Genomic DNA, 111,887 nt, shown 5'->3' with positions numbered 1-111,887 from the left:
CCGGCCGGCCAGTTCAGCCACGTGCTGCTGCGCGGCTGCCAGGGCCCGGTCTACTCGGACGCGGCCTGCCTGCCGAAGAACGCCGACGGCACGTACGAGGCCAAGCCCAAGGACGCCACCCTGATCACCCCGGTGGCCGAGCAGATCGCCCGCAACGGCACGGCCGACGTGATCCTCGGCGGCGGCCTGGCCCGCTTCGAGCCGGACGACCAGAAGGCGCTGAAGGCCCAGGGCTACCAGGTGCTCGGCAGCTTCGGCGACGCCGCGCTGCCGGCCCAGACCGCCGCCAGCCAGAAGGTCGCCACCAAGGCCGACCTGGACGCGGTGCGCAGCGGCAAGGTGATCGGCCTGTTCAACCGGGGCAACCTGACGGTGGAGGCGGCCAAGGCCGCGCTGCCGGCCGGCGCTCCGGAGAAGGCCGAGCCGGCCCTGGCCGAGCTCACCACCAAGGCGATCGACCTGCTCGGCAAGCGCAACCGCAAGGGCTTCTTCCTGCAGGTCGAGGGCGCCCAGATCGACAAGCGCTCGCACGCCAACGACGCCACCCAGACCCTGGGCGAGATCAAGGCGTTCGACGACGCGGTGGCCAAGGCGGTGGACTTCGCCAAGCGCGACGGCCACACCCTGGTGATCGTGACGGCCGACCACGAGTGCGCCGGCTTCAACATCATCGAGAAGGGCAGCTTCACCAACGCGGAGGCCGCCGCCCCGCCGGTGAACACCGACCCGGGCAACCCGGCGAACAACAGCTCCCCGTCGCGTCCGGGCGGCAACGTCAAGGACGCCACCCGCTCCACCGGCATCGTGAACGGCGCGGGCGCCAAGGACGCGAAGAACTTCGCCCCGGCCACCTTCCGCACCCCGGACGACCCGGCCGGCGTGGTGGACGGCAGCCCGGAGGCCAGCCTCTGGCTGACCTACCTGTCCGGCAACCACACCGGCGCCGACGTGCCGATCTTCGCCTACGGCCCGGGCGGCCAGCGGTTCGCCGCCAGCCAGGACAACACCGAGCTGTACGGCAAGATGTACCGCTCGCTCTTCAACCGGTCGCCGCGCTGACCCCGCGGGGCAGCTGACGACCCGTCCGGATCACCGGGGGCCGGGAGGGCACACGCCCCCTCCCGGCCCCCGGCCGTACTCCCGCTCCTCCTCCGGCCCCCGGCCGTACTCCCCGTACCCCCCGCACCTCCTCCGGCCCCAGGAGACCCCCGCCGTGAACGTGAACCGCCGCGCCCTCGTCCTCCCGCTGCTCGCCCTGGCCCTGCTCACCGGGTGCACCTCCGCCGGGACCACCCCGGCGGCGGACGCACCGCTCCCGACGCCCAGTCAGCTCACGCTCCCGGCCCCGCAGTCGGCCCCCGCCCCCGGCGCCTCGCTGGCCGGCCCGGTCCGGCCCGGCGAGGTCCGGCTGGAGCCCGGCCCGTTCACCGACCGGGTGAAGCTGGAGCGCCTCACCCTGGACAAGGGCTCGGCCGTCGGCGGCCACCTCACCATCACCTCGGACATCAGCGACGTGCTGGCGCTGGAGCTGCGGGCCGCCTTCTACGACCAGCAGGGGCAGTTGGCCGGCACCGGCACCTTCCACTACCAGGAGGAGGAGTCCGAGGGCGCCCACCTGGGGCCGCGCGCCGCCGAGGGCGGCATCGACTTCAGCATCCCGGCCGAGAAGCTCACCTCCAGCCCCGTCACGGCGGTGCTCTCGCTCCCGGTCCTGGTCAACGAATGAGCGTGCCCGCCCCTCGGAGCGAGGGACGGGCACGCGGGGCGGAGCGGGGTCAGACGGCCGGGAACGGGTCCAGATCGGCCTTGAGGGTCTGGCCGGCCGCCGGGGCGGTCCTGTTCACCAGGTAGTCGGTGACCAGCACGTTGAGCGCGGCGCTGCGGCCGATCGCGCAGTGCTCGATCGAGTCGACGGTGACCAGCACCGCGTCGCCGAGCTGACGCTGCATCCGCTGGGCGAACTTGTACTGGGTGGCCGGGTCGTAGAGGTTGCCGATCACCATGACCTTGTTGGCGGTCTTCTTGTTCCACGGACCGGTGTAGCGCTCGTTGGTGAGCGCGGGGGCCGGCCAGCTGGCGCACGGCGGCGCGTCGAAGGCCTGGTAGCGGCCGAAGGTCGGCGAGCCGAGCTCCCAGACCTTGGCGGCCAGCGGGAACAGCTGCGGGACCGGCGGGTACGGCTTGTCCTGGCAGTTGACGCCGTAGTAGGAGTCGTCCGAGGTGTACGGGGTCTCGGCCGGGGCCTCCCGGAGCGCCTGCGGGGCGACGGTGGCGAGCAGGTCGGCCGCGCCGGTGACGCCCTGGCCCTTGGTCAGCGAGCGGGCGCCCTGGGTGTTGATCGCCACGTCCAGCGCCTGGATCGAGGTGGCCAGACCGGCCAGCCGGCTCTGCGCGTACAGCGCGTTGGCGACCTGGCTGGTGAAGCTGGAGAGGGTGACCTCGGCACCGCTCGGCAGGGTCACCGGGCTGGTCCGCAGGTGGTTGCGGATGGCGTCGAAGCGGGCCCGGTTGTCGCCGCCGGCGAAGGCGCAGCGGGCGGTGCCCGCGGTGGCGCAGCGCTCCAGGAAGCCCTTGAGCGAGAGCTCGAAGCCCTCGGCGCGCTGGCGGTCGTACTCCAGGCCGTCGGTCATCCGCAGGTTGGGGTCGACGTTGCCGTCGACGATCACCGCGCGGACCTTGGACGGGTACATGTTGGCGTAGGTGGCGCCGATCAGGGTGCCGTAGGAGAAGCCCGCGAAGGTGAGCTGGGCGTCGCCGACGGCCTGCCGCATCCGGTCCAGGTCGCGGACCACGTTGATGGTCGACATGTGCTTGATCAGCGGGCCGGCGTTCTTGCCGCAGGCCGCCGCGTAGTCGCGGTTGGCGGCCATGGTGTCGCGGACCTCGGTCGCGGTGACCGGGACGCCGGTGGCGCGCTCCCAGAGCGCGTCGGACTCCTCGTTGGTGGTGAAGCAGCGCAGCGGGTTGCTGCGGGCCACGCCGCGCGGGTCGAAGCCGACCAGGTCGAAGCGGTCCTGGACCTTCTTGTCGAAGCGCGTGGTGGTGGCCCAGAGGTAGCCGCTGCCGCCCGGGCCGCCGGGGTTGAGGAAGAGCGAGCCTATTCGGTGCGCCGGGTCGGAGGCCCGGCGGCGCAGCATCGCGATGCCGATCGTCTCGCCCTTGGGCTTGGCGTAGTCCAGCGGCACCGGGTAGGTCGCACAGTCGTAGATGCCCGGATCGGGCTTGGTCGGATCCGGATTGCACGGTGTCCACGACACCGGGTCCACCTTGGCCGCGGCTGCGGCTCCCTGGGCCGACGGAGCGGCGACAGCCACTCCGGGCACCAACAGCAGGGCACTGGCCGCAGCCAGGCCCGCACTCCAGTAACGAGACACGGAACCCCCCTCGACATGTCCGGAACAGTGCGCCAGCATGCCAGTTCGGAGATCGCCGAGGAAGGGTCCGGACCGGAACGTCGCTTTCAGGCCAGCAGTTTGGCCTTCGCCTGCTGGAACTCGTCCTCGGTCAGCGTCCCGTCGCTGCGCAGCCGCGCCAGCTTCGCCAACTCGTCCGCCTGGGTGGGCTGCTGACCGTCCGTCGGCTGCTGACCTGCGGCCTCCTGGACGTAGGCGCGGAAGGCCGCCTCGCTCTTGCGCGCCTGCTCGCGGTCGCGCTCGCCCATCGAGCTGCCCCGGGCGATCAGGTAGACCAGCACGCCGAGGTAGGGCAGCAGGATCACGAAGACCAGCCAGCCGGCCTTGCCCCAGCCGCCCATCGCGTGGTCGCGGAAGATGTCCCCGATCACCTTGAAGAGCAGGAAGAACCAGAGGACGAAGAGGAAGACCTCCAGCATCGTCCAGAACAGGTTGAGCAGCGGGTAACCGTCCATCAGAACTCCTTCGGACCGCCGCCCGTACCGTACGGGAGGCGGTCCGATCATAGGAGGACAATCAGGACATACCGGTCAGGCGCACCCGCCCCGCGTCAGAGTGCGGCCACCGGGGTGAGGGCCTGCTCCGAGACCTGCTCCGAGGCCCGCGCCGAGCCGGTCGGCGCCGGGGCCCGCAGCATGTCGGCGGCGATGGCGTCGGCGTCCCGGTGGAAGAGGGTGTCCAGGCCCGGCCTGCCACTGCCGACCTGGGTGAACCACCGGGTGTGCTCGGTCGGGACGCCCAGCGCGTACAGGTCCCGGTGGACGGTGCCGTCGGCGGCGACCAGGCGGAACGGCGCGGGGGTGACGTGGAGACCGCCGCTGTAGACGATCTCGCCGGTCAGCTCGTCGGCGTGCAGGTACTCGCCGACGGTGCCGTCGGCCAGCAGCGAGCGGGTGAGCGGGGAGGTGTCCCGGTAGAGGTCGGGGGTGGGGATCCGGGCGTCGATCAGGGTGGTGGCGGCCCGGGTGGATCCGTTCACCTGCGGGGAGTACACCAGGAAGCTGCCGCTCGCCTCGTCCGTGGTGAACTCGACCCCGGGGCCCGCGACTTCGACCACCCCGGCCTCGATCAGGGCGATCAGCTGCCCGACCCGGGCGATCGGCGGTCCGGCCGAGAGCAGCGAGTCCAGCGGCAGGAAGTCGCCCCGGAACTCGCGGACGTGGCTGTCGGGGCGCAGGCCGCCGAAGTCCACCGCCTCACGCACCACGTCCCGGAGGTCGCGCAGCACGTCGAGCGCGGCCTTCAGCGGTCCGTCGACGTTGCCCTGCTCGGCGGCGCGCAGGTCGGCCCGCATCACCTCCAGCATCCGGGACTCGAACTCCCGTGAATCGGCGAAGAGTTCACCTCGGAACGGGCGGGCCAGCGCCACCAGGTCGATCGGCTCGGCGGGCGTGGTGGCGCCACTGCGGCGGTGCGCCTCCTGATGCACGTGCTCCACCTCCCGGATCAGCAGCGGCAGCACGTCCTCGCCGAAGACCAGCTGGCCGCTGCCGCTCTCGGCCAGCCGGCGGGCCCGGGCCTCGGCCACCGCCCGCCGGGTGAGGAAGAGCGGGGTGTGGGTGTGGTCGGGGTCCTGCCGGTCCCGGCCCCGGGCCGGGACCGGCAGACCGCTGCGCGAGCCCGCGACGATCTTCGGCTCCAGGCCGCTGGGCAGGTACCGCAGCCCGTCCACGTCCAGCTCGAACAGCCCGCCCCGGCCGACGGTCAGGCTGAGCACCACGTCGTGGAAGGAGAGCCCGAGCCCCCGGACCGCCACCGTGGAGCCGGGCGGGACGGTGTTCCGGTCCAGCGCCATGTCGGCGGCCGAGTCCCCGCACAGGTAGGTGGTGCCCGGGTGGCGGCCGGTGAAGGCCAGCATCCGGTACTCGAAGCCGTCCGGCTGGTTGGTCGGGTGCCCGGTGGCCAGCAGCACCCTGTCGGCCTCGATCAGGTGCGGCACCGCGAACGGCGCCAGGTCCACCCGGAGCAGGTGGCCGCCGCCCGCGCGCGGCACGATGTGCTCCACCCGGCCGTCCAGCTCGACCACCTCGACCCGCGCCGGCAGGCTCTCCAGGACGCTGCGGTACACCGCCCGCAGGTACTGGCCGTAGCGCTGCCGGGAGGCGTGGTCGTCCGGGCCGAGCAGCGGCTCGCCGTGGGTCCGGGCCCGCTCGGCGATCCACTCGCCGAACGAGGGCCCGGCCCCGGGCCGGGCCGGGCCGCCGTCCGGCCCGCCGGAGTACATGGTGACCTGGCCGACCGCGGTGTTCATGGTGAACCACTCGTCCTGGTCGGTGCGCCACACCCGGCCGGCCCCGATCTCCACCGCGTCGATCACGTGCAGGCGCACCCGGCGGCCGGGCAGTTCGCCCGCGTTGAGCCGGGCGGCGAGGCGCTCCAGCACGGAGAGTCCGCGCGGACCGGCACCGACGACGGCGATGGAGAGGGTCTCGGCGGCGGTGGTGGCGTCAGTGGTCACGATTCCGTCCTTCGGTTGGCGGTCCGATCCGATGGGAAGACGCTACGGCCGCATTCCGGGAATTGTTCTCCGGGGCCACCGATGGGGCATCACGGAAAACCCGGAGGACGCCCTTTCGGGAATTCTCCGGGAAAAGCGGGACCGGGGGACGGCGTCATGGCCGTCCCCCGGTCCCGGGAGGAGTGCGTCGGTCGGGTGAGGGTGCGTCAGGCGGCCACGGTGGCCGGCCGCACGTGCTCCAGCTCCTCGATCTGCTGCCGGAGCTGCCGGCGCTGGCGCCGGTCCTGCTGGGTGAGCACCAGGGCGGAGGTGACCGCCGCGATGAGCACCACGTTCTTCAGGATGTACTGGCCCTCCAGGGTGCCGACGACCGGCATCACCCAGGTGACCTCGGGGAACAGGATCAGCGGTGCGGCCGTCCCGGCGATGTGGCCGAGGAAGACCAGGAAGGTGAGGCGGGGCACCCGGCCGCTCAGTAACAGGAGCCCGAACGCGACCTCGAAGGCGGCGATCAGCACGGAGGCGAGGTGTCCGTGCAGCACGCCGAAGGTCAGTGCCTCGGTGGTGCGGACCGCCAGCGGCTCGGCCGGGCTGAGCCCGACCCAGAACTTCGGCAGGCCGAACCAGATGTACACCAGGGCCACGCTGACCCGGAGCATCAGCGAGAGGCGGGCCTCCACGCTGATGGGCAGGATCCCGGCGCGGACGCGTCGTCGGAGGGTGACGGTGGCAGAACGCTCTCTGGTGGTGGTCATTTCTCGTGTTCTCGCTTTCTCGGGCACTCCGAGGGACAGGGAGTCCGCACCGAAATGGAAAGCGCTGGTACTGCATCCATTTCCTGTGGGGTTGTTCTTCTGTCATTAAAGGTACGGTCCACGCACCACCCGTGGCCGTCCGTCCCTCCGATGGGGGGTGCCCGGTGAACCCGATGGGCACCCCCGCCCGAGTCGGCGAGTCAGCGCTGACGCACCGTCACCACTGCGACCAGTTGAGGTTCCAGCCGCTCATGCCGTTGTCCGGGGCGACCTGCTTGCCCACCGAGCCCTTCACCGTCACCACGTCGCCGATGATCGAGGCGTCGTAGAAGCTGCCCGCCGGGGTGCTCGGCGAACCGTCACCGGCCGTGTCGTACAGGCCGATGCAGCCGTGGCTGGTGTTCTGGTTGCCGAAGACCGACTGGGCCACGTTCTTGCCGTGCACGTAGGTGCCGGACGGGGTGAGCCGCAGCGCGTGCGGCATCTCCACCTTGTAGGCCGCGCCCTCGTGGTTGGGCACCGTGCTGGAGTCCATCACGGTGGTGCCCTCCTTGCCCATCACCACCATGGTCCCGTTGAAGGTGTTCTGGGAGGCGGGCGAGCTGGCGCCGGCGCTGATCAGCAGCGTCTGCGGGGCCTTGCCCTCCTCCTGCACCACCATCCGCTTGGAGCTGGCGTCCGCCTCGCTGATCCGGGAGCGGCCGATGTTGAAGGTCTGGGTGCTGTTCACCTCGCCGTACACGCCCGGCGCGGTCTCCACGCTCTTCAGGTCGTACTTCACCGTGACCTTGCTGTTCGACTTCCAGTAGTGCTCCGGGCGGAAGTCCACCCGCTGGTTGCCGAACCAGTGGCCCTTGACCACCCGGTTGTCCTCGGTCTGGAAGGTGACCGCCTTCTCGACGGCCTCCTTGTCCTTCACCGGGGTGGTGAAGGTGAGCGAGACGATCATGCCGACGCCGTAGGTCGCGTTGTCGGCGACGTTGTCCTTCGGGCCGGCGCCCTTCTTCGGGGTCAGCGTGGTGAAGGTGCTCTTCTTGCTGGTCGCGATGCCCGCGGTGTCCACCGCCTGGGCGTCCACCTGGTACTCGGTGGAGACCGCCAGATTGCCGGTCGGGGCCCAGCCCAGACCGTCCGGGGTCACCGCGCCGGGCACCTCGGCGCCGTCCTTGCCGGTCACCTTCACCGTGGTCAGCTTGCCGCTGGCGACCGCGACCTTCAGCACGCCGGACGGCTTGACCTCCTTGGTCCCGTCCGCCGGCTCCACGCTCACCACGGCCGCCGAGGTCTTCGGCGCCTCCGCCGACGGCTTCCCCGTCGCGTCGCCGCCGCCCCCGCCCGTACCGCCGCCGCTGCCGCCGGTGCTCCCGCTGCATGCCGCCGTCAGCAGCAGAACTCCGCCGACCACGCCCGCCACCAGGGCCCTGTCTGCCCGCCTCATCCGTGCACTCCCAACATCGCCTTCGGTCTCTGTATACGTCCACACGGGTGGTGAAGGTTGCGTCAGACGGCCCGCTCCCGGTCACGAATGGGCAACAGCTGCGCGGACCTCCGCGTGACGGCCCGGTGAACGCCCCCGGACCCACCGGTCCGGCCCGGCACCGGAGGCCATCATCCGCCCCGGCTCCTCACCACCTGTCGGCGGGGCACCCCGGGAGTCGGGCGTCACCCCTCCGGCGGCCAGGGGGCGGGATCGGCGGCGGCCAGTTCGACGGCGGCGCGGGAGGCGGTCAGGCCCGGGAGGGTGCGGACGTCGGCCCCGGTCAGCCGGCGCCAGCGGCGCAGGTGGCGCTCCAGCACCTCCGGCGGCAGCAGCAGCGCACGGGCGGCGGCCGACGGGTCGAACCCGTGGTCGGCGAACGCCCGGACCGCCTCGGCCAGGTGCGGGTAGGTCCGGGCGGCGGCCACCGCCGGGGCGAGCAGCGGATCCAGCCGGTCCACGGCGGCGGCCGTCACCGCCAGCGGCCAGAGCTCCGCGTACCGCCACACGCCCGGCCGACCGGCCGCCAGGCGGTCCGCCGCACGGGCGTCCCGGACCGAGCGGCGGGCCGCGTCCGGGCCGATCCGCTCCAGGCCGACGGCCACGCAGCCCGGGCCGAGCAGCTCCGTCACGGCCTCCTCGTCCGCCCCCTGACCGAGCACCAGCAGGCGGTCCGTCAACTCGTCCACCGCGAACCGGCCCACCACCGCCCGCCCCAGGCGCTCGCGCAGCCGCTCCGTCCCCGCCTCCCCCGGAGCCGCCCCCGCCCGGCCGGCCAGCCAGGCCCGGCAGTCCGCCAGCGGATCGAAGCCGGCCCGCTCGGCCGCCGCCCGCAGCTCGCCCTCCGGCCCGTCCCCGGCCGCCAGCCGTACCCACCGCTCCCGGGCGGCCAGCACCTCCCGGTGCCCCTGCGCCAACGCCGCCACCAGCGCGGCGGACCACTCCCCCGGGTGCGCCCTCCGGTACCCCTCCAACGCCGCCGCCAGGCCGTGCCCCTCCGCCGCCCCGGCCGCCCCGTAGCGCCGGGCCTCCGCCTCCTCCACACTCACCACCTACGCCCCTCCCGCCCCAGGAGCGACCAACATAGCCGCCGCACGAGCCCCCCAACCAGGGCCCGCCGACACCCGTACGGGGCGCACGAAGGAGCACCGGGAAGCACGGGGGAGCGCGGCCCGGAAGCCACCCGACGGCCCGGTCAACGGCGACCGACCGGCACCGCCCGCGCGCCAGGACGGGCCGAACAGCCCCCACCCGGACCGGGACGGCCGCCGGGGCGGGACGCGGACAGGCGCCGGACCGGGCGCCGTCCCCGATCTCACACCCGCCGCACACCCCGCCCCGCCGCAGGCGCCCCACCCGCTCGGCACCCGAACCGACCACCCACACCCCGCCCCGCCCCTGGCACCCCGCCCGGCCGGTAGCGAACGGATCACCCCACACCCGCCCCGGCCCGCCGCAGGCGCCCCACCTGCCCACCACCACCGAACAGATCACCCCCATCCACCCCGCCCCGCCGCAGGCACCTCACCCGCTCGGCCTCCGAACCGACCACCCACACCCACCCCGCCCCAGGCACCCCACCTGCCCGGCACCACCCGACAGATCACCCCCATCCACCCCGCCCCGCCGCAGGCGCCGCCGCCCGGCCGGTACCGTCGGACGGGTCGTCAAGCGGAGGGTGGGCCATGGTGGGCGGGTTCCTGGTGGTGGGCGAGAGCGTGGCCGACATCGTGCGGGTGCCCGGGCGGCCGGACGTGGTGCACGCCGGGGGGAGCCCGGCGAACGTCGCGTACGGGTTGGCCCGGTTGGGGCGGCAGGCTGCGCTGCTGACGCAGCTCGGGACGGAGCCGGTCGGGGAGCTGATCGGCGGGCACCTGCGGACCGCCGGCGTGGAGCTGCTGACGGACGGTCAGACCGGTGTGCCGACCCCGACCGCCGTGGTGACCCTCGGCCCGGACGGTCAGCCGAGCTACGAGCTGGACGTCCGCTGGACCCTCGCCGACACCGAGGTGCCCCCGCCCGACCACCTCCACCTGGGATCGGTCTCCGCCGTCCTGGAGCCCGGCTCCACCGCCGTCCTGGCGATCACCGACCGCCTGCGGGCCGCCGGAGCCACCGTCAGCTACGACCCGAACGTCCGCCCCGCCCTGCTCGGCGAGCCCGCCGGGGCCCGGGCCCGGGTGGAGCGCTGCGTGGCGGCGGCCGACCTGGTGAAGGCCAGCGACGAGGACCTCGCCTGGCTCTACCCGGGGCAGGCCGCCCACGAGGTGGCCGAGCGGTGGCTCGCCCTGGGCCCGGCCGTGGTCCTGGTGACCAGGGGCGCGGCCGGCTCGGCGGCGTACACCCGCTACGTGGCGGCCGAACAGAGCGCCGCCCCGGCCGAGGTGGTGGACACGGTCGGGGCGGGGGACGCCTTCACGGCGGCGGTGCTGGACCGGCTGGCGGCCCGGGGTCTGCTCGGGGCGGCGGCCCGCCCGGCGCTGGCGGTGCTGGACCAGCGGGAGCTGACCCACCTGCTGCGGTACGCGGGCCGGGCCGCCGCCCTCACCGTCTCCCGGGCCGGCGCCAACCCGCCCACCGCCGCCGAGCTCGGCGGCTGAGTCCGGCCACCGGCAGACCCGCCGTCCGGCCGCCGTCTGACCGCCGTCCGACGGCGGTCAGACCACCGGCGGCATCGGATGCGCGGCCCCGGCGATCTCCAGCACGCAGACCGGCGGATCGCTCGGCCCGATCCGGACGGTGAACGGCACCGGCGGGTCCTCGGGCAGCGCGTCGGCGAGGACCCACGGCCCCCGGCCGGTCAGCCGCCCGCTGCCGACCTCCTTGCCGTCCACCAGCAACTCGGCCTCGGTGTGCAGGCCCTGCCGGAGGAAGACGGTGACGGAGTGCCCGCCGTGGTCGCGGTGGAACCGGTGCTGTCGCATCGCGCGCCCCTCTCTCCTGCCGCCTCCATCCTCCCCCGCCCCCGGACGGCCGTCCATCGGCCGCCCCGTCCGGGGTGCCGGACCCTGACCGCCCTCCCATACTGGGACAAAACTGGCACTCCGTCAGTTCGTCCCAGGAGGCAGCCATGTCCCAGGCATCAGGTCCGCTCTACGATCCGTCAGGCCCCGTACCCGCGCCGGGCGGCGCCCGCCGGTCGAACTCCGGAGCGGTCACCGGCCTGGTGCTGTTCGCCGGGGTGATGATGGTGGTCAGCGGGGTGATCGGGATCTTCCAGGGCGTGGTGGCGCTCGCCAAGGACGACGTCTACCTGACCACGCCGAACTACACCTTCGCGTTCAGCCTGACGTCCTGGGGCTGGATCCACCTGCTGGTCGGCATCGTGCTGGCGGCGGTCGGCTTCGGGATGCTCACCGGAGCGGCCTGGGCGAGGGTGGTCGGCATCGCCCTGGTCTCGCTGCACCTGGTGCTGAACTTCCTCTTCCTGCCCTACTACCCGCTCTGGTCGCTGATCGCCATCGCGATCGACGCCTTCGTGGTCTGGGCCCTCTGCACCTACCGCAGCTGACGCACGGCAGGCCCCCAGAGGGCCCGGACCACCCGGCCGGTCACATGTTGATCATGTGGCCGGCCAAGCCGTGCACGGCCTCCTTGACCGCCTCGCCGAGGGTGGGGTGGGCGTGCACGTTGCGGGCCACCTCGTGCACGGTGAGGTCCCACTGCTGGGCCAGCGTCAGCTCGGGCAGCAGCTCGGTGACCTCGGGGCCGATCATGTGGGCGCCGAGCAGTTCGCCGTGGGTCTCGTCGCTGATCACCTTGACGAAGCCGACCGGGTGACCGAGGCCGTGCGCCTTGCCGTTGGCGGTGAACGGGAACTTGGAGACCTTCACCGCGTACCCCAGCTCGCGGGCCTGCGCCTCGGTGTAGCCGAAGCTGGCGATCTGCGGCTGGCAGTAGGTGGCGCGCGGGATCATCGCGAAGTCCACCTCCATGGTCTCCGCGTCCGCGATGGTCTCGGCCGCGATGACCGCCATCGCCTCGGCCGCGTGGGCGAGCATCAGCTTGGCCGTCACGTCGCCGATCGCGAAGATGTGGTCGACGCTGGTCCGGCCCCGGCCGTCGATCGCGATCGCGCCCCGGTCGGTGAGCTTGACCCCGGCGTTCTCCAAGCCGTAGCCCTGGGTGCGCGGCGCGAAGCCGATCGCCTGGAGCACCTTGTCGGCCTCCAGCACCTGCTGCACGCCGTCCTTGGTGACGGTGACCTTCACCTTGGCCGCCGGGTCGCTGTCGTCGATCGACTCCACCCGGGTCGAGGTGAGCACCTGGATGCCCAGCTTCTTGTACTGCTTCGCCAGCTCGGCCGAGACCTCGGCGTCCTCCAGCGGCACCATCCGGTCCAGGAACTCGACGATGGTGACCTGCACGCCGTAGTTGTGCAGCACGTAGGCGAACTCGACGCCGATCGCGCCGGCGCCCGCGATGATGATGCTGCCCGGCAGCTGGTCGGTGAGGATCTGCTCCTCGTACGTCACCACCCGGTCGCTCAGGCTGGTGCCGGGCAGCAGGCGGGTGGAGGCACCGGTGGCGATGACGCAGTGGTCGAAGCTGACCAGCTCGAAGCCGCCGCCGTTCAGCGCGACCTGGATGGTGTGGTCGTCGACGAAGGTGCCGCGGCCGTCGTACTCGGTGATCCCGTTCTTCTTCATCAGGTAGTGGACGCCCTTGACCCGGCCGTCGGCGACCGAGCGGCTGCGCTTGAACGCCTCGGTGTAGTCGAAGCTGACCGAGCCCTCGACCTTGATGCCGAAGGTCTTGGCCTCCTTGGTGAAGATGTGCGCCAGCTCCGCGTTGCGCAGCAGCGCCTTGGACGGGATGCAGCCGACGTTCAGACAGACGCCGCCCCAGTACTTCGGCTCGATCACGGCCGTGCGCAGGCCCAGTTGGGCGGAGCGGACGGCGGCGGTGTAGCCACCGGGACCGGCACCGAGGACGACGACGTCGTAGTGTGCTGCGCTGCTCATGCGGGTGTGCTCCTGCGGTCGCTGTGATGAGGGCGGTGATCAGGTTGTCATGCCAGCCGCTCCCCGGCCATCCGCTCCAGCCGGGCGATCCGCTCGGCCATCGGCGGGTGGGTGGCGAACAGCCGGGTGCCGGCCTCGCCGGTGCGGAACGGGCTGGCGATCATCATGTGGCTGGCGGTCTTCAGGCCCGGCTCGGGCGGCAGCGGGAGGCGCTGGGTGCCGCCCTCCAGCTTCCGCAGCGCACTGGCCAGGGCGAGCGGGTCGCCGGTGATCCGGGCGCCGTCGGCGTCGGCCTGGTACTCCCGGGAGCGGCTGACGGCCAGCTGGATCAGCGAGGCGGCCAGCGGGCCGAGGATCATCATCGCCAGCATCCCGAACAGGCCCGGGCCGTCGTCGTCCTCGCTGCGGCCGAACGGGATCAGCCAGGCGAAGTTCACCAGGAACACCACCACCGAGGCGAGCGCCCCGGCCACCGAGGAGATCAGGATGTCCCGGTTGTGCACGTGGCTCAGCTCGTGGCCGAGCACCCCGCGCAGCTCGCGCTCGTCCAGCAGCCGCAGGATGCCCTCGGTGCAGCAGACGGCGGCGTGCCGGGGGTCGCGGCCGGTGGCGAAGGCGTTCGGCGCCTCGGTCGGCGAGATGTAGAGCCGGGGCATCGGCTGGCGGGCCGAGGTGGAGAGCTCGCGGACGATCCGGTAGAGCTGCGGCGCCTCGATCTCGCTGACCGGGCGGGCCCGCATGGCGCGCAGCGCCAGCTTGTCGCTGTTCCAGTACGCGTAGGCGTTGGTGCCGAGCGCGACCAGCAGTGCGAGGACGAACCCCGCCCGGCCGAAGAAGCTGCCGATCACCAGGATCAGCGCCGACAGCCCGCCGAGCAGCGCGGCCGTCCTCAACGCGTTGTGCCGGTGCACGCAGGCCCTCCAGGTGGTGCGGTGGGAAGCCCTTCTGACCTCATCCCTACTACGAGATCAACGCGCCCGCACGGGCCCTTCGTTCCCCGAGCAGTTCCGGTGCGTCAGAACAGCGAGCCGGAGACCACCTGGAGCACCAGCTGCGGAGCCACCGAGAGCACGCCCGCCGCTGCCGCCGTCAGGGCGATGCCGGCCCGCAGCGGGCCGGGGACCTGACGGACCGTCCCCTCCCCCGCCACGAACAGCTTCGCGGTCCAGGTCAGGTAGTAGGACAGCGCGATGACCACGTTGACCGCCATCACCACGGCCAGCCAGCCGAGGCCCGCGTCCACCGCCGCCCGGAACACCACCACCTTGCCGAACAGGCCGACCACGCCCGGCGGCAGCCCGGCCAGGCAGAGCAGGAAGAAGGCCAGTGCCAGCGCCGTCCACCGGTTGCGGGCGAACAGGCCCCGGTAGGAGTCCAGCGCGCCGCCGCCGCAGACCGCGACCACCGCGAAGGCGCCGAGGTTCACCACCCCGTAGACCAGCGCGTACGCGGCGGTCGCCCCGACCGGCTCGGCCGAGCCCGCGTAGCCGGCGGCGGCCAGCGGCACCAGCAGGTACCCGGCCTGGCTGACGGAGGACCAGGCCAGCAGCCGGACCGCGCCGTCCCGGTCGGCGCCGCGCTGGCGCAGCGCGGCGACGTTGCCGGCGGTCATGGTGACGGCGGCCAGCACCGCGAGCACCAGGCCCCAGGTGTGCCCGTACGGGCGGAAGGCCAGCGTGGTGACCAGGGCCAGCCCGGCCAGGCCGGCCGCCTTGCCGACCACCGAGAGGTAGCCGGCCACCGGCACCGGGGAGCCGACGTAGGTGTCGGGCACCCAGAAGTGGAACGGCACGGCGGCGGTCTTGAAGGCGAAGCCGACCAGGGTGAGCACCGCGCCCGCCTCGGCCAGGTGGCGCAGCTGGGCCGGAGCCTGCGTCAGACCCTCGGCCACGGCGGTGAAGTGCAGGCTGCCGGAGGCGGCGTAGACGAAGCCGACGCCGAGCAGCATCACGGCGGTGGCCGTGACGGAGGAGAGGAAGAACTTCATCGCGGCCTCGGCGCCCCGCCCGTCCCGGCGCAGCGCGACCAGCGCGAAGGACGGCAGCGTGACGACCTCCAGCGCGACCACCAGGGTGGCCAGGTCACGGGAGGCGGGCAGCAGGGCGGCACCGGCCGTGCTGCTCAGCAGCAGGAACCAGTACTCGCCGCCGGGCAGTTGCTCGGAGCCGACGGTGTGCACGGAGAGCAGCACCACCAGCAGCGCGCCGGCCAGCGCCAGCAGCTGGAAGACCAGCGCGAAGTCGTCGGCCACGTAGGAGCAGCCGGCGTCGGCGACGCAGAAGGTGGAGCGCGGGTCCCCGAGGGCGAGCGGCAGCAGGGCGGCCAGCGCGAGCACCAGGGCCCCGCCCGCCAGCCAGGACAGCAGCCGCTTCTGACTCCCCTTCAGGAACAGATCGGCCACCAGCACCACCAGCGCCCCCAGCGCGGCGATCAGCGGCGGGGCGATCGCCACCCAGTCGACGGACTGGACCAGCGAGCCCGGATCGGCGGCGGCGAGAGGAGTCATGACGGTCCGTCCCGGGGAGGTGGGCAGGAGGGTGAGCACGGGTCAGCCACCCCCGAGCAGGTGCTTGACGGCCGGGTCGGAGAGCCCGAGCAGCAGCGCGGGCCAGAGCCCGGCCAGCAGCGTGAGGGCGGCCAGCGGGGTCCAGCTGACGGCCTCGTGGCCCTGCACGTCGGCGAGCTCGGCCGGACCGTCCTGCGCCGGGTCGCCCATGCAGACCCGCTTGACCACGATCAGCAGGTAGGCGGCGGTGAGCAGGGTGCCGAGCCCGGCCAGCACCAGGTAGGTGAGGAAGGCCGGTCGGGACAGGCCGGCGGCCGGCTCGAAGGCGCCGTACATGGCGAGCAGTTCGCCCCAGAAGCCGGCCAGGCCGGGCAGGCCGAGGCTGGCCACGGCGGCGAAGGCGAGCAGCCCGCCGAGCCGGGGCGCCCGGCCGTAGAGCGCGGCGCCGGTGGCCCCGGCCAGGGTGTCCAGGTCGGCGGTGCCGTAGCGGTCCTTGACGGCGCCGACCAGGAAGAACAGCAGGCCGGTGATCAGGCCGTGGGCGATGTTGGCGAACAGCGCGCCGTTCACCCCCGCCGGGGTCATCGAGGCGATGCCGAGCAGCACGAAGCCCATGTGGCCGACCGAGGAGTACGCGATCAGCCGCTTGAGGTCGCCCTTGGCACCGGGCCGGGCCAGTGCCAGGCAGGCCAGCGAGCCGTAGACGATGCCGACCGCCGCCAGCGCGCCGAGGTACGGGGCCAGCGTGGCGGTGCCGTCCGGCACCACCGGGAGCAGCACCCGGACCAGGCCGTAGGTGCCCATCTTGAGCATCACGCCGGCCAGCAGCACCGAGCCGGCCGTGGGCGCGGCGGTGTGCGCGTCCGGCAGCCAGCTGTGCAGCGGGAAGGCCGGGGCCTTGACCGCGAGGCCGATCAGGATGGCCAGGGCGGCGATCACCTGGGTGCCGTGGCCGAGGCCGGAGCCGTGCCGCCGCGCCAGCTCGGTCATGTCGAAGGTGCCGGTCTGATGGCCGATCAGCAGGAAGCCGAGCAGCATCACGGCGGAGCCGAGCAGGGTGTAGAGGATGAAGCGGTTGGCCGCCGGGACGCGCTGCCCGCTGCCCCAGCGGGCGATCAGGAAGTACATCGGGATCAGCACGATCTCGAAGGCCAGGAAGAACAGCACCAGGTCCAGCACCAGGAAGGTGGCCAGCATGCCGGCCTCCAGGAGCAGCACCAGGCCGGTGAAGGCCCGGGCACCGGGGCCGTCCGGCAGCCGCTTGGTGGAGTACACCGCGCAGAGGAAGGTGAGCAGCGCGGTGAGCACCACCAGCGGCAGCGAGATGCCGTCCACCCCGAGGTGCAGGCGGACGCCGATCGCCGGGATCCAGGCCACGTCGGTGACGCCCTGGATCGCGGCGGGCCGGTCGTGGTCGAAGGCGGCGGCCACCGCGATGCCGCCGAGCAGCACCGCGCCGGTGACGCCGACCCCGAGGCGGAGCGCGGCCCGCTCGCCGAGCGGGGCCAGGGTGGCGGCGGCGCCGAGCAGGGGCAGCAGCAGGAGGCCGATGAGAAGCGCGTTCACCGACGGCCTCCGATCCGATGAGAGAGGGTCACGTGCCCACCGCCACCAGGACGGTGAGCAGCACCACGGCGGCGAGCAGCGCGCTCAGGTAGGTCTGGGCGTTGCCGGTCTGGGCCTTGCGGACGGCCCAGCCGAGCAGCCGGGCGCCCTGGCCGGTGCCCTGGACGTAGGTCTCGACGACCTCGCGGTCCAGGAAGCGGACCAGCCGGGCGGCGGCGGCCGTCGGTCGGACGAACAGCGCGGAGTACAGCGCGTCCACGTGGAAGCCGTGCAGCGCGGGCCCGTGCAGCGGGCCGAGCAGCAGCCGGCCCGGGTCGGTGGCCGGGGCGGGCTTGGGCACCACCGGGGTGAGCGACTCGGCGGCCGGGGCCCCGGGCTGCTCGGGCACCCGGGCGGCGGCGTCGATCGCCCGGGAGGTGACGGTCCGCCAGGCCGCCCAGCCGATCAGCAGACCGGCCACCGCCAGGCCGGTGCCGATCACCGCCGTCGCGGTGGACGGGCGGAGCTCGCCGCCGTCCAGCAGCGCGGGCAGCCAGTCGGCGCGCAGGCCGAAGACGCCGAAGGCCATGGTCGGCACGGCCAGCACCCAGAGCGGCCAGCGCATGGCGGGCGGCTCGGCCTGCTCCTCGTCCGCCTCGTCGATCTCCGGGGAGTACGGGGCGAGCTTCGGCAGGCCGGGCGGCACCAGCGAGCTGTGGAAGGCCAGCAGCCAGAGCCGGGCCGCGTAGGCGGCGGTGAGCAGCGCGGTCAGCCCGGCGGCCACCAGCACGATCCAGCCGGCCGCGGACGGGACGGCGCTCACCGGCCCGAGGCCGTTGGTCAGCGCCTCGCCGGTGGCGGCGTGCTCGGCGGCGGTGAGCACCGACTCCTTGGTGAAGAAGCCGGTGAACGGCGGCAGCCCGACCAGGGCGACCAGCGCGATGCCCATCGTCCAGTAGGCGTCCGGCACCTGCCTGCGCAGGTCCGGGACGCGGGCCAGGGCGGCCAGCGAGTTGGTGTGCGCGGCGTGGATCACCACGCCGGCCGCCAGGAACAGCAGTGCCTTGAAGGCGCCGTGCCCGACCAGGTGGAAGACCGCCGCCTGGCGGTCGCCGACCGCCAGCGCGCCCGCCATGTAGCCGAGCTGACCGACCGTCGAGTACGCCAGCACCCGCTTCAGGTCGTCCTGGGCCAGCGCGCAGAGCGCGGACCCGACCATGGTGACGGCGGCCATCACCGCCAGCACCACCAGCGCGGCGGTGGAGGCCAGGAAGACCGGCAGCAGCCGGGCCACCAGGTAGATGCCGGCCGCCACCATGGTGGCGGCGTGGATCAGCGCGGAGACCGGCGTCGGGCCGGCCATCGCGTCCGGCAGCCAGGTGTGCAGCGGGAACTGCGCGCTCTTGCCGGCCACTCCACCGAGCAGCAGCAGCGCGGTGAGGGTGGGGTGCGAGAGCTGGCCCTCGGTGGCGGCCTTGAGCACCCCGTCGATCCGGAAGGTGCCCGCGTCCGCGCCGAGCAGGAAGATGCCGATCAGGAACGGCACGTCGCCCAGCTTGGTGACCAGGAAGGCCTTGAGGCTGGCCGAGCGGGCGTCGGCGGTCTCCCAGTGGTGGCCGATCAGGAAGTACGAGCAGATGCCCATCACCTCCCAGCCGACCAGCAGCACCACCAGGTCCCCGGAGTAGACGACCAGGAACATCGCGGCGGTGAACAGCGAGACCAGCGCGGCGTAGGACGGGTAGCGCGGGTCGTCCTTGAGGTAGGCGGTCGAGTACACCTGCACGCAGGTGGCGACCAGCCCGACCAGCACCGAGATCAGCGACGAGTAGCCGTCCAGGTGGATCGCCAGCGAGAGGTCCGGGCCGCCGGTCGGCGCCAGCCGGGTGGCGGCGTCCAGGGTGCCGTCGGTGCCGAGCCGGAGCGCGGCGACCAGGGCCAGCACCGCCGAGGCGAGCACCGGCAGCACGGCCAGCGGCCTGGCCAGGCCGGGAGCGCGCCGGCCGGTCGCCAGGGTGGCGGCGGCGCCCAGCGCGGGGAGCACCGGGACCAGGATCGGGAGGGCGAGGTTCATGCGGCGGCCTCCGCCGGCTCTGCTGCGTCGGCGTCTGCTGACGGGTCGTCACCGAGGCCGTCGACCCGGTCGATGTCGGCGGTGCCACGGGTACGGAAGACCAGCAGCACGATGGCCAGGCCGAGACCGATCTCGGCGGCGGCCAGCGTGATGGTGAACAGGGTGAGTGCCTGCCCGGCGTGCAGGGTGTCCCGCAGCCAGACGTCGAAGGCGACCAGGTTGAGGTTGACGGCGTTCAGCATCAGCTCGACGGACATCAGCACCAGGACGGTGTTGCGCCGGGCGAGCACGCCGTAGACGCCGACGCTGAACAGCAGCGCGGCGAGCACGACGGGGTAGGCGAGGTGCATCGCGCTCAGCGCTCCTTCGGGGCGGTGGGCTTCGGGGCGGTCGTCGCCCGGCCCGCCCGGAGCTTGCCGGGGCGGGGCTTCGGCCTGTCGCCGTCCTTGCTGCGGGAGAGCACGATCGCCCCGACCAGTGCGGCCAGCAGCAGCACCGAGAGCGCCTCGAAGGGCAGCACCCAGTGCCGGAACAGGTACGTGCCGGTGGCCTTCGCACTGCCGCCGCCCGCGCCGAGGTCGATCCAGGAGGTGCGGAACGCGTCCACCAGCAGGGTCACCAGCACGGCGGCCGAGGCCAGGCCGACGGCGAGCGCGGCCCAGCGGTTGCCCGAGTCGGCGTCCGGGGAGCGGCCGATCGGGGCCTTGGTGAGCATCAGCCCGAAGAGCACCAGGACGACCACCGAGCCGAGGTAGATCAGCACCTGCACCCAGGCGATGAACTCGGCGGTGAGCAGCAGGAACTCGACGGCCAGGCCGCCGAGCGCCACCACCAGCCAGAGTGCGGCGTGCACCAGCTGACGGGTGGTCACGGTGAGCACCGCCGCGCCCAGCACGGCGACGCCGACCAGCAGGAAGACGATCTCCATGCCGGTCGGGGAGAGGAAGGAACGGGTGGCCGGCTCCAGCGAACCGGCGGCGGCGAGGAGGCTCACTGCTCGTCAGCCTCCTTGGCCAGGGCGGCGGCGGCCTTGTCGGCGGCCTTGCGGGCCATCGCGATCTCCTTGGGCTCCTCGGCCGCCGGGTCCAGCGCGGGCGGTGCGGGCACCGTCCACATCCACTCCCGGAGCCGCTCCTTCTCGTGGGTGAGCTCCAGGACGTCGGTCTCCGCGTACTCGAACTCCGGGGACCAGAACAGCGCGTCGAACGGGCAGACCTCGATGCAGATCCCGCAGTACATGCAGAGCGAGAAGTCGATCGCGAAGCGGTCCAGCACGTTGCGGGTGCGGGCGCGGGCGTTCGGGTCGGCGGCGGGCAGCGTCTCCTTGTGGGAGTCGATGTAGATGCACCAGTCCGGGCACTCGCGGGCGCACAGCATGCAGACCGTGCAGTTCTCCTCCAGCAGCGCGATCACGCCGCGGGTGCGGGGCGCGAGCTCGGGCTGGACGTCCGGGTACTGCGCGGTGACGGTCTTCTTCGTCATCGTGCGGAGCGTGACGGCGAGGCCCTTGGCCAGGCCGGAGCCGGGGAGCTTCATTACTGGATCGCCACCTTCACGATGCCGGTCAGCGCGAGCTGGGCCAGGGCCAGCGGGATCAGCGTGGTCCAGGCGAACTTCATCAGCTGGTCCTCGCGCAGGCGCGGCCAGGTGACGCGCAGCCAGATCACCACCAGGGCGAGCGCGAAGGTCTTCAGGATCGTCCAGAGCCAGCCGAGCTGGTCGGCGAACGGACCGTGCCAGCCGCCCAGGAAGAGCACCGCCGTGAGGGCGGAGACCACCAGGATGCCCGCGTACTCGGAGAGCAGGAAGAACGCGAAGCGGATGCCGGTGTACTCGGTGTACGCGCCGAAGATGATCTCGGAGTCGGCCACCGGCATGTCGAACGGCGGGCGTTGGAGCTCGGCGAGGCCCGCCACGAAGAACACGAAGGCGCCGGTGATCTGCCACGGCACCCACCACCACTGGAAGCCCTCCAGGATGCCCGGGAGGGAAAGGGTGCCGGCCGCCATCGCGACGGAGGCGGCCGCCAGCAGCATCGGCAGCTCGTACGCCATCAGCTGGGCGGCGGTGCGGAGCCCGCCGAGGAGGGAGAACTTGTTCGCCGAGGCCCAGCCCGCCATCAGGGAGCCGAGCACGCCGATGCCCATCACCGCGAGCACGAAGAAGATCCCCGCATCGACGGACTGGCCGACGAAGCCGTCCGGGCCGACCGGGATCACCAGCAGCACGACCAGGTACGGGAGCAGCGCGACGACGGGCGCGAGGTGGAAGACCCGACGGTCGGCCTCGGCCGGGACGATGTCCTCCTTCTGCACGAACTTCACGCCGTCGGCCACCAGCTGGGCCCACCCGTGGAAGCCGCCCGCGTACATCGGGCCGAGGCGGCCCTGCATGTGCGCCATCACCTTGTGCTCGGTCTGGCCGATCAGCAGCGGGGCGACCAGGAAGACCACCAGCACCGCGACGCAGCGCAGCAGCGTTTCGAGGAGGCTCACGCGTCCTCTCCTTCCTGCGGCCCCGCCTCGGCGGCGGGCTTCTTCGCCTCCGGCGCGGGGGCGGACTCGGACTTCTTCACCGCGGCCTCCGGTGTGGGGCTCGCCTCCGGCGCGGCGGCGGTCTCGGGCTGCGTTCCGGCAGCACGCTCCGGCCCGGACGCAGACTCGGCCTGCACCGCCGACGCGGGCTCAGACTCGACGTCCGCCTCCGGCACAGGCGCGGGCGCCGCTGACGCGGGCTCAGCCTGCGCGGCCTCCCCCGGCTCAGCGGTGGGCTCCACCTGCGGCGCAGGGCTCGCCTGCGGCACGGCAGCGGGATCCGGCACCGACGCGGGCCCAGGCTGGGCAGCTGACACGGGCTCAGCCTCGACGTCCGCCTCCGGCGCAGGGCTCGCCTGCGACGCGGCAGCGGGATCCGTCTCCGGCACCGACGCGGGCACGGGGGCGGGCGCGGGCGCCGCTGACGCGGGATCAGCCTGCACGGCCTTCCCTGGCGCAGCAGCGGGCTCCGCCTCCGGCGCAGGGCTCGCCTGCGACGCGGCAGCGGCATCCGTCTCCGGTACCGACGCGGGCCCAGGCTGGGCAGCCGACGCGGGCTCAGGCTCGACGTCCGTCTCCGGCACAGGGCTCGCCTGCGACGCGGCAGCGGGATCCGTCTCCGGCACCGACACGGGCACGGGCGCGGGCGCCGCAGGCTCAGCCTGTACGGCCTCCCCTAGCGCAGCGGCGGGCTCCGCCTCCGGTGCGGCATCAGGCCCAGCCACCGGCACCGACGCGGGCCCAGGCTTGACGTCCACCTCCGGCACCGCCGCAGGCGCAGGCCGCACGGCCTCCCCCGGTGCGGCGGTGGGGTCCGGCTCGGGCTCGGGCTCGGGCTTCGGGGTGGCCGGGACGGCCGGGGCGCCGGGGCCGCCGCTGACCGGCGGTGCCGGGGGTGCGGGGCGGGCCGGGGCGGCGGGCTGGTCGGTGGACGGGGCCGGGTTGTGCCACGGGGCGTCAGCGGAGCGCGGGGCCGGGCGTGACGGTGCGTCGGCCGGGGTGGCGCTCTGGCTGACCGAGCCGTCGCTGATCGAGCGGTTGCGGCGCGGGCTCGGAGCCGCCTCGGCGGCCGGTCCGGCCTCGGGGGCCTGGCTGACCGAGCCGTCGCTGATCGAGCGGGTCCGGCGCGGACGGGGCGCGGCCTCGGCCGCCGGGGTGGCCTCCGCCGCCTGGCTGACCGAGCCGTCGCCGATGGAACGGGTCCGGCGCGGGCGGGCCTCCGCGCCCTCCGCCCCGGCGGCAGCCGCCGCGCGCGGCGTACGGGCCGCCCGGGCGGGGCGTTCGGCGATCGGCGGCAGGGTGCCCTTGAGCGGACCCCACTCGTTCGGGTCGGGCACGCCGGCCGGCTGCATCTTCCGGCGTGCGGGCCCGTCGCCCTCGCTCTCGCCGGGCTCCTTCGCGCCCGGCCAGGCCTTGGCGACCCGGGCCGCGAGCACGAACTCCTTGCGCAGCGGGTGGCCTTCGAAGCCGTCCGGCAGCAGCAGGGTGATCAGGTGCGGATGGCCGGTGAAGTCGATGCCGAACATCTCGGCGGTCTCCCGCTCGTGCCAGCCGGCCCCGGCGTACACGCCGACGGCGGTGGGCAGCGCGGCGGCGCCGCGCGGCACCCGGGTGCGCAGCAGCAGGTGGCGGACCGGGCCGGTACCCGAGCCCGCGTCGGCGAGGTGGGCGGCGACGGAGAAGCCGTCGGCCAGTTCGTCCACCGCGCTGAGCCAGTCGAAGAAGGCCAGGCCGAGCCCGTCCCGGGCGGTGGTGAGCGCCTCGATCCAGTGCTCGGCGGGCACGTCCACCGTCAGCAGCTGGTACGCCTCGGAAGCGGTGGCCCACTCGCCGAACGCCTCCACCGCCGCCTCGGCGGTGATCTGGGGGTCCGTCACTTCTGCTCCGCCTCCGGACCGGCCACCAGCGGGCGGCGCAGCGCGGCGTCCGGCGCCGCGTACCGCTGCGGCAGCGACTCGGCCGCGATCGTCTCCTGCAGCTTGAGGATGCCCTGGAGCAGCGCCTCCGGGCGGGGCGGGCAGCCGGGCACGTAGACGTCCACCGGGATGATCTGGTCCACGCCCTTGGTGACGGAGTACGAATCCCAGTACGGGCCGCCGGAGTTGGCGCAGGCACCGAAGGAGATCACGTACTTCGGCTCGGGCATCTGCTCGTACAGCCGCTTGACGGCCGGGGCCATCTTGTCGGTGACGGTGCCGGAGACGATCATCAGGTCGGCCTGCCGCGGGCCGGGGGCGAACGGGATCACGCCCATCCGGATGAAGTCGTGCTTGGCCATCGAGGCGGCAATGAACTCGATCGCGCAGCAGGCCAGTCCGAAGTTGAAGCACCAGAGGCTGTACCGGCGGCCCCAGTTGAGCACCACCTTCACCGGGTCCGGCGCCAGCCGAGCCAGCGGGCCGACCCTGCGGACCTCCACCGCACCGGGGTTGGCCGGGTCCGGGATGCCGAGGGGCACCGGGCCGCCGTGGTCGTGGCTCAGGTCCATTCCAGAACGCCCTTCTTCCAGGCGTACAGCAGACCGACCGCCAGGAAGCCGATGAAGACGAACATCTCGATCAGGGTCGCCCCGCCGTAGCCCGGGTCGGCGAAGACCGTCGCCCACGGGAAGAGGTAGATGGCGTCCACCGCGAAGATGACGTAGAGGAACGCGTAGACGTAGTAGCGGATCTGGGTGTGCGCCCAGCCCTCGCCCACCGGGTCGACGCCGCACTCGTAGGCGAGCAGCTTCTCCGGCGAGTGGACCACCGGCCGCAGCAGGCGGTTCACCGTGAACGAGACCGCGACGAACAGCACGCCGACCACGGCGAGCAGGCCGACGGCCGCGTAGGCGTCGAAATAGCCGGCTCCCGCAGCAGGGTCGGCAGCGGCCAACTGCCCCTCCATGGGTCCGCCTCTCTGTCTTCTACTCACGCGCCCCAGCAGTGTCAGAGCGTGAGTCTATGTGCACGGCCCCCGACCGCCTCACCGTGCCCGACCAGCAAGACGGCGGGTGGACAGCCGGTGGACGGCGGGTGGGGTGGGGATATCCCCACCCTGTGGACGCCCACTGCCCTCATGGCCCCCGCCCGGCCCGGCCCGCGATGCTGGGCACCGAAGATCTACTGAGAGGCTTGGGCACATGACGAAGGAGAACCAGAACCTCCGACCCCCGCTGTACGGCAGGCTGATGTGGCGGCAGGTCCAGCACCTGCTGCTCAACCTGCCGGTGGGCGTCCTCGGGTTCGCCGCGACCTCGGTCCTGCTGGTCGCCGGCCTCGGGCTCTCCATCACCGTCATCGGCCTGCCGCTGCTCGCCTTCGGCCTCGGCACCAGCCGCTCGCTCGGCGCGCTCGGCCGCCGGCGCTCCGCCCTGGTCACCGGCGAGCCCCCGGTCGTGGCGCCGCCTGCCCGGATCACCCGCCCCGGGGTGGCCGGCCGGGTCACCGCCCAGATCACCGACTCGCTCTCCTGGCGTTCGGCGCTCTACTGCCTGGTGCTGGTGCCGTGGGGGATCCTCTCCTTCGCCCTCACCCTGGTCCTGCTGGTCGTCGGCTGGCCGATCCTCCCGTGGGCGATGCGCTTCCTGTTCGCCGTCGACCGGATGCTGACGGACAGTCTGCTGATGCCCAGTGCGCTCTCCGAGCGGGTCCGCGAGTTGGAGGACGACCGGGGCGTGGTGGTCGACACCGCCGCCGCCGACCTCCGCCGGATCGAGCGCGACCTGCACGACGGCGCGCAGGCCCGGCTGGTCGCCCTCGCGATGGACCTCGGCCTGGCCAAGGAGAAGCTCACCGAGGACCCCGAGGCGGCGGCCGTGATGGTCGACGCCGCCCACGGCGAGGTGAAGCTCGCCCTCCAGGAGCTCCGCGACCTGGCCCGGGGCATCCACCCCGCCGTCCTGACCGACCGCGGACTCGACGCCGCGCTCTCCGCCGTCGCCGCCCGCTGCACCGTCCCCGGCGGGGTCACCGTCCACGTCGACCTGCCCGACCGACCGGCCTCCGCCGTCGAGGGCATCGCCTACTTCACCGTCAGCGAGCTGCTCACCAACGTCTCCAAGCACGCCCGCGCCACCACCGCCTCCGTCGAGGCCTGGCGCACCGACGACCGCCTCATCCTCCAGGTCAAGGACGACGGCCAGGGCAACGCCGCCCCCCACCCGGGCTCCGGCCTGGCCGGCCTCACCGACCGCGTCTCCGCCGTCGACGGCCTCCTCCTCATCGACAGCCCGCCCGCCGGCCCCACCACCGTCACCGTCGAACTCCCCTGGCACACCCGCACCCAGCGCGGCTGACCCACCGTCAGGCGGCGGTCCGGACCTTCGCCAGCCCGTGCACGGCGATCTGCCCGGCCACGACGGCGGCCAGGGCGTCGGGGTCGGCCGCACGGCGTTCCAGGGCGGCGAGCCAGGCATCGGTGCCGGGCCAGTCGAGGGGGAGCCGTCCGCTGGACCAGGTCCGGGACAGTTGACGGGCCAGGTCGAGGCTGCTCCCGATGAGCTCCCGATCGGCCACTGCGGCGGAGACCAGGACGGCGTCCTCGACCACCTGCACGGCAGGTGGCCAGCCCTTCGTCCGGTGGGCGGTGGCGCGGTTCTGGAGGGCCCGGACGATCTCGGCGACGGTCGGCGACTCGCGCAGCGGGAGGACGCTCTGGGCCGCCAACCGCTCGGCCGCCGCCGGGAAGTCGGCCGCATGGCGGGCGAACCGGACGGCCTCCGGCATCCCCGACGCACCGCTCAGCCGCTGGTCCAGCCCGAGCGTGACCACCGGGAAGGGCCGGGTCAGGGCATGGAGGTGGGCGGTGGGGTGGTAGGCGTCCCCCGCGCCGCTCCGGTCCAGGGTGATGCCCTGGAGCACCGGGCCGATACGCCGGACCAGCCGTAGCGACCGCCAGGCCGTGAAACCGGTGAAGACCCGGGCCCAATCGGCCGTCACCTGCCTGGCGCTGCTCACCTCGCCCCCTCCGTGTCCGAGGAGCGGGACGCTACCAGCACCGGGCCCGGCAGGCGTCCGTACCCTTGCGCGGTGCGGGTGGGCCTGCCGGGCCCGGGGGTCGAGGGGGCGTCAGCCGGTCGGGAGGGTGCCGAGGGTGACGTCGGTGGTGGTGGCCTTGCCGTCGCGCTGGTAGGTGACGGGGACCTTGGCGCCGGGCTGGAGCGAAGCCAGGGCGGTGGTGAGGCTGTTCATGGTGGTGATGGGGGTGTCGCCGAGCTTGGTGATGACGTCACCGGCCTGGAGGCCGGCCGCTGCGGCGGGGCCGCCGTCCGTGACGGCGGAGACGACCACGCCGATCGGCTGGAAGTCGGCGTTGAAGGCGGTCCGGGCGGTGATGCCGAGGGCGGCCCGGCCGGAGTTGGTGACCTTGCCGTCCTTGATCAGCTGGTCGGCGATGCTGGTGATGGTGGCGGCCGGGATGGCGAAGCCGATGCCGGGGGCCGCACCGCCGTTGCTGTCGGGGTCGGTGGCGGCCAGGGTGTTGATGCCGATCACCTGACTGGCGAGGTTCACCAGGGCGCCGCCGCTGTTGCCGGGGTTGATGGCAGCCGAGGTCTGCACCATGTTGCCGATGGTGGCGCCCGGGGAGTCACCGCCCTTGGGCTCGGAGACGGTCCGGCCGGTGGCGGAGACGATGCCCTGGGTGACGGAGGAGGAGAGGCCGAGCGGGCTGCCCATGGCCAGGGTGATCTGGCCCAGCTCGACCTTGCCGGAGTCGCCGAAGACGGCCGGCTTCAGGCCGCTCGGCGGGCTGCCGAGCTTGATGACGGCGAGGTCGGACTCGGGGTAGCTGGCGACCAGGGTGGCGTCCAGGGTCTTGCTGCTGTTGGCCAGCGTGACGGTGAAGGTCTTGGCCGTGCCGACCACGTGGGCGTTGGTGACGATGTGGCCCTTGTCGTCGTAGACGATGCCGGAGCCCAGGCCGGTGCCGGTGGTGATCTGCACCACCGAGGGCAGCACCTCGGAGATCACCCGCTGGTAGTCGTTCTGCAGCTGGTTCGCCCCGGGCGCGGCGGCGGCGGAGGGCGTGGCGGACGCGGAGGCCGAGGCGGAGGAGGAGGCGGCGGGCGAGGAGGAGCTGCCGCCGCTGCTGCACCCGGTGACCAGCGCCGCAGTCGCCAGCAACGCCGCTCCGGGGAGCAGCAGCCGGGGGCCGGTCGGGCGCGGGCCGGCCGGGACGGGGCGAGTGGGTTCCTTCTTCGGGTGCACCTGGGCTTCCTCCGGTTCGTACGCCGACAGCTGCCGTCGAACCCCGGGCAGCTTTGGCAGGATTGCACCTTAATGTCCCTATTTGTGGAACCGACGCGCTGTCAGGCTCCGCTCCGGGGGCACCGCGGCGGCGGCATAGGCTCTCGACCATGACCTGGTTGATCACCGGCGGGGCCGGTTACATCGGCGGACATGTCGTGCGGGAGCTGGTCGCGGACGGGCGGCGGGTGGTCGTGCTGGACGACCTGAGCAGCGGCTCGCCGTCCCGGCTGCCGGCCGGGGTGCCGCTGGTCGTCGGCTCGACCCTGGACCGGGCCGCGCTGGACGCGGTGATCGCCGAGCACGCGGTCACCGGCGTGGTGCACATCGCGGCCAAGAAGGCGGTCGGCGAGTCCGTCGAACAGCCGCTGCGCTACTACCGGGAGAACCTCACCGGCCTCCAGAACGTCCTGGAGGCCGCCGTGGCCGGCGGTCTGCGGCACGTGCTGTTCTCCTCCTCCGCCGCCGTCTACGGCATGCCGGACGTCGACCTGATCACCGAGGAGACGCCGTGCGCGCCGATGAACCCGTACGGCGAGTCCAAGCTCGCCGGTGAGTGGATGGTGAAGGCGACCGGCCACGCCCACGGGCTGTCCACCGTCTCGCTGCGCTACTTCAACGTGGCCGGGACAGCCGCGCCGGAGCTGGCCGACGACGGCGTCTCCAACCTGGTGCCGATGGTGCTCCAGCGACTGACGACCGGTCAAGCCCCGCTGGTCTTCGGCGACGACTACGCCACCCCGGACGGCAGTTGCGTCCGCGACTACATCCACGTCGCGGACATCGCCTCGGCCCACCTGGCCGCCGTCCGGCGACTGGAGGCAGCCGAGCAGCCGATCGCGCTGACCCTGAACATCGGCCGGGGCGAGGGCGTCTCGGTCCTGGAGATGATCGCCGCCATCGCCCGGATCACCGGCCTCACCACCCCGCCGCAGATCGCCCCGCGCCGGGCCGGCGACCCGGCCGGCGTGGTCGCCTCGGCCGAGCTGATCCACCGTGAGCTCGACTGGAAGGCGGCGCACGACCTGGACGCGATGATCGGCTCGGCCTGGGCCGCCTGGCCGCACCGCCCCTGACGCACGCCCGGGGCCGGGCCGTCCCTGACGGAAGCTCAGGGACGGCCCGGCCCCGGGCCCTTGCCGACCGTGCCTCAGCAGTCCACCGACCGCGGCACGGGGACGGGCCCCGGCTCCCCGAGCCGGACCCGGTAGCACCTGGTCAGGTTGCCGGCCATCGGCGCGGGGGCCTGGGCGAGCCCGACCTCCACCCGCAAGCCGACCTCCACCGCCCTCCCCTCCCCAGGCGTCACACTCAGCAGCTCGTACTCATTCGACTTGTCGGACAGTGCCTTCAGCCCGGCTTCCGGCACCCCGTGCGCGTAGTCCAACCGGCCCGCCAACCCGGCGAACCGCGCTGCCAACGCATCCGCCTCGGCCACGGCGTCCGCCCGCTGCTCGCGGTTCTGCAGCGCAGTGCCTACGAAGAGAACCGCGACAGCCAGCACCGGAAGCGCCGTCAGTACGATGCACCCGGCCGCACACCCCTGGTGCTCGCGCGGCCGTTGCTCATCCGCCGGCCACCACGTCCCCTCGAAGTACGTCATGCCCGGTATCCTCGCGGACCGTTCAGTGCACCGACCAGGCCGTCAGAGCACCCGAAGTGGTCAACTTCCTTCGGATCAAGGTGATTTCACGGATCGGTGGCGCGGGTGGATGCCGTGACGACCGAGGTGGTGGGCCGCCCGGGCCACCGAAACCCCCCGGATGCCCGGAGCGTCGATTCCGGACGCCCGCCGACGACTTCCGGACGAACTCGATCCCCCGTCCGGTCGCGGCCCGGGAGATCCGCCGTTCCTGTGCGGATCACCGCAGTCCGACCAGGCCCACCCCGACGGTGGGGTCAGCGCGTCAGCAGTCCGACCCCGTGACGGCCGGAGCCGGGCCTGGGAGACCCAGCACCAGGCGGTAGCAGCGCTTTGCGGTCAGCCGCATCGGCACGGGCGACGAGGTGTACCCCCGCTCCACGCGCAGCCGCACCTCGGCCGTCCATCCCGGGCCCGGCCGGACCTCGCTCAGCCGGACCTTGCCTGCGGCAGCAGCGCTCGCCAGACCGTCCTGCGGTACGCCCTGGGTGTAGTCCAGACCGGCGACCGAGGCAACGAAGGTCTCGGCCGCCCGGTCCGCCTCCGCCACCGCCCGGGACTTCGCGTCCCGCTCTCGCGCCGCGGAGGCCGCCACCAGGCCGCCGACCCCCAGCACCGGCAGCACCGCCACCACTATGCAGCCCACCGCCATGCCCTTGCGCCGACGGCGGCGCCGCCGACGACGCCGGAGCAGATAGGCCGCCGCCGCACGCTCCTGGGCCCGCACCGGTTCCCCGGCCTCGGCGGACTCCTCGGCCTCGGCCGGCTCCGGGGGCGTCGGGTCCACCGGAGGCCTGGGCCGCCCAGCGCCGTCCATGGCCGAGGACCCGCCGGCAGACGGCACCCTCGCCGAGTCCTTCGGGCCACCCGCCCTCTCCGGACGGGCCGACGGGACCGAGGCTTCCGGCCGGGGCCGACGCCCCGCAGCCGCCGACTCCTCGACAGGATCCGGCTCCCCCGAGACTCGCGGGCCACCCGCAGGCCTCGGACCAGTCGACAGGACCGGCACCCCCCGCACCACCGGACGAGCCGAACTCCCCGCCTCAGCCGACCCGTCGGCAGGCTCCGACCTCCCCGAGTCCTCCAAGCCGCCCGCCCTCTCCGGACCGGCCGACGGAACCGAGACCTCCGGCCGAGGCCGACGCCCCGCAGCCGCCGACTCCCCGGCAGACTCCGGCTCCCCCGAGACTCGCGGGCCACCCGCAGGCCTCGGACCAGTCGACGGGACCGGCACCACCGGACGAGCCGAACTCCCCGCCTCTGCCGACTCGTCGGCAGGCTCCGGCCTCCCCAAGTCCTCCAGGCCGCCCGCGCGCTCCGGACCGGCCGACGGGACCGAGACCTCCGGCCGAGGCCGACGCCCCGCAGCCGCCGACTCCTCGACAGGATCCGGACCGGCGGACAGGGTCAGACCCTCCGAGGCCGCCACGCCCGCCGCAGGCTCCGCGCCGTCCGCAGGCTCCGGCCGAGGCTGACGCCCCGCACCGCCCGCAGCCGCCGGCTCGGCCGGGCGCTCCGGCTTCCCCGCAAGCTCCGCCGCCGTCTCCATCCCCGTCATCCCCCCGTTGCGCCCCGTCAGTTCGGTACGGCCGTGCCGTAGAAGGCATCCAGAGCGTAGACGCACCGGTCCTTCGACCCGACGAAGACCCTCCCCCCGACCGCCACCGGGGAGCCGGTGAGCTCGCCCTTGGTGCCGAGCTCCCAGCGGAGCTGACCGGTGGTCAGGTCGAGGGTGTGCAGCGAGTGGTCACGGCTGCCGAGGTGGACCAGGCCGTCAGCGACCGCCGGGGTGCCGACCAGGTCGCCCCGGGCGCGGTAGCGCCAGCGCTCGTGGCCGGAGGCGGTGTCGAAGGCGTGCAGGGTGTCCCCGGCGCCGACCAGGGCGGTGCCGCCGGCCACCACCACGGGCTCGGCGCCCTGGCGGCTGCCGGTCCGGCCGCGCCAGCGGTCCCGGCCGGTGGCGGCGTCCAGCGAGTAGACGGTGCCGAGGTAGTCGGCGACGTAGACCGCGCCGTTGTCGACGGCGGGCGGGGTGAAGAGCACCACGGCCGCCTCGAACCGCCAGCGCTCGGCGCCGGTCGCCGCGTCCAGGGCGAACACCCGGGTGCCGGAGGTCAGGTAGAGCACGCCGGCGTGCTCGACCGGGCGGGACGGCACTCCCTCGCCGACCGGGAAGGCCCACCGGATGCCGCCGCCGCGCGGATCGACGCAGCGCAGCCGTCCGCCGCCGTGGTAGTACGCCGCGCCGGCCACCAGGGCCGGGCCGGACTGCGGGTTCTCGTAGTCCTGCTGGGCGTCGTCGGCCCGCCAGAGCTCGGCGCCGCTGGCGGCCGAACGGAGCTGGACGCCACCGCCCCTGACGCCGCAGCAGAGCACGCCGTCGGCGGCGTCCAGCGAGTAGATCCAGCCGTCCAGCGAGTTGCGCCAGCGCTCGGTGCCGTCCCGGACGTCGACGGTGTACAGGTGCGGGCCGTCGGCGGCGTGCACCCGGCCGGAGTCGACCGCGAGCGCCCAGGCCACGTCCCGGGTCTTGTAACGGCGCTGGCCGGAGCCGATGTCGAGGGCGTGCACCTCGAAGCTGGAGACGAAGAGGGTGCCGTCGGCGACCACGGGGGTGCCCCAGACGTCGTTGGACATCCGGAACCGCCAGGGGCGCCACCGCACGGCGGGCGGCTCGGCCCCGGTCGGGGCGGCCCCGCCGGCCGGGGTCGTCCGCCGCACCCAGTCGGTGCCCGGTCCGGTCATCCCCCCGGGCGCCGCCTCGGCCCGGGGACCGGGCCCTATCGGTACGGCGGCCCCGGGCAGCCGGACGGCGCCCTGGGCGGGCGCTCCGTGCCCCGGTGCACCGTGCGCCGGTCCGCCCTGGCCGGGCCGGGCGGCGACCTTCTCGGTGGCCCGCTCGGCGGCCGGTCCGGGCGCCCCCGCCGGATGACCCGCCGGCTGACCCATCGGCGGTCCCACCGGAGGCTGCTGGTGCATCACCGGGGGCTGCGGCGGAGCGGGCGGGGCCGGGGGCCGGCGGTTGCGCTTCTGCTCGATCAGGTCGATCGCGCTGACGGGCAGCCAGTCGTCGGCCTCCCCGGCCGCGTCGTCCCGGGAGAACAGGTGCGGGGCCAGCTCGGCCTGGATCTGGGCCGGGGTCGGCCGCTCGGCCGCCTCCTGCCGCATGCAGGCCCGCACCAGGTCGTGCAGCTCGGCCGGAAGGCCGGTCAGGTCGGCCTGGTCGCGCAGCAGTTGGAAGACCGTCTCGACCGGGTTGGCGCCCCGGTAGGGGGCGTGGCCGGTGGCGCAGAAGACCAGCAGCGAGCCGAGCGAGTAGACGTCGCTGGCGCCCGTCACGCTGCGGCTGTCCTTGGCCTGCTCGGGCGACATGTAGGCGGGGGTGCCGACGGCGACGTTGGTCATGGTCAGCCGCGAGCTGGAGACGCCGGCCGCGATGCCGAAGTCGATCACCCGGGGTCCGTCCTCGACCACCAGCACGTTGGACGGCTTGAGGTCGCGGTGCACCAACCCGGCCGCGTGGATGGACTGCAGCGCCTCGGCGATGCCCGCGATCAACCAGCGGACGGCGTCCACCGGGAGCGGGCCGCAGTGGGCCACCAGGTCCTCCAGGGAGGGCGCCGGGACGTACGCGGTGGCCAGCCAGGGCACCCGGGCGTCGGCGTCCGCGTCCACCACGGCGGCGGTGTAGAACCCGCCGACCGTCTTGGCCGCCGCGATCTCCCGGGCGAACCGGACCCGGAACAGGTCGTCCTCGGCCAGCTCGGCCCGCACCGTCTTGATCGCCACCCGGCGGCCGGAGGCGGAGCGCGCCAGGTAGACCAGACCCATCCCGCCCGCGCCGAGCCGCCCGAGCACCTCGAAGGGCCCGATCCGCCTCGGATCGTGCGCCGAAAGCTGGTCCACTCCGCAGCCACCTCCCCGTCGTGCCGCCGCCCGTCGGGAGCGCGACGCCCCCGATTCTCCAATGCCCGCCCCGCCTGATCCAATCTCCCCCGCCGCTTCCCCGGCCGGGGCGGGTTCCGGCCCTTCCCGCAAGGGATCTGACGCACCGACGGCCGGGACGGACCCGTGGCACCGGGACCGTCACTCTGTGCCACCCGACGGGTCCTCAGCCGACGACCCGTCACGCTGTGGTCCCGTCAGATCACGGGGGGGAACGGTCTCGGAGCCGGGGAACTGAATATCCATCAACCCGAGCGGACTAATAGTCGCATCACCGAATCGCGCCAAGATCCCGCCACGGTAAGCTGACGGCATGACAGGACAAGTTCGCACCGTCGACGGTCGCGTCGCCGGGCGACGCGGACAGGAGACGCGGCAGAAGCTGCTCGACTGCCTCCGCGAGATGCTCAGCACGTCGCCTTACCGGGACGTCAAGGTCATCGACGTCGCCCGGATGGCAGGCACCTCCCCCGCGACCTTCTACCAGTACTTCCCGGACGTCGAGGGCGCAGTCCTCGAAATCGCCGAGGAAATGGCCGAGGACAGCGTCGAGCTCAAGCAGCTCGTCGATGGAAAGTCCTGGGCGGGAAAGACCGGCTTCACCACGTCGGAAGACCTGGTGGAAGGATTTCTCGCCTTCTGGCGCAAGAACGATGCCATTCTCCGGGTCGTCACTCTCGGTGCAGCCGAAGGGGACAAGCGGTTCTTCAAGATCCGCATGAAGGTCCTCAACTCGGTCGCCGGGCCCCTGGCCGAGGCCATTTCGGCCAACCAGGGGAAGACCGACAGGTCGGTGGACGCCTCCGGACTCTCCGGGGCCCTGGTCTCGCTGCTCGCCTCGGCGGCCGAGCACACCAAGGCGTTCACCTCCTGGGGCGTGAAGGCCAAGGACCTCAAGCCGACGCTGGCGCTCCAGATCTACCTGGGCGTCACCGGGAAGAAGCCGCCCAAGTAACCCACCCGTCCACGCGTGCTCCGTCCCGGTTTCCTGTCCGGGACGTGCCGGACGCCGGCCGTGTCCTCGGGGGAGGTTGGCCGACCGCACATTCCGCGCAGCACGCTCCCGTCGACGCGAAGGACCCCGGGCCCTGTGGGCCCGGGGTCCTTCGCCGTCCCGGGGGTGCGTCCCGGGTTGTCGGGGGCGGCCGCACGGCGGCCGACGGGGCGTCAGCGGCGGCCGACGAGGGGTCGGCGGCGGCGGACGGGGGGAGTCAGGGGCAGCGGACCACCTGGCCGGCGTACGCCAGCCCGCCACCGAAGCCGAACAGCAGCACCGGGTCCCCGCTGCGCAGCTCGCCGCGCTCGACCAGCTTGGAGAGCGCCAGCGGGATGGAGGCGGCCGAGGTGTTCCCGGACTCGACCACGTCCCGGGCCACCACCGCGTCCTCGGCCAGGCCGAGCTTGGCCGCGATGGCGTCGATGATCCGCAGGTTGGCCTGGTGCGCGACGAAGCCGCGCAGCTCGGACGGCTCCACGCCGGCCTTGGCGCACGCCTGCCGGGCCAGCGGGGCGAGCTGGGTGGTGGCCCAGCGGAAGACCGTCTGGCCCTGCTGACTGATCGTCGGGTCCCAGCCGGTGATGACCACCGCGTCGCCCTTGTCCGGTTCCGATCCCCAGAGCACCGGGCCGATGCCCGCACGCTCGTCCGGCACGGCCTCCAGCACGGCGGCGCCGGCCCCGTCCGCGAAGATCACGCAGGTGGTGCGGTCGGACCAGTCGATGGTGTCGGACATCCGCTCGGCGCCGATCACCAGCGCCCGGGTGGCGGCGCCGGCCCGGATCGCGTGGTCGGCGGTGGCCAGGGCGTAGGAGAAGCCGGAGCAGACGGTGTTGATGTCGTAGGCGGCCGGGCTCTTCACGCCCAGCCGGGCGGCCACCGCGGCGGCGGTGTGCGGGCTGCGGTCGGTGGCGGTGCAGGTGGCGACCACCACCAGGTCGATCTGCTCCGGCAGCAGGCCGCTGTGGGCCAGCGCCTTCTGGGCCGCCTCGGTGGCGAGGTCGACGACGCTCTCGTCCTCCGCGATGTGCCGGGTGCGGATGCCGACCCGGGAGCGGATCCACTCGTCGTCGGTGTCGACCAGCGTCGCCAGGTCGTCGTTGGAGAGGACCTTGGGCGGCTGGTAGTGGCCGAGCGCCACGATGCGGGAGGCGGTCATACTGCCCACTCAACAGCGTTACCGACGAGTCGCGAGGTCACGCACCGGCACAACGAACGGGCACGGAAGCTGTAGGGCCTGGACAACTCCCCCGGAATCAGGCGGCGAGTGAGGCCGCGTCACCCATCACGATGGCCGGCTTGGCCGCCGGGTCGAGGGCCTTGATCAGCTCGACCATCTGCGCCTCGGGCAGCGAGACGCAGCCGTGGGTCGGGCCGCCGTGGTCCACGTGCAGCCAGATGCCGCCGCCCTTGGCGATGCCCATCGGGTACTTGGTGGAGAGCGGGGAGGTGCCGGGCACCCGGTTGTAGTTGATCGCCACCACGTAGTCGAAGGAGCCGGCCAGCTGCTCGCCGTTGAAGCCGGTGCCGCCGATCACGAACGCCTTGTCCTGGTCGTACGGCAGCTTCGACCCCGGGTCGGCCTTGCGCCCGCCCGCGTCGGTCAGCGCGAAGACGCCGATCGGGCTGCGCAGGTCGCCCTGCTTCTTCGTGCTGGTCCACCCCTGCTTGGCGTTGTGGCCCTGCCAGGTGGCGCCCGGCTTCCAGCGGTTGTCGTCGGTCCTGGTCCAGAGCACCACGGTGGTCTCCGAGGCGTCACCGGCCTGGCCGGTGGCCACCACCAGCTGCTTGGTGTCGGCGGAGATCTGGGCGGCGAACTTCGGGCCGATGCCGGGGATCGCGGCCACCGTGCCGTCGCCCCGGTCGGAGCGGTCGGCGGCCGGCTGCTCGGTCCGCTGGTCGGCCTTGGCCTGCACCGGGTCGGCGGACGGCGTGGCGCCCGACGGTCCGTCAGGGAGCGGGAGGTCCGGCACGCCGGCGGCGGTCACCCGGGGCTCGGCGTTGCCGGGGCCGACGGTGAACCAGCCGGAGACGGCGGCCAGCAGGAAGGCGGTGGAGCCCAGCGCGGCCTTGCCGCCGACGCTCTTCTTCTTCGGCTTGCGCCGGTGCCCGCGCTGCCGGGGGATCTCCGCGGTGACGGGGGCGGAGGCCGCCCCGCTTCGGGGTTGGGCGCGATGGGAACCGGACATGCAGCGATCCTTCCAAAGCCGCGGGCCGGGACGGAACCCTCGGCGTGTGGTGAGCCTGTGAGCATACGCGCTCGGGTACGCACCGTCCCCGGCGGGAGGTTGCCCCGCCGGGGACGGTGTGACGCGGTTCTCAGAGGCGCATCGCCTGCGGGGTCTCCCGGCGGTCCAGGTCCGGGCCGTCGTACTCGCGGATGACCTCGTAGCGGGTGTTGCGCTCCACCGGGCGGAAGCCGGCGTCCCGGATCAGGTCGAGCAGGTCGTCGCGGCCCAGCTTGTTCGGGGTGCCGAAGTTGTCCGCGTCGTGGGTGATCTTGTACTCGACCACCGAGCCGTCCATGTCGTCGGCGCCGTGGCTGAGCGCCAGCTGCGCGGTGGTGACGCCGTGCATCACCCAGAAGACCTTGACGTGCGGCACGTTGTCGAAGAGCAGCCGGGAGACCGCGAAGGTCTTCAGCGCCTCGGCGCCGGTGGCCATCTCGGTGCGGGCCATCAGCTTGTTCCGGACCACGCCGTCCTTGGAGTCGTGGAAGTCGTGCTGGTAGCGCAGCGGGATGAAGACCTGGAAGCCGCCGGTCTCGTCCTGGAGCTCACGCAGCCGCAGCACGTGGTCGACCCGGTGCCGGGGCTCCTCGATGTGGCCGTAGAGCATGGTGCACGGGGTCTTCAGGCCCTTCTCGTGCGCCAGCCGGTGGATCCGCGACCAGTCCTCCCAGTGGGTCTCGTGGTCGACGATGTGCTGGCGGACCTCCCAGTCGAAGATCTCCGCGCCGCCGCCGGTGAGCGACTCCAGACCGGCGTCGATCAGCTCGTCCAGGATCTCACTGGCCGTCAGGCCGCTGATCCGCTCGAACCAGTGGATCTCGGTGGCGGTGAACGCCTTCAGCGAGACGTTCGGCAGCGCGGCCTTCAGCTCCCGCAGCGAGCGCGGGTAGTAGCGCCAGGGCAGCGTCGGGTGGAGGCCGTTGACGATGTGCAGCTCGGTCAGCGAGTCGACCTCCATCGCCTTCGCGAGCCGCACCGCCTCCTCGATCCGCATGGTGTACGCGTCCTTCTCGCCCGGCTTGCGCTGGAACGAGCAGTACGCGCAGGAGGCGGAGCAGACGTTGGTCATGTTGAGGTGACGGTTGACGTTGAAGTGGACCACGTCACCGTTCTTCTCGGTCCGGACGTGGTGTGCCAGACCGCCGAGCCAGGCCAGGTCGTCGCTCTCGTAGAGCGCGATGCCGTCCTCGCGGGTCAGCCGCTCACCCGCGTAGACCTTCGCCTCCAGCTCGCGCTTGAGCCCTGCGTCCATGCGGTGCCCCGCCTCCTCGTGCCTCGGTTATCGACCGTGAACGAGCCTACGCCCCCTGGGCCAACAGCTCGGCCAGCAGCCCCGGGTCGACGTTCCCGCCGCTGACCACGGCGGCGAAGACCCGGCCGTCCAGCTCGGCCGCGCGGTGGAAGTAGGCGGCCGGGGCGACCGCCCCGGACGGCTCGGCGACCAGCCGGCCGCGCCGGGCCAGCAGGGCGACGGTGTGCCGGATCTCCTCCTCGGAGACGGTCACGACGTCGTCCACGTACGCCTGGATGTGGTCGAACGGCAGCACCCCGACGCTGGGCGTGCGCAGCCCGTCGGCGATCGTCCGGTAGGTCAGGTCGGTGGACCAGCTCAGCCGCTCGCCGGCCCGGAAGCTCGCCTGCGCGTCGGCGGCCAGCTCGGGCTCCACGCCGATCACCCTGACGCCCGGGCAGGCCAGCTTGAGCGCGGCGGCGGTGCCGCTGATCAGGCCGCCGCCGCTGACCGGCACCAGCACGGTGTCCAGCTCGTCCGGGGCGTCCTCGGCGATCTCCAGGCCGACGGTGCCCTGGCCCGCGATGATGTACGGGTCGTCGTAGGGCGGGACCCAGACGTAGCCGTGACGCTCCGCCAGCTCGGCCGGCAGGGTGTCCCGCTCCCCGGGGGCGACCAGGATCACCTCGGCGCCGAACGCGCGGGTGTTCTCGACCTTGACGGCCGGTGAGACGTCCGGCATCACGATGACGGCCTTGATGCCGAGCAGCTGGGCGGCGTAGGCCACCGCCTGGGCGTGGTTCCCGCTGGACTGGGCGACCACGCCGCGGGCCCGGTCGGCCTCGCTCAGCGCGGCGAGCCGGTTGTACGCCCCGCGGAGCTTGAAGGCGCCGGTCGGCTGGAGGCTCTCGGGCTTGAGCCAGAGCCGGCGGGTACCGTCCTCCGCCCAGGGGGCGGGCAGCAGCGGCGTCCTGACCGCCACGCCCTCGATGCGCCGCTGCGCGGTGCGCAGCTCCTCCAGACCGACCAGTGCCATCGTCTACTCCCCTGTCTCCAACGGCAGTTCGCTCACCCGGTTCTCCCACTTGGTGGAGAGCACCACGGTGGTCCTGGTGCGGGCCACCCCCTTGGTGCCGGAGAGCCGCTTCACGACCGACTCCAGGCCCTCCACGTCGGAGACCCGGACCTTCAGCATGTACGAGTCGTCCCCCGCGATGAACCAGCAGTCCTCGACCTCGCCGAGGTCCTTCAGCCGGTGCGCCACGTCCTCGTGGTCGGCGGCGTCGGTCAGTTGCAGACCGATCAGCGCGGTGACGCCGAAGCCCAGCGAGGCCGGGTTGACGGTGGCCCGGTAGCCGGTGATCACCCCGGCCTGCTCCAGCCGGTTGATCCGGTCCGTGACGCTCGGGCCGGACAGGCCGACCAGGCGGCCGAGTTCGGCGTACGAGGCCCGGCCGTTCTCCCGGAGGGCCTGGATGAGCTGTCTGTCCACCGTGTCCATGTATCCGCCCGCGTCCTTCCGAACCTCTCCAGACCCACAGATCATTATCCGGTTTCGAAGGCGACATGCTCAGATCGACCCGGATATCTCAGAGAACATACCTTCCCGGTGGCCGCCCGCTTACCCGACCTTGCCGCCGTCGCCCAACTCTCCCTCCCAACGCCGGTAGAGCGTGTGCGGCACACCGACCGCGTCCAGCACCCGCCCGGCCACGAAATCGACCAGTTCCCGGGCCGTGGAGCCGCCGGCGTAGAAGCCCGGCGAGGCGGGCAGCACCACCGCTCCCTGGGCGTCCAGCTCCACCAGGTGGCGGAGCGTCACCCCGCTGAGCGGCGTCTCGCGCAGGCAGACCACCAGCGGGCGGCGCTCCTTGAGCGTGACGCTGGCGGCCCGCTGGAGCAGGTCCTTGCTCAGCCCGAGCGCGATCCCGGCCACCGCCCCGGTGGTGGCCGGGACCACCAGCATCCCCTTCGCGGGGTACGAACCGCTGGACGGCCCGGCCGCGAAGTCACCGGCCGGCCAGTACCGGACCCCGTCGAGCTCCTCCGTCCCCAGCCACTCGGCCAGGTCCCGCTGCCAGTGGGCGTCCCGGAAGGCGATCCCGGTCTCGTCCAGGATGGTCAGCCGGGCGGCCCGGCTCACCACCAGGTCGACGCTCTCCCCGGCCGCCAGCAGCGCCCGGATCACCGAGGTGGCGTACGGCGTCCCGGACGCCCCGGAGACTCCGACCACCCAGGGCCGGCGGACATGCGGCTGATCTGTGCTCATGTCCGGCACCCTAGGCGCTGCCTCCTCGGTGGGGTCGGATCAGCCACCGGGCGACGGTGCGCCGGTCCGCCCGTCGGGGGCGAGGTCGACCGTGTGCCAGCGGACCGTCCGCCCGTCGGCGGTGCCGACCGCGATCCGGTCCGGGCCGTCCCAGCGGGCACCGAGCAGGTCGTCGGCGAAGCGGCCGACCTGCCAGCGGCGCTTGGCCAGGCCGCTGCCCTGCTCGACGTAGACCCGGGTCGGGGGTGCGCTCACCCGGGTGGCCCGCTCCACCACCAGGGTGCGGTCGGCCCGGCCCGGGGCCGGATGACGCGCCGTCACCTCGGCCCCCTCGGAGGCGAAGTGCACCACCGGCAGCGCCGTCAGCAGCGTGGCGGCGACCAGCGCGGTCACCACCCGGGCCCGCGTCCCGCGCAGCACGGCCACCGACAGCACGGCCGCCAGCGCCGCCAGCAGACCGACCGCCACCACCGGCCGCGCGAGCACCCCCAGCACCACCGGCCCGCCGTCCCGGCTCCCCGCCCAGCCGGCCGCCGCCAGCCCGAGCGCGATCGCGGCCACCGCCGCAGATCCCTTCCAGCGCACTACCGCACCTCCGTACGGGGCCTGCCGTCGGGTGCCAGCTCGACCAGCTGGACCCGCCCGTCGCCCCGGGTCAGCCGAATCCGGTCCGGGCCGTCCCAGCCGACCGACACCAGCTCGTCGGCGGGATCGTCACCGTTGAACTCGCCGACCTTCCAGCGGTGGGCGGTGATCCCGCTCCCCTGCCGGACGGACACCGCCCAGAGCGGATCGATCAGGTCGCTGCCCTCCTCCACCACCAGGTCTCTGTGCACGCCGCCCGGCGCCGGGTGACGCGCCGTCTCCTCCCAGCCGGCGGAGGCGAACAGGAACACCGGGACGGCCAGCAGCGCCACCGGCCCGGTCCCCAGCACGGCCAGCACCCGGGCGGCAGTGGTACGAGCGGCGGCCACCGCGGCACCCGTGAGCGCGAGTGCGCAGACCACCAGCCAGGTGACCGGCCGGTCCAGCTCCTGGATCACCGCGAGCCCGCCGGTCATGGTCGCGGCCGACCCCACCACCTGCGCCGCCACGACCAGCCCGACCAGGGTCAGCAACACCCGCACCGCCTGCTGGCGCACCGTCAGTTCGGCCGCGCCGTCGTGCCGCACCGTCATCCCCGCCCCGTCCGCTCGCTCACTGCGGGCGAGGGTACGTCATGCCCCGGGCGCCGCAGCCGCCGTGCCCTGCTACGCCGATCCCCGGGGCGAACCGTCCGGCGCCAGCTCGATCACCTCGACCTGGCCGCCACCCTGCACGAGCCGGATCCGGTCCGGGCCGTCCCAGGCGGCGTCGACCAGGGCGGACGCGTCGGAGTCACCGTTGAAGTAGCCCAGGTGCCAGCGCCGTTCGCCGAGACCGCCGCCCTGCTCCAGGTAGACCATCCAGACCGGATCGATCATGTCGAGCCCCTGCTCGACCACCAGCCGGCGCTCCGCGTGGACCGGCGACTGCTGACGCTCGGTCACCTTCCAGCCGACCTCGGCGAACTGGTGGAGCGGGATGGTCACGAACGCCAGCACCACCACCAGGGCCAGCACCAGCGACTTGACCGTGGCGTCCTTCGCGCCGACCATCACGGCGGTGGTGAGCGCGAGCACCGAGGCCGCCGCCCAGTCCGCCGGCCGGTCCAGCTCCTGGATCAGCACCAGCCCGCCCCGGTCGGTGGCGTACCACCCGACCACCTGGGCCAGCACCATCAGCCCGACCAGCGCGAGCAGCGCCCGCACCGTCCTCCTCCGACCTGCCGCCATGCCGCGCCCCCTCCGGTGGAGGGCGGCGACCCGGGAAGCTCCGGTCCGCCGCCCCACCCCACGTCCGTTCGTAGGGAGGTGAGGGTACGTCAGTCCACCGGGACGGCGGCGGCCTGTTCCAGCACGGTCCGTTCGATGCCGCGCAGCAGCCGCTCGACCTCGGCCGGGGTGAAGAGGCGGGAGTCGGCGGTCATCGCGATCTCCAGGCCGCCGGGCTGGTCGGCCATGTGCAGCACGTAGCCGACCCGGCCGCCGTGGTCGGTGGCGGGCTGCCAGTCCAGGGTGGCGGCGGGGGCGGCGGCGGGGTCCCAGGCCGGGTCGGGGGCGGGGGGCGCCGCGACCCGCTGGTCGTTGTACCAGCAGGAGCGTTCGAAGACCACGCCCGGATCGTCGGCGTACGGGGCGAGTTCGGTCTCCAGGGCGCTCTTGTCGTAGTAGGCGCTGCGGTAGGTGGCCAGCGAGGCGCGCTTGGTCCGGCCGAGGAGCTCGGTGAAGTCGGCTCCCTCGGTGTCGATGGCGAGGTAGCCCTCCATGGCGAGCGGACCGGTGGCGCGGGCCAGGCCGCTGTGGAAGCGGTTGTTGACCATCAGTTGGAGCCCGCAGCGGCCGGTGCCGGCCCACTCGGCCATGGTCAGCGCGGTGGCCGCGAGCAGCACGGTGGGCGGGGTGGCCCGGACGGCGGGGCAGAGCCGGGCCAGCGCCTGCGGCAGGGCGGGCGAGATCAGGTGGGCCCGGCGGTAGGGCGGGTCGTCGGGGCCCGGGGTCAGGGTGACCGGGTCCTTCGGGGCGCGGGCCCCGGCGGCGGCGGTGCGCCAGTGCCGGCGGGCGGCGGCGTCCAGCCGCTGCCCCCGGGCGGAGCGCTGCTCGGCGGCCTGCTCCAGCGGCTGGAGGTCGGCGGCGGCGGCCTCCCGGACCTGCTCCGGGCTCGCCCCGGTGCTGAGCGCGATCAGGTCCTCCATCAGCCGGGGCAGGCCCCAGGCGTCGGCGGCGGTGTGCGAGAAGACGGCGGCCACGTGGTGCACCAGCCCGTCCTCCACCACCACGCCGAACCGGGCCTGCCACTCCCCCGCGTAGTCGAAGGACCGGCCCCAGAGCTCCTGCCGCAGCGCGACCCCGAGCTCGGCGGCGGTCTCCGCCGTGCCCGGTCTGACGTGCAGCGCGGCGTCGCCCTCGGCGTCCACGTACTGGCGCAACTCGCCGTCGGGCCCCTGCACCACCCGGGTGCGCAGCGCGTCGTGGACGTACAGCAGGCCGCCGAGCGCCTCGCGGATCGTCTCCAGCGGGAGCGGCGGCGAGACCGGGCCGTCCACCGGGACGTTGTAGGCGTAGTCGCCGGGGACCAGCTTCTGCAGTGCGTGCCAGATCGCGTACTGGCCCCAGGTGACGGGGCCCTCGCCGCTCCTGGCTCCGGTGCAGCTGACCCGCAGGATGGTGGCTTCGGTCTTCACCGGACGTCCCTCCGGGCGGCGGGTGGCACCGCCCCGTGACTCGACTCGAGTACGCCGCGCGGACCGGGCGGGCGACCGGGAGGGTCCGGCCCCCGGGAGCTGCGGTGTATCCGAACCACCGTGCACCACAAGGGCATTGACGATCCGTCCGGGGCTCGCACCCCCGTCCGGCCTGCCCGGTAACCTACCGACCGGCCGACCCCCGGGCAAGGGTTCGCCGTACCCCTGCGGGGGTATCCGCAGCCACCCGGCGCCGTACCGCCGCGACGGCGGGACGGCCGGGCGATGGGCCAGGATGGTGCGCATGACGGCGAAGCTGATCGACCTCACCCACCCGGTCACCACCGGGATGCCGGTCTACCCGGGCGACCCGGAGGTGGCGCTGCGGCCGGCCCTGACCACGGCCGCCGACGGGGTCAACGTGCTGGCGCTGCACCTCGGTTCGCAGTCCGGCACGCACGTGGACGCGCCGTACCACGTGGACGTCACCTGGCCGACGCTGGACGGACTGCCGCTGGCACTGTTCACCGGCCCGGCGGTGCTGGCCGACCTGCGCGGGCTGGAGCCGCGCAGCGGGGTGACGGCGGATCAGCTGGCCCCGGCGCTGGCCGACGCGGCCGAGGGCAGCGTGCTGCTGCTGGCCACCGGCTGGGCCCGGCACTGGGGCACCGACCACTACCTCGCCCACCCCCACCTCACCCCGGAGGCCGCCGAGGCGATCGTGGCCGCCGGCATCCGCTCGGTCGGCGTGGACGCGCTGAGCATCGACCTCACCCCCGATCCGGGCCCGGCCGACCCGGCGGTGGCGGAGCTGCTGACCGCCCTCACCGACGAGCACGACCCGACCCCGCCGCCCGGCACCCTGGCCGCCCACCGCGCGCTGCTCGGCGCCCCGGGCGGCGCGGTGCTCTGCGAGAACCTCACCGACCTCACCCCACTGCTGGAGGCCCGGGCGGCCGGCCTGCCGGTGGCGGTCTCGTTCTTCCCGATCCGCCTCACCGCCGCCGACGGAGCCCCGGTCCGGGCCATCGCCCGGCTGGGCTGACCGGGACGCGGGCGCGACGCCCGGCCGGGAGCCCGGCCTTCGGCAGGATGGACGCTCAGGGCGCGAGGAGGTGCGCGGGACGGGAAGGCCCCTCGCGCGCAACCGACCGTCCGTCAGCCGACCGCACGTGCCGGCTTCCCACCCCGCGCAGTTCTCCGCGCCCCCGAGCGCCTGCCCTTGCCGGACGTCGGGCCCGTGGTGTCCACCCGCCGACGAGCCCGAGCCGGCGGTTCGATCGGGCAGCGCCGGGCCGCCCGAACGGGCAGAGCGGCAGGCCGGGAGGGCGTCCGCACTGGTCGGCGGCGGGCGGTGGCGGACGGTCCGTCGACCCAACTGTCATGGTCTAGACCAACTTCCGTCACCGCCGCTACGCTCTCTGGTCATGGCAGAGATCATCGGAGTGATCGAGCGGCTGTGGCGCTACCCGGTCAAGTCGACCGGGGGCGAGCGGCTCGACTCCGTGGAGGTGGACGAGCGCGGGCTGGCCGGGGACCGGCTCTACGCGGTGCGGGACGCGAGCGGGAAGCTCGGGTCCGGGAAGTCCACCCGGAGGTTCCGCCGGATGGACGGGCTGCTCCGGCTCGGCTCGCGCCTGGGCACCCGGCTGACCGCGCCGGAGCTGCTCGATCCACTGGGCAAGCCGGTGGCCGATCCGGACGCCTTCCTCCGCGCCTACCTCCAACGGGACGACGTGGCACTGGCCCGGGAGGACACCGTCTCGCACTTCGACGCACTGCCGGTCAGCGTGCTGACCACCGCCACCCTGGACTGGCTGCGCGAGCAGCTGCCGCTCACCGCGGTGGACGAGCGCCGGTTCCGGCCGAACGTGCTGCTGCGCACCCCGCCCGGCACCGCCCCGTTCAGCGAGGACTCGTGGTTCGGCCGGTCGGCCGCCACCCCGACCGGGCTGGTGCTGGCCTTCGTCCGGGCCAGCGAACGGTGCGTCATGTCCGGGACCGCCCAACCCGGCCTGCCGCACGCGCCGGAGATCCTCAAGACCGTCACCCACCTGCACGACGGCCGGCTGGACGCGCTGGCCACGGTGGACCACCCGGGCCGGCTGCGGGTCGGCGACCGGCTCACCCTGCAGGCCTGACCGGCTCCGGCCGCCGCGAGCAGGGCCGACGTGGTGAGGGGCAAAGGGGAAGCCAACGGGGGCCGACGGAGTACCCGTCAGCCCCCGTCCGGTGCGGAGCAGTCGTGCAGGAGGCTCGGACCGATCAGCCCGACCCGATCAGCCCGACCCGATCATGCCCGTCCGATCAGCCCAGCCGGATCAGCCCGGCCCGGGCGGTGGCGGGCTTGAGGGTGGGCGTGCCGGCGAAGGACGCCTGGTAGCCACCGGAGAGCACGACGGTCAGCAGCGGCACCAGGCCGCTGCAGGTGGCGGTGCCGTGCGTGTTGGTGACGGCGGTGCAGACGGTGCTGCTGCCCACACTGAACCTGATGGTCCGTCCGGCCGCCGGGGTGTGCGCGGTGGTGTCGGTCAGGGTGGCGGAGAGGGTCAGGCCCACGCTCAGGCCACCCGCGCCGGCCGAGAACAGGGTGGGCGCGGCGCTGAGCGCCGTGGTGTGCGGGGCCTCGGGCTCGGTGACCACGGTGTAGGCGTACCGGGCGGCCGGGCCGGTGGCGCTGGTGCCGCTCGGGGTGGTGACCGTGACGTCCACCGTGCCGGTGCCGGCCGGGGCCACCGCCGTCAGCTGCTCGTCGGAGCCGACGGTGAACGAAGTCGCCTCGGTGGAGCCGAACTTGACCGAGCTTGCGCCCGCCAGGTTGGCGCCGTTCACGGTCACCGCGGTGCCGCCGGCCGCCGGGCCGGAGGCCGGCGAGATGCCGGTGACCACGGGGGCGGGCACTGGGGCCTGCGGCCGGACGAAGGCCAGGCCCCACGGGTCGGTGCCGACCGGGACGACGGCGGTCAGGGTGCGGGTGGCGGTGTCCACCACGGAGATCCGGTCACCGGGGAAGTCGGTGGCGTAGAGGGTGGCACCGCTCGGGTCGAGTGCGACGCCGCGCACCTTGCCGGCCGCCAGGCTGCCGCTGACGGTTCCGGTGGCGGTGTCCACCACGGTCAGGTTGGCCGCCGCGTTGAAGCTGCCGAGGTAGAGGCTGCCGCCGTCCGGCGAGAGCACCGCCGCGTTGGTGCCCGCGCCGACCGGCAGGGCGGAGACCACGGTGTTGGTGGCGGTGTCGATGGTGTTCAGGGTGGCGCTGCTGTAGCCGCCGACGTAGACCCGCGAGCCGTCCGGGCTGACCGCGACGGCCTCGGGGAACTGGGCCACCGGGATGGTGGCGGCCACCGTGTTGCCCGCCGTGGAGATCACCGAGACCGTGTTGGAGTCGGAGTCCGCGACGTAGACCCGGGAGCCGTCGGGGGTGACCGCCAGGCCGTACGGCTGGGAGCCGACCGGGACGGTGGCGGTGACGGCGTTGCTCGCCGTGGAGATCACCGAGACCGTGTTGCCGTTGAAGTCGGCCACGTAGACCCGGGAGCCGTCGGGGCTGACGGCGAGTCCGGTCGGGCCGTCGCCGACCGGGACGGTGGCGGTGACGGCGTTGGTCGCCGTGGAGATCACCGAGACCGTGTCCGAGCCGCTGGAGGCGACGTAGACCCGGCCGCCGTCCGGGGTGGCGACCACCGCGCGCGGAGCGTCGCCGACCGGGACGGTGGCCGTCACCGTGGCGGTGGCGGTGTCCACCACCGAGACGTCGTCGGTGCCGGCGTTGGCCACGTAGAGGTGGCCGGTGCCGGCCGCGACGGGCGGGGCCGCGTGCGCGGTGCCGACCGCGGTGAGGGTGGCGGCACCCGCCAGCGGGACGGTCAGCAGCAGGGCGGTGAGCCCCGCCGCCGGGCGGCGCAGGACAGCGGATATGGGCATGGGTGGTCTCTCTGCTCGGACGCCGCCCGGCACCGGCCGCCGGGCGTCCGGGGTCGGTGCGGTTCGGTGCGGTCGTCAACGGCGGTGGCCCACGAGGGAACTGACCGGGCCTCCGCTGGACGCCATCCGTTCTAGGCGGCCCGCGCCCGGCGCGTCCACGGAACGCCGAACTCCGCCCGGCCGTCACAGCTCCCCCACCGGCCGCGCACAGCTCCGCCACCGGTCCGCGCCGGTCCACCGGAGGGACACCGAGCAGCTCAGGAGGCGATGGCCGCCTCGTCGGCCACGCCGGCCACCGTGCTCGCAGCAGACGGCGCCCGCAGGAATTCCACCGGCGCGCGCCGTGCCGAACGCGCCGTGCGCCGGACCGTGCGCGGGGAACACCCGAACGATCACCGGCCGGGCGGCCGACCCGTGCCGGACCGCAGGGGTGCCCCCTCCGGGCTCAGTGCGCCCGGACCAGACAGAACGGGTGCCCGGCCGGATCGACGTAGACCCGCCACCCGGTCTCCACGTCCTTGCGGACCGCGCCGAGCGCCAGCACCTTCGCCTCCGCCTCGTCCAGGTCCGCCACCTCCACGTCCAGGTGGAGCTGCTGGGGATGGGCCGGGTCCGGCCACATCGGCGGGCGGTAGTCCTCCACCCGCTGGAAGCCCAGCACCGTGCCGTCCGGCAGGTGCACCGTCGACCACTCCTCGTCCAGCGACCAGCGCGGGTCGGGCCGGTCCAGCTCGCCGCCGAGCAGCTCGGCGTAGAAGTGGCCCAGTCCGGCCGGGTAGTGACAGTCCAGCACCACGCACTGCAGCTTGCCGATCATCATCCGCTCCTGACCCCGCTCGATGGACCTCCAGCATCCCGCCAGGCCCGGACGGAGGGCCACCCCGACACGGCGACGCGGTGGCAGGACGACCGGGCGTACCGGAATCACCACAGGTCACACGGGTGGAGACGGCCCGTCAGGTGGCGTAATGCCGCTGCAACGAAAAACCCGCCGGTACGGCCCTATGGTTCTGGCGAACCGACCCCCAGCCTCCGGAGCACCACGATGAGCAGCGAGAACGCCACCCGACCGGCCGGCCGGCGGCTGCGTGCCGACCGGGCCCGGCAGGTGGCCGACGTGCTGCGCCGCCAGGTGCTGGACGGCCGGGAGGCGGCCCGCTCGCTGCCGCACGAGGACCGGCTGGCCGAGGAGTTCGGCGCCTCCCGGAACACCGTCCGGGAGGCCCTGGACCTGCTCCGCGAGGAGGGCCTGATCCGCCGGGTGCCGGGCTCCGGCACGCTGGTGGTGGCGGAGAAGGTGCCGCACGGCCTGAACCGGCTGGAGGGCCTGGCCGAGACGATGCACGAGCACGGCGAAGTGGTCAACGAGGTACGGGCGTTCGGCCCGGTCCGGGCCCCCGGCCCGGTGGCCCGCCGGTTCGGGCTGCCGGACGGCGCCGAGGTGGTCTACGTGGAGCGGCTGCGACGGCTGAACGGGCTGCCGCTCTCGCTCGACCTCACCTACCTGGCCCCGGACATCGGCGCGGAGCTGGACGCCGCCGACCTGGCCGGGCAGGACCTCTTCCGGCTGATCGAGGAGGTGGCCGGCCAGCCGCTCGGCCGGGCCGACATCACCCTGGAGGCGGTCAACGCCGACCCGCACTCCGCCACCGTGCTCGAAGTCCCGCGCGGGGCCGCCCTGCTGATGCTGGAGCGGCTGACCACGCTGGCCGACGGCCGCCCCGTCGACCTGGAGTACGTCCGCTTCCGGGGCGACCGGCTCACCATGCGCGGGCAGCTGCTCCGCGACCTCCCCTGACCTTCCCCTTCACCCCGGACCCGCACCCCTTCGAGAGGGACACCCCCATGGCACTCGCCGACCACCGCTCCGACGTGCCCGTGACCATCGACGCCTCGCTCTGCATCGAGGGCTGCACGCTCTGCGTGGAGATGTGCCCGCTGGACTCGCTGGCCATCGACCAGGAGAACGGCAAGGCGTACATGCACGTGGACGAGTGCTGGTACTGCGGCCCGTGCGCCGCCCGCTGCCCCACCGGCGCGGTCACCGTCAACATGCCCTATCTGCTCCGATAGTTGAGGATCGCCAGACCATGAGAGCACGCACCGGCGCCCTGCTGGCCGCCGCGACGCTGACCGCCGCCACCGCCTGCTCCTCGGCCGGGGCGGCCGGGGAGGGCGGCACCGTCCAGGTGGTGGTGGGCTACCAGTCCAAGACCATCAACACCGTCACGGCGGGCACCCTGCTGCGCGCCCAGGGGTACTTCGAGCAGCGCCTCGCCGAGCTGGGGAAGCAGAACGGCCGGACGTACCGGGTGACGTGGCAGGACTACGACTCCGGCGCCCCGATCACCGCGCAGATGCTGGCCGACAAGACCGACATCGGCTCGATGGGCGACTACCCGCTGCTGATCAACGGCTCCCGGGCCCAGGAGGCCGGCGGGCCCGGCACCCGACTGGTCTCGGTGACCGGCTACAACCTGCTCGGCGCCCTCAACTCGGTGGTGGTGCCGAAGGATTCACCCGCCCACACGCTGGCCGACCTGAAGGGGAGGAAGGTCTCCACCTCGGTCGGCTCGGCCGCCGACGGCACCCTGGTGCAGGCGCTGCGCAAGGCCGGGGTGCCGGACGACGGGATCCAGAAGCAGAACCAGCAGCCCGCCGTCGGCGCCTCCGCCCTCAAGGCGGGCAGCGTGGACGCGCTGGCCCAGTTCGTCGCCTGGCCCGGCGCGGTGGTCTTCGCCGGGGACGCGAAGCTGCTCTACGACGGGGCGGCGCTGGCCAGGCCCACCCTGCACGGGGTGGTGGTCCGGCAGAAGTTCGGCGCCGAGCGGCCCGAGGTGGTGAACGCCTTCCTGACCGCCCAGCAGGACGCGACGAAGTACCTCAACGAGCAGCCGCTGGCGGCCAGCCGCAAGGTGGCCGAGGCCACCGGCCTGCCCGCCGAGGTGGTGCACCTCTACAACGGCCCGAACGGCATCGCCACCTTCGGCACCGAGCTGCGGCCCGAGCTGCTCACCGCGCTGCGCGAGGATGTGCCCTTCCTGAAGTCGGTCGGCGTGCTCAAGGCTCTCGACCTGGACGCCTTCGTCGACCCGTCCTACCTGGCGAAGGCCGCGCTGCCCGCCGTCCCGCCGTCCCGGATCACCGGCACCGACGAGCTCTGCGGCCGGCCGGTCACCGACCCGGCGCTGGCCGGTGAACTCTGGCTGGAGGGCGAGGAGTCCACCCGCCCGGCCGCCGATCCGGGCTGCCTGCTGAAGGCCGTGAAGGCCGCCGAGGCCGGCGGGAAGAAGGTCCGGGCCGCCTACGTCCCGGACGCGGCGACCGGCACCCGCTGGTTCGCCGACCACGACCTCTGGGTCCGGGACGGGGAGCGGCTGCTGCCGTTCACCACCGAGGACGGGGCGAAGGCGTACCTGGCCGCCCACCCCGGCGCCGGGCCGCTCTCCTACCGGGAAGCCCTGGCCGCCTCATGACCCGGCGCCTGGTGCGGCTGGCCGCGCTGCTCGGCGCGGTCGGGCTCTGGCAGCTGCTGACGGCGCAGCACGTCCGGCTCTGGGTGCGCTTCGACCACCTGCCGACGGCCGTCCAGGTCTGGCACGCCTTCGGCCTGCGGCTGGGCACCGAGGAGTACTGGCAGGACCTGACGGAGAGTCTGCGCCGGATCGGCACCGGCTTCCTGCTGGCCGGGCTGCTCGGGGTGGCCGCCGGAGTGCTCACCGCCCGCTCCCGCTGGGCCGCCGACCTGCTCGGCCCGGTGCTGGAGGTGGTCCGGCCGGTGCCGGCCATCGCCCTGGTGCCGGTCGCCATCATGCTCTTCCCCGAGAACGAGCAGGGCATCGTGGCGATCACCTTCGCCGCCGCCTTCTTCCCCGTCACGGTGGCCACCCGGCACGCGGTGCGGGCGGTGCCGCCGCTCTGGGAGGAGGCCGTCCGCACCATGGGCGGCGGGCGCGGCCGGGTGCTGTGGAGCGTGGTGCTCCCGGCCGCCCTGCCCGGGGTGGTCGGCGGGCTCTCGGTCGGTCTCGGGGTGTCCTGGATCTGCGTGATCTCGGCCGAGATGATCTCCGGTCAGTTCGGCGTCGGCTACCGCACCTGGCAGGCGTACACCGTGCTCGACTACCCCGGCGTGTTCGTCGGGATCGCCACCATCGGCCTGCTCGGCTGGCTCACCTCCGGCGCGGTCGAGCTGCTCGGCCGCCGGCTGACCGGCTGGCTGCCGCCGCGCCCCGGAGGTGCCGGATGAGCCTGCGACTGACCGCCCGGGGGCTCTCCCTCGGACACCCCGGCCACCCGGTGATCGAGGGCCTCGACCTCGACGTCGCCCCCGGTGAGCTGCTCACCGTGCTGGGCGCCTCCGGCTGCGGCAAGTCCACCCTGCTGCGCGCGCTGGCCGGCCTGCTGCCGCCCACCGGCGGCGAGCTGCTGGCCGACGGCGAGCCGCTGCGCGGCCCGTCCGCCGAGCGGGCCCTGGTCTTCCAGGAGGACGGCCTGCTGCCCTGGCGCACCGCCCGGCGCAACGTCGAACTCCCGCTGGCCATCGCCGGGTCGCCCCGCTCCGAGCGGCGGGCCCCGGCCCTCGGCTGGCTGGAACGGGTCGGCCTGGCCGGCCACGGCGACCGGCTGCCCCGGCAGTTGTCCGGCGGCCAGCGTCAACGCGTCCAGCTGGCACGGGCGTTGGCGGGCTCTCCGAAGGCGCTGCTGATGGACGAGCCGTTCGGCGCGCTGGACGCGCAGAACCGGCAGGCCATGCAGCAACTCCTGCTCACCGTCCGGGAGAAGGAGGGCTGCACGGTGGTCTTCGTCACCCACGACGTGGACGAGGCCCTGCTGCTCGGCGACCGGGTCGCGGTGCTCGGCGAGGGCCGGCTGCTGGCCCTGCACGAGGTACCCCGGCCGGATGCCGCCCGCCCGGAGCTGCGCGACCACCTGCTCGCCTCCCTCTCCTGAACTCCCCTCCCCCGAAAGGCGATCGACCCATGCAGACCCCCGCCCTGACCGAGGCCCGCCGCCTGGAGTGCGACGTGCTGGTGATCGGCGGCGGCACCGCCGGCTCGATGGCCGCGATCAGCGCCGCCGAGGCGGGTGCCTCCGTGCTGCTGCTGGAGAAGGCGCACGTGCGGCACTCCGGCGCGCTGGCCATGGGCATGGACGGCGTCAACAACGCCGTCGTCCCCGGCCGGGCCGAGCCGGACGACTACGTCGCCGAGATCACCCGGGCCAACGAAGGCATCGTGGACCAGCGGACGGTCCGTCAGACCGCCACCCGGGGCTTCGCCATGGTGCAGCGGCTGGAGGGGTACGGGGTCAAGTTCGAGAAGGACGAGTACGGCGAGTACCAGGTCCGCCAGGTGCACCGCAGCGGCTCGTACGTGCTGCCGATGCCGGAGGGCAAGGACGTCAAGAAGGTGCTCTACCGGGTGCTGCGCGAGCGCCGGATGCGCGAGCGGATCACCATCGAGAACCGGGTGATGCCGGTCCGGGTGCTCACCGCCGGCGGGCGGGCGGTCGGCGCCGCCGCCTTCGACACCCGCAGCGGGGAGTTCGTCACCGTCTCGGCCGGCGCGGTGGTGCTGGCCACCGGCCCGTGCGGCCGGCTCGGGCTGCCCAGCAGCGGCTACCTGTACGGCACCTACGAGAACCCGACCAACGCCGGGGACGGCTACGCGATGGCCTACCACGCGGGCGCCGAGCTGAGCGGGATCGAGTGCTTCCAGATCAACCCGCTGATCAAGGACTACAACGGGCCCGCCTGCGCCTACGTGGCCAACCCGTTCGGCGGCTACCAGGTGAACCGGCACGGCGAGCGCTTCGTCGACTCCGACTACTGGTCCGGGCAGATGATGGCCGAGTTCGCCGCCGAGGTGGCCTCCGACCGGGGCCCGGTCTACCTGCGCACCACCCACCTGCCGGAGGAGACCGTGCAGGCCCTGGAGTCCATCCTGCACACCACCGAGCGGCCCACCCGGGGCACCTTCCACGCCGGGCGCGGCCACGACTACCGCACCCACGACATCGAGATGCACATCTCCGAGATCGGCCTGTGCGGCGGCCACTCGGCCAGCGGGGTGTGGGTGGACGAGAACGCCGCCACCACCGTGCCCGGGCTCTACGCGGCGGGCGACCTGGCCTGCGTGCCGCACAACTACATGATCGGCGCCTTCGTCTTCGGCGACCTGGCCGGAGCCCACGCCGCCGCCCATCTGCCGTCCGCCCGGGCCCCGCTCCCGCCCGACCAGGTGGCCGCCGCCCACGAGCTGATCTACCGTCCGCTGCGGAACCCGGACGGGCCGCCGCAGCCGCAGGTGGAGTACAAGCTCCGACGCTTCGTCAACGACTACGTGGCGCCGCCGAAGACCGGGGCCCGGCTGTCGGTCGCGCTGGAGCACTTCGAGCGGATGCGCGGCGAGGTGGCCGGGATCGGCGCCCGCACCCCGCACGAGCTGATGCGGGCCGTCGAGGTGGACTTCATCCGGGACTGCGCCGAGATGGCCGCCCGCTCCTCGCTGGCCCGCACCGAGAGCCGCTGGGGCCTCTACCACTCCCGGGTCGACCACCCCGGCCGGGACGACGAGCGCTGGTTCAGCCACCTCAACCTGCGGAAGACCGACGCCGGGGCGATGGAGTTCCTGACCCGGCCGGTCGCGCCGTACCTGGTCCCGGTGGACGGCCTCGAACCGCCCGCGCTGCCCGTCACCGTGCTCGGCGAGGTCCACCCGATCCCGGTCGGCCGCACCGGAGGGACCGTCAGTTCGGCCGCCCCCGTCGTGCCGACCGCCCCCACCTCCCCGCAGCTGCGCGCGCTCCTCCTCCTCGACGAGCCCACCCTCCCCGAGCTCCTCCGCTACCTGCGCGACCCGGCCCCCGAGGTCCGCCGCACCGCCGTCGCGCTCACCACCGAGCACCCCTCGGCCGGCACCGGGGCCGAGCTCGCCCGCACCCTGGCCGATGCCGACGAGTCCGTCCGGGCCGCCGCCGTGGCCGCCCTGCGCGAGCTGCTCCCGGTCCTCACCGCCGCCCTCGGCCCGGCGCTGCTCCCGCACGCGGCCTCCCCCGACCCGGTGGTGCGGGCGGGCGTGCTCGAACTCTCCCGCGCCCTGCACACCGGCGAACTCCCGCTCTACGCCTCCGCGCGCACCGACACCGCCGTCCCGGTCCGCCTCCAGGCCGTCCACGGCCTGGTCTCCCTGGACGCCGCCCCGGCCCTGCTCCCGTTCGCCGCCGACCCCGCCCGCGAGGTCCGGGTCGCCGCCGCCGAGGGCCTCGGCACCGTCGCCTCCCCGGTCGCCGTCCCCACCCTCACCACCCTGGCCACCGACCCCGACCCGCTGGTCCGCGCCGCCGCCTTCCAGGCCGCCGCCGCCCTCGGCTGCCCCGAACCCCTGCTCACCCTCGCCACCACCCCCGACCCGGCCTGGCAGGTCCGCAAGACCGCCGCCACCGCCCTCGGCTCCGCCACCGCCCTGGACGCCCTGCTCCCCCTCCTCACCGACCCCGAGCCCGACGTCCGCAAGTCCGCCGTCCGCGCGGCGGCCCCACACGCGGCCGCCCTGTCCGGAGCCCTGCGGGAGCGTCTCGCCGACTCCGACGCCGACGTCCGCGCTTATGCGCGCTTGGCCCTCAAGAAGGTGTAGTACGCGTAGTACGCTGGCTGCATGGAGATCTCAAGCGAAGTTCCGGCGCGCGAGCTCAACCAGCAGACCGCCCAGATCCTGGCCCGGGTCGAGGCCGGCGAGACGGTCACCGTGACCAAGAACGGCCGGCCGGTGGCCGTACTGCGCCCGTACGGCACCGACGACCCTCCGGCCTACGGCTTCCGCACCGACCCGATGGGCGACGATCCGTACTTCCAGGAGCCGCCGCCCATCGAGTTCGAGCCGATGGGCGCGGACGAGCAGGACGCGTTGATGCGGCGGGGGTTCGGCCTTGACTGAACGCGCGGTCGCCATCGCCGACACGTCCGGGCTGCTCGCGTACTTCAACCCCCGCGACCCGCACCACGAGCGGTGCCGACTGGCGCTCCGTCAGCTCGGCCACCTGGTCGTCCCGCCGTTCGTGCTGGCCGAGCTGGACTACCTGCTGACCGCTCGGGCCGGCAGCGCGGCGGCGCAGACGGCCCTCGGGCACATCTCGCAGGGCGTCCTGCGCTCCCGCTTCGAGGTGCCCGAGGTGGGCGCCCATCTGCCGGCCGCCCGAGCCGTCATGCAGACGTACCCCGACATCGGTCTGACCGACGCCATGAACGTGGTGCTGGCACGGGAGTTCCGCACCGCCTCACTGCTGACCCTCGACGAGAAGCACTTCCGGATGGTGCGTCCGCTCACCGCGCACCCCGCCTTCGACCTGCTCCCCGTCGATCTCTGAGCAACGCCCGTCAGAGCTTCAGCCCCCGCAGGACCAGGTCCAGCAGGGCGAAGACGAACAGCGAGATGCCGACGAAGCCGTTGGTGGTGAAGAAGGCGCGGTTCAGCTTCGAGAGGTCGTGCGGCTTGACGATGGTGTGCTCGTAGACGAAGGCGCCGGCCACCACCACCAGGCCGACCCAGAAGGCCGGGCCGGCGTCGGTGCGCAGGGCGAACCAGATCAGCAGGCCGAGGGTGACGGCGTGGCAGATCCGGGCGCCGTACAGGGCGGCCGGGACGCCGAAGCGGGCCGGGACGGAGCGGACGCCCTCGGCGCGGTCGGCCGTCACGTCCTGGGTGGCGAAGATCAGGTCGAAGCCGCCGATCCAGATGCCGACGGCGAGGCCGAGCACGACCGCGTCCCAGGACCAGCTGCCGGTGACGGCCAGCCAGGCGCCGATCGGGCCCATCGCCTGGGCCAGGCCGAGGATGGCGTGCGGGAAGTCGGTGAAGCGCTTGCCGTACGGGTAGACCACCATCGGGACCACCGCGACCGGGGCCAGCGCCAGGCAGAGCGGGTTGAGCAGGGCGGCCGAGCCGAGGAAGACCAGCAGGGCGATCGCCGAGCCGACGTACGCGGTGCGCATCGAGACGGCGCCGGTGACCAGCTCGCGGTTGGCGGTGCGCGGGTTCCGGGCGTCGATCTCGCGGTCGATGATCCGGTTCGCGGCCATCGCGAAGGTCCGCAGGCCGACCATGCAGATGGTGACCAGGACCAGGGCGCCCCAGTGCATCCGCTGGTCGGTGAGGTACATCGCGGTGAAGGCGGCGATGTAGGCGAACGGCAGGGCGAAGACCGAGTGCTCGATCAGCACCAGGTTGAGGAAGGCCCGGAGCCGGCCCGGCTCGGGGGCGGCGGCGACGGAGGTCACAGGCCGTACTCCTTCCAGCGGCGGTCCACCAGGGCGGCGGTGGCCGGGTCGGAGCTGACCATCTCGGGCCAGCCGCCGTCCCGGGTGTAGCCCTCCTCGGGCAGCTTGCGGGTGGCGTCGATGCCCGCCTTGCCGCCCCAGAACTGCTGGTACGAGGCGTGGTCCAGGTGGTCGACCGGCCCCTCGACCACGCTCAGGTCGCGGCTGTAGTCGACGTTCCCGAGCGCCCGCCAGGCGACCTCCTGGTAGTCGTGCACGTCACAGTCGGCGTCCACCACGACGATCAGCTTGGTCAGCGACATCATGTGGGCGCCCCAGATGGCGTGCATCACCTTCTGGGCGTGCTTGGGGTACTTCTTGTCGATCGAGACGATCACGCAGTTGTGGAAACCACCCGCCTCGGGGAGGTCGTAGTCCACGATGTCCGGAATGATGATCTTGAGCAGCGGCAGGAAGAACCGCTCGGTGAACTTGCCCAGCGGCCCGTCCTCGGTCGGCGGCCGGCCGACCACGATGGACTGCAGCAGCGGGCGCCGGCGCATCGTCACGCAGTCGATGGTGAGCGCCGGGAACGGCTCCTGCGGGGTGTAGAAGCCGGTGTGGTCGCCGAACGGGCCCTCGGGCAGCATCTCGCCGGGCTCCAGCCAACCCTCCAGCACCACCTCGGCGTTGGCCGGCACCTGGAGCGGCACGGTCTTGCAGTCCACCATCTCGATCCGCTTGCCGGAGACGAAGCCGGCGAACAGGTACTCGTCGATGTCCCCGGGCAGCGGCGCGGTGGAGGCGTACGTCACGGCCGGCGGGCAGCCGAAGGCGATCGCCACCGGCAGCCGCTCACCGCGCTTGGCGGCCTTCGCGTAGTGGTTGCGGCTGTCCTTGTGGATCTGCCAGTGCATGCCGATGGTGCGCTTGTCGTGGCGCTGGAGGCGGTAGAGGCCGAGGTTGCGGACGCCGGTCTCCGGGTCCTTGGTGTGGGTCAGGCCGAGGTTGAAGAAGGAGCCGCCGTCCAGCGGCCAGGTGAAGAGCGCGGGCAGCTGGTCGAGGTCGACCTGATCGCCCGTCAGCACCACCTCCTGCACGGGGGCGTCGCCGGACTTCACGGTCCTCGGCGGCACGTGCGCCATCGAGGCCAGCTTGCCGAAGGCGTCCCGGAAACCGGTGAAGCCCTGCGGCAGCTCGGGCTTGAGCAGCCCGGCGATCTTCTCGGAGATCTCCTCCGGGCCCTTCAGGCCGAGCGCCTTGGAGAGCCGGCGCTCGGTGCCGAAGACGTTCATCGCCAGCGGCATCGAGGCGCCCTTGACGTTCTCGAACAGCAGCGCGGGGCCCTTGGCCTTCTGCACCCGGTCGACGATCTCACCGACCTCCAGGTGGGGATCGACCTCGGTCTTGATCCGCTTGAGGTCGCCCTCCCGCTCGAGGGCCCGGAGAAACGAACGGAGATCGTCGTATGCCATGTGGGCCAGTATCCGATACTGGCTAGTCTGGCCACGCCAAGAGGGCCCCGTCCGCCGCTCCCGGGGAGAGAACGCACCGTGTTGAGGATCCTGCCGCCACTGCTCGTACTCGCCCTGTGGATCTGGGCGTTCATCGACTGCCTGACCACTCCGGAGGAGGAGGTCAAGCACATGCCCAAGGTGATCTGGGTCATCGTCGTGCTGCTCTTCCCGCTGCTGGGCTCGATCGCCTGGCTGGCGATCGGCAAGCAGCGCGGCGTGCCCCGCCCGGCCCGGGCCGGCTACGCGCCGGTGGCCCCGGATGACAACCCCGAGTTCCTGGCCTCGCTGAAGAAGCAGCAGGACGACCGGGACACCGACCACCTGAAGCAGTGGGAGGCCGACCTGCGCCGCCGGGAGCAGGAGCTGCGGGACAGGGACCGCAAGGACCGTCCCGAGCAGGACTGACCCGGACTGACCTGGAGCGACGCCGTCCCGGGCGGAGCACTTTGGTGCATCCCTACGAGGCACCGGCCCCCGCTTCACCTGTCGGCAACCTTCCGGCAACAAGCCGCCGAACCGGCCCTGACCTGGCCTTTCCCCCACGCCCCAGGCGGACTCCAGAGAACCTCGAACGGCCCGACCCGATACTGGGTCGGGCCGTTTCCTGTGCACCCCTGACAGCTTCTGGCGCTCGACCTTGTACGGAATCGACGCCGAGACGGACCCGTGATCCCTCGTAGTGTCGTAGGTGAAGAAGTGTTCGCAGTGATCGGCCCGCCCACAGCGGCCCCGTAGCCGGACAGTTCCCCCAGACTTGGAGTGGTTCGAGATGACGGTTGTGCCCGAGGCTCCTGCCGGTGGCCAGGACATCGAGACCCCGGCGGACGCCCGGGGCCGGGTGGCGGAACTGCACGCGCTGCGCGCCCAGGTGCTGGCCGGCCCGAGCGAGAAGGCGACCGAGGCCCAGCACGCCAAGGGCAAGCTGACGGCCCGTGAGCGGATCGAGCTGCTGCTGGACGAGGGCTCCTTCCACGAGGTCGAGCCGCTGCGCCGGCACCGCGCCACCGGCTTCGGCCTGGAGGACAAGAAGCCGCACACCGACGGCGTCATCGTCGGCTGGGGCACCGTCCACGGCCGCACCGTCTTCACCTACGCCCACGACTTCCGGATCTTCGGCGGCGCGCTCGGCGAGGCGCACGCGCAGAAGATCCACAAGATCATGGACATGGCCATCGCGGCCGGTGCCCCGCTGGTCTCGCTCAACGACGGCGCCGGCGCCCGCATCCAGGAGGGCGTCACCGCGCTGGCCGGCTACGGCGGCATCTTCCAGCGCAACACCCGGGCCTCCGGTGTGATCCCGCAGATCTCGGTGATGCTCGGCCCGTGCGCCGGCGGCGCGGCCTACTCCCCCGCGCTGACCGACTTCGTCTTCATGGTCCGCGAGACCTCGCAGATGTTCATCACCGGCCCCGACGTGGTGCAGGCGGTGACCGGCGAGAAGATCTCGCAGAACGGCCTCGGCGGCGCCGACGTGCACTCCGCCGTCTCCGGCGTCTCGCACTTCGCCTACGACGACGAGCAGAGCTGCATCGAGGAAGTGCGCTTCCTGCTCTCCCTGCTGCCGCAGAACAACCGCGAGATGCCCCCGGTGGCGCCCAACGACGACCCGGTGGAGCGCCGCAACGAGTCGCTGCTCGACCTGGTGCCGGCCGACGGCAACCGCCCCTACGACATGCGCAAGGTGATCGAGGAGATCGTCGACCACGGCGAGTTCCTGGAGGTCCACGAGCGCTGGGCGACCAACGTGCTCTGCGTGCTGGCCCGGATCGACGGCCACGTCACCGGCATCATCGCCAACCAGCCGCAGTCGCTGGCCGGCGTGCTGGACATCAACGCCAGCGAGAAGGCCGCGCGCTTCGTCCAGATGTGCGACGCCTTCAACATCCCGCTGGTCACCATGCTCGACGTCCCCGGCTTCCTGCCCGGCGTCGACCAGGAGCACGACGGCATCATCCGGCACGGCGCCAAGCTCCTCTACGCCTACTGCAACGCCACCGTGCCGCGCATCCAGCTGATCCTGCGCAAGGCCTACGGCGGCGCCTACATCGTGATGGACTCCCGCTCCATCGGTGCGGACCTGTCCTACGCCTGGCCGACCAACGAGATCGCCGTGATGGGCGCCGAGGGCGCGGCCAACGTGATCTTCCGCCGCGACATCAACGGAGCCGAGGACCCCGAGGCGATGCGCGCGCACAAGATCAAGGAGTACAAGAGCGAGCTGATGCACCCGTACTACGCGGCCGAACGCGGCCTGGTGGACGACGTCATCGACCCCGCCGAGACCCGCACCGTGCTGGCCTCCGCACTCGCCATGCTCCGCACCAAGCACGCCGACCTGCCCAGCCGCAAGCACGGCAACCCGCCGATGTAACAAGGCGTTTCACCGCTCACAACCCACCAGACACACCGCCGGGGGAGAAAAGAACCCATGAGCACCGAACCGCTCGTCCGCATCGTCCGCGGCCAGCTCTCCGACGAGGAGCTCGCCGCCCTCACCGCCGTCCTCATCGCCCGCGCGGCCGCCGTCCAGGCCGCCGCCGCGGCCGCCCCGGCGATCGAGCCGATCGCGACCTGGTCGCGCATCGAGCGCCGCCCGGCCTACTTCTCGCCGGTCAGCTGGCAGCAGGCGGCCTGACGCACCCTCACCGGGCCCCGGCCCCGTCGTAGCACACCAGTGCTGGCGGGCGCCGGGGCTTCGGCGTGCCCTCACCCGGACCGGTGAACCCCCCTCGGACCGGGCCGTCCCACCTGCCAGGCTGGGTCCATTCGTGGACGCACCGGAGTGGAGGGAGCCGCGTGGTGACAGCGAGCGGACCCGGGAACGGGAAGCCGGCCGACCGGGGCGCGGAGGCGGTCCACCTGCTGGCCGGGGTGGTCGACGTGGGGCTGGAGCAGGCCGAGGGCCTGTTCCGCCGGCTGCGCGGCACGCTGGGCCGCTCCGACCTCGACGGGCTGCTGACGGACGGTCAGGAGGACCTGCGGGCCCGGGGCGAGCTGCTGCTCGGCCGCCTGGCCACCGGCTCCGAGCCGCACATGGAGGCCGTCGCCCGCCGCTCGGCGGCCCACCGGAAGGCCGCCGGGGGTGGCTGAGGAAGCGCCCGGCACGGCCGCCTGGGACGGTGGGCTGAAGGCCCGGGTGGACGGGGCGCTGCACGCCTTCGTCGCCGGGGAGACCGCCCTGCTGACCGCCATCGACCCCGAACTGAAGCCGGTCTCCGAGCAGTTGACCGCCGCCGTGGCCGACGGCAAGCGGCTCCGGGCGGCGTTCGCCTACTGGGGCTGGCGGGCGGCCGGCCAGCCCGACAGCGAGGCCATGGTGCGGGCCGCCACCGCGATGGAGCTGGTGCACGCGGCGGCCGTGGTGCACGACGACCTGATCGACGACAGCCCGGTCCGCCGGGGCCTGCCCACCGCCCACCTGGCACTCCGCCGGGCCGCCCCGGCGGGGCCCGGCCGGGAGGCCGCCGGGCGCGCCCTGGCCATGCTGGTCGGCGACCTGCTGACCGCCTGGTCCGGCCAGCTGTTCGCCGCCTGCGGCCTGCCGGCTGGCTACCTCTCCCGGGCCCGGCCGCTCTGGGCCACCCTGGCCCGGGAGTTGATCGCCGGCGAGTGCCTGGAGGTGCTGCGCACCCGGGCCGGCGCCGCCTCCGAGGCCGGCTCGCTGGAGATCGTCCGCTACAAGACCGCCAAGTACACCGTCGAGCACCCGCTGCACCTCGGCGCCCTGCTCGGCGGCGCACCGCCGGAGCTGCTGACCGCGCTCAGCGCGTACGGACTGCCGCTCGGCGAGGCGTTCCAGCTCCGGGACGACCTGCTCGGCGTGTTCGGCGATCCGGACCGCACCGGCAAGTCCAACCTGGACGACCTGGCCGGCGCCAAGCCCACCGCCCTGCTGGCCGTCGCCCTGGACCGCTCCGGCCCCGCCGACCGGGCCCGGCTGCGGCAGCTGCTGGAGCAGCCCGGTCCCGGCGAACTGACCGAGCTGCGCGCCCTGTTGGAGCGCTCGGGCGCCCGGGCCCGGGTCGAGGAGCTGATCGCCGAACGCACCGCCGCCGCCCGCCGGGCGCTGACCGCCGCCCGGTTGCCGGCCCCGACCACCGCCGCCCTGGACGGCCTGATCGGCGCCGCCACCGCGCGGACCGCCTGACCTCACTGACCTCCCTGACCTCCCCGACCCCGTGTCGAGTCGATTCGAGGACCCACGATGACGTACACCCCCGAACGGATGGACGCCCTGCGCCTGCTCGGCGACCCGCTCGCCGACTCCGTGGTCGCGGCGCTCTTCGAGCGTGGCGAGGTGGGCAAGTTCAACACCCTGATGCGGTGGTTCGCGCAGAGCGGGCAGCCGCTGCCGGACGACGTGCCGGAGGAGGCCCGGGCCTACCTGGAGGCGACGTCGGTGCCGCCCTCCTGGGTGGACTGGGACCAGATGGAGCGGGCCCGGCTGTTCTTCGTCGACAACAACGTGCACATCTCCACCGCGCTCTCCTTCGCCTCGATGCCCGCCTGCTACGTGGTGCCGCACATCGCCAGGCTGCTGAGCGCGACCCACTCGCTGGCCTACCCGTCCAAGCGGATGGCCGAGACCGGGCAGTTCACCCTCTACCTGATGCGGCCCGACGCCTTCGAGGCCGGCGGGCGCTTCCTGCCGGCCGCCCAGAAGGTCCGGCTGCTGCACGCCTCGATCCGGCACCACCTGCGGCGGGAGGGGCGGTGGGACGAGGCGGCGCTCGGGGTGCCGATCTGCCAGGAGGACATGATCGGGGGTCAGATGATGTTCTCCGTGCAGGTGCTGGACGCCCTGCACCGGATGGGCATCCACATGTCCCAGGAGGGCGCCGAGGCGTACTTCTACGCCTGGCGGGTGGTCGGGGCGATCCTCGGCATCGAGCTCGACGCGATGCCGGCCGACCTGGAGCAGGCCCGGGAGTTCTCCGACCGGTACATGGCCCGGCACATGGGGCCCTCCGAGGAGGGCGTGCTGCTGACCCGTCAGCTGATCGACCTCTACGAGGAGGTGGTGCCCGGGACGCTCTTCGACCCGGTGGTGGCCGCCCTGATCCGCTTCCTGATCGGCGACACCTCGGCCGACTGGCTCCAGGTGCCCCGCTCCCCCTGGGACCGCGCCGTCACCCTGGCCCCCGCCCTGCTCGGCGTCCTGGAACGGATCGAGGACGCCTCCCCGCTCGGCGCCTGGGCCCTGGACCGCCTCGGCGACCTCACCACCCGCTTCGAGCTCAGCTCCCTCACCCGGGGCCGGGTCATGCAGTACGCCATCCCCGAGGACCTCAAGCCCGCCTACGGCGTCACCTCGACCAAGCCCCGCACCGACCCCTGGATCCCCCCGGGCCTGGCCGTCTGACCCCCGCACCCCCCGGCCTCGGACCGCCCTCCGGGCGCCTGGGACCACCCGGAGGGCGGTCAGGGGCGCGGGGAACTGCGCGCAGGGGAACACAACGACCCGCGTGCCGGGTACGGACACTCACCTGCAAGTGAATCCCCGTACCCGACACACTGGTCAGTGTTCTTCCGACTCGCGCAGTTCCCCGCGCCCCTGACTACCCTCCGGGCAGCCCGGGCACGAGCCCACCGTCCAAGAAGCAGCCTGACCGCGAAGCAACTCCCAAGGAACAGCCCAGACGCCTGGGACCGCCCGGAGGGCGGTCAGGGGCGCGGGGAACTGCGCCCAGGGGAACACAACAACCCGCGTGCCGGGCACGGACACTCACCTGCAAGTGAACCCCCGTACCCGACACACAGGTCAGTGTCCTTCCGACTCGCGCAGTTCCCCGCGCCCCTGACTGCCCTACGGGCAGCCCGGGCACGAGCCCACCGACCAAGAAGCAGCCCGACCACGGAGCAACTCCCAGGAAACAGCCCGAGCGCCTGGGACCGCCCCGAGGGCGGCCAGGGGCGCGGGCAACTGCGCGCAGGGGAACACAACAACCCGCATGCCGGGTACGGACACTCACCTGCAAGTGAACCCCCGTACCCGACACACGAGTCAGTGTTCTTCCGACTCGCGCAGTTCCCCGCGCCCCTGACTGCCCTACGGGCAGCCCGGGCACGAGCCCACCGTCCAAGAAGCAGCCCGACCGCGGAGCGACTCCCGACAAGCGGCCCGGGCTAGGCGACGACTGCCAGGGCGGCGCCGCGGCCGGCGTGCATGACGCTGAGGTTGGCCTCCAGGTGCTGCGGGTCCTGGGAGAGCCAGAGGCGGACGGCCGCCCCCAGGATGGCGCTCGCCGAGCCGAGGCGGACGCCGGTGAGCTGGGCGACCCGGGCGGCGGCCAGCACCAGCAGGTCGGCCAGCGGGGCCGGCAGCCAGACGGTCTGGCCGCACGGCGCCGGCGGCGCCAGCGCCGCCAGCAGGCGGAACGCGTCGGACTGCCGGTGCAGCGTCGGGAGGACGTCGAGCAGACCGTCCGCGACGACTTCCGACAGGTCGCTGCGGTGGCTCTGGGCCAGCCGGCGGAGCAGCGCTCTCTCCGCAGCGGTGATTCGGACGGTCAGCATGACCTCGTCGCACTCCGGCATGGGTGCGGCCCTCCTCGCGCTCGTCTTGCAGATGGGGGTGGTGGGTGTGACGTGGCGTCAGACGCCGGCGTAGGAGTGCTTCCCCGTGACGAAGATGTTGACGCCGTAGTAGTTGAACAGGAAGCAGGCGAAGGCCAGCAGCGCCAGGTAGGCGGCCTTGCGGCCCTTCCAGCCCGCCGTCGCCCGGGCGTGCAGGTAGCAGGCGTAGAAGACCCAGGTGATGAAGGACCAGGTCTCCTTCGGGTCCCACTCCCAGTACTTGCCCCAGGCCGCCTCGGCCCAGATCGCCCCGGCCACGATGGTGAAGGTCCAGAGCGGGAAGACGACCGCGTTGATCCGGTAGGACAGCTTGTCGAAGGTCGAGGCGGCGGGCAGCCGGCGCCAGATCGAGGCCGAGGTGCCGAGCGGGCCGGTGGTCTTGCCCTCGGCGATCCGGCGGTCGAAGGAGTCCTTGCCCAGGTAGAGCGCGGTGGCGATGAAGGCCGCGTAGAAGGCGCCGCCGCAGAAGATCGCGGTGGAGACGTGGATGGCCAGCCAGTACGAGTGCAGCGCGGGGACGAGCTGCTCGGACTCGGTGTAGAGCACGGTGACGGCGAGGCCGAGGGTGAGCACCACGGCGAGCATCACCGGCAGGCCGAGCCAGCGGACCGGCTTCTTGGCGACCAGCAGGCCGAGGTAGGCGACCACCATGGCGAGCGCGAAGGCGCAGGAGAACTCGTACATGTTGCCCCACGGCCAGCGCATCACCGAGAGGCCGCGGGTGATCACCCCACCGGCGTGCAGCAGGACGCCGAGGGCGGCCAGCGAGATGGCGATCCGGCCGGCCAGGTCGCCCTTCTCGCTGGTGCCGGCCGCGCCTGGGCCGTCCTCGTCCTGCTCGCCCCGGCCGCTGGTGACCACGGTGGCCCCGGCGTCCGCGAGGGCGGTGCGGGTCAGCGTGGTGGTGCCGCCGTTGGCGGAGGCGACCGTGACGGTGACCTTCTTCGCCTTGCCCTGCCGCTCGGTGGCGGCCACCGCGGCGGCCACGCCGGCCTGCTCGGTGGAGCGGACGGCGACGGCTCCCTTGCTGCCGAAGGTCCACTCGAAGATGTGGGCGAACATGGCGATGACGTACACGGCCATGGCCGAGTAGATCAGCTTGTTCGAGAGGTCGGCCAGACCGGGGTCGACCGATGCGGCGAGGTTCACCGTCTACTCCTTGGAGTCCTGTGCGGTGCGGGCAGGGGTTGCTGAGTCTTCGTCGGACGCGTCGTCCTGGTCGACGGCGGACGCGTCGTCCTCGTCGTCCTCGACGGCGGGGGCGTCGTCCTGGAGCTCGACCGCGAGCTCGGCCAGCTCCTCGGCGATCTTGGCGGACTCGCTGCGGCCGAGGCCGGCCAGCTCGACCAGGGTGCGGCCGTCGGGGGTGGCCACCGCGCGGACCCAGATCCGGCGGCGCTGGACGAGCAGCGAGCCGATCAGGCCGAGGATGGCGCAGACCGCGCCGACCAGGGCGACGGCGTTGCCGGGGCGGTGCGAGACCTCGAAGCTGGCCCACTGCTGGTAGCCCTCGAAGGTGAGGGTGCCGTAGCCGTCCGGCAGGGTCCACGCCTGACCGGGCTTCAGCTTCGCCCGGGCCAGGTCACCGTCCTCCTTGAGCTGGGTGAGCTTCTTGGTGTCCAGCTGGTAGACGTTCTGCGGCAGGCCCGAGTCGGTGCCCAGGTCGCCGGCGTAGGCGGTGAGCACCAGCAGCGGGTCGGCCGGGGCCGGGAAGAGCGAGACCGGGCCGGTCTTCTCGAAGCTCTCCGGCGCCGTCGGCAGGAAGTAGCCGCGGAAGCCGAGCTGGGTCTTCTGACCGTCCTTCAGCCCGTAGTCGCTGACCTTGAACACGCCGGTGGAGGTGAGGTTGCCGTCCTGCGGGAGGAAGGCGGTCGGGCCGGAGTAGACCTTCTCGCCGGCCGCGTTCTTGACCGTGACCACGGGCGCGTAGCCGTGGCCGATCAGGAAGACCTTGGAACCGCCGATCTCCAGCGGGTGGTTGACCTCGATGTCGCCCTTGGTCAGCTTCGACTGGTCGCTGCCGGTCCAGTACCGCACGTGCGCGGTGAACTGGCGGGCCGAGCCGGCCTGCGGGCCGGAGGTCGCGAACTTCGAGGTGAAGTTGTCCAGCTTGAAGCCGAACGCGTCCAGGTCCTCGACCCCGTAGAAGGCCGAGCCGGTGAAGTCGTCCAGCTGGGTCGCGGTGTTGGAGTAGCCCTGGCCCTCGATGACCAGCTTGCCACCGGTACCGCTGGCCAGGCTGGCCCAGGCGAAGCCGGCCAGCAGGGCGAACAGCGAGAAGTGGAACAGCAGGTTGCCCACCTCGCGCAGGTAGCCCTTCTCGGCCGCCACCGAGCCGTCGGCCAGGTGGGTCCGGAAGCCGCGCTTCTTCAGCAGCGCGTACGCGGCGGCGTTGACGGCCTTCGGGTCGGCGCCGGTGTACCAGGCCGCGTGGGCCGGCATCCGGGTCAGCGTCCGGGGGGCGGCCGGCGGGCGGGAGCGCAGCACGCCGACGAACTGCCAGGTGCGCGGGACGATGCAGCCGGCCAGCGAGACGAACAGCAGGATGTAGATCGCCGAGAACCAGGCCGAGCTGTAGACGTCGAACAGCTGGAGCTTCTCGTAGACCGGGGTGACGGTCGGGTGGGCGGCCTTCCACTCGGCGACCTTGAAGGCGTTCTTGCTGTTCTGCGGGATCAGCGAGCCGGGGATCGAGGCCAGCGAGAGCAGGAACAGCAGGATCAGCGCGACCCGCATCGAGGTGAGCTGACGCCACGTCCAGCGCAGCCAGCCGAGCAGGCCGATGCCGACCGGGCCTTGGTCGCCCTCCTCGGGCGCGGAGGTCAGCCGCTCCGCCTCGTGCTCGACGTTCTCGACGTCGGTGTGGGTGGTCATCAGATTCCGATCGAGGTGTCGCCGAAGTAGTACTGGAGCTCGGTGACCAGGGTGTCCCACACTCCGGTGACCAGCAGCAGGCCGACCAAGACCAGCATGCCGCCGCCGATCCGCATCACCAGCTGGTAGTGCCGCTTGACCCAGCCGAAGGCACCGAGCGCCCGGCGGAAGGCCACCGCGGCCAGCACGAACGGTACGCCGAGGCCGAGGCAGTAGACGAGCATCAACAACGCGCCGCGCCCGGGCGAGGCCTGATTGAAGGCCAGCCCCTGGATCGCCGCCATGGTCGGGCCCATGCACGGGGTCCAGCCGATGCCGAAGACCAGGCCGAGCAGCGGCGCCCCGGCCAGGCCGACCGCCGGGCGGCGGTGGGTGCGCAGCTCGCGCATCGAGAAGCCGGGCAGCAGGCCCATGAAGGCCAGGCCCATCGCGATGGTGAGCAGGCCCATCACCACGTTGATGGTCTGCTGGTGCTGCTGCAGGGTCCAGCCGAAGTAGCCGAACAGCGCGCCGCCGGAGACGAAGACGACGGTGAAGCCGAGGATGAAGAGCAGCGAGCCGAGCAGCATCCGCCCCCGGTTGCCGCCCTTGGCCTCGGCCAGGTCGGCGGCCGAGAAGCCGGTGACGTAGCTGAGGTAGCCGGGCACCAGCGGGAGCACGCAGGGCGAGAAGAAGGAGACCAGGCCGGCCGCCAGGGCGATCGGCAGGGCCAGCAGGATCGCGCCGCTGGCGACCGTCTCGTTCGGGGTCACCCCCGCGGCGAGCAGGACGGCGCTCACTTCGCCTCGTCCACGACGGGCTTGATCAGGGCCTCCAGGTCCTCGGTCGACAGCGCGCGCATCGCCCGGGCGGCCAGCTTGCCCTCCCGGTCGACCACGATGGTGGTCGGGATGGACTGCGGATTCAGGGTGCCCTTGGGGAACTTGAGGATCTGGGTGCCGTCCGGGTCGAAGATGCTCGGGTAGGTCACCCCGAAGTTCTTCTCGAACGCAACCGCGTTGGCCGGCACCGCGTCCCTGGTGTTGATGCCGAGGAACTGCACGCCCTGGTCCTGGTACTTCGTCCAGACCTCTTGGAGGCCCTTGGCCTCGGCCCGGCACGGACCGCACCAGGAGCCCCAGATGTTGAGCACCACGACCTTGCCCCGGTAGTCGGCGAGGCTCGCCCTGCCGCCGTCCAGCAGGGTGCCGCCGACCTCCGGCGCGGTGTCGCGGGCGCCCGGCTTCGCGGTGTCCAGGCCGCCCTTGCCGGCGACGAAACCGGCCCGGCCGTCCGCACCGGCGGAGTCGGCCGTGCAACCGGTGAGCGCGAGGGCGCCGGCGGCCGCGAGAGCGGCGGCGGGGCGCAGGAAGCGGCAGGTCGTCCCAGACATGTGAAAAGTTTCGCATGACACTTCGGCCCGTTTTAGGGGGGTCCTCGGTTGACCGAGCGACCCCCCTTGACCTGCGGCGATCGTACTTACGATCCCCTTAAAACGGGCAATTCGCCCCACCGGCACCTGACACCCGGTCAGCCCGCCGGGTGCGCCGCCCCGGACACGACGACGCCCCCGGGCGCACCGTTCGGAACGGTGTGCCCGGGGGCGGGTGGTACTCCGTCGGGTCGGGGCCCGACGGGGCGTCAGGCGCCGAAGCTCTTGCCGACGGGGGCGTCGCCCTTCTTGCCCTTGCCGACCAGGTGGGCCGGCAGCAGGTCGCGGGCCGGCTCGCGGTAGCCGATCGAGACCAGCTTCTCGCCCTCGTAGGTGAAGCTGGTCAGCGAGGCCAGCGAGCACTGGCGGCGGCGCGGGTCGTGCCAGAGCCGGCGGCGCTCGGCGAACGAGCGGGCGATCCAGATCGGCAGCTGGTGGCTGACGCAGACCGCCTCGTGGCCGCGCGCCGCGTCCCGGGCCTTGGCGAGCGCGCCCATCATGCGCACCGCCTGCTCGATGTACGGCTCGCCCCAGGACGGGCGGAACGGGTTGGTCAGGTACTTCCAGTACGCGGGGTTCTTCAACGAGCCGTCACCGACCCCGAAGGTCTTGCCCTGGAAGATGTTGTCCGCCTCGATCAGCTCCCCGTCCGTCGCGACGGTCAGCCCGTGCGACTTGGCGATCGGCTCGGCGGTCTCCTGCGCCCGCTCCAGCGGGGAGGCGACCACGTACGTGATGTCGCGGCCCGCCAGGTCCTCGGCCACCCGGTCGGCCATCTGCCGGCCGAGCTCGGAGAGGTGGTAGTCCGGCAGGCGTCCGTAGAGGATGCCCTCCGGGTTGTGCACCTCGCCGTGCCGCATCAGGTGGACGACGGTGATGTCCTTGCTGCTCATGTCCCGGTGCTCCCCCGGATCAGGCCCGTGCCTCGGCAGCCGCGCGGGCGGCGGCCGGCAGGGCGGCGGCGATGAGTTCCACGGCGCGCTCGTCGTGCGCGGCCGAGACGAACCAGGACTCGAATGCCGACGGCGGGAGGTAGACCCCCTGCGACAGCATCGACTGGAAGAAGGCGGTGAAGCGGAAGGACTCCTGACGCTTCGCCACCTCGTAGTCGGTGACGGCCTCGTCGAGGAAGAAGACCGAGAACATGTTGCTCGCGGTCTGCAGCCGGTGCGCCACGCCCTCCTTGGCCAGCGCCGCGCTCACCAGGCCGGAGATCTCGGCGGAGACCGCGTCGACCTTGGCGTACACCTCGTCGGTGCAGTGCCGCAGCTGGGCCAGGCCGGCCGCGGTGGCGATCGGGTTCCCGGAGAGGGTGCCCGCCTGGTAGACCGGGCCGGCCGGGGCCAGGTGGCCCATCACGTCGGCCCGGCCGCCGAAGGCCGCCGCCGGGAAGCCGCCGCCCATCACCTTGCCGAAGGTCAGCAGGTCCGGTGCCCAGCCCTCGCGGGCCGCCTCGACGCCGTACCAGCCGGCCTTGGAGGTGCGGAAGCCGGTCATCACCTCGTCCGAGACGAAGAGCGCGCCGTTGGCCGCGCAGAGCTCGGAGAGTCCCTTGTTGAAGCCCGGCAGCGGGGGCACCACGCCCATGTTGCCCGGGGAGGCCTCGGTGATCACGCAGGCGATCTCGCCGGAGTGGGCGGCGAACGCGGCCCGGACGGCGTCGAGGTCGTTGTACGGCAGCACGATGGTGTCGCCGGCCTGAGCCCCCGTCACCCCGGGGGTGTCCGGCAGGCCGAAGGTCGCGACGCCGGAGCCGGCCGCCGCCAGCAGCGCGTCCACGTGGCCGTGGTAGCAGCCGGCGAACTTCACCACCTTGGCCCGGCCGGTGAAGCCCCGGGCCAGCCGGATCGCCGACATGGTCGCCTCGGTGCCGCTGGACACCAGCCGGACCTGCTCGACCGGCGCGATCCGCTCGACGATCTCCTCGGCCAGCTCCACCTCGCCGCGACCGGGGGTGCCGAAGGAGGTGCCGAGCGCCACCGCCCGCTGCACCGCCTCGACCACCGCCGGGTGGGCGTGCCCGAGGATCATCGGTCCCCAGGAGCAGACCAGGTCGACGTACTCGCGGCCGTCCTCGTCGGTCAGGTAGGGGCCGGTGCCGGACACCATGAACCTCGGGGTGCCGCCGACGGCGCGGAACGCGCGCACCGGGGAGTTGACGCCGCCGGGGGTCACGACCGACGCGCGGTCGAACAGCGACTGGCTCTGCGGGGCCTCGTAGGGGTAGCTCTTCGGGTTGGTCACCCGGACATGGTCTCAAATCGTGTCCTGGTCCTCCGCATGTCGGACCCGATCATCTGGAACGATGATCGGGTGTCGTCCGGAGCGCGGGCGGGGTGCGGATGTGACCGGCGCGGACTGTACGGTCCGTAGTGTCGTGGGTACGGTGGTCCGTACCGCTTCGATCACCGTCCACGGGACTGACGGCACGTCCGTCCGTCCGGACCTGACGGTGCGTCCGCTCCGTCGTGCGACCGCCCCGCCGGAGCGGTCAGAATGTGACCGGGCGGCCGTGTACGGCGACGTGGAGCGGGTAGTGGGCACGTTCGGAGGGACACCGAGCGTGCGGGGGTCTGTCGATTCCGGCGAATTCCGGTGAGGATGGTCCGAGTGTCCGAGGCGCAGGACGGCCACGAGGAGGCCGCGGGTGGCTCCCGCAGGCGTGCCTGGCGAGCCGGTGCCGCTGGTGGGGGTACGGGTTCGGGCAGGGGAAAGCGGGGTGAGGGCAGCGTGGGGGTCACCTACAAGTACTTCGGAGCTCCCGACCGGGCCACCGCCGCCAGAGTCCCCACCGCCCTCGGCCCCGGAGGTCTGGGCCTGGACGCGGGCGAGCTCGGCTCGCTCGGGCGGCTCGGGGACCTGATGGAGACCAGCGGCTCACCCAACGGACACCTCTCCACCAAGATCAAGCCCGAGACCATGTCCGCGATGGTCCTCACCGGCATCCAGGGCGTCCCGCTGCACCAGGTCCCGCCCCTGGAGCTGGTCGTGCTGCACCCCGACTACGCCGTGGTCCAGCTCCCGCACACCGTGGTCGAACCGCTCCGCAAGGCCGACGAGACCGAACTCGGCGCCGCCGCCTTCATCTGGTCCACCGTCCCCGACCGCCGGGGCCCCCGGGACGCCTTCGTGATCTACACGATGCTGCACGAGTGGCAGGACTTCGCGAACCGCCTGCACGACGCGGGCCACCAGCTGTACTGCCTGGTCTGGCCCTGACGGCCCGTCCGGGCGCGGCTTCCACCTGACGGACCCGGCGGCACCACGGCGGCCGGGTGGCCGAGGATGCTCCGTGGGCACGGTGCCCGCCCGGAGAACGGAGCTGCCGTCATGACCACCTTCCGTCTGGACCCTTCCGTCGCCACGGCCTTCCCGCAGGCCCGGATCGTGCTGGTCACCGCGCACGGAGTGCGCGGCCGGGAGGAGTGGCCGGCCACCGCCGGGGCGCTGGCGGAGTTGGAGCAGCTGGCGGCGGGGAGTTGGCGGCCGGCCGACGAGACGGACGAGCGGATCGCGGCGTGGCACGCGGCGTACCGGGCGTTCGGCACCAACCCGCGCCGGGTGCGGCCGAGCGTGGACGCGCTCGGGCGGCGGCTGGCCCGGCAGGGGCGGCTGCCCCGGATCAACCCGGCGGTGGACTCCTACAACGCGGTGTCGGTGCGGCACGGTCTGCCCGCCGGGGCCTTCGACCTCGCGGCACTGGAGGGGGAGGTGACGATCCGTCACGCTGCCGGAGGCGAGCGCTTCACCCCGCTCGGCGAGCCCGAGACGGTGGAGCACCCCGTCCCCGGCGAGGTGGTCTACGCCGACGGCGAGCACGTGCTGACCAGGCACTGGAACCACCGGGACGCCCACCGCACCCGGGTCACCGCGGACTCCCGCGCGGTGGTCTTCGTGCTGGAGACCCTGCGGGCCGAGCACGACGGGGCCCTCCTGACCGCCGCCACCGACGACCTGCTGGCGCTGCTGGCCCCGCACGCGGACGCGACCGCCGTGCACGCGCTGAGCCCGGCCGGGCCGGTGGTCGAGCTCGGCTGACCGGACCGGCCGTCCCAGCTGCCGTCCCACCTGCCGTCACGGCGGGCGGGACACGAGTGGGACGGCGGGCGGGACGGCCGGTGCGGCGGCGGGTGTGACGGCGGGTGTGACGGAATCAACTCCGTCTGCGCTTCTCCTCCTCGGGGACCACAGTGTGCAGTGGGACGACGGTGTGCAGTGGGACCACGGCGGGCGGCGGGCCGACCACCGGCCGGGTGCCGGTCACGGTCGGCGGGTGCGCGGGCCGGACCGGAGCCGGCTCGGCTCCGGTGCCGGCGGACTGCGGCTGGTACGGGCTCATGACGGGGGTTCCTCCCGCTCGGAGTTCGGACCGGGCCATCCTGCTGGCCGCCGATCAACAAACGATCAATGCCGGGGCTCCGGTGTACCGTGGGGCCGCCCGCTCCGGATATCGGGGATCGGACGTGGGCGGAGCGAACAGTGGGGGGACCAGATGGCGGAGCTGGAGGGGCCGGACCCGGACAAGGGGTTCTGCTTCCAACTGCTGGGCCCGGTACGCGGACAGCTGGACGGCCGCGAGCTGGACCTCGGCCTGCCGCAGCAACGCGCCGTCCTGGCCGTCCTGCTGCTGCGCCCCGGCCGGCCCGTCGGCACCGAGGAGTTGACCGAGGCGCTCTGGGGGCGGCACCGGCCGGCCCGGGCGGCGGTGATCCTGGATCAGCACCTCCGGGAGCTGCGTGCGGCACTGGAACCCGACTGGGCGGGCCCGGCCGCCGGTGCCGTGCTGACCTCGGCCGACGGCGGCCACCTGCTCGCGGTGCCGGCCGAGACGGTGGACGCGCTCCGCTTCGAACGACGGCTGGCCGAGGCGGCCGAGGCAGCCGACTCGGGAGCCGGCTGCGGCTCCGGGGACCCGGCCTCGCTGACGCTGAGCCGGGCGCTGGCCGAGTGGAGCGGGACGGCCCTGGCCGGGGTGCCCGGGCCGTACGCGGAGCGGCAGCGCACCCGGCTGACCGAGCTGCGGGTGCGGGCCCAGGAGGAGGTGCTGGACTGCCTGCTGGCGGCCGGAAGGCCGGCCGACGCGGTGGCCGAGCTGCAGACGCTGGCCGCCGCCCACCCGCTGCGCGAGCGGCCCCGGGCGCAGCTGATGCTGGCGCTGTACCGGAGCGGGCGGCAGGCCGAGGCACTCGGGGTGTTCGCCGACACCCGGCGGCTGCTCCGGGCCGAGCTGGGGGTGGAGCCCGGGGTGCGGCTGGCCGACCTGCAACGGCGCATCCTGACGGCCGATCCGACCCTGGACGGCCCGGTGCTGGACCGGCCGCCGCTGGACCGGCCGACCCTGGACCTGCCCGGCCCGGAGGGCTCCAACGGCCCGGCCGAGCCCGGCGGGCCGGTCCGCACCGGTACGCCCTTCGGCCCGCCGGGACGGTCCCTCCCGGCCGGTCCGGCCGACCGGTCCGGCCCGGCCGGCACCGGCACCGGCACCGGCACCGGCCGGAGCGCCACCACGGCCCGCCCCGCGCCGTCCGTCCCGGCCCAGCGCACCCCGCTCGGCCGGAGCACACCGCCCCGGGTGCTGCGGGCGGCGGCCCCGGCCGCCGTCCCCGGGCTCCCCACTCCCCGTCAGCTCACCGCCGACGTGGCCGGCTTCACCGGCCGGCAGGAGACCGCCGAGGAGCTCGCCGCCCACCTGAGACCCGACGCGGGCGGCACGGTGCCGGTCTGCACCGTGACCGGCCCGGGCGGAGTGGGCAAGACCGCCCTCGCCGTGCACGTGGCGCACCGGGTGCAGGAACGTTTCCCGGACGGCCAGCTGCACGCGGACCTGCACGGCGCCAGCCCGGCACCGGCCGAGGCGGGGGCGGTACTGGCCGGCTTCCTGCAGACCCTGGGCACACCGTCCGCCGCGATCCCGGAGGACGTGGACCAACGGGCCGCGCTCTACCGGTCGTTGCTGGCCGGGCGCCGGATGCTGGTGGTGCTCGACGACGCCCGGGGCACCGGGCAGATCGGCCCGCTGCTGCCGGAGAGCAGCGGCTGCGCGGTGCTGGTCACCAGCCGGGCGCGGACGCTGCGACCGCCGGGGGCCCGGCAGTTCGAACTGGAGCCGCTGCCGGGCGGCCAGGCGGTGGAGCTGTTCGGCGCGCTGGCCGGCCCGGAGCGGGTGGCCGCCGAACCGCAGGCGGCCCGTGAACTGACCGAGTACTGCGGCCGGTTGCCGCTGGCGGTGCGGGTGGCCGCCGGTGCGGTGGGTGCCGGTTCAGTGGCCGCCGCCGCAAACGCCGCGAACGCCCAACCCGCCGAGGCCACGGACGGCACCGGATCGCCACGAGAGAGCGCAGCGGGCGCGGAGGGCACAGAGGGCGCAGAGGGCACAGAGGGCACGAAGAGCGCCGGATCGGCACCGGAGGAGCGGCCGTTGGCCGCGCTGGCGGAGCGGCTGCGGGCGGAGAGCCGGCGGCCGGACCGCCCGCAGGCCGGTGGCCCCGCGCTGGAGGCCGTCCTCGGCCCCGCGCTCGCCGCGCTGGCCCCCGAACCGGCCCGTGCCTTCCGGCTGCTGGCCGGCGCCGAGGCGGTGGAGCTGCCGCTGGACGCCGCCGCCGCGCTGCTCGACCGCACCGTGGAGGAGACCGAGGAGCTGGCCGAACTCCTGGTGGAAGCAGGGCTTTTGGAGCCCTACCGGTCCGGTAGCTACCGCTACCACGACCTGCTCCGGCTGGAGGCGGCCCGGCAGTCCGAGCGGCTCGATCCGGTGGAGGACCGGCAGGCCGCGCTGCACCGGCTGCTGGACCACCTGCTGGCCACCGCCGTGAACGCCTCGCAGCGGATCGAGCCGGACCACGCGCTGCACCACGGCCTGCACCCGACCGAGGGCCCGGGCTTGGCGCTGCCCGATCCGGCGACCGCCCGGCGCTGGCTGCGTGAGCGGCACGCCCTGCTGGCCGGCACGGTCGAGCGTGCACTGCGCGAACTCCCGTCCGCCGCCCGGCCGGCGGTGGACCTGCTGCTGATCTGGTTCGGCCTGGCCGAGGGCCCGGCGTACCGGCGGGAGTTCCAGCGGCTGATCGAGCTGGCGGCCGGTGCCGCCTGGGAGCAGGGCGATCCGGCGGCCGAGGGCCGGGCGCACTACCTGGCCGGGGTGCTGCACTACGGCACCGACGCCTACGGGCTGGCGGAGCGTCAGCTGATCCGCAGCATGGAGCTGTCCGAGCGGGCCCGGGACACCGTCGGCCGCCACCTGGCCGTGAACGCCCTCGGGGTGCTCCGGCTGACCACCGGCCGCCCCGAGCAGGCGCTCGAACTCCTCCTGACCGCACGGCAGTTGGCGGAGCGCGCCGGAGACCGGGGCAGCTCCGCCCGGGTCCTCTCGGCGATCTCCCGGGCCAGGCTGGCGCTCGGCGATCCGGCCGGGGCGGTGGTCGACGCCCGACGGGCGGCCCGGGACGCCCGGACGGTCGGCAACGGCTCGGGGCTGGCCCGGGTGCTCTACCAGTACGGCTGCGTGCTGCGGCAGGCCGGGGAGCCGGCCGCGGCGGCGGAGCGGCTGACCGAGGCGCTGGAGCTGTTCCGTGCGCACGGCAACGGGGACTGGGAGGGGATGACGCTGGCCAGGCTCGCCGAGTGCCGGCTCGACCAGGGCCGCCCGGAGGCGGTCGGACTGGCCTCCCGCGCACTGGAGATCGCCGAGGAGCTGGGCCGGACCTACGGCCAGGCGCTGGCCCAGACCGTGCTCGGCCGGGCCACCGGGGACCGGGACCGGCTGCACGCCGCACTGGCACTGTTCGACCGGCTCGGCGCCCCCGAGGCCAAGGCCGTCCGCGAACTGCTGGCCGCCCCACCCGGCAGCCCGAGCGACCGCCAGACCCCCTCCGACCTGCACTGATCCACCGGTCACCTTCACACGGGCATCTCCGCACCCTGCTATGCACTCGATGTATACCTCGTGTGTATAGTCAGCCGCAGCGGGCCGCCGCAGCGGTATGGGCCCGACCGAGCCACCACGGAGCCGTGCGAATGACCTCGCCTGCCACGCTTCTCTCCGCCCGGGGACTGCAGAAGACCTTCGGTCCGACCCAGGCCCTCAGCGATGCCTCGATCACCGTCGACACCGGCGAGATCGTCGCCGTGATGGGCCCCTCGGGCTCCGGGAAGTCGACCCTGCTGCACTGCCTGGCCGGGATCACCCGCCCCGACGGCGGCACGGTCAGCCACCGGGGCCGTACGCTGACCGACCGCAGCGACGCCGAGCTGAGCGAGCTGCGCCGTACCGAGTTCGGCTTCCTGTTCCAGTTCGGCCAGCTGGTACCGGAGTTGAGCTGCCTGGAGAACGTCGCGCTGCCGCTACGGCTGAACGGCGTCCGCCGGGCGGCGGCCGAGCAGCAGGCCGCCGAGTGGCTGGAGCGGCTCCAGGTCTCCGAGGTGGCGGCCAAGCGGCCCGGCGAGGTCTCCGGCGGGCAGGGCCAACGGGTCGGGGTGGCCCGGGCCCTGATCACCCGTCCGTCGGTGGTCTTCGCCGACGAGCCGACCGGGGCGCTGGACTCGCTGAACGGCGAGCGGGTGATGTCCCTGCTCGCCTCGGCCGCCAAGGAGACCGGCGCCGCCGTGGTGCTGGTCACCCACGAGCCCCGGGTGGCCGCCTACGCCGACCGTGAGATCGTGGTCCGCGACGGACGCACCACCGGTCTGGAGACCGCCGCATGACCACCGCCCCCACCAACCCCACACCCCCGAAGCCCGGACGCCTGCGCGCGCCCGCCCAACTGGCGCTCGGCGCCCGGCTGGCGCTCGGCAGCGGCCGGGAGGGCTGGGGCCGGCTGGCGCTGACCGCCGCCGGGGTCGCCCTCGGCGTGGCGCTGCTGCTCTTCACCGCCTCCTTCCCCGGCATCATCGACCACCGCAACCAGCGGCTCTACCTGCAGAACGACACCTTCGGCGACGACGGGATCACCGCCCCCACCGACCGCAGCGTGCTGCTCGCCAACGCCGACAGCACCTTCGACGCCTCCCCCGTCCGGGGCCGGGTGGTGCAGCGCGAGGGTGCGGCGGCCGTCCCGCCGCCGGGGCTCGCCGCCTTCCCGGAGCCCGGCCGCATGGCCGTCTCGCCCGCCCTGGCCCGGCTGCTGGCCGAGCCCGGCAGCGAACTGCTCCGCGAGCGGCTGCCCTACCCGGTGACCGGCACCATCGGCCCGGCCGGCCTGCTCGGCCCCGGCCAGTACGCCTTCGCGCTCGGCTCGGACACGCTGAGCGTGGACGGCGGGGCGCTGCGGGTGGAGCAGTACGGGCACTTCGCCCCGCCGAAGGAGATGGACTCCCGGCTGGTGCTGCTGAACACCGTCGGCCTGATCGTGATGCTGGCCCCGGTCGGGGTCTTCCTGGCCGCCGCCGCCCGCTTCGGCGGCGAGCGCCGGGACCGTCGGCTGGCCGCGCTCCGGCTGGCCGGGGCGGACCGGCGGATGACCTCCTGGTTCGCGGCCGGCGAGTCGCTGATCGGCTCGCTGTTCGGGGTCGCGCTCGGGGCGCTGCTCTTCCTGAGCGGCCGTCAGCTGGCCGAGCACGTCACCGTGGCCGGCTTCAGCTTCTACGCCGGGGACATCTCCCCGCAGCCGGCGATCGGCCTCGCGGTCGCCCTGGCCGTGCCCGCGCTCGCCGTCCTGGTCACGCTCGGCGCGATGCGCCGGATCGCGGTGGACCCGCTGGGCGTGGTCCGGCGCACCGGCCGGGAGCGGCGGAGGATCTGGTGGCGGCTGGCACTGGCCTTCCTCGGCCTGCTGGTGACGGCCGCCGCGATGCTGATGCCGGCCCCGGCCGCCCCGGGCTACACGCCCTCGGACGACCTGCTGAACCCGGTGCACGACACCTTCGGCTCGCTGCTGGTCGCCTTCGGCGTGCTGCTGATGCTGCTGGCGGTCTGCACCCTGCTGCCCTGGCTGGTCGAGGCGATCATCCGCCGGGCCCACGGCGGCCCGCTCTCCTGGCAGTTGGCGGTCCGCCGGCTCCAGCTGGGCTCCGGCCCGGCGGCCACCGCCGTCAGCGGCGTGGTGGTCACGGTCGCCGGGGCGATCGCCCTGCAGACCCTGTTCTTCGGCGTCAGCGGCGCCTACGCGGTGCGGCAGCCGGCCGACGCCTTCGCCTACCAGCACGAGGTGGCGTTCCCCGGCGGCGCCGAGCGCTCCCGGGAGCTGGCCGAACGGCTCGGCCGCTCCACCGGCGTGGCCCGGACGGTCGGCTTCACCGAATTCCCGCTCTACGGCCCGCCCGGCCGGGAGTGGGACGGCGGCGAGGTCCGGATCGCCGACTGCGCGGCCCTGGCCGAGTTCGCCACCCTGCCCTCCTGCCGGGACGGCGACGCCTTCCTGACCGGTCCGACCGGGGTCGGCCGGGACGGGGCCGGATCGGCCCTGGAGCCCGGCGCCAAGGTCCGGGCGATGACCTTCCACGGCGACGGCCGGGCACCCGAGTGGACCGTGCCGGCCATCACCGCGACGGTGCCCAGCCGACCCGGCGTCAACCCGGACGACGTGCACCGGCCGGGCGGCATCCTGCTGCTCACCCCGGGCGCGACCCCGGCCGGCGTCCTGCGCGGTCAGCCCGCCACCGTGCTGGTCGCGATGGACCCGGCGGTCGCCGACCCGAAGGCCCGGCTGACCACCGACGCCATGGTGATCTCCCCGCTGGCCACCACCGGCCACCCGCTCTGGCTGGACCAGGACAGCACCTACCTGGCCGTCAAGCGGGTGCTCACCGCCGGGGCCGGGCTCACCCTGCTGCTGGTCGCGGTCAGCCTGCTGGTCGGCCAGCTGGAGCGGCTGCGCGAGCAGCGGCGCATCCTCGGCGTGCTCTACGCCTTCGGCACCCGGCGCCGGGTGCTGGCCGCCTCGGTGCTCTGGCAGACCGCGATCCCGATGGCGCTCGGCCTGGCGCTGGCCGCGCTCGGCGGGCTGGGCATGGGTGCGCTGCTCCAGTACACCGTCGGGATGGAGTTCCTGATGGACTGGGGATCGATGCTGGCGCTCACCGGCTGTGCGGCCGGCGCGGTCCTGCTGGTCACGGCGGCCGGCCTGCCGGCCGTGATCCGCCTGGTCCGCCCGAGCGCGCTACGGCACGAGTGACCCTCGCCGCAGGCCCGCCCCGCGGGGGGCCACCTGGTGGCCTGTCCACCACTCTGCCGGCCGGATCGACTGCTCGGTCCGCGCCCGGCCGGCTCGGCCACCCGCCCGCACCCGACCGGCGGTTCTGACGCCCCGTCCCCTCGACGGGGCGTCAGCCGGTTCGGGCTCAGTCCTCCAGCGCGAGCAGTTCCTCGATGGTCTGGCGGCGGCGGATCAGCCGGGTCTCGGCGCCGTCGACCAGGACCTCGGGGATCAGCGGGCGGCTGTTGTAGGTGGAGGACATGCTCGCCCCGTACGCCCCGGTGTCGTGGAAGACCGCGAGGTCACCGACCTCCACCCGGGGCAGCGGCACCGAGAGCACCTCGCCGCCGGCCGCCTGGGTGAAGACGTCGCCGGACTCGCAGAGCGGGCCCGCCAGCACGGTGTCCACCGCGAGGGCGGTCAGCGGGGCGCCGTCCCGGACCACCGAGACGCGGTGGGCGCTGCCGTACATCGCGGGCCGCATCAGGTCGTTGAAGCCGGCGTCCACCAGGACGAAGTGGTTGGCGCCGACCCGCTTCTGGGCCCGCACCTCGCTCGCCAGCACCCCGGAGTTCGCCACCAGGAAGCGGCCCGGCTCGATCTCCAACCGGACGGGGTGGCCGAGTTCGGCGGCCAGCTCCTGCCGGGCCGCGTCCCAGATCCGGAAGTACCGCTCGGTGTCGACCTCGGCCTCGCCCGCCGCGTAGGGCACCGAGAGCCCGCCGCCGGCCGAGATCGCCCGGATGTCCCGCCCGGCCAGCCGGACCTGCTTGACCATGGTCTCGCAGACCGCCTCCAGGTGGCCGTAGTCCACCCCGGAGCCGATGTGCATGTGGAAGCCGGTCAGGTCGAGACCGTGACGGTCCACCAGCTCCAGCGCCTCGGCCAGGTGCTCGTGCCAGATGCCGTGCTTGCTCTGCTCGCCGCCGGTGTTGGTCTTGCGGCTGTGGCCGTGGCCGAAGCCGGGGTTGATCCGTATCCAGACCCGGTGGCCGGGGGACGCCTGGCCGAGCTGGTCGAGCATCTGCGGGGAGCCCGCGTTGACCGGCACGCCCAGCTCGACCACCCGGCGCAGGGTGGCCCGGTCCAGCAGGTCGGCGGTGAGCACCATCGGCTCGTCCTCGCCCTCCGGGCGGTAGCCGGCCCGCAGCGCGCGCTCCAACTCGCCCAGCGACACCGCGTCCACCGCCACGCCCTGCTCCCGCATCAGCCGGAGCAGATGGGTGTTGGAGCTGGCCTTCTGGGCGTACCGGACGGTGTCGAACCGCCGGAGCCGGGCGATCTGGGTCCTGATGGTCTCCGCGTCGTAGATCCACACCGGGGTGCCGTGCTGCTCGGCGACGGCGGCGATCCGGTCGGCACCGATGACGGGGCCGACGGGACGGGCAGGGCTGGTCATCACGGGCTCCCGGGAGGCGAAGTGGTGACCGATCCTGCTGGATCCGCCGCCGCGCCCGCAGGGCTGTCCAGCAGTTGAACCACCCCGTGGACGGTCCGTCCAGCATCCGGGACAACCCGCCGGCGGGCTCCGAATCCCCCGACGATCCGTCACCTCCGGAAGACCGGGGCACCCCCGCCGGTTGGGGTCTGCATGCGAGAGATCTTGGTGATCGGTGGGAGCCGCTACTTCGGGCGGCGGGTGGTGGAGCTGCTGCGGGACGGCGGCGACCGGGTGACGCTGCTGAACCGGGGCTCGGCGGACGCCCCGCCGGGGGTGCGGCACGTCCGGGCCGACCGGGACGACGAGGCCGAGCTGGCCGCCGCGCTCGGCGGCCGGAGCTTCGACGTGGTGCTCGACCAGGTGCTCTACCGGCCGGAGCAGGCCGGGACGGCCCTGCGGGTGTTCGGCGGCGGCCGGGCCGGGCGGTACCTGATGACCTCCACCTGCGAGGTCTACGACCGGGTGCGCGGGGTGCCCGGGAGCCCGCTCGGGGAGGGCGCGTTCGACCCGGCGGCCTGGACCGGCGACGGCACCGACGGCACCGGGTACGCCGAGGGCAAGCGGCGGGCCGAGGCGGTGCTGGCCCGGCAGTCGGAGCTGCCGTACGCGGCGGTCCGCACCGCGCACGTGCTCGGCGGCGGCGCGGCCGACTTCACCGGACGGCTGGCGCACTACGCGGACCGGATGCGGGCCGGCCGGGAGATCGCCGTGCACGCCGCCCCGGCGCCGGCCACCTTCGTCGAGTACGGCGAGATCGCCGGCTTCCTGGCCTGGGCGGCCGGGCAGGACTTCACCGGCCCGGTGAACGCCTGCTCCACCGGGGAGGCGGACGTCCGGCAGCTGTGCGCGCTGCTGGAACGCCAGGGCCTGCCGGCCGCCCGCTTCGAGGAGCACGACGGTGAGCACGGTGACGAGCCCTCGCCGTTCTCCTTCGGGCACTACTACGGGATGGACAACTCCCGCGCCCGGCAGCTCGGTCACCCGTTCTCCGAGCTGACCGACTGGCTCCCCGGGGTGCTGGCCGAGGTGCGCTGAACCGAGGGAGCCCGGCCCCCCACGGGCCGGGCTCCGCCGGGGCTCCGGAGAGGCTCAGGGCAGGTAGGCGATGCCCAGCTTGGTCAGCTGCCAGCGCTGCTCGGCGGCGCCGGTGGCGGCGGCCAGCTCGACCACCCGGTTGCCCTGCCCGTCCTTGCCGGTGGAGAGCGCCAGCACCTTGGACTGGTCGACGGGCGAGGCGAGTTGGTAGCCCCCGCCGTCCGCCGGGCGGATCAGCCAGCGCTGGTTGTCCCCGCCGTGGCAGCTCCACTGGACCAGCCGGGTGCCCGGGGCGGTGGAGCCACCGGTGGCGTCCAGGCACATGCCCTCGTTGCCGCTGAAGGCCAGCGAGAAGCCGCCCGCCGGACGGGAGTTGAGCACGAAGGACTGGTTCAGCCCGCCGGTCGCCCGGTAGCCGATGGCGGCCCGGCCGTTGGTCGAGTCGCCGTAGGTGCCACCGCCGGCGATGTCCAGCACCTGGCCGGTGGCCAGGTTGGTGAGTTGGTACCAGGAGCCCGCTTCGGGCCGGTCCGGGAACGGCTGCCCCGGGGTGAGCGGCTGGATCGAGGTGGTGTTCTGCGGGTTGAGGGTGCAGAACGCCTCGGCCAGCTCCGGCCGTTGGTAGAACTGGCCGAGGCAGACGCCCTCGGCCCGGTAGCCGGCCACCCGCAGGTGGTAGGACTGCCGCACCATGTTCATGCAGACGCCCGGGATGCCGATCTCGTGGTCGCAGCCGTTCCGCTCCCGCTCGGAGAGGTCGATCACGTCGCCGTTGGTGTACTCGTACGGCGAGCTGGTCCAGCCGGCGCAGACCTCGTGGCCGTAGGAGACCCGGCGCTGGTCCAGGTAGCGCACCCCGGGCACCTGGGCGGCGGCCTGGCGGAGCGCGTCGCTCAGCGTCGGCACCACCCAGTTGTGCCCCCAGGCCAGGTCCTCCGGGAAGGCCGGGCAGCCGTCGGCCACCTTGCCGACGTAGTCGTTGCGCCGGATGTCCGGGGTGATCGGGGTGAAGTAGGACTGGTAGACCAACTGGTAGGCGGAGTCCGGGTACCCGGCGGCCCGCATGGTGTTGCGCACACCGGTCAGCGCGGCCACCACCTTGGGCTTGACCCGCTCGGCCCGGGCGGTGATCGCCTCGCTGCCGATGGTGTCCCGGCAACCCCTGTCCTTGGGGATCGGGAAGTACTGCTCCAGGCAGCTCATCATGATGCCGCTGAAGTCGAAGTCGTCGTTGGCGCCGATCGTGACGACCACCAGCTTCACGTCGTACTGGGCGGCGACGCGGGCGAGTTGGCGGTCCTGTTTCTCCTCGCCGAAGTCGCCGCTGCCGGGGCCGGTGACCTTGGCCAGCTCGGGGTCGCTGACCAGGTCACCGGTCTGCGCGCCGGAGCAGGCCAGGTTGACCGGGGTGACGCCGGGGATGTCGGTGACGAAGATCTCCGACTTCCCGTGCCGGTGGCAGTAGTTGGTGGGGGTGTCGGTGCCGGGGGTGTAGGCGTCGTTGGTGTCGGTGCCGGCGCCCTCACCGGAGATCGCGCTGTCGCCGAGGGCGACGATCGCGGCGGGCTTGGCGGCGGGGGCACCCGGGGCGGCGGTCGCGGTGGCGGTGGGGAGGCCGGCGACCAGGGCGAGCAGCAGACCGGCGGCTGCCGGTAGCGCGAGCGGACGTGGTGAGCGGTACACGCGTGACTCCTGGAGGGTGGGGGACCTCTCGGCGTGCGCCGAGCGGCGCGGAGTTGGTGCGTGGTGCGGCGTGCGGAGCGGAGCGTGGTGCGGTGTGGGGGATGGCGACCCGGAAAGGTGAGCCTGGCTCACATGCTAGGTACTGACGGGTAACGCAACAAGCCTCCTGCACCCGGTGGTTGACCCGGGGCGGTGACGACGCGGAGCCGCCGCCCACCGCCTCAGGAGGGGAGGCGGGGACGGCGGCTCGGGTACGGCGGAATCGACCGAGAGGCGACCGACGCGTGGGGCGTCAGGCGCTGTTCGGGTACAACTCAGGTGCTACGCGGCTGAATTCAGCCGACGTTCGCGCAGGAGTTGCCGAACGACGGGTTCAGCGCGCCGATCACGTTGACCGAGTTGCCGCAGAGGTTGACCGGCACGTGAACCGGGACCTGGACGGAGTTGCCGGAGATGACACCGGGGGAACCCGCGGTGACGCCCTCGGCGGAGCTGCTCGCCACCGCGGCACCCGCACCGGCCGCAACGATGCCAACGACAGCGGCGCCGACGGTGGCGACCTTCTTGACGCTCATGTGAGTCTCCTCGTAGATCAGTTCTTCCAGGTGCCGTACCAACAGCGGACGAGCATGGAAGCGCACGGGCGTGCGTCGACTCCAACGAGCCGCCACGACGCGGGTTGCGCACCCCCTCCGACATTCACCCGCTTGCAGCAGCGGCGGCATTCGGGTGATCTCGACCGCCGCTCGGGTCCGCCCGTTTCCCCCTGCGTGCTGCGTCGTTCTTCCTGGCGAAACAGGCTCCACACCGAACCACCGCAAGAAATGGGATCCACACCATGCGCAAGCTCGCCTACGGCACCCTCGGCACCGCCGCCACCGCGGCCCTGCTGCTGAGCGGCGCCGCCGCTGCCGCCGCCCACGGCCACGGTCACGGCCACACCAGCGGTGCCTCGGCCGAGTCCGTCGTGGCCGGCTCGCCGGGTGTGCTCTCGGGCAACAACGTCCAGGTCCCGATCCACATCCCGGTCAACCTGTGCGGCAACACCGTCGACGTGGTCGGCCTGCTGAACCCGGCCTTCGGCAACTCCTGCGTGAACGCCTGAGCCTGACGGCTCATCAGGCCCGAATGACTTCCAGGCGGGTCAATCGACACCCGCCTGGGCGCGCCGCGATTGCGTCCGGTTCTCGACCGTGCGAGAACTGATGACGGGGGCGGCGTGAACGAAGCGGCCGCACCGAACCGCCCAAGCCAAGGGCGATGCAACGGACTTGGGCCGCTGTAGCGACACCCCACACGGTACCCCCAGTTCTCGGACGGGATTCCCGCCCGTCCGCTCTAACGGAGGTTTTCCCATGCGTTCCTTCAAGAAGGCTGCTGTCCTTTCCGTCGCCGCGGCCGGCCTGGTGCTCGGCTCCGCCGGTGGCGCGTTCGCCAGCTCCGAGGCCGAGGCCGTCGTGGCGGGCTCCCCGGGCGTGCTCTCGGGCAACAACATCCAGGTCCCGATCCACATCCCGGTCAACGTCTGCGGCAACACCGTGAACGTGATCGCCCTGCTGAACCCGGCGTTCGGCAACTCCTGCGCCAACGTCGGCTGACCCAGCCGCACCTGACGCAGCACCACCGCCGGGCACCCGACCACCGCGCCGGGTGCCCGGCACCCTTCCCTGATCGAGGAGATCACCCCATGCAGAACGTCAAGAAGGCCGCCGCCGTCGCGGGCGCCGTCGTCGGCATCGTCGCCGCGGGCGCCGGTACCGCTTTCGCCGGTGCCTCCGCCGAGGGCGTCACCGCCGGTTCCCCCGGCGTCGGCTCCGGCAACTCCGTCCAGGTGCCGGTGCACGTCCCGGTCAACGTCTGTGGCAACTCCATCAACGTGGTGGGCCTGCTGAACCCGGCGTTCGGCAACTCCTGCGCCAACGTCGACGCCCCGCCGATGCCCGAGGAGGACTGCTGATCACCCTCCAGGTGACCAGCGGTACCCCGAGCGCGTGCAGCCCCCCGGTCCGCCGATCGGGGGGCTTCGCGCCGTCCGGACGATGACCGGCCCCCGCCCTGTGGAGCCCCGTCCGCAACGCCCCGCCCCGCCCTGCCCTGGAGTCGAACCCGCATGCTCTCCCGCCACCTCCCCGCCGCCGCGCTCGGCCTGCTGACCGCCGGCTTCCTGCTGTCCTCCCCGGCCGCCGCCGCAGGACTCACCCCGCCGGTCGGCGGGCTGCAGCCGATCGACGCCGCCGCCGGCCTGGAGGCCGCCACCGGCGGCCTCGGCCACGGCATCAGCCCGGCCAAGACCCTCCGCCTCGACCCGTGGGCGGGCTCCTCCGCCGACGTGCTGAACAACGGGCTCTCGCTGGAGCCCGACAACGGCCTCGCGCCGATCGGCACCTCCCCGCTCACCCAGCCGCTGAGCCAGGGCGGCGGCACCAAGGACCTGCCGCTGGTCGGCGGCGTGATCGACCAGCTGCCCGGCTGATCCGCCCGGACGCGGAACGCCCCGCGGACGACGGAGGAGCCCGGCACCTCGGGGGTGCCGGGCTCCTCCGTGTGGCGGGGCGTCAGCTCTGCGCCAGCACCTCGCGGACGGTGCCGCCGGTGGTGCCGGTCAGGTCGGAGAGCGAGTCGGCGATCGAGAGCTTGTCGCCGCCGTTGCCCAGGGTGGCCTTGGCGCCCGGGATGACCTGCACCGGGTTGGCGATCAGCTGCGGGTCCAGCTCGCCGGCGCTCAGCACGTCGTCCACCGGGGTGGCCGCGTTGCCCTGGGTCCACTCGAAGGGGTGACCGAGGGTCAGGTCGGGGCCCTGGGCGTTCAGCGGGGCGGCCGGGGCGTCCAGGCCCAGGTTGCCCAGGTCGGTGGAGCGGTCGGCGGTGGGCAGCGGCAGGGCGGCCTGCAGGCGGGGCCCGACCCGGCCGACCTCCACACCGGGCACCACGTGGTCCGGGATGAGCTGGCTGCCCGGCTTCTCGTCCGGCTTCGGCGGCATCAGCAGCGAGGTGGGCACGCCCCCGGAGATGTGGCCGTCGCCGGGGAAGATCGGCAGGTGCTCGCTGACGGTCTCCAGCGGGATGGTGAACGGGACCTCCTCGGTGGCCAACTGGTCTTCCATCGCCGCGACCTGACCGGCCGTCATCGGCTCGGTGTGGACGGGTGCCGCGACGGCGGCGGCCTGGCCCGTGAGCACACCGGAGCCGACCGCCAGCAGCAGTGCGCCGGCCGCGCGCTTGGAGAGCTTCATGCTGTTCACCGTTCTGTCATATGAAGGGCCCATCGGCCTTTTTGGCTCGGCCCGGGAAATCAATCCGTTCAACGAGCAATCCGGGAGCGGGATAGCGAGCCTTAACCGGTTCGGCCTAATAATCCGACCGGGTACCAAGGATCTTGACGAACCGTTGGTGAATCACCGAGATTCCGCGTAACTTTCCCGCCGCTCGTTCTTTGATCCCGTTGTCGCAGCCAGGACGGCGGTCGGAGGCAATCCCCCCGGACGGGCCGGCAACCGATGGTGATTCATCAAGAGAGGTATCTCCACCATGCTCCAGAAGACTTTCGCGGCAGTCGGCCTGGCCGCCGCCGCCCTGGCCGCCGGTTCCGTCCCGGCCTCCGCGATCGGCAACGCGGACGGCTCGGCGGCTGGCCTCTCCGGCCACGGCGGCACCAACGCCACGGGGACCTGGGGCGACCACAGCCCGAACTTCCACGTGCTCGACAACCCGAACATCTGCCTGCCCGAGGTGCACAACATCGCGGTCGGCGTTCTGGGCGTCGCGGTGCCGGTCGAGGTCGACGCCCTGAGCAACCAGCCGAAGCAGACCTGCGTGGTCGGCCCCGGCACCCAGGGCAGCGGCGACGGCGGCGTCTCGCACCTGGTCGGCTGACCTCTCGCCGGCCCGGCCCCGGTCACCAGGGGCCGACCAAGTACCACCCTGCTCCACCACACCCATCAAGTCCGAAAAGGAACAGAACAATGATCAAGAAGGCCCTCGCCGCTGTCGGCGTTGCCACCGCCGGCCTGGCCATGACCGCCGCCCCCGCCATGGCGATCGGCGACGCTGACGGTTCGGCCGTCGGCGTCTCCGGCAACGGTGGCACCAACGCGACCGGCACCCACGGCGACCACAGCCCGAACTTCCACACCCTCGACAACCCGAACCTCTGCCTGCCGGAGGTCCACAACATCGCCGTCGCCGTCATCGGTGTCGCGGTGCCGATCGAGGCGGACGTCCTGAACAACGAGCCGAAGCAGACCTGCAACGTCGGCCCCGCCACCCAGGGCTCGGGCGACGGTGGCGTCAGCCACCTGATCGGCTGATCCACCGGGTAAGGCCGACCGCCGGGTTCGGGGGGACTCCCCCCGGGCCCGGCGGTTTTCCGTTGCCCCACCAGCTCGGCCACCGCACGGGGGTGCCTTCCTTCGGGTGGCCGGTGGGCGGTCCTGGCGCGTACTGCGCGGTGGCCGCCCGAATCTGTGATCACGTGTAGTCACACTGCTGTCACGCAGAGAGGGAAACCATGAAGAGCATCCTGGGCAAGGCCGCGCTCACCGCGGTCGCCACCCTGGCCCTGGCCGGCGTCTCGGCCCCCGCCTACGCGCACGTCGAGGCCCACGGCGGCGGCCAGTTCGCCGCCACTGCCAGCGAGCCGTTCCTGGCCGCCGAGCAGTGGGGTCACGCCGAGACCAGCCACATCGACGCCTGCTTCGAGCAGTGGTTCGTGGCCGGCGACGACTGGGCCGCCGGTGGCGGCGAGGGCCACGCCGAGATCCACTGACGCCACGTCAGCACGAGGGCGCGGCACCCGTCCCCGGGTGCCGCGCCCTTGGCGTGCGTCCGTCCTACTTCACCAGGCGGGCGGCCTCGGTGGCCCAGTAGGTGAGGATCTGCCCGGCCCCGGCCCGGCGGATCGAGGTGAGGGTCTCCAGGATCAGCCGCTCCCGGTCCACCCAGCCGTTGGCCGCCGCCGCCTCGATCATCGAGTACTCGCCGGACACCTGGTACGCGGCCACCGGCACCGGCGAGGCGTCCGCGATCTGCCGCAGGACGTCGAGGTAGGCCATGGCCGGCTTCACCATCACCAGGTCGGCGCCCTCGGCGACGTCCTGCTCCAGCTCGCGCAGCGACTCCAGCGCGTTCGCCGGGTCCTGCTGGTAGGTCTTCCGGTCGCCCTTGAGCGAGGAGCCGACCGCCTCGCGGAACGGGCCGTAGAAGGCCGAGGCGTACTTGGCGGTGTAGGCCAGGATGCCGGTCGACTGGTAGCCGTTGGCGTCCAGGGCGCGGCGGATCACGCCGATCTGACCGTCCATCATCCCGGACGGGCCGACCAGGTGGACCCCGGCCTCGGCCTGCACCAGGGCCATCTCCTCGTAGCGCTTGAGGGTGGCGTCGTTGTCCACGCCGCCGTCCGCGTCCAGCACCCCGCAGTGCCCGTGGTCGGTGAACTCGTCCAGGCACAGGTCCGACATCACCACCAGGTCGTCGCCGACCTCGGCCACCACGTCCCGGATCGCCTGCTGGAGGATGCCGTCCGGATTGGTGCCCTCGCTGCCGGTGGCGTCCTGCACCAGCGGCACGCCGAACAGCATGATCCCGCCGACGCCGGCCTCGACCGCCTCGGCGGCGGCCCGCTTCAGGGTCTCCCGGGTGTGCTGCACCACCCCGGGCATCGAACCGATCGGCCGCGGCTCGGTGATCCCCTCCCGGACGAACGCGGGCAGGATCAGCTCGGCCGGGTGCAGCCTGGTCTCGGCGACCAGCCGCCGCATCGCGGGGCTCTGCCGCAGGCGGCGCGGGCGGACGTACGGGAACTCAGCGGACACGGGAAGCACTCCTTGGTAGTCGGCCGTACCGGGGACGCGGGGCCCTGCTGACGGGCGGCTCCGCCGCGCGGGCGCGCAGCCGACCGCCGATCAGCGGAGTCGCACCGCCCGGAGGCGCGGCGAACCGCGCGCGGCGGAAGGCGGCCCACCGGCGACCGAACCACCGTCAGCCGGTGGCAGGCGCTGCCCTTCCGTCCCGCGCGGTTCCCCGCGCCCCCGGGGCCTTCGGCCCCCGAGGGCGCGTGAGGGCTAGCGGGCTGCCTTGCGGCGGGAGCCGGGGCGGCGCTCGCTGGGACGGTAGACCGGCTCGCCGGCCGCCACGGCGGCGTCGCGGCGGTTCGCCCCGAAGTCTGCCAGGGCGGAGGCCAGCGCGGCGGCCGACGGGGCCGGGGCCATCACGTCGACCCGCAGGCCGTGCTCCTCGGCGGTCTTCGCGGTGGCCGGCCCGATGCAGGCGATCACCGTGACGTTGTGCGGCTTGCCGGCGATACCGACCAGGTTCCGCACGGTCGAGGAGGAGGTGAAGAGCACCGCGTCGAAGCCGCCGCCCTTGATCGCCTCACGGGTCTCGGCCGGCGGCGGGGAGGCCCGGACGGTCCGGTAGGCCGTCACGTCGTCGACCTCCCAGCCGAGTTCGACCAGGCCGGCCACCAGGGTCTCGGTGGCGATGTCGGCGCGCGGCAGCAGCACCCGGTCGATCGGGTCGAAGACCGGGTCGTACGGCGGCCAGTCCTCCAGCAGGCCGGCGGCGGACTGCTCGCCGCTCGGTACCAGGTCAGGCTTGACGCCGAAGTCCACCAGCGCCTGGGCGGTGGTCTCGCCGACCGCCGCGACCTTGATGCCGGCGAAGGCCCGGGCGTCGAGGCCGTACTCCTCGAACTTCTCCCGGACGGCGCGCACCGCGTTCACCGAGGTGAAGGCGATCCACTCGTAACGGCCCGTCACCAGGCCCTTGATGGCGCGCTCCATCTGCTGCGGGGTGCGCGGCGGCTCGACCGCGATGGTCGGCACCTCCTGCGGGACCGCGCCGTAGGAGCGGAGCTGGTCGGAGAGGCCGTGGGCCTGCTCCTTGGTGCGCGGGACGAGCACGTTCCAGCCGAACAGCGGCTTGGTCTCGAACCACGAGTGCGAGGAGCGGTGCGCCACCTGCTCGCCGACCACGGCTATCACCGAGGTGGCCGGGTCCACCGGGGCCGAGACCGGGGAGGGCAGCACCCGGGCCGCCTTCAGGTCGGCCGCGATGGTGGCCAGGGTGGCGGTGAAGGTGCGCTGGCGGGTGGTGGTGCCGGACAGGGTGGCCGACAGCGGGGCCTCGGGCTTGCGGCCGTTGGCGACCAACGCCTGTGCAGTGGCCGGGAGTTGGCCGAGCGTGGTGCGGACCACCAGGGTGGTCTCGGGCACCCCGAGGTCGATGTTCCCACCGGCCAGCAGGCCGGCCGCGTCGACGAAGCGCACGTCGGCGCCCTGGCTGCCGCGCAGCGGGACGCCCGCGTAGGCGGGGACGCCGACCGACTGGGCGACGCCCGGGATCACCTCGAACGGGATCTCGGCGTTGGCGCAGCCGAGCATCTCCTCGGCGGCGCAGCCGTCCAGGCCCGGGTCACCGTCCACGGTGCGGACCACGTGCTTGCCGTTGCGGACCGCCTCGGCGACCACGGCGGCCACGTCCGGACAGTCCTCGCCGACGGTGCTGTGCACCACCACGCCGACCGGGCAGTGGGTGCGCACGGCGGCGGCGGTGAGCGGATCGGCGATCAGCACGTCGGCGGAGGAGAGCACGTCCACCGCGCGCAGGGTCAGCAGGCCCGGGTCTCCCGGCCCCGCTCCCAGGAAGGTGCAACGGCCCGCCGGGGCGGCCGGGTTGTGGGCGAGGTTGGCGGCGGCGCTCATCGGGCTCGCTCCCCCATCAGGTTGGCCGCTCCCGCTTCGAGCAGCCGCTCGGCGAGCGCGTGGCCGAGGGCCACCGCCTGCCGCTCGGCGGTCTCGTCCTGGGCCAGCGGACCGTTGGCGGTCATCTTCAGCAGGGTGGCGCCGTCGACGGTGCCGACCACGCCCTCCAGCCGCAGTTCGGTGCCCTGCCAGGTGGCCAGGGCGGCCACCGGGGCGGAGCAGCCGGCCTCCAGGCGGGCCAGCAGGGCCCGCTCGGCGGCGACGGCGGCTCGGGTCGGGGTGTGGTCCAGCTCCCGCAGCACGGCGGCGAGTTCGGGGCTGACGCACTCGATGGCCAGGGCGCCCTGGCCGGGGGCCGGGAGCATCAGCTCCGGGGCCAGGTGTTCGGTGATCACGGCCGGGCGGCCGAGCCGGTTGAGCCCGGCGGTGGCCAGCACCACCGCGTCCAGCTCGCCGGTGGTGACGTAGCCGATCCGGGTGTCCACGTTCCCCCGGATCGCCACCGTCTGTATGGCGGTGCCGAGTTCGCGGGCCCAGGCGTTCAGCTGGGCCATCCGGCGCGGGGAGCCGGTGCCGATCCGGGCGGTGTGCCCGGCGCCGGCCAGCTTCTCCACCAGCTCGGTCAGGCTCAGGCCATCGCGGGCCACCAGGGCGTCCCGGCTGTCCTCGCGCTCGGGGACGGCGGCCAGCAGCAGGCCCTCGGGGGCGGCGGTGGGCAGGTCCTTGAGCGAGTGCACGGCCAGGTCGATCCGGCCCTCCAGCAGCGCGTCGCGCAGCGCGGAGACGAAGACCCCGGTGCCGCCGATCTGGGCCAGCGCCTCCCGGGAGGTGTCCCCGTAGGTGGTGATCTCGACCAGCTCGACCGGTCGGCCGGTGACCCGCTCGACCTCGCGGGCGACCATGCCCGACTGGGCCATGGCGAGGGCGCTGCGGCGGGTGCCGAGGCGCAGCGGCTGTCCGCCGCCGGTCAGTTGACCGTTCATGAGGTGATCGTCCCGGTGCTGCTCGTGGGCTGTCTGGTGGTTCATCGGGGGCTGCCCCCCGCGTGTCCGGCGTCGGCCGGGGTCGGCGGTCCGGCCTGGGCCGGCGGCCTGGGGCGGGCGCCGGCCGGAGTGCCGGCCACCGCCTGGATGGCCGCCGGATCGAGGTCGAAGAGCTCGCGGAGCGCGTCCGCGTACCCGGCGCCGCCGGGCTCGGCGGCCAGCTGCTTCACCCGCACGGTGGGGGCGTGCAGCAGCTTGTCGACCACCCGCTTGACGGTCTGCGAGACCTCGGCGCGGGTGCGCTCGTCCAGGTCGGGCATCCGGGAGTTGAGGCGGCCGAGCTCGCTCAGCACCACCTCGGAGGCCATCTGACGGAGCGCCACCACGGTGGGGGCGATCCGGGCCGCACGCTGGGCGGCGGCGAAGGAGTCGACCTCGTCGGAGACGATGCCGACCACCGCGTCCACGTCCCCGGCGCCGGGGGTGGCGGCGTGCGCCCGGGAGAGGCTCTCCAGGTCGACCAGCAGCGCGCCGGGCAGACCGTGCACGCCGTGGTCCACGTCGCGCGGCATGGCCAGGTCGAGGAAGGCCAGCGGGGCGTCCGCGGTGCGCAGGGCGGTGGCGGCGGCCACGTCCTCGGCGGTGATCACCACGCCGGCCGCGCCGGTGCAGGAGATCACCAGGTCGACGTCGGCCAGCGCCTCGCGGACCTTGGCGAAGTCCACGGTGCGGGCCCCGAGGTTGGCAGCCAGCCGCTCGGCCCGCTCGGGGGTGCGGTTGGCGATCAGCAGGTCGGAGACCCCGGCCCGGACCAGGGTGGCGGCGGCCAGCGAGCTCATCGAGCCCGCGCCGACCACCAGGGCGCGCTTGCCGGCGATCTCGCCGGCCCCGGCCGCCACCTGCTCCAGGCCGAAGGTGACCAGGGACTGCCCGGCCTTGTCGATGCCGGTCTCGCTGTGCGCCCGCTTGCCGACCCGCAGGGCCTGCTGGAACAGCTCGTTCAGCCCGCGCCCGGCGGTGTGCTCCTCCTGGGCCCGGGCCAGCGCGTCGCGCAGCTGGCCAAGGATCTGGCCCTCGCCGACCACCATCGAGTCCAGTCCGCAGGCGACTGAGAAGATGTGGTGCACCGCGCGGTCCTCGTAGTGCACGTAGAGGTGCGAGGTGAGCTCTTCGAGGTCGACGCCGCTGTGGTGGGCGAGCAGCAGGGAGAGCTCGGCCACGCCCGCGTGGAACTTGTCCACGTCGGCGTAGAGCTCGATCCGGTTGCAGGTGTTCACCAGCGCGGCCTCGGCCACGGCGGGCGCGGCGGCGGCGTCGTGCAGCAGCCGGGCCGGCACCTCGCCGGTGAGCGCGGCGCGCTCCAGCATGGTGACGGGCGCGCTGCGGTGGCTCAGCCCGACGACGAGAAGACTCATGCCCGCCCCTCGGTGACGCGGATCCGGTGGAGGCTCATGCGGGCATCACCGCAGAGAGGTCGCCCTCGCCGGCCTTGGCGGCGGGCTTGCCCTTGGCCGGCTCGGCCTTGGGGGTGCCGCCGGCCGCCCGGCGCAGCTTGGCCGCGGCGGCCCGGACCGGGCCGGGGGCGCGGTCGAGCACCGAGTCGCCCTGGCCGGGCTCCTCGCCCGCCTTGCGCTGCTCGTGGAAGGCGAGGATCTGGAGCTCTATGGAGAGGTCCACCTTCCGCACGTCCACGCCGTCCGGGACGGTGAGCACGGTCGGGGCGAAGTTCAGGATGCTGGTGACGCCGGCCTCCACCAGCCGGTCGCAGACCTGCTGGGCGGCGCCGGGCGGGGTGGTGATCACGCCGATCGAGACGTGCTGGCTCTCCACGATGGACTCCAGTTCGTCCATGTGACGGACCGGCAGGCCGGCCGCGGTGGAGCCGACCACGGTCGGGTCGGCGTCCAGCAGGGCGGCGACCCGGAAGCCGCGGGAGGCGAAGCCGCCGTAGTTGGCGAGCGCGTGGCCGAGGTTCCCGATGCCGACGATGACCACGGGCCAGTCCTGGGTCAGGCCGAGCTCGCGGGAGATCTGGTACACGAGGTACTCGACGTCGTAGCCGACGCCCCGGGTGCCGTAGGAGCCGAGGTAGGAGAAGTCCTTGCGGAGCTTCGCGGAGTTGACCCCGGCTGCGGTGGCCAGCTCCTCGGATGAGACGGTGGGGACCGAGCGCTCGGAGAGCGCGGTCAGGGCCCGCAGGTAGAGGGGGAGACGGGCGACGGTCGCCTCCGGGATGCCCCGGGCACGCGAGGGTCGGCGCGCGGCGCCCGGTTCGGGCGTCTGCGAGGTGCTCTGAGTGGATCGGCCGATTGCCACGGTGCTCCTGTGGGTGAAGCTGGGCTTTGGCAGCCAGGCTATGCGTTTGTGAACGTGTGCACAAAGATGGTGTCCGATTTGTCCGCCCACAGTGACGCGCATCACGCAACCGCGGCGGCTCGGGAGGCTGCCCGTGGACTCCGCCGGACGGCACCGTACCCGACCTGGCGCCGGATGGGGGCCGACCGCCAGCACCGCGCCCCGGGCGGCCGTCACCACCGCGCGCCCCGGGCGGCCGGCAGCACGGGCGGCCCGACCGGCGGCCCGACCGGCGCCGGGCCGGTCCGCACCGTCGGGACCGGCGCGCCGAGTGGCCGGGGTCCGGGCAGCGCCTCGCGGCGGACCAGCGGCAGCGGGCCACAGCCGCGCCGGGACGGCGCGCTCCCCAGCCGGGGCCAGGGCAGGCCGGCGGCCTCGCGCAGCGGCGCCTGCCACTCGGCCCGGGCGGCCGGCCCGGCGAGGTGGCGGAACAGGTCGGCGGTGGCCCGGGCGTCGCCGAGCGCGGTGTGCGCGGCGTACTCGCCGAGACCGGCCGTCCGGACGCAGGCGGTCAGCCCGTAGCCGCCGGCCCCGGGCAGCCGGGCCCGGGCCAGCCGGAGGGTGCAGAGCGCGGGCACGGCGGGCAGCGGCACCCCGATCCGGGCGAACTCCCGCTCCAGGAAGGCCCGGTCGCAGCTGACGTGGTGTCCGACCAGCACCCGGCCGCCGAGCAGCTCCAGCAGCAGCGGCGCCAGTTCGCGGAAGCGCGGGGCGCCCACCACGTCGTCCTGGTGGATGTGGTGCACGTGGGTCGGCCCGACCGGACCGGCCGGGTCTATCAGGGTGGCGAACTCGCCCTCCGGCCGGAGTCGGCCGTCCAGCAGCACCACGCCGACCTCGACCATCCGGTGCCGCCACGGACTGCGCCCGGTGGCCTCGACGTCGACCACGGCGAACCCGCCGCGCCGGGGCGGCGGTTGTCGACCGGGAAGCATGAACGGCTCCTCGTCATCCAGCCCCCGGCGGACAGAAACGTAGTGGATCGTAAGCCGACCAATTCGCTTTTCCTAAGCCCGTTCCCGGAGTGCGAGACAACGATTCGGAGAAGCACCCCCGCCGATCGGAGGGGGTACCGACCCGCGCCGCCGGCCCGGTCAGCCGCCCAGGGCGGCCCGCAGGCGGCGTTCGTCGACCCGCCAGAAGTCGTGCTGCTTCCCGTCGATCAGGGTCACCGGGATCTGCTCCCAGTACGTGCGGTACAGCTCCTCGTCCTGGGTGATGTCGCGCTCCTCGAAGGTGCTGCCCAGCTCACCCGTGACCCGGACGATCACCTCCCGGGCGTCGTCGCAGAGGTGGCAGCCGGGCTTCCCGATCAGGGTCACGGTCCGCTCGGCCGGCTTCTTGGAGGTGTCGCGTCGCAGCAGTGGGCTCACCCGCCCCATTCTGCCCGCCGCCGGGCCCCCGGCGCCGACGGCTGGTGGGGCTCCGTTCACCCTCCCTGAACGCGGAGGTCACGGGGAGAGTCCCGGCGGCTGGCTATGCTCGGTGCCATGGTCGCCCTGAGAAGGCTCACGCGAGTACGACAGGCGCCGGACGAGCAGTCGGTGCTGGCCGGCGAGGCCGCCGCCGACGCGGCGCGCACCGAGGCCCCCGAAGGGGACCACCAGCCCACCCCGGGCGACCCGAGGGCCGCCGCCTTCTTCGACTGCGACAACACCATCCTGCGCGGCGCGGCCATCTTCTACCTCGGCATCGGGCTCTACCGGCGGAAGTTCTTCACCCGGCGGGACATGGCCCGGTTCGCCTGGCAGCAGGCGTGGTTCCGGGTGCACGGCGCCGAGGACCCGGCGCACATGGCCGACGCCAAGGACCGCGCGCTCGGCCTGGTGGCCGGCAAGCGGACCAGCGAGCTGGAGGCGATCTGCGAGGAGATCTTCGAGGACGTCATCGCCCGGAAGATCTGGCCCGGCACCCAGGCCCTGGTGCAGCTGCACCTGGACGCCGGCCAGCGGGTCTGGCTGGTCACCGCCGCCCCGCAGGAGGTGGCCCGGATCATCGCCCGCCGGCTCGGCATGACCGGCGCGCTCGGCACGGTCGCCGAGGCGGTGGACGGCGTCTACACCGGCCGGCTGGTCGGCGGCCTGCTGCACGGCGAGGCCAAGGCCGCCGCCGTCCGCGCCCTGGCCCGCAGCGAGCGGCTCGACCTGGACCGCTGCGCCGCCTTCAGCGACTCGGCCAACGACATCCCGATGCTCGGCCTGGTCGGCCACCCGTACGTGGTGAACCCGGACGCCGAACTGCGCCGCCACGCCCGGGCGAACGGCTGGCGGGTGCGGGACTTCCGGACCGGTCGCAAGGCGGCCCGGGTGGGCCTGCCGGCCGCCGCCGGAGTGGGCGTGCTGGCCGGGGCGGCGGCGGCCACGGTGGCCATCCGGCGGCGTCAGCACACCGCCTGACCACCCGTCAGGGTGACGCGCCCGGGACTCACACGTCCGAGCGAACTCCGGCCCCCGCCGGGAGCGTTCCGATTCCGCTCGGCGGTGACCGGAAGCGATCGTTCGGCGACTCGGGAAAGTCTGGGGTTGCCGGGCCCCGAACCCGGGAAACCAGCCGGTCCGCTCCGGAATCTGTCACCGGGCGCGCACGCCCGGTCACTTTGAGCCAGCCGCCCCGCGACAGCTCCGGTCGATTCCAGCCGCATATGCACGCCAAACGGATCTCAAACGACCACTTCGGCCACAGGGTGTAGCTGTCATTGCACAAAGCGTTATTCTCTCCTGGATGCACGCCACCCACACGTCACCCGTGACGGGGGATCAGGGCGCGTGCTCTCCGCGCAGGCGGAGGTGACCCGTCCACAGTTCTGCCTCTGGGAGTCCCGTGTACCCACCCGTCCGGAACGACGCGCCTGCCTCCTCCCGCACGTCGCCCCTCACCCTGCGCGCCGCCCACCTGGCACGACTGCGTTCCGCGATCCGCGAGTTCGAGCTGTACCTGCCGCAACCCGCCCTGGCGGGCGCCCCGTTGGCGGCCGGGCCGGGCCTCGCGCTGCGCTCCACCACCACCGGCACCTCCGCCACCCGCAGCCGGGGGATGACCGGCAGCGGCAGCCGCAGCCGGACCAGAACCGCGCCGGCCCCCGGCCTGGAGTCCGAGCACAACCCGATCATGGAGTTGGTGGAGCGGGCCCAGAACGGCGAGAGCGAGGCGTTCGGCCGGCTGTACGACCACTACGCCGACACCGTCTACCGGTACATCTACTACCGGGTCGGCGGGCGGGCCACCGCCGAGGACCTGACCAGCGAGACCTTCCTGCGCGCGCTGCGCCGGATCGGCACCTTCACCTGGCAGGGCCGGGACTTCGGCGCCTGGCTGGTGACCATCGCGCGGAACCTGGTGGCGGACCACTTCAAGTCCAGCCGGTTCCGGCTGGAGGTCACCACCGGCGAGATGCTGGACTCCAACGAGTGCGAGCGCAGCCCCGAGGAGTCGGTGCTGGAGTCGCTCTCCAACGCGGCCCTGCTGGACGCCGTGCGGCGGCTCAACCCGCAGCAGCAGGAGTGCGTCACGCTCCGCTTCCTGCAAGGGCTCTCGGTGGCCGAGACGGCCCGCATCATGGGCAAGAACGAGGGCGCCATCAAGACCCTGCAGTACCGCGCGGTGCGCACGCTGGCGCGGCTGCTGCCGCCCGACGCACGGTGACGGAGAGCGCCGGAGATCCTGACGGATCGTCAGATCATCGGCGCCGCCCACCCGGTCGGGTGACGGTGCGGTCACATGCTCTGCTTAACGCCGACGAGGGGTCGTGCGTAACCGACCCCCGGCACCGCTCGTTGGCCAGCGTGCAAGCCCCCGCCGGGCCGTCGGTCAAGCAGGATCGGCCGCACTCACCCGATGGAGTGGTTTTGGCCCGCCGTGGCAACCGTCCGGCAGGCCGGGGAGTCGACAACGACGAAGGGAGGTGTGGCCCGTGACGGCAAACATGCTGGAGCACCGGCGGGCGAGGGCCTTCGCCGAGGCGCTGGAGGCCCACCACGCGGAGCCCCACCAGGGGGACTTGAGATCGGACGGCGGCAGGCCCACCGGCTCCACCGCGATGGCGGAGCTGCTGGACATGGCCGGGGCGCTCGGCGCCCTGCCGGGCCCCGAGCTGGGCGGTGAGGCCAGATCACTCCAACGCGCCCAGCTGATGGCCGCGTTCGAGCGCGAGTGGGTGGCCCCGCCGACGGCCCGGGTGCCGCAGCAGCGGCGCCACCGGGCGATCCGGGCCGGGGCCCGGCGGCGCTGGGGCCGGCGGCTGGCGATCGGCGGCCTGGTCGGCGCCGTCGCGGTCGGCAGCTTCGCGGGCGCCGCCGCCGCCAGCTCCAACGCCCTTCCGGGCGACACGCTCTACGGGATGAAGCGCGGTCTGGAGGATCTCCGGCTCAGCTGGGCCGGCTCCGACTCCGAGGTCGGCGCCCTGCTGCTGGACCAGGCGTCCACCCGGCTGGAGGAGGCCCGCGGCCTGCTCGACCGGTCCGACGACGGCGCCGCGCTCAGCCCGCACACCGTGGAGCAGGTCCGCCGCGCACTGGACGACATGCACGCCGAGGCCCTGCGCGGCCGGGAGCTGCTCCGCTCGGTCTACCGGAGCAACGGCTCGCTCGACCCGATGCGCCGGCTGGCCGACTTCGCCTCCGTCGAGGACGGCCGGTGGGCCGCCGTCCAGGGTCAGCTGCCCGCCCAACTGACCACCCAGGCCAGCAGGGTGAACCACCTCTTCGACGAGGTCGCCGAGGACGTGGCCCCGCTCCGACTGGTCCCGGCGGCCGGTACGGCGAAGGGCGAGGTGAAGGGCCAGCAGCAGTCTCCCGGCACCGGCACGGCCGGCAGTGGCGCCGCCACCGGCACGACGGGCGGCCAGTCGGCAGCTCCGGACGGCCAGCAGTCCAAGACCGGCGGCAGCGGCACGGGCGTCCTGCCCAAGGTCCCGAACCTGACCGGCACCGGCGGCAGCACCGCCCCGGGCACCGGCACCGGCCAGGGCACCACCGCTCCGGACGGCCAGCAGGCCAAGCCCTCGCCCAACCTGCTGGACAAGCTGCTGCCCGCCCCGCTCACCGGGGGTGGCACCGGCCTCACCGGGGGCAGCAGCGCCGGCACCCCGTCGGCGGCCCCGGCGGACCGCCAGCAGCCCTCGGCCGCCGCCTCACCCGCAGGCGGCGGGGCACCGGCCGACCAGCAGCCCCAGCAGGAGCTGCGGATCCCGGCCCTGATCCCCGGTCTGCTCCCGGAGATCTCGCTCGGCTGATCCACCGTCAGCACGGAGGGGCGTGGGGCCCGTGGCCCCACGCCCCTCCCGCGTCCGGCAGGACGGGCGTCCTAGAAGAACACCGACCGGCGCTGCACCAGCAGCTTGTACAGGGTGTGCTGGATGGTCTCCCGCACCTGGTCGGTCAGGTCGAAGACCAGCATCGGGTCCTCCGCCGCCTCCGGCGGATGCCCGTCGGTGGCGATCGGCTCGCCGAACTGGATGGTCCACTTGGTCGGCAGCGGCACCGCGCCCAGCGGCCCGAGCCAGGGGAAGGTCGGGGTGATCGGCAGGTACGGCAGGCCGAGCGCGCGGGCCAGCGTCCGGGCGTTGCCGATCATCGGGTAGGTCTCCTCGGCCCCGACGATCGAGCAGGGCACGATCGGCACCCCGGCCCGCAGTGCGGAGGCCACGAAGCCGCCCCGGCCGAAGCGCTGCAGCTTGTACCGCTCGCTGAACGGCTTGCCGATCCCCTTGAAGCCCTCCGGCCAGACCCCGACCACCTCGCCGCGCTCCAGCAGCGCCTGGGCGTCCTCCGCGCAGGCCAGGGTGTGCCCGGCCTTGCGGGCCAGCTCGCCGACCACCGGCAGCACGAAGACCAGGTCGGCGGCCAGCATCCGCAGGTGCCGGCGCTGCGGGTGGTGGTCGTGGATGACGATCTGGGTCATCAGCGCGTCCAGCGGGACGGTGCCCGAGTGGTTGGCGACGATCAGCGCCCCGCCCTCGGCCGGGATGTTCTCGATCCCCCGGACCTCGATCCGGAAGTACTTCTCGGCCAGCGGGCGGAGCATCGAGAGCAGCACCTCCTCGGTGAGCTCCCGGTCGAAGCCGAACTCGTCCACCTCGTAGTCCCCGGTGACCCGGCGGCGCAGGAAGCCCAGCCCGTCGGCGGCCCGCTGCTCCCAGCCCTTGCCGAACGCCCGGGTGGCGGCCGTGCCGAGCGGCCCGGCCAGCGCGCCGCCGACCGCGTCGGCGATCCGGTCGGCCAGCGCGGGGGCCGGCGGCTCCGGCTGCCAGCTGGGCGCGGACTCGATCGGGATCACCTTGGCGCCGTCCGGCACGGGCTCGTTCGCACTGGTCATCGCGCCTCAGCTCCTGGTCGGGTTCTGACGGGTCAGCAGGTCCGCCAGGCGGTCGGTGGCCGCGGCCAGCCGGCCGGGCGGCAGCAGCCCGGCGGTCTGCGCGGCGGCGAAGTCGGCGAAGGCCTCCGGGGTGGAGCGGCCGGGCTCCCAGCCGAAGGTCTCGCGGAGCTGACCGGTGCTCACCACCCGGCCGTGGCTGAGCAGCCGGACCTGCTCCGGCGAGATGTCGGCCAGCCCGGTCCGGCGGGCGACCCCGGCGGCCAGGCCGAGCGCGGGCCCGAGCAGCGGCACGGTCGGCCGGCCGAGCCGGCGGGCGCACTGGGAGAGCAGCATGACGCCCTCGCCGGCCACGTTGTAGGTGCCCGGCCGGGCCTGCTCGGTGGCGGCCCGGTGCAGGATGTCCACCGCGTCGTCCTCGTGGACGAACTGCAGCCGGGGGTCCCGGCCGAGCACGGTGGGCAGCACCGGCAGCGCGAAGTAGTCGCTCAGCGGGGTGTCCCCGGCCGGGCCGACGATGTTGGCGAACCGCAGCACGGTGACCGCCACGTCGGCGCGGCGCCGGGCGAAGCCCCGGACGTAGCCCTCGACCTCGGTGGCGTCCTTGCCGAAGCCGTCCCGGGGCAGCGCCCTGGGCAGCGTCCGCTCGCCGAACACCGCCGGATCGCGCGGGGCCGAGCCGTAGACGGCGGTGGTGGACTTGACGACCAGTCGGTGCAGCCCCGGGGCCTTCTGGCAGGCGCCGAGCAGCTGCATCGTCCCGATGACGTTGTTCTCCTTGGCCGCCGCGCGGCTGCCGGTGCCCGCGCTGACGTCCAGGTGCACCACGGTGTCCACCGCGTACTCGGCCAGCACCCGGGCCACCGCCGGCCGGCGCAGCTCCGCCCGGACGTACTCCACCCCGTCGGCGGCCATCCCGCCCCAGGGCTCTCCGCTGTCCAGCCCGACCACCCGGTCGATCCCGGGCCGGGCGGCCAGCCGGGCCGCGAACCTCGCCCCGAGGTGCCGGGCCACGCCGGTGACCAGCACGGTCTTCCCCACGTCTGCCGCCCCTCTCGAACGCCCGTCGCCGCCCCTCTCTGCCGCACCGTACCGGAAAACGACGAACGCCCGCCCCGGCCGGAGCCGGGACGGGCGTTCTTCACACCCAGGCGCGCCAGGGCGCGACCGTGGGGTGTTACTTCTTGTTGCGACGCTGCACGCGAGTGCGCTTCAGAAGCTTGCGGTGCTTCTTCTTGGCCATACGCTTGCGACGCTTCTTGATGACAGAGCCCACGGAACTACCCTCGCTCACTGAGACTCCCGTCCGTGAGAGACGGAGTCCATACGACTGACGGAGGGCCTAGCCTACCGTCCGCGCCGGATAAGCCGTAATCCGGTCCCACCGGGGTGGGAAACGGGCGGTGATCCGGGGGTGCCCAGGCGGTGATCAGGCGCTTTCGAGCCGCACGTAGGACTCCCTCAGGTACTCGTGGACGGCCTGCTCCGGGACCCGGAAGGAGCGGCCGACCCGGATCGCGGGCAGCTCTCCGCTGTGCACGAGGCGGTACACCGTCATCTTCGAGACCCGCATGACCGAAGCGACCTCGGCCACCGTCAGGAAGACGACCTCCTGCAAAGGACGTTCACCGGAACTCATGGACCTCACCCGACCCTTGTCCCGTGTGCAAGGCACCGGCTTCCCCTCCGGTGACTCCACCGACACACGTGTATCCCCAGAGTAGTTAAGGGTGGTACCAGTGGGAAGAGGGAGGAACGGACTCCGTCTACGGTGCGAGGTCCGCCCGTTGCAGTACGTAGTCACTCAGCGCTCTGTAGCAGTCCGGCTGCGCTCCGTCGTCCACCGGGACGGCCACCGCGACGGTGCCCTCCGCCTCGGCGGCGAACGGCGCGACGTCGTTGCAGTCGGCGATCCCGCCGGCCGGGATGCCCAGCCGCCCGGCCCCGCAGAGCCAGCCGTGGTCGCCCAGCACCAGGCCAGGCATCGGCTCGCCGGCCTCGGCCAGTGCGGCCAGCGCGAGGCGGACGGGCAGCGGGGAGTGGGTGTGCAGCAGGTCCGGCCCGTCCCCCGGGTCACCGGCCGGGCGGACCACCAGCACCGGGCCGAGGGCGTCCAGCCGGCAGTGGCGCGGACCGGCCGGGGTGGGCTCGCGGAAGCGTTCGCCCAGCGCGGGCGTGCGCAGGGTGCAGCCGGCCCGCTCCAGTGCGCGGGCCAGCGAGGTGTGGAAGGCCGTCAGCTTGGTCGGATGGCCGGTGCCCGCCAGCACGGTGCCCCGGCGGCGGGCGGTGGCCGCCAGCAGGGCAGCCAGCCGGTCAAGCGCGGCCACCGTCCTGGCCGGGTCGATGAAGTCCGGGCCCTCGGTGTAGTCCGGCTCGGGGCGGACCCCGGCCTTCTCCACCATCAGGGCGAGCACCGCCGCCTCGTCCCGGCGCCGCTCCGGGTCCAGGCCCATCAGCGCCTTGGGGTCGGCCTGGGCGAACAGGCGGTAGTGCCGGAGGTTGTTCTGACGGCTCGTCGGGATCTCGGGCCCGGCCAGCCGGTGCCGCAGCAGGTGCGCGATCAGCGCCTCGCGGTCGTCGGCCCGGCCGGTGCCGGGGGCGGTGCCGGGGACGGGGCCGGGGGCGGCCCGGACGCCCGGCTGCTCCGCGCCGTCGTCCGGCTGACCGGCCGTCAGGCCGTCGGCGGCGGTCACGGGAGCAGTCCGTGGTGCGGGAAGACGGCGCGGCGGGCGGCCAGGATCGCCTGGTCGAGGCGGTCGCCCGGGTCGTAGCCGTCGTCGAAGTCGCGCCAGTCGGTGCGGGCACCGTCGGTGAGGCGGGCCGGGCCGGGGTGGCCGGTGAGCTTCCGGGCCTGCTCGCGCCAGGCGGCCGGGACCTCGGTGGCGGGGTCCAGCGGGTGGCCGGCGGCGGTGGCGACCAGGTGGGTCCAGGCGGCCGGGACCACGTCGACCACCGCGTACCCGCCGCCGCCGAGGGCCAGCCAGCGGCCGTCCGCGTACCGGTGGGCCAGGTCGTGCAGGGCCCCGGCCACCAGCCGCTGGGCGTCCAGGCTGACCGCGAGGTGGGCCAGCGGGTCCTCCAGGTGGGTGTCGGCGCCGTGCTGACTGACGATCACCTGCGGACGGAAGGCGGCCAGCAGCTCGGGCACGAAGGCGTGGAAGGCGCGCAGCCACCCCGCGTCCCCGGTGCCGGCCGGCAGCGGGAGGTTGGCGGCGGTGCCGGCGGCGGCCGGGCCGCCGGTCTCGGTGGCCCAGCCGGTCTGCGGGAAGAGGGTGGCCGGGCTCTCGTGCAGCGAGACGGTCAGCACCCGGGGGTCGTCCCAGAACACCTGCTGCACGCCGTCGCCGTGGTGCACGTCCACGTCCACGTAGGCGACCCGCTCGGCGCCGAGCTCCAGCAGCCGGGCCACCGCGAGCGCGGGGTCGTTGTAGACGCAGAAGCCGGCCGCCCGGTCGGGCATCGCGTGGTGCAGCCCGCCGGCGAAGTTGACGGCGTGCCGGGCGGGGCCGCGCCAGACGCTCTCCGCCCCGGCCACCGACTGGCCGGCGATCAGCGCGGAGGCGGTGTGCTGGGCCGCGAAGGCCCAGTTGTCGTCGGTGCCCAGGCCGTGCGCCGGGTCGCTGCGACCGGGCTCGGCGGCGATCCGGCGCACCGCGTCCAGGTAGTCGGCGCTGTGCACCAGCCGCAGGGTGGACTCCCCGGCCGGCGGCGCCGAACGGACCGTCACCCCCGGTGCGGCGTCCAGCCCGAGGGCCTCGACCAGCCGCATGGTGAGGGCCAGCCGGGTGGGGTCCATCGGGTGGCCGGGGCCGAAGTCGTAGGCGGTGACGCCCTCGTCCCAGTACAGGTGGAGGCCGCAGCTGTCCTCGGGCCCGGGCCGTGCGTTCATGGGCCTTACGTTATCGGGCGGGCGCGGTCTCCGGGGCCACCGGCTTGCTGGCGCGGGGGGCGAAGGAGCGGCTCATCGGGGCCACCGCCAGCACCAGGACCAGCGGCGCGAGCAGCGCGAGGCGGAACGAACCGGCCCCGGCGAGCGCCCCGACCAGCGGCGAACCGACGAGGAATCCCACGTAGTTGAACAGGTTGAGCCTCGCCACGGCGGCGTCCGCGTGCTCCGGGAGGAGCCGGCCGCCGGCCGCGAAGACCTGCGGGATGATCGCGCAGATGCCGAAGCCGAGCACCGTGAAGGCGGCCACCCCGGCCCACTGCCCCGGCGCGGCGGCGGCCAGCCCGAAGCCCAGCGCGGCGAGCACCGCCCCGGCCCGGACCACCGCGACCTCGCCCCAGCGCTCGACCGCGCGGTCGCCCAGCACCCGGCCGAGCAGCATCGCCACCATGTAGCCGAGGTAGCTGAGCTTGGCCAGGTCGGCCGGGCTGCCGAGCACGTCGGTCAGGTACTTGACGCTGTAGTTGGAGACCGAGGCGTCCGCGATGTAGGCGAAGGCCATCACCACGCAGAGCGGCAGCAGCGGGCGCCAGGGGATCCGGGAGGCGGCGGCAGCGGCTGCCTCCCGTACGGCGTCGCCGAGTTCGGCCCGGCCCGGGAAGCGGGTGCCGGTCAGCAGGGCGAGCGGCACGAGCACCACGGCGGCGGCGCCGAAGAGCACGGAGAGCGGGGTCTCGTCGTGCGCGCCGAGACCGGCGATCACCGCGCCGAGGATGCCGCCGAGGCTGAACGCGGCGTGGAAGCCGATCATGATGCTCCGGCCGTAGCGTCGCTGGAGCCCGACCCCGAGCATGTTCATACTGGCGTCCAGCGCGCCGACCAGCAGACCGAACAGGCCGAGCGCGATGGCCAGTTGCCACAGCTCGGAGCCCAGCCCGACGGCCGCCAGGCTGACGCAGACGGCCGGCTGCACCACCCGGAGCACCGCCCGGGCACTGCTCCGGCCGACCACCGCCTCGGAGGCCACCGAGCCCACCCCGGCCAGCACCGGCACCGCCGCCAGGAAGACCGGCAGCAGGGCGTCGCTCAGCCCGTACCGGGTCTGGATCTCCGGTATGCAGGTGACCAGCAGGGCGAAGGTGGTGCCCTGGAGCAGGAAGCTCCCCGCCACCGCCGCCCTGGCCCGCCGCAGCCGCCGGTCCACCGGCCCGTCCACCCGTCCCTCCGGGCCCCGTCCATCCACGCCCTGCTCCGCCATCGCCGTCCTCGCTGCCTCCGGCTACCGGCCGGTACGTGGATGTTGAGGCGTGAGCGTAGGCGGTGGAACGTGTTTGCGGGAGGGGTCGCGCAGCGGAATCGTTCAGAGACCGAGCAGCGCGGGCACCTCGGCGAGGTCGGTGATCAGGCCGGTGGCGCCCGCGCCGGTGAGCTTGGCCGGGTCGGTCAGGGCCGCGTAGCCGTACACGTCCATCCCGGCGGCCCGGGCGGCCAGCACGCCGTTGCGGCTGTCCTCGATCACCAGGCAGCGGGCCGGATCGGTGCCCAGGGTGCGGGCGGCGTGCAGGAAGAGGTCCGGGGCGGGCTTGCCGACGCCGACGTCCTGGGCGCTGAAGATCCGCTGCTCGGCGTGGTGGCCGCGCAGCCCGGTGAGGTCCAGCGCGGTGCGGATCCAGGCGTGGTGGGCCGAGGAGGCCAGGCAGTAGGGCACGCCGTGCTGCTGAAGGGTCTTCAGCAGGGCGTCGGCGCCCCGGACGGGGGTGAGCTCGCGCTCGAAGGCCTCGAACACCCGGGCGTGGAACAGCCCGTCGAAGCCCTCGGGCAGCCGGGCCCCGTACCGCTCGGCGATCACGTCGTGCACGGTGTGCGCGGCGCAGCCCATGAAGTCCCGGTAGGAGTCCTCGACGGTGGTGGGGTGGCCGAGCTCGGTCAGGTACTCGGCCAGCACCCGGTTGGAGATCGGCTCGCTGTCCACCAGCACGCCGTCGTTGTCGAAGACCACCAAGTCGTAGTTCACGGGGGCCGAGCCTACTTGCCGCCGGAGGCCAGCTCCTGGGAGCGGTTGCGGGCGGCCTCCAGGGCGCCGAGCAGGGCGGCCCGGACACCGTGGTTCTCCAGCTCGCGGATGGCCGCGATGGTGGTGCCGGCCGGGGAGGTGACCGCCTCGCGGAGCTTGACGGGGTGTTCGCCCGAGTCGCGGAGCATGACCGAGGCGCCGATCGCGGACTGCACGATCAGGTCGTGCGCCACGTGCCGCGGCAGGCCGAGCAGGATGCCCGCGTCGGTCATCGCCTCGACCAGGAAGTAGAAGTAGGCCGGGCCGGAGCCGGAGAGCGCGGTGGCCGCGTCCTGCTGGCCCTCGGGCAGGCGCAGCGCCTTGCCGACCGAGCGGAAGATCTCCTCGGCCCGCTCCAGGTGCCGCTCCTCGGCGTGCGAGCCGCCGGAGATCACGCTCATCCCCTCGTCCACCAGCACGGGGGTGTTGGGCATCACCCGGACCACCGGGGTGCCCGGGGCCAGCCGGGCCTCGAACCAGCGGGTCGGCACGCCGGCCGCCGCCGAGATGACCAGCCGGTCCGGCGCGACGTGCGGCGAGAGCTCCTCCAGCAGGGTGCCCATGTCCTGCGGCTTGACCGCCAGGATCAGGGTGTCGGCGAGCTTGGCGGCCTCGGCGTTGGAGACCACGGTGACGCCGTAGCGGGCGGTGAGCTCGGCGGCCCGCTCCGGACGGCGGGCGGTCACCAGCACGTCGGCCGGGTCGGTGCCGGCCCGCAGCAGGCCGGAGAGCAGGGCCTCCCCGATCTTGCCGGTGCCGAGGAAGGCGATCTTCTGACCGGACGCGCTGCTGCTCATGGCCGCTCCTTACGTACGTGTGCCGCCATCCTCGCACCAGCCGGCCGCTGCCCGGCGCGGCCGTCCACGCTGTGGGCAATGTGCGCCGCCGCCACCGGGGCCGCCCGCCGGTGTCCGTCCGCACCGTGACCGGGGTCACCGCGCCGGGCCTACCGTCGCGGCATCCCCCACGCTCCACCCCGCACTCCACCCCCGCACCTCACCCCGGGCTTCACCCCCACCCAGGAGCCGCCATGCGTGTCCGTCCCCAACGAGCCCGGTGGGCAGCCGTCCTGACGCTGCTCGCCGCGCTCGCCGCCGCCTTCCACCCGCTCTCCCCCGCCCCGGCCCGGGCCGCCGCCGTGCTGACCCAGGTCACCGGCTTCGGCTCCAACCCCGGCAATCTGCTGATGTACCGCCACGTCCCCGACGGCCTGCCCGCCGGTCGCCCGCTGGTGGTCGCGCTGCACGGCTGCACCCAGTCCGCCGCCGCCTACGACGACGAGACCGGCTGGACGAAGTGGGCCGAGCGGTACGGCTTCGCGCTGGTGCTGCCGCAGCAGCAGTCGGCCAACAACTCCTCCGGCTGCTTCAACTGGTTCCAGCCCGGCGACTTCTCCCGGGACCAGGGCGAGGCGCTGTCCGTCCGTCAGATGGTCGCCCGCTCCGTCGCCGACCTGGCCACCGACCCGGCCCGGGTGTACGTCACCGGCCTCTCGGCCGGCGGGGCGATGACCGCCGCGCTGCTCGCCGACTACCCCGACGTCTTCGCGGGCGGCGCGGTGGTCGCCGGGCTGCCGTACCGCTGCGCGGCGAGCCAGGTGCAGGCCAGCGTGGACTGCATGTCCACCGGCCGCGACCTGACCCCCGCCCAGTGGGGCGACCTGGTCCGCTCCGGACACCCGTCGTGGACCGGTCCATGGCCCAAGGTGTCGATCTGGCACGGGAGTTCGGACGCGCTGGTGAAGCCGTCCAACCTCACCGAGCTGATGGAGCAGTGGACGGACGCCAACGGGATCAGCCGGACCCCGGCCCTCAGCGAGACGGTGGACGGCCACCCGCACCGGGTCTACGCGGACGTTAACGGGCAGGCCCGGGTGGAGACTTGGTCGATCACCGGGATGGGCCACGGGCAGCCGGTCGATCCGGGCAGCGGAGCGGAGCAGTGCGGCACGGCCGGCGCCTACCTGCTGGACGTGAACCTCTGCGCCTCGTACCGCATCGCCACGTTCCTCTCCCTGAACGGCACTTCGACGACGCCCTCCCCGACCCCGTTCCCGACCCCGTCTCCGTCCCCGTCCCCCTCCGGCCCCGGCACCCTCACCCTCCCCGACGACACCACCCGCGACGGCTACGTCAAGGCGAACGCGGACGGCTCCTCCCCCGCCGTCGGCACCCTGGCCGGCACCCTCGGCCTGGCGGTCGGCCGGGGCACCGACGGGCGGCAGAACCGCGCACTGCTCTCCTTCGACACCTCCGCCCTCCCGCCCGGCGCCACCGTCACCGCCGCCCGGCTCACCGTCACCCGCGCCAGTGGCAGTGGAGACCCGTGGAGCGGAGCGCAGTTGACCGTCTCCACCCGCACCGGCTGCTTCGGCCCCGACTGCACCACCACCCCCGAGGACTACGCCGCCCCGGCCGACGCCCCCGACACCGCCACCGTCCCCGCCGTCACCACGGGCACCGCCACCTCCACCACCTTCCACCCCACCGTCACCCCCGGCGTCCCCCTCCAGCTCCGCCTCGCCTTCGACCGCCCCCTGCCCGCCACCGCCTACGCCTTCCTCCAGCGCGGCCCCGCCGCGACCCTGACCCTGGAGTACCGCAGCTGACCCCTGCGGCCTCCTGCCCGGGGGCGACTTCCGGCCGTGTCCCGTAGGGGGAAGGTCAGGGGTCGCCCCTATGGATTCGGGCCCGCCCCGGGAGGACCGTGGGAGGCATGGGAGACGCAGAGCTGTCACGTAGCGAGAAGAACCAGTTGGCGGTGGCCTCGGCGACGCTGGGGCCGTGGCGGACCGCCGCGGGAGCCGGGGCGCTGGTCGGGGCGGCGGCGCTCGGGGTGAACGTGGTGACCGGGCACTGGGGTGCGGACGTCCTGGCGGGGCCGGCCGGGCTGGGGCTGTTCGTGCTGTTCCTGGTGGGCACGCTGGGCGGCAAGCTGCGGCGGGACACCGGGGACCGCCGGATCCACCGCTGGGCGGCCGAGCACCCGTGGCGGTCGGCGCTGCCGGCCTCGGCCGCGTTCTGGCTGCTGAACACGGCCGCGATGACCTTCCTCGGCGGCACCGAGCTGTTCGAGGCGATCTTCAGCTCGCTGGCCCCGGCCGGTCTGCTGCTGGTGATCGCCGGAGTGGTGGGCTCGGTGAAGCGCTCCCGCCGCCGGGGCTGACCGGCCCCGACCGGACGAACCGTCAGCAACCCGCCCGGACCGGCCCCCGGACGTGAACAGCGCCCCAACTCGAACGACGGGCGGGCCGGGCGTCGGCATACTGTGCGCGTGCCGATAGCCGAAGATCCGGATCAGCGTCCCTCCGACGACCCGTTCGAAGGTCTCGTCCTGGACGAGGAGTTCGTCCGCTCCGCCGGGGCCAAGGAGCAGGCCGGGCGCACCCGGATGCTGGCTGCGCGCTGGAAGGACAACCCGCCGCACGACCCCGGCGGCCGACGGTCCGTCAACGACGGGCCCCGGCCGAAGCGGCGGTTCGGCCGCAGACCGGAGCCGGTCGACCCGTGGGGCAACGTCCGCCGCCGCAAGCCGAAGTGGCGGGCACCGCTCTTCGTGGCACTCGCCGTCGCGGTGATGCTGGCCGCGCTCAACGTCGAGCAGCTGCGCGGCTGGTACGCCGACTGGCGCGGTGACCCGAGCCTGAGCGACGGCGCTCCGGCCCGCCCGGTGCCGACCGTCGGCCCCGAGACCGCCCAGCCGACGGCGGCGGCCCCGGAGGTGCCGAACGACCAGCCCACCGTGGCCCGCCCGTGGGCGGGCTCCCCGGCCGAGGGCTGGCCCGCCGGGCCGGACGCCATCGTGCTGCCGGAGGCCAGGGCGGTCGGGGTCTTCGACGCCGCCCAGGTGGCCGGCCAGCTCAAGACCGTCAAGGACTTCCTGGTGGCGTCCAACCTGGACCCGAAGGTGCTCGCGGCGGGCCGCCCCGAGGCCGCGCTGGCCCTGCTCGACCGGCAGGACCGGGAGAACGCGGTGGAGGCCTTGGACCACCCGGGCAAGGAGACGGACGGGACCTGGCTGTTCAGCCGGTTCGACCTCAGGGAGGCCGTCCCGGTCGGCGACACGGTCAAGGTGCAGGGGCGGATGAGCCTGGACGGCGACGGCCGGAACGGCACCCTGATCCGCACCGACTACACCTTCGTCTACGCGCTGCGCCCCGGCTCCGGTGCGCTGCCGGGGCTGTCGAACGGCACCGCCGGGCCGGCCGAGGTGGCGCCGAAGACCCTGA

The 111,887-nt window shown here is 73.6% G+C and carries 108 protein-coding genes (2 of these 108 running past the window's edge); 42 read left to right on the top strand and 66 right to left on the bottom strand.

The genetic code is table 11. From position 1 onward, the window contains the following. Together ACIRBX_RS09960 and ACIRBX_RS09955 are read left to right on the top strand one after the other, a co-directional pair. Nucleotides 1–1,059 carry the 3' portion of an alkaline phosphatase gene (locus ACIRBX_RS09960; RefSeq protein WP_402295103.1) on the top strand. The gene continues 486 nt to the left of window position 1, outside the view, so 1,059 of the gene's 1,545 nt are visible here — the last part of the coding sequence; its start codon lies off the left edge, out of view; the stop codon is at nt 1,057–1,059. Nucleotides 1,060–1,213: 154 nt separating this feature from the next. Continuing rightward, nucleotides 1,214–1,726 carry a hypothetical protein gene (locus ACIRBX_RS09955; protein ID WP_402295101.1) on the top strand — a complete coding sequence of 171 codons (513 nt, stop codon included), beginning with the start codon at nt 1,214–1,216 and terminating at the stop codon, nt 1,724–1,726. A gap of 49 nt (nt 1,727–1,775) precedes the next feature. Here ACIRBX_RS09955 and ACIRBX_RS09950 read toward each other — a convergent pair whose 3' ends face one another. The 6 genes from ACIRBX_RS09950 to ACIRBX_RS09925 form a co-directional block, all read right to left on the bottom strand. After that, nucleotides 1,776–3,257, bottom strand: a complete 1,482-nt coding sequence (locus tag ACIRBX_RS09950; protein WP_402295099.1) for an alpha/beta hydrolase — start codon at nt 3,255–3,257, stop codon at nt 1,776–1,778. 203 nt (nt 3,258–3,460) lie between these two features. Next, nucleotides 3,461–3,868, bottom strand: coding sequence for an SHOCT domain-containing protein (locus tag ACIRBX_RS09945; protein WP_402295098.1), 408 nt, complete (start codon nt 3,866–3,868; stop codon nt 3,461–3,463). A 95-nt stretch (nt 3,869–3,963) separates the two neighbouring features. Beyond that, entirely contained in the window at nt 3,964–5,871 is a 1,908-nt protein-coding gene (locus tag ACIRBX_RS09940) for an FAD/NAD(P)-binding protein (RefSeq protein WP_402295096.1), read from the bottom strand. Between the two features lie 206 nt (nt 5,872–6,077). Beyond that, entirely contained in the window at nt 6,078–6,626 is a 549-nt protein-coding gene (locus ACIRBX_RS09935) for a hypothetical protein (protein WP_402295094.1), read from the bottom strand. A gap of 217 nt (nt 6,627–6,843) precedes the next feature. Then, the gene (locus ACIRBX_RS09930; protein ID WP_402295092.1) at nt 6,844–8,064 is read right to left on the bottom strand and encodes an Ig-like domain-containing protein; all 1,221 of its coding nucleotides are present in this window, start codon (nt 8,062–8,064) and stop codon (nt 6,844–6,846) included. A gap of 224 nt (nt 8,065–8,288) precedes the next feature. Next, entirely contained in the window at nt 8,289–9,152 is an 864-nt protein-coding gene (locus ACIRBX_RS09925; RefSeq protein WP_402295091.1) for a helix-turn-helix domain-containing protein, read from the bottom strand. Between the two features lie 636 nt (nt 9,153–9,788). Between ACIRBX_RS09925 and ACIRBX_RS09920 the strand changes: the two genes are divergently transcribed. Beyond that, nucleotides 9,789–10,703: a carbohydrate kinase gene (locus ACIRBX_RS09920; protein ID WP_402295090.1), complete on the top strand. Its 915-nt coding sequence runs from the start codon at nt 9,789–9,791 to the stop codon at nt 10,701–10,703. Nucleotides 10,704–10,760: 57 nt separating this feature from the next. Here the strand turns inward: ACIRBX_RS09920 and ACIRBX_RS09915 are convergent, their stop codons facing one another. Then, nucleotides 10,761–11,027, bottom strand: coding sequence for a hypothetical protein (locus tag ACIRBX_RS09915; RefSeq protein ID WP_402295089.1), 267 nt, complete (start codon nt 11,025–11,027; stop codon nt 10,761–10,763). Nucleotides 11,028–11,173: 146 nt separating this feature from the next. Here ACIRBX_RS09915 and ACIRBX_RS09910 point away from each other — a divergent pair, with 146 nt between their 5' ends. Beyond that, nucleotides 11,174–11,614 carry a hypothetical protein gene (locus ACIRBX_RS09910; RefSeq protein ID WP_402295087.1) on the top strand — a complete coding sequence of 147 codons (441 nt, stop codon included), beginning with the start codon at nt 11,174–11,176 and terminating at the stop codon, nt 11,612–11,614. Nucleotides 11,615–11,654: 40 nt separating this feature from the next. Here ACIRBX_RS09910 and lpdA read toward each other — a convergent pair whose 3' ends face one another. From lpdA to ACIRBX_RS09850, 12 genes are all read right to left on the bottom strand, one after another. Then, entirely contained in the window at nt 11,655–13,067 is a 1,413-nt protein-coding gene (gene lpdA, locus ACIRBX_RS09905; RefSeq protein WP_402295085.1) for a dihydrolipoyl dehydrogenase, read from the bottom strand. Between the two features lie 47 nt (nt 13,068–13,114). Then, nucleotides 13,115–13,978 carry a zinc metalloprotease HtpX gene (gene htpX / locus ACIRBX_RS09900; protein WP_402295084.1) on the bottom strand — a complete coding sequence of 288 codons (864 nt, stop codon included), beginning with the start codon at nt 13,976–13,978 and terminating at the stop codon, nt 13,115–13,117. A 104-nt stretch (nt 13,979–14,082) separates the two neighbouring features. Continuing rightward, a complete protein-coding gene (locus ACIRBX_RS09895; RefSeq protein WP_402295082.1) occupies nt 14,083–15,573 on the bottom strand; it encodes an NADH-quinone oxidoreductase subunit N in 1,491 nt (496 codons plus the stop codon). A 42-nt stretch (nt 15,574–15,615) separates the two neighbouring features. Further along, nucleotides 15,616–17,139 carry a NuoM family protein gene (locus tag ACIRBX_RS09890; protein WP_402295080.1) on the bottom strand — a complete coding sequence of 508 codons (1,524 nt, stop codon included), beginning with the start codon at nt 17,137–17,139 and terminating at the stop codon, nt 15,616–15,618. A gap of 28 nt (nt 17,140–17,167) precedes the next feature. Further along, complete coding sequence (locus tag ACIRBX_RS09885) at nt 17,168–19,192, bottom strand: NADH-quinone oxidoreductase subunit L (protein WP_402295078.1); 2,025 nt, start codon at nt 19,190–19,192, stop codon at nt 17,168–17,170. After that, on the bottom strand, nt 19,189–19,542 hold the full coding sequence (gene nuoK / locus ACIRBX_RS09880; RefSeq protein ID WP_402295076.1) for an NADH-quinone oxidoreductase subunit NuoK: 354 nt from the start codon (nt 19,540–19,542) through the stop codon (nt 19,189–19,191). Before nuoK ends, ACIRBX_RS09885 begins: the two co-directional genes overlap by 4 nt. 5 nt (nt 19,543–19,547) lie before the next feature. Continuing rightward, nucleotides 19,548–20,120 (bottom strand): NADH-quinone oxidoreductase subunit J, encoded by a 573-nt coding sequence (locus tag ACIRBX_RS09875; protein WP_402295286.1) that lies wholly within the window; start codon nt 20,118–20,120, stop codon nt 19,548–19,550. Nucleotides 20,121–20,182: 62 nt separating this feature from the next. Further along, nucleotides 20,183–20,728, bottom strand: coding sequence for a NuoI/complex I 23 kDa subunit family protein (locus ACIRBX_RS09870; RefSeq protein ID WP_402295075.1), 546 nt, complete (start codon nt 20,726–20,728; stop codon nt 20,183–20,185). Further along, nucleotides 20,728–21,687 carry an NADH-quinone oxidoreductase subunit H gene (locus ACIRBX_RS09865; RefSeq protein ID WP_402295073.1) on the bottom strand — a complete coding sequence of 320 codons (960 nt, stop codon included), beginning with the start codon at nt 21,685–21,687 and terminating at the stop codon, nt 20,728–20,730. The genes ACIRBX_RS09870 and ACIRBX_RS09865 overlap by 1 nt, the downstream gene beginning before the upstream one ends. Next, nucleotides 21,684–23,603, bottom strand: coding sequence for an NADH-quinone oxidoreductase subunit C (locus ACIRBX_RS09860; protein WP_402295071.1), 1,920 nt, complete (start codon nt 23,601–23,603; stop codon nt 21,684–21,686). The genes ACIRBX_RS09865 and ACIRBX_RS09860 overlap by 4 nt, the downstream gene beginning before the upstream one ends. After that, a complete protein-coding gene (locus ACIRBX_RS09855; RefSeq protein WP_402295070.1) occupies nt 23,600–24,214 on the bottom strand; it encodes an NADH-quinone oxidoreductase subunit B in 615 nt (204 codons plus the stop codon). Before ACIRBX_RS09855 ends, ACIRBX_RS09860 begins: the two co-directional genes overlap by 4 nt. Continuing rightward, nucleotides 24,205–24,612 (bottom strand): NADH-quinone oxidoreductase subunit A, encoded by a 408-nt coding sequence (locus ACIRBX_RS09850; protein WP_402295068.1) that lies wholly within the window; start codon nt 24,610–24,612, stop codon nt 24,205–24,207. The genes ACIRBX_RS09855 and ACIRBX_RS09850 overlap by 10 nt, the downstream gene beginning before the upstream one ends. Nucleotides 24,613–24,847: 235 nt before the next feature. On the opposite strand from ACIRBX_RS09850, the gene ACIRBX_RS09845 reads away from it, so the two are divergent. Beyond that, complete coding sequence (locus ACIRBX_RS09845; protein ID WP_402295067.1) at nt 24,848–26,002, top strand: sensor histidine kinase; 1,155 nt, start codon at nt 24,848–24,850, stop codon at nt 26,000–26,002. A gap of 7 nt (nt 26,003–26,009) precedes the next feature. Here the strand turns inward: ACIRBX_RS09845 and ACIRBX_RS09840 are convergent, their stop codons facing one another. Together ACIRBX_RS09840 and ACIRBX_RS09835 are read right to left on the bottom strand one after the other, a co-directional pair. Further along, the gene (locus tag ACIRBX_RS09840; protein WP_402295065.1) at nt 26,010–26,663 is read right to left on the bottom strand and encodes a hypothetical protein; all 654 of its coding nucleotides are present in this window, start codon (nt 26,661–26,663) and stop codon (nt 26,010–26,012) included. Between the two features lie 111 nt (nt 26,664–26,774). Next, complete coding sequence (locus tag ACIRBX_RS09835) at nt 26,775–27,914, bottom strand: S1C family serine protease (RefSeq protein WP_402295063.1); 1,140 nt, start codon at nt 27,912–27,914, stop codon at nt 26,775–26,777. 149 nt (nt 27,915–28,063) lie between these two features. Here ACIRBX_RS09835 and galE point away from each other — a divergent pair, with 149 nt between their 5' ends. Continuing rightward, nucleotides 28,064–29,029: a UDP-glucose 4-epimerase GalE gene (gene galE, locus ACIRBX_RS09830; protein ID WP_402295062.1), complete on the top strand. Its 966-nt coding sequence runs from the start codon at nt 28,064–28,066 to the stop codon at nt 29,027–29,029. A 74-nt stretch (nt 29,030–29,103) separates the two neighbouring features. Here galE and ACIRBX_RS09825 read toward each other — a convergent pair whose 3' ends face one another. The 3 genes from ACIRBX_RS09825 to ACIRBX_RS09815 all read right to left on the bottom strand — a co-directional run bounded on the left by ACIRBX_RS09825 (nt 29,104) and on the right by ACIRBX_RS09815 (nt 33,501). After that, a complete protein-coding gene (locus ACIRBX_RS09825; RefSeq protein WP_402295060.1) occupies nt 29,104–29,556 on the bottom strand; it encodes a hypothetical protein in 453 nt (150 codons plus the stop codon). A gap of 304 nt (nt 29,557–29,860) precedes the next feature. Beyond that, nucleotides 29,861–30,382 (bottom strand): hypothetical protein, encoded by a 522-nt coding sequence (locus ACIRBX_RS09820; protein WP_402295058.1) that lies wholly within the window; start codon nt 30,380–30,382, stop codon nt 29,861–29,863. Between the two features lie 788 nt (nt 30,383–31,170). Continuing rightward, nucleotides 31,171–33,501, bottom strand: coding sequence for a PQQ-binding-like beta-propeller repeat protein (locus tag ACIRBX_RS09815; RefSeq protein WP_402295057.1), 2,331 nt, complete (start codon nt 33,499–33,501; stop codon nt 31,171–31,173). 352 nt (nt 33,502–33,853) lie between these two features. Between ACIRBX_RS09815 and ACIRBX_RS09810 the strand changes: the two genes are divergently transcribed. Continuing rightward, nucleotides 33,854–34,495: a TetR family transcriptional regulator gene (locus ACIRBX_RS09810; protein WP_402295055.1), complete on the top strand. Its 642-nt coding sequence runs from the start codon at nt 33,854–33,856 to the stop codon at nt 34,493–34,495. A 256-nt stretch (nt 34,496–34,751) separates the two neighbouring features. Here the strand turns inward: ACIRBX_RS09810 and ACIRBX_RS09805 are convergent, their stop codons facing one another. From ACIRBX_RS09805 to ACIRBX_RS09760, 10 genes are all read right to left on the bottom strand, one after another. Continuing rightward, nucleotides 34,752–35,696 (bottom strand): beta-ketoacyl-ACP synthase III, encoded by a 945-nt coding sequence (locus tag ACIRBX_RS09805; protein WP_402295053.1) that lies wholly within the window; start codon nt 35,694–35,696, stop codon nt 34,752–34,754. Nucleotides 35,697–35,793: 97 nt separating this feature from the next. After that, entirely contained in the window at nt 35,794–36,726 is a 933-nt protein-coding gene (locus tag ACIRBX_RS09800) for a L,D-transpeptidase family protein (protein WP_402295050.1), read from the bottom strand. 130 nt (nt 36,727–36,856) lie between these two features. Then, nucleotides 36,857–38,020, bottom strand: a complete 1,164-nt coding sequence (gene mqnE / locus ACIRBX_RS09795; protein WP_402295048.1) for an aminofutalosine synthase MqnE — start codon at nt 38,018–38,020, stop codon at nt 36,857–36,859. 46 nt (nt 38,021–38,066) lie between these two features. Then, nucleotides 38,067–39,035 carry a threonine/serine dehydratase gene (locus ACIRBX_RS09790; protein ID WP_402295046.1) on the bottom strand — a complete coding sequence of 323 codons (969 nt, stop codon included), beginning with the start codon at nt 39,033–39,035 and terminating at the stop codon, nt 38,067–38,069. Nucleotides 39,036–39,038: 3 nt separating this feature from the next. Continuing rightward, nucleotides 39,039–39,500: an Lrp/AsnC family transcriptional regulator gene (locus ACIRBX_RS09785; RefSeq protein ID WP_402295045.1), complete on the bottom strand. Its 462-nt coding sequence runs from the start codon at nt 39,498–39,500 to the stop codon at nt 39,039–39,041. Between the two features lie 120 nt (nt 39,501–39,620). Continuing rightward, a complete protein-coding gene (locus ACIRBX_RS09780; RefSeq protein ID WP_402295043.1) occupies nt 39,621–40,268 on the bottom strand; it encodes a UbiX family flavin prenyltransferase in 648 nt (215 codons plus the stop codon). A gap of 39 nt (nt 40,269–40,307) precedes the next feature. Beyond that, nucleotides 40,308–40,829 (bottom strand): hypothetical protein, encoded by a 522-nt coding sequence (locus tag ACIRBX_RS09775; protein WP_402295041.1) that lies wholly within the window; start codon nt 40,827–40,829, stop codon nt 40,308–40,310. 23 nt (nt 40,830–40,852) lie between these two features. Then, nucleotides 40,853–41,446 (bottom strand): hypothetical protein, encoded by a 594-nt coding sequence (locus ACIRBX_RS09770; RefSeq protein WP_402295039.1) that lies wholly within the window; start codon nt 41,444–41,446, stop codon nt 40,853–40,855. Between the two features lie 72 nt (nt 41,447–41,518). Further along, complete coding sequence (locus tag ACIRBX_RS09765; protein WP_402295038.1) at nt 41,519–42,082, bottom strand: hypothetical protein; 564 nt, start codon at nt 42,080–42,082, stop codon at nt 41,519–41,521. A gap of 89 nt (nt 42,083–42,171) precedes the next feature. Continuing rightward, complete coding sequence (locus ACIRBX_RS09760) at nt 42,172–43,530, bottom strand: condensation domain-containing protein (RefSeq protein WP_402295036.1); 1,359 nt, start codon at nt 43,528–43,530, stop codon at nt 42,172–42,174. 304 nt (nt 43,531–43,834) lie between these two features. Here ACIRBX_RS09760 and ACIRBX_RS09755 point away from each other — a divergent pair, with 304 nt between their 5' ends. Beyond that, nucleotides 43,835–44,575 (top strand): cyclase family protein, encoded by a 741-nt coding sequence (locus tag ACIRBX_RS09755; RefSeq protein WP_402295034.1) that lies wholly within the window; start codon nt 43,835–43,837, stop codon nt 44,573–44,575. Nucleotides 44,576–44,957: 382 nt separating this feature from the next. Beyond that, complete coding sequence (locus ACIRBX_RS09750; protein ID WP_402295033.1) at nt 44,958–45,671, top strand: MOSC domain-containing protein; 714 nt, start codon at nt 44,958–44,960, stop codon at nt 45,669–45,671. A 166-nt stretch (nt 45,672–45,837) separates the two neighbouring features. Here the strand turns inward: ACIRBX_RS09750 and ACIRBX_RS09745 are convergent, their stop codons facing one another. Together ACIRBX_RS09745 and ACIRBX_RS09740 are read right to left on the bottom strand one after the other, a co-directional pair. Continuing rightward, on the bottom strand, nt 45,838–47,454 hold the full coding sequence (locus ACIRBX_RS09745; protein WP_402295032.1) for a beta-propeller fold lactonase family protein: 1,617 nt from the start codon (nt 47,452–47,454) through the stop codon (nt 45,838–45,840). Between the two features lie 445 nt (nt 47,455–47,899). Further along, nucleotides 47,900–48,271, bottom strand: coding sequence for a VOC family protein (locus tag ACIRBX_RS09740; RefSeq protein ID WP_402295030.1), 372 nt, complete (start codon nt 48,269–48,271; stop codon nt 47,900–47,902). Between the two features lie 228 nt (nt 48,272–48,499). Here ACIRBX_RS09740 and ACIRBX_RS09735 point away from each other — a divergent pair, with 228 nt between their 5' ends. The 8 genes from ACIRBX_RS09735 to ACIRBX_RS09700 are packed head-to-tail and all read left to right on the top strand — an operon-like array spanning nt 48,500 to nt 55,818. Next, nucleotides 48,500–49,252: a GntR family transcriptional regulator gene (locus tag ACIRBX_RS09735; RefSeq protein WP_402295028.1), complete on the top strand. Its 753-nt coding sequence runs from the start codon at nt 48,500–48,502 to the stop codon at nt 49,250–49,252. Between the two features lie 47 nt (nt 49,253–49,299). Continuing rightward, nucleotides 49,300–49,527 carry a ferredoxin family protein gene (locus ACIRBX_RS09730; RefSeq protein ID WP_345278921.1) on the top strand — a complete coding sequence of 76 codons (228 nt, stop codon included), beginning with the start codon at nt 49,300–49,302 and terminating at the stop codon, nt 49,525–49,527. 17 nt (nt 49,528–49,544) lie between these two features. Next, on the top strand, nt 49,545–50,930 hold the full coding sequence (locus tag ACIRBX_RS09725) for an ABC transporter substrate-binding protein (protein WP_402295027.1): 1,386 nt from the start codon (nt 49,545–49,547) through the stop codon (nt 50,928–50,930). Beyond that, nucleotides 50,927–51,700 carry an ABC transporter permease gene (locus ACIRBX_RS09720; protein ID WP_402295025.1) on the top strand — a complete coding sequence of 258 codons (774 nt, stop codon included), beginning with the start codon at nt 50,927–50,929 and terminating at the stop codon, nt 51,698–51,700. Before ACIRBX_RS09725 ends, ACIRBX_RS09720 begins: the two co-directional genes overlap by 4 nt. Then, nucleotides 51,697–52,404, top strand: a complete 708-nt coding sequence (locus ACIRBX_RS09715) for an ABC transporter ATP-binding protein (RefSeq protein ID WP_402295023.1) — start codon at nt 51,697–51,699, stop codon at nt 52,402–52,404. The genes ACIRBX_RS09720 and ACIRBX_RS09715 overlap by 4 nt, the downstream gene beginning before the upstream one ends. 29 nt (nt 52,405–52,433) lie before the next feature. After that, a complete protein-coding gene (locus ACIRBX_RS09710; protein WP_402295021.1) occupies nt 52,434–55,088 on the top strand; it encodes a fumarate reductase/succinate dehydrogenase flavoprotein subunit in 2,655 nt (884 codons plus the stop codon). A gap of 21 nt (nt 55,089–55,109) precedes the next feature. After that, nucleotides 55,110–55,388, top strand: coding sequence for a type II toxin-antitoxin system Phd/YefM family antitoxin (locus ACIRBX_RS09705; RefSeq protein WP_402295020.1), 279 nt, complete (start codon nt 55,110–55,112; stop codon nt 55,386–55,388). Further along, a complete protein-coding gene (locus ACIRBX_RS09700; protein ID WP_402295018.1) occupies nt 55,381–55,818 on the top strand; it encodes a PIN domain-containing protein in 438 nt (145 codons plus the stop codon). Before ACIRBX_RS09705 ends, ACIRBX_RS09700 begins: the two co-directional genes overlap by 8 nt. 10 nt (nt 55,819–55,828) lie before the next feature. Here ACIRBX_RS09700 and mqnP read toward each other — a convergent pair whose 3' ends face one another. Both mqnP and ACIRBX_RS09690 read right to left on the bottom strand, forming a co-directional pair. After that, entirely contained in the window at nt 55,829–56,728 is a 900-nt protein-coding gene (gene mqnP / locus ACIRBX_RS09695) for a menaquinone biosynthesis prenyltransferase MqnP (protein WP_402295017.1), read from the bottom strand. Next, the gene (locus ACIRBX_RS09690) at nt 56,725–58,182 is read right to left on the bottom strand and encodes a menaquinone biosynthesis decarboxylase (protein ID WP_402295016.1); all 1,458 of its coding nucleotides are present in this window, start codon (nt 58,180–58,182) and stop codon (nt 56,725–56,727) included. The genes mqnP and ACIRBX_RS09690 overlap by 4 nt, the downstream gene beginning before the upstream one ends. A gap of 78 nt (nt 58,183–58,260) precedes the next feature. Between ACIRBX_RS09690 and ACIRBX_RS09685 the strand changes: the two genes are divergently transcribed. The 6 genes from ACIRBX_RS09685 (at nt 58,261) to ACIRBX_RS09660 (ending at nt 63,586) form a co-directional block, all read left to right on the top strand. Continuing rightward, on the top strand, nt 58,261–58,629 hold the full coding sequence (locus tag ACIRBX_RS09685; protein ID WP_402295014.1) for a PLD nuclease N-terminal domain-containing protein: 369 nt from the start codon (nt 58,261–58,263) through the stop codon (nt 58,627–58,629). Between the two features lie 364 nt (nt 58,630–58,993). After that, entirely contained in the window at nt 58,994–60,595 is a 1,602-nt protein-coding gene (locus ACIRBX_RS09680; RefSeq protein WP_402295013.1) for an acyl-CoA carboxylase subunit beta, read from the top strand. A gap of 57 nt (nt 60,596–60,652) precedes the next feature. Next, entirely contained in the window at nt 60,653–60,859 is a 207-nt protein-coding gene (locus ACIRBX_RS09675; RefSeq protein WP_402295012.1) for an acyl-CoA carboxylase subunit epsilon, read from the top strand. Between the two features lie 164 nt (nt 60,860–61,023). Beyond that, nucleotides 61,024–61,314, top strand: coding sequence for a hypothetical protein (locus ACIRBX_RS09670; RefSeq protein WP_402295011.1), 291 nt, complete (start codon nt 61,024–61,026; stop codon nt 61,312–61,314). Then, nucleotides 61,307–62,371, top strand: a complete 1,065-nt coding sequence (locus ACIRBX_RS09665) for a polyprenyl synthetase family protein (protein ID WP_402295009.1) — start codon at nt 61,307–61,309, stop codon at nt 62,369–62,371. Before ACIRBX_RS09670 ends, ACIRBX_RS09665 begins: the two co-directional genes overlap by 8 nt. A 57-nt stretch (nt 62,372–62,428) precedes the next feature. After that, complete coding sequence (locus ACIRBX_RS09660; protein WP_402295007.1) at nt 62,429–63,586, top strand: oxygenase MpaB family protein; 1,158 nt, start codon at nt 62,429–62,431, stop codon at nt 63,584–63,586. A gap of 764 nt (nt 63,587–64,350) precedes the next feature. Here ACIRBX_RS09660 and ACIRBX_RS09655 read toward each other — a convergent pair. The 7 genes from ACIRBX_RS09655 to hemL form a co-directional block, all read right to left on the bottom strand. Then, a complete protein-coding gene (locus tag ACIRBX_RS09655) occupies nt 64,351–64,761 on the bottom strand; it encodes a hypothetical protein (protein WP_402295006.1) in 411 nt (136 codons plus the stop codon). A 57-nt stretch (nt 64,762–64,818) separates the two neighbouring features. After that, complete coding sequence (gene ccsB / locus ACIRBX_RS09650; RefSeq protein ID WP_402295004.1) at nt 64,819–65,949, bottom strand: c-type cytochrome biogenesis protein CcsB; 1,131 nt, start codon at nt 65,947–65,949, stop codon at nt 64,819–64,821. 3 nt (nt 65,950–65,952) lie between these two features. Then, on the bottom strand, nt 65,953–67,674 hold the full coding sequence (locus ACIRBX_RS09645) for a cytochrome c biogenesis protein ResB (RefSeq protein ID WP_402295003.1): 1,722 nt from the start codon (nt 67,672–67,674) through the stop codon (nt 65,953–65,955). Next, entirely contained in the window at nt 67,674–68,453 is a 780-nt protein-coding gene (locus ACIRBX_RS09640; protein ID WP_402295001.1) for a cytochrome c biogenesis CcdA family protein, read from the bottom strand. Before ACIRBX_RS09640 ends, ACIRBX_RS09645 begins: the two co-directional genes overlap by 1 nt. Further along, the gene (locus ACIRBX_RS09635) at nt 68,450–69,046 is read right to left on the bottom strand and encodes a TlpA family protein disulfide reductase (protein WP_402294999.1); all 597 of its coding nucleotides are present in this window, start codon (nt 69,044–69,046) and stop codon (nt 68,450–68,452) included. The genes ACIRBX_RS09640 and ACIRBX_RS09635 overlap by 4 nt, the downstream gene beginning before the upstream one ends. A gap of 248 nt (nt 69,047–69,294) precedes the next feature. Continuing rightward, nucleotides 69,295–69,978 (bottom strand): histidine phosphatase family protein, encoded by a 684-nt coding sequence (locus ACIRBX_RS09630; RefSeq protein WP_402294998.1) that lies wholly within the window; start codon nt 69,976–69,978, stop codon nt 69,295–69,297. Nucleotides 69,979–69,997: 19 nt separating this feature from the next. Next, on the bottom strand, nt 69,998–71,329 hold the full coding sequence (hemL, locus tag ACIRBX_RS09625) for a glutamate-1-semialdehyde 2,1-aminomutase (RefSeq protein WP_402294997.1): 1,332 nt from the start codon (nt 71,327–71,329) through the stop codon (nt 69,998–70,000). Nucleotides 71,330–71,815: 486 nt separating this feature from the next. On the opposite strand from hemL, the gene ACIRBX_RS09620 reads away from it, so the two are divergent. Together ACIRBX_RS09620 and ACIRBX_RS09615 are read left to right on the top strand one after the other, a co-directional pair. Next, on the top strand, nt 71,816–72,304 hold the full coding sequence (locus ACIRBX_RS09620; protein ID WP_057231582.1) for a hypothetical protein: 489 nt from the start codon (nt 71,816–71,818) through the stop codon (nt 72,302–72,304). A gap of 111 nt (nt 72,305–72,415) precedes the next feature. After that, nucleotides 72,416–73,123 (top strand): B3/4 domain-containing protein, encoded by a 708-nt coding sequence (locus tag ACIRBX_RS09615; RefSeq protein WP_402294994.1) that lies wholly within the window; start codon nt 72,416–72,418, stop codon nt 73,121–73,123. Nucleotides 73,124–73,238: 115 nt separating this feature from the next. On the opposite strand, the gene ACIRBX_RS09610 is transcribed toward ACIRBX_RS09615, so the two are convergent. Next, a complete protein-coding gene (locus tag ACIRBX_RS09610; RefSeq protein WP_402294993.1) occupies nt 73,239–73,424 on the bottom strand; it encodes a hypothetical protein in 186 nt (61 codons plus the stop codon). 153 nt (nt 73,425–73,577) lie between these two features. On the opposite strand from ACIRBX_RS09610, the gene ACIRBX_RS09605 reads away from it, so the two are divergent. The 3 genes from ACIRBX_RS09605 (at nt 73,578) to ACIRBX_RS09595 (ending at nt 80,193) form a co-directional block, all read left to right on the top strand. Beyond that, the gene (locus tag ACIRBX_RS09605) at nt 73,578–76,967 is read left to right on the top strand and encodes a BTAD domain-containing putative transcriptional regulator (RefSeq protein ID WP_402294992.1); all 3,390 of its coding nucleotides are present in this window, start codon (nt 73,578–73,580) and stop codon (nt 76,965–76,967) included. A gap of 131 nt (nt 76,968–77,098) precedes the next feature. Then, nucleotides 77,099–77,785: an ABC transporter ATP-binding protein gene (locus ACIRBX_RS09600; RefSeq protein ID WP_402294991.1), complete on the top strand. Its 687-nt coding sequence runs from the start codon at nt 77,099–77,101 to the stop codon at nt 77,783–77,785. Further along, nucleotides 77,782–80,193, top strand: a complete 2,412-nt coding sequence (locus ACIRBX_RS09595) for an FtsX-like permease family protein (RefSeq protein ID WP_402294990.1) — start codon at nt 77,782–77,784, stop codon at nt 80,191–80,193. The genes ACIRBX_RS09600 and ACIRBX_RS09595 overlap by 4 nt, the downstream gene beginning before the upstream one ends. Nucleotides 80,194–80,359: 166 nt before the next feature. On the opposite strand, the gene lysA is transcribed toward ACIRBX_RS09595, so the two are convergent. After that, on the bottom strand, nt 80,360–81,613 hold the full coding sequence (gene lysA, locus ACIRBX_RS09590; protein WP_402294988.1) for a diaminopimelate decarboxylase: 1,254 nt from the start codon (nt 81,611–81,613) through the stop codon (nt 80,360–80,362). A gap of 192 nt (nt 81,614–81,805) precedes the next feature. Between lysA and ACIRBX_RS09585 the strand changes: the two genes are divergently transcribed. Next, nucleotides 81,806–82,690 carry an NAD-dependent epimerase/dehydratase family protein gene (locus tag ACIRBX_RS09585; RefSeq protein ID WP_402294987.1) on the top strand — a complete coding sequence of 295 codons (885 nt, stop codon included), beginning with the start codon at nt 81,806–81,808 and terminating at the stop codon, nt 82,688–82,690. A gap of 54 nt (nt 82,691–82,744) precedes the next feature. Here the strand turns inward: ACIRBX_RS09585 and ACIRBX_RS09580 are convergent, their stop codons facing one another. Then, nucleotides 82,745–84,373: an RICIN domain-containing protein gene (locus ACIRBX_RS09580; protein WP_402294985.1), complete on the bottom strand. Its 1,629-nt coding sequence runs from the start codon at nt 84,371–84,373 to the stop codon at nt 82,745–82,747. 335 nt (nt 84,374–84,708) lie between these two features. Beyond that, nucleotides 84,709–84,948, bottom strand: a complete 240-nt coding sequence (locus ACIRBX_RS09575) for a chaplin (RefSeq protein ID WP_402294984.1) — start codon at nt 84,946–84,948, stop codon at nt 84,709–84,711. Between the two features lie 263 nt (nt 84,949–85,211). On the opposite strand from ACIRBX_RS09575, the gene ACIRBX_RS09570 reads away from it, so the two are divergent. From ACIRBX_RS09570 to ACIRBX_RS09555, 4 genes are all read left to right on the top strand, one after another. Next, entirely contained in the window at nt 85,212–85,478 is a 267-nt protein-coding gene (locus ACIRBX_RS09570; RefSeq protein ID WP_402294983.1) for a chaplin, read from the top strand. A 250-nt stretch (nt 85,479–85,728) separates the two neighbouring features. Further along, nucleotides 85,729–85,971 carry a chaplin gene (locus tag ACIRBX_RS09565; protein ID WP_402294981.1) on the top strand — a complete coding sequence of 81 codons (243 nt, stop codon included), beginning with the start codon at nt 85,729–85,731 and terminating at the stop codon, nt 85,969–85,971. An 89-nt stretch (nt 85,972–86,060) separates the two neighbouring features. Then, nucleotides 86,061–86,330 (top strand): chaplin, encoded by a 270-nt coding sequence (locus tag ACIRBX_RS09560; RefSeq protein ID WP_402294980.1) that lies wholly within the window; start codon nt 86,061–86,063, stop codon nt 86,328–86,330. 153 nt (nt 86,331–86,483) lie between these two features. Further along, nucleotides 86,484–86,846: a hypothetical protein gene (locus ACIRBX_RS09555; RefSeq protein WP_402294978.1), complete on the top strand. Its 363-nt coding sequence runs from the start codon at nt 86,484–86,486 to the stop codon at nt 86,844–86,846. An 82-nt stretch (nt 86,847–86,928) separates the two neighbouring features. On the opposite strand, the gene ACIRBX_RS09550 is transcribed toward ACIRBX_RS09555, so the two are convergent. Further along, the gene (locus tag ACIRBX_RS09550) at nt 86,929–87,615 is read right to left on the bottom strand and encodes a hypothetical protein (RefSeq protein WP_402294976.1); all 687 of its coding nucleotides are present in this window, start codon (nt 87,613–87,615) and stop codon (nt 86,929–86,931) included. Between the two features lie 286 nt (nt 87,616–87,901). Between ACIRBX_RS09550 and ACIRBX_RS09545 the strand changes: the two genes are divergently transcribed. The 3 genes from ACIRBX_RS09545 (at nt 87,902) to ACIRBX_RS09535 (ending at nt 89,138) form a co-directional block, all read left to right on the top strand. After that, entirely contained in the window at nt 87,902–88,246 is a 345-nt protein-coding gene (locus ACIRBX_RS09545) for a rodlet layer protein (RefSeq protein ID WP_402294974.1), read from the top strand. Nucleotides 88,247–88,335: 89 nt separating this feature from the next. Next, the gene (locus ACIRBX_RS09540; RefSeq protein ID WP_345289275.1) at nt 88,336–88,680 is read left to right on the top strand and encodes a rodlet layer protein; all 345 of its coding nucleotides are present in this window, start codon (nt 88,336–88,338) and stop codon (nt 88,678–88,680) included. 200 nt (nt 88,681–88,880) lie between these two features. Beyond that, complete coding sequence (locus ACIRBX_RS09535; protein ID WP_402294972.1) at nt 88,881–89,138, top strand: hypothetical protein; 258 nt, start codon at nt 88,881–88,883, stop codon at nt 89,136–89,138. Nucleotides 89,139–89,202: 64 nt separating this feature from the next. Here the strand turns inward: ACIRBX_RS09535 and hemB are convergent, their stop codons facing one another. The 7 genes from hemB to ACIRBX_RS09500 form a co-directional block, all read right to left on the bottom strand. Next, nucleotides 89,203–90,183 (bottom strand): porphobilinogen synthase, encoded by a 981-nt coding sequence (gene hemB / locus ACIRBX_RS09530; protein ID WP_402294970.1) that lies wholly within the window; start codon nt 90,181–90,183, stop codon nt 89,203–89,205. Between the two features lie 249 nt (nt 90,184–90,432). Then, nucleotides 90,433–92,073, bottom strand: coding sequence for a uroporphyrinogen-III synthase (locus ACIRBX_RS09525; protein ID WP_402294968.1), 1,641 nt, complete (start codon nt 92,071–92,073; stop codon nt 90,433–90,435). After that, on the bottom strand, nt 92,070–93,056 hold the full coding sequence (hemC, locus tag ACIRBX_RS09520; protein ID WP_402294966.1) for a hydroxymethylbilane synthase: 987 nt from the start codon (nt 93,054–93,056) through the stop codon (nt 92,070–92,072). The genes ACIRBX_RS09525 and hemC overlap by 4 nt, the downstream gene beginning before the upstream one ends. Nucleotides 93,057–93,097: 41 nt before the next feature. Further along, nucleotides 93,098–94,471 (bottom strand): glutamyl-tRNA reductase, encoded by a 1,374-nt coding sequence (locus ACIRBX_RS09515; RefSeq protein ID WP_402294965.1) that lies wholly within the window; start codon nt 94,469–94,471, stop codon nt 93,098–93,100. A 34-nt stretch (nt 94,472–94,505) separates the two neighbouring features. Then, nucleotides 94,506–95,372 carry a redox-sensing transcriptional repressor Rex gene (locus ACIRBX_RS09510; RefSeq protein ID WP_402294964.1) on the bottom strand — a complete coding sequence of 289 codons (867 nt, stop codon included), beginning with the start codon at nt 95,370–95,372 and terminating at the stop codon, nt 94,506–94,508. A 212-nt stretch (nt 95,373–95,584) separates the two neighbouring features. After that, complete coding sequence (locus ACIRBX_RS09505) at nt 95,585–96,346, bottom strand: exonuclease domain-containing protein (RefSeq protein ID WP_402294962.1); 762 nt, start codon at nt 96,344–96,346, stop codon at nt 95,585–95,587. Nucleotides 96,347–96,505: 159 nt separating this feature from the next. Then, a complete protein-coding gene (locus ACIRBX_RS09500; RefSeq protein WP_402294960.1) occupies nt 96,506–96,793 on the bottom strand; it encodes a glutaredoxin family protein in 288 nt (95 codons plus the stop codon). 108 nt (nt 96,794–96,901) lie between these two features. Between ACIRBX_RS09500 and ACIRBX_RS09495 the strand changes: the two genes are divergently transcribed. The 3 genes from ACIRBX_RS09495 (at nt 96,902) to ACIRBX_RS09485 (ending at nt 100,641) form a co-directional block, all read left to right on the top strand. Next, the gene (locus ACIRBX_RS09495) at nt 96,902–97,807 is read left to right on the top strand and encodes an HAD family hydrolase (protein WP_402294959.1); all 906 of its coding nucleotides are present in this window, start codon (nt 96,902–96,904) and stop codon (nt 97,805–97,807) included. 424 nt (nt 97,808–98,231) lie between these two features. Further along, complete coding sequence (locus ACIRBX_RS09490; RefSeq protein WP_402294957.1) at nt 98,232–99,053, top strand: ECF subfamily RNA polymerase sigma factor, BldN family; 822 nt, start codon at nt 98,232–98,234, stop codon at nt 99,051–99,053. A 268-nt stretch (nt 99,054–99,321) separates the two neighbouring features. Continuing rightward, nucleotides 99,322–100,641 (top strand): DUF5667 domain-containing protein, encoded by a 1,320-nt coding sequence (locus ACIRBX_RS09485; RefSeq protein WP_402294955.1) that lies wholly within the window; start codon nt 99,322–99,324, stop codon nt 100,639–100,641. 71 nt (nt 100,642–100,712) lie between these two features. Here ACIRBX_RS09485 and ACIRBX_RS09480 read toward each other — a convergent pair whose 3' ends face one another. The 9 genes from ACIRBX_RS09480 to proC form a co-directional block, all read right to left on the bottom strand. Continuing rightward, the gene (locus ACIRBX_RS09480) at nt 100,713–101,723 is read right to left on the bottom strand and encodes a lysophospholipid acyltransferase family protein (protein ID WP_402294954.1); all 1,011 of its coding nucleotides are present in this window, start codon (nt 101,721–101,723) and stop codon (nt 100,713–100,715) included. A 6-nt stretch (nt 101,724–101,729) separates the two neighbouring features. Further along, nucleotides 101,730–102,761, bottom strand: coding sequence for an NAD-dependent epimerase/dehydratase family protein (locus tag ACIRBX_RS09475; protein WP_402294952.1), 1,032 nt, complete (start codon nt 102,759–102,761; stop codon nt 101,730–101,732). Between the two features lie 136 nt (nt 102,762–102,897). Further along, a complete protein-coding gene (locus ACIRBX_RS09470) occupies nt 102,898–102,996 on the bottom strand; it encodes a 30S ribosomal protein bS22 (protein ID WP_003948845.1) in 99 nt (32 codons plus the stop codon). A 153-nt stretch (nt 102,997–103,149) separates the two neighbouring features. Next, complete coding sequence (locus ACIRBX_RS09465; protein ID WP_057231645.1) at nt 103,150–103,359, bottom strand: helix-turn-helix domain-containing protein; 210 nt, start codon at nt 103,357–103,359, stop codon at nt 103,150–103,152. Between the two features lie 127 nt (nt 103,360–103,486). Beyond that, nucleotides 103,487–104,413 carry a phosphatase gene (locus ACIRBX_RS09460; protein ID WP_402294950.1) on the bottom strand — a complete coding sequence of 309 codons (927 nt, stop codon included), beginning with the start codon at nt 104,411–104,413 and terminating at the stop codon, nt 103,487–103,489. Beyond that, on the bottom strand, nt 104,410–105,609 hold the full coding sequence (locus ACIRBX_RS09455) for an acetoin utilization protein AcuC (RefSeq protein ID WP_402294948.1): 1,200 nt from the start codon (nt 105,607–105,609) through the stop codon (nt 104,410–104,412). Before ACIRBX_RS09455 ends, ACIRBX_RS09460 begins: the two co-directional genes overlap by 4 nt. A 10-nt stretch (nt 105,610–105,619) precedes the next feature. Beyond that, complete coding sequence (locus ACIRBX_RS09450; RefSeq protein ID WP_402294947.1) at nt 105,620–106,864, bottom strand: MFS transporter; 1,245 nt, start codon at nt 106,862–106,864, stop codon at nt 105,620–105,622. A 102-nt stretch (nt 106,865–106,966) separates the two neighbouring features. Then, nucleotides 106,967–107,620 carry an HAD family hydrolase gene (locus ACIRBX_RS09445; RefSeq protein WP_402294945.1) on the bottom strand — a complete coding sequence of 218 codons (654 nt, stop codon included), beginning with the start codon at nt 107,618–107,620 and terminating at the stop codon, nt 106,967–106,969. An 11-nt stretch (nt 107,621–107,631) separates the two neighbouring features. Continuing rightward, a complete protein-coding gene (proC, locus tag ACIRBX_RS09440) occupies nt 107,632–108,456 on the bottom strand; it encodes a pyrroline-5-carboxylate reductase (RefSeq protein ID WP_402294943.1) in 825 nt (274 codons plus the stop codon). A gap of 233 nt (nt 108,457–108,689) precedes the next feature. Between proC and ACIRBX_RS09435 the strand changes: the two genes are divergently transcribed. The 3 genes from ACIRBX_RS09435 to ACIRBX_RS09425 all read left to right on the top strand — a co-directional run. Further along, complete coding sequence (locus ACIRBX_RS09435) at nt 108,690–110,267, top strand: PHB depolymerase family esterase (RefSeq protein ID WP_402294942.1); 1,578 nt, start codon at nt 108,690–108,692, stop codon at nt 110,265–110,267. A 107-nt stretch (nt 110,268–110,374) separates the two neighbouring features. Further along, nucleotides 110,375–110,824: a hypothetical protein gene (locus ACIRBX_RS09430; RefSeq protein ID WP_402294940.1), complete on the top strand. Its 450-nt coding sequence runs from the start codon at nt 110,375–110,377 to the stop codon at nt 110,822–110,824. A 108-nt stretch (nt 110,825–110,932) separates the two neighbouring features. Continuing rightward, on the top strand, nt 110,933–111,887 hold the 5' portion of the coding sequence (locus tag ACIRBX_RS09425) for a hypothetical protein (RefSeq protein WP_402294939.1). The gene runs 272 nt beyond the window's last position; only the first 955 of its 1,227 coding nucleotides appear in the window; its start codon is at nt 110,933–110,935; its stop codon lies off the right edge, out of view.

Origin of the sequence: Kitasatospora sp. NPDC096147, assembly GCF_044763225.1 — a bacterium.
GTDB lineage: Bacteria > Actinomycetota > Actinomycetes > Streptomycetales > Streptomycetaceae > Kitasatospora.
This window is presented reverse-complemented; position numbering and strand designations above follow the sequence as displayed.

Coding starts and splice junctions, on each gene's coding strand:
- ACIRBX_RS09910 (WP_402295087.1), top strand. CDS start 11,174: ATGTCCCAGGCATCAGGTCCGCTCTACGATCCGTCAGGCCCCGTACCC.
- mqnE (WP_402295048.1), bottom strand. CDS start 38,020: ATGGACGCAGGGCTCAAGCGCGAGCTGGAGGCGAAGGTCTACGCGGGT.
- ACIRBX_RS09675 (WP_402295012.1), top strand. CDS start 60,653: ATGAGCACCGAACCGCTCGTCCGCATCGTCCGCGGCCAGCTCTCCGAC.
- ACIRBX_RS09500 (WP_402294960.1), bottom strand. CDS start 96,793: ATGGGGCGGGTGAGCCCACTGCTGCGACGCGACACCTCCAAGAAGCCG.
- ACIRBX_RS09920 (WP_402295090.1), top strand. CDS start 9,789: ATGGTGGGCGGGTTCCTGGTGGTGGGCGAGAGCGTGGCCGACATCGTG.
- ACIRBX_RS09635 (WP_402294999.1), bottom strand. CDS start 69,046: ATGTCTGGGACGACCTGCCGCTTCCTGCGCCCCGCCGCCGCTCTCGCG.
- ACIRBX_RS09770 (WP_402295039.1), bottom strand. CDS start 41,446: ATGACGGTGCGGCACGACGGCGCGGCCGAACTGACGGTGCGCCAGCAG.
- ACIRBX_RS09810 (WP_402295055.1), top strand. CDS start 33,854: ATGACAGGACAAGTTCGCACCGTCGACGGTCGCGTCGCCGGGCGACGC.
- ACIRBX_RS09740 (WP_402295030.1), bottom strand. CDS start 48,271: ATGATCGGCAAGCTGCAGTGCGTGGTGCTGGACTGTCACTACCCGGCC.
- ACIRBX_RS09885 (WP_402295078.1), bottom strand. CDS start 19,192: ATGAACCTCGCCCTCCCGATCCTGGTCCCGGTGCTCCCCGCGCTGGGC.
- ACIRBX_RS09560 (WP_402294980.1), top strand. CDS start 86,061: ATGCAGAACGTCAAGAAGGCCGCCGCCGTCGCGGGCGCCGTCGTCGGC.
- ACIRBX_RS09495 (WP_402294959.1), top strand. CDS start 96,902: ATGGTCGCCCTGAGAAGGCTCACGCGAGTACGACAGGCGCCGGACGAG.
- ACIRBX_RS09565 (WP_402294981.1), top strand. CDS start 85,729: ATGCGTTCCTTCAAGAAGGCTGCTGTCCTTTCCGTCGCCGCGGCCGGC.
- ACIRBX_RS09660 (WP_402295007.1), top strand. CDS start 62,429: ATGACGTACACCCCCGAACGGATGGACGCCCTGCGCCTGCTCGGCGAC.
- ACIRBX_RS09610 (WP_402294993.1), bottom strand. CDS start 73,424: ATGAGCCCGTACCAGCCGCAGTCCGCCGGCACCGGAGCCGAGCCGGCT.
- ACIRBX_RS09800 (WP_402295050.1), bottom strand. CDS start 36,726: ATGTCCGGTTCCCATCGCGCCCAACCCCGAAGCGGGGCGGCCTCCGCC.
- ACIRBX_RS09680 (WP_402295013.1), top strand. CDS start 58,994: ATGACGGTTGTGCCCGAGGCTCCTGCCGGTGGCCAGGACATCGAGACC.
- ACIRBX_RS09715 (WP_402295023.1), top strand. CDS start 51,697: ATGAGCCTGCGACTGACCGCCCGGGGGCTCTCCCTCGGACACCCCGGC.
- ACIRBX_RS09480 (WP_402294954.1), bottom strand. CDS start 101,723: ATGACCAGTGCGAACGAGCCCGTGCCGGACGGCGCCAAGGTGATCCCG.
- ACIRBX_RS09845 (WP_402295067.1), top strand. CDS start 24,848: ATGACGAAGGAGAACCAGAACCTCCGACCCCCGCTGTACGGCAGGCTG.
- ACIRBX_RS09555 (WP_402294978.1), top strand. CDS start 86,484: ATGCTCTCCCGCCACCTCCCCGCCGCCGCGCTCGGCCTGCTGACCGCC.
- hemC (WP_402294966.1), bottom strand. CDS start 93,056: ATGAACGGTCAACTGACCGGCGGCGGACAGCCGCTGCGCCTCGGCACC.
- ACIRBX_RS09705 (WP_402295020.1), top strand. CDS start 55,110: ATGGAGATCTCAAGCGAAGTTCCGGCGCGCGAGCTCAACCAGCAGACC.
- ACIRBX_RS09790 (WP_402295046.1), bottom strand. CDS start 39,035: ATGGCACTGGTCGGTCTGGAGGAGCTGCGCACCGCGCAGCGGCGCATC.
- ACIRBX_RS09850 (WP_402295068.1), bottom strand. CDS start 24,612: ATGGAGGGGCAGTTGGCCGCTGCCGACCCTGCTGCGGGAGCCGGCTAT.
- ACIRBX_RS09525 (WP_402294968.1), bottom strand. CDS start 92,073: ATGAGCGCCGCCGCCAACCTCGCCCACAACCCGGCCGCCCCGGCGGGC.
- ACIRBX_RS09450 (WP_402294947.1), bottom strand. CDS start 106,864: ATGGCGGAGCAGGGCGTGGATGGACGGGGCCCGGAGGGACGGGTGGAC.
- ACIRBX_RS09455 (WP_402294948.1), bottom strand. CDS start 105,609: ATGAACGCACGGCCCGGGCCCGAGGACAGCTGCGGCCTCCACCTGTAC.
- ACIRBX_RS09750 (WP_402295033.1), top strand. CDS start 44,958: ATGGCAGAGATCATCGGAGTGATCGAGCGGCTGTGGCGCTACCCGGTC.
- ACIRBX_RS09710 (WP_402295021.1), top strand. CDS start 52,434: ATGCAGACCCCCGCCCTGACCGAGGCCCGCCGCCTGGAGTGCGACGTG.
- ACIRBX_RS09870 (WP_402295075.1), bottom strand. CDS start 20,728: ATGAAGCTCCCCGGCTCCGGCCTGGCCAAGGGCCTCGCCGTCACGCTC.
- ACIRBX_RS09945 (WP_402295098.1), bottom strand. CDS start 3,868: ATGGACGGTTACCCGCTGCTCAACCTGTTCTGGACGATGCTGGAGGTC.
- ACIRBX_RS09730 (WP_345278921.1), top strand. CDS start 49,300: ATGGCACTCGCCGACCACCGCTCCGACGTGCCCGTGACCATCGACGCC.
- ACIRBX_RS09585 (WP_402294987.1), top strand. CDS start 81,806: ATGCGAGAGATCTTGGTGATCGGTGGGAGCCGCTACTTCGGGCGGCGG.
- ACIRBX_RS09505 (WP_402294962.1), bottom strand. CDS start 96,346: ATGCTTCCCGGTCGACAACCGCCGCCCCGGCGCGGCGGGTTCGCCGTG.
- ACIRBX_RS09915 (WP_402295089.1), bottom strand. CDS start 11,027: ATGCGACAGCACCGGTTCCACCGCGACCACGGCGGGCACTCCGTCACC.
- ACIRBX_RS09435 (WP_402294942.1), top strand. CDS start 108,690: ATGCGTGTCCGTCCCCAACGAGCCCGGTGGGCAGCCGTCCTGACGCTG.
- ACIRBX_RS09805 (WP_402295053.1), bottom strand. CDS start 35,696: ATGACCGCCTCCCGCATCGTGGCGCTCGGCCACTACCAGCCGCCCAAG.
- ACIRBX_RS09465 (WP_057231645.1), bottom strand. CDS start 103,359: ATGAGTTCCGGTGAACGTCCTTTGCAGGAGGTCGTCTTCCTGACGGTG.
- ACIRBX_RS09780 (WP_402295043.1), bottom strand. CDS start 40,268: ATGAGCACAGATCAGCCGCATGTCCGCCGGCCCTGGGTGGTCGGAGTC.
- ACIRBX_RS09615 (WP_402294994.1), top strand. CDS start 72,416: ATGACCACCTTCCGTCTGGACCCTTCCGTCGCCACGGCCTTCCCGCAG.
- ACIRBX_RS09430 (WP_402294940.1), top strand. CDS start 110,375: ATGGGAGACGCAGAGCTGTCACGTAGCGAGAAGAACCAGTTGGCGGTG.
- ACIRBX_RS09930 (WP_402295092.1), bottom strand. CDS start 8,064: ATGAGGCGGGCAGACAGGGCCCTGGTGGCGGGCGTGGTCGGCGGAGTT.
- nuoK (WP_402295076.1), bottom strand. CDS start 19,542: ATGCACCTCGCCTACCCCGTCGTGCTCGCCGCGCTGCTGTTCAGCGTC.
- lpdA (WP_402295085.1), bottom strand. CDS start 13,067: ATGAGCAGCGCAGCACACTACGACGTCGTCGTCCTCGGTGCCGGTCCC.
- proC (WP_402294943.1), bottom strand. CDS start 108,456: ATGAGCAGCAGCGCGTCCGGTCAGAAGATCGCCTTCCTCGGCACCGGC.
- ACIRBX_RS09875 (WP_402295286.1), bottom strand. CDS start 20,120: ATGGAGATCGTCTTCCTGCTGGTCGGCGTCGCCGTGCTGGGCGCGGCG.
- ACIRBX_RS09690 (WP_402295016.1), bottom strand. CDS start 58,182: ATGGCATACGACGATCTCCGTTCGTTTCTCCGGGCCCTCGAGCGGGAG.
- ACIRBX_RS09655 (WP_402295006.1), bottom strand. CDS start 64,761: ATGCCGGAGTGCGACGAGGTCATGCTGACCGTCCGAATCACCGCTGCG.
- ACIRBX_RS09725 (WP_402295027.1), top strand. CDS start 49,545: ATGAGAGCACGCACCGGCGCCCTGCTGGCCGCCGCGACGCTGACCGCC.
- ACIRBX_RS09755 (WP_402295034.1), top strand. CDS start 43,835: ATGACGGCGAAGCTGATCGACCTCACCCACCCGGTCACCACCGGGATG.
- ACIRBX_RS09720 (WP_402295025.1), top strand. CDS start 50,927: ATGACCCGGCGCCTGGTGCGGCTGGCCGCGCTGCTCGGCGCGGTCGGG.
- ACIRBX_RS09630 (WP_402294998.1), bottom strand. CDS start 69,978: ATGAGCAGCAAGGACATCACCGTCGTCCACCTGATGCGGCACGGCGAG.
- ACIRBX_RS09595 (WP_402294990.1), top strand. CDS start 77,782: ATGACCACCGCCCCCACCAACCCCACACCCCCGAAGCCCGGACGCCTG.
- ACIRBX_RS09895 (WP_402295082.1), bottom strand. CDS start 15,573: ATGACTCCTCTCGCCGCCGCCGATCCGGGCTCGCTGGTCCAGTCCGTC.
- ACIRBX_RS09735 (WP_402295028.1), top strand. CDS start 48,500: ATGAGCAGCGAGAACGCCACCCGACCGGCCGGCCGGCGGCTGCGTGCC.
- ACIRBX_RS09935 (WP_402295094.1), bottom strand. CDS start 6,626: ATGACCACCACCAGAGAGCGTTCTGCCACCGTCACCCTCCGACGACGC.
- ACIRBX_RS09825 (WP_402295060.1), bottom strand. CDS start 29,556: ATGACGTACTTCGAGGGGACGTGGTGGCCGGCGGATGAGCAACGGCCG.
- ACIRBX_RS09540 (WP_345289275.1), top strand. CDS start 88,336: ATGATCAAGAAGGCCCTCGCCGCTGTCGGCGTTGCCACCGCCGGCCTG.
- galE (WP_402295062.1), top strand. CDS start 28,064: ATGACCTGGTTGATCACCGGCGGGGCCGGTTACATCGGCGGACATGTC.
- ACIRBX_RS09575 (WP_402294984.1), bottom strand. CDS start 84,948: ATGAGCGTCAAGAAGGTCGCCACCGTCGGCGCCGCTGTCGTTGGCATC.
- ACIRBX_RS09535 (WP_402294972.1), top strand. CDS start 88,881: ATGAAGAGCATCCTGGGCAAGGCCGCGCTCACCGCGGTCGCCACCCTG.
- ACIRBX_RS09785 (WP_402295045.1), bottom strand. CDS start 39,500: ATGGACACGGTGGACAGACAGCTCATCCAGGCCCTCCGGGAGAACGGC.
- lysA (WP_402294988.1), bottom strand. CDS start 81,613: ATGACCAGCCCTGCCCGTCCCGTCGGCCCCGTCATCGGTGCCGACCGG.
- ACIRBX_RS09645 (WP_402295003.1), bottom strand. CDS start 67,674: ATGACCACCCACACCGACGTCGAGAACGTCGAGCACGAGGCGGAGCGG.
- ACIRBX_RS09855 (WP_402295070.1), bottom strand. CDS start 24,214: ATGGACCTGAGCCACGACCACGGCGGCCCGGTGCCCCTCGGCATCCCG.
- ACIRBX_RS09515 (WP_402294965.1), bottom strand. CDS start 94,471: ATGAGTCTTCTCGTCGTCGGGCTGAGCCACCGCAGCGCGCCCGTCACC.
- ACIRBX_RS09600 (WP_402294991.1), top strand. CDS start 77,099: ATGACCTCGCCTGCCACGCTTCTCTCCGCCCGGGGACTGCAGAAGACC.
- ACIRBX_RS09765 (WP_402295038.1), bottom strand. CDS start 42,082: ATGGCGGCAGGTCGGAGGAGGACGGTGCGGGCGCTGCTCGCGCTGGTC.
- ACIRBX_RS09570 (WP_402294983.1), top strand. CDS start 85,212: ATGCGCAAGCTCGCCTACGGCACCCTCGGCACCGCCGCCACCGCGGCC.
- ACIRBX_RS09605 (WP_402294992.1), top strand. CDS start 73,578: ATGGCGGAGCTGGAGGGGCCGGACCCGGACAAGGGGTTCTGCTTCCAA.
- ACIRBX_RS09545 (WP_402294974.1), top strand. CDS start 87,902: ATGCTCCAGAAGACTTTCGCGGCAGTCGGCCTGGCCGCCGCCGCCCTG.
- ACIRBX_RS09745 (WP_402295032.1), bottom strand. CDS start 47,454: ATGCCCATATCCGCTGTCCTGCGCCGCCCGGCGGCGGGGCTCACCGCC.